This is a genomic window from Enterobacter cloacae complex sp. 397G4 (genome assembly GCF_050031515.1).
GTDB lineage: Bacteria > Pseudomonadota > Gammaproteobacteria > Enterobacterales > Enterobacteriaceae > Enterobacter > Enterobacter hormaechei_C.
In genome coordinates, this window is the sequence record NZ_JBLGWE010000002.1 from 113858 (window position 1) to 225050 (window position 111193).

Genomic DNA, 111193 nt, shown 5'->3' on the forward strand with positions numbered 1-111193 from the left:
GGCTTCCATCGCGATGGTTGTTGCCGGGCATGTCGCCAGAAATTCGATTAGCTTTGGTCGGGTGAATTTTTTACGGTAAACGGCCTTCCCACGATGATCCTGACAATGAATATGGAAAGAGTTCTTACCCAGATCGATACCAATAAGCGCAATGTTTTCCATGATGGTTCTCCGAATGAAAGCCTGTCCTCAGCATAGTACTGGGAAGGAGGGAGTGACCATCTCATTAAATAAAGCACGCTAAGCCGGTTGCAGCGGTCGTAGCGGCCTGAACTTGCCCGCGCCGATCTTGGCGCTGCTGCGCCAGAGGTAATCGCCGGTGAGGTTGATGTGCTCCCAACCGAGCGGCGACAGGTACTGCAACAGCGCGTCATCAATGGCATGGCCGTTGCCACGCAGCGCGTGCGCAGCCCGTTCCAGATAGACCGTGTTCCACAACACGACGGCAGCCGTTACCAGATTGAGGCCGCTAGCCCGGTAGCGCTGCTGCTCGAAACTGCGGTCGCGGATTTCACCCAGGCGGTTGAAAAACACTGCCCTGGCCAGCGCATTGCGCGCCTCGCCCTTGTTCAGGCCGGCATGCACGCGGCGGCGCAGTTCCACGCTTTGCAGCCAGTCCAGGATGAACAGCGTGCGCTCGATGCGGCCCAGCTCGCGGAGCGCCACGGCCAGGCCGTTCTGGCGTGGGTAGCTGCCGAGCTTTCGGAGCATCAGGGAGGCCGTCACCGTGCCCTGCTTGATCGAGGTGGCCAGCCGCAGGATTTCGTCCCAATGGGCGCGGACGTGCTTGATGTTGAGCGTGCCGCCGATCATGGGTTTCAGCGCGTCATAGGCGGCGTCGCCCTTCGGGATGTAGAGCTTGGTGTCGCCCAGGTCGCGGATGCGCGGCGCGAAGCGGAAGCCCAGGAGGTGCATCAGGGCGAAGACGTGATCGGTGAAGCCCGCCGTGTCGGTGTAATGCTCCTCGATCCGCAAGTCGGACTCGTGGTACAGCAGGCCGTCGAGCACGTAGGTCGAATCGCGCACGCCGACGTTCACGACCTTGGTGTGAAATGGCGCGTACTGGTCAGAAATGTGGGTGTAGAACGTCCGCCCTGGGCTGCTCCCGTATTTCGGGTTGATGTGGCCGGTGCTCTCGGCCTTGCTGCCGGTGCGGAAGTTCTGGCCGTCCGACGATGAGGTGGTGCCGTCGCCCCAGTGCTCGGCGAAGGGATGGCGGAACTGTGCGTTGACCAGATCGGCCAGCGCCGCCCCGTAGGTTTCGTCGCGGATGTGCCAGGCTTGCAGCCAAGCCAGCTTGGCGTAGGTCGTGCCGGGGCAAGACTCCGCCATCTTGGTCAGGCCCAGGTTGATCGCGTCGGCGAGGATCGTGGTCAGCAACAGGTTCTTGTCTTTGGCCGGGTCGCCCGATTTCAGATGCGCGAAATGCCGAGTGAAGCCCGTCCATTCGTCCACCTCCAGCAGCAGTTCGGTGATCTTGACGTGCGGCAGGATCATTGCCGTCTGGTCGATCAGCGCTTGGGCGGTGTCGGGTACCGCCGCGTCGAGCGGCGTGATCTTCAAGCCTGACTCGGTGATGATGGCGTCCGGCAGCTCGTTGGCCGTCGCCATACGGTTGACGGTGGCAAGCTGTGTTTCCAGCAGCGTCAGCCGGTCGTTCAGGTACCGGTTGCAGTCGGTGGCCACGGCCAGCGGCAATTCGCTGGCCTGCTTGAGGCTGGCGAATTTCGCGGGCGGCACCAGGTAGTCCTCGAAGTCCTTGAACTGGCGCGACCCCTGCACCCAGATGTCGCCGGAACGCAACGCGTTCTTCATCTCCGACAGCGCGCACAGTTCGTAGTAGCGCCGGTCGATGCCGGTGTCGGTCATGACCAGCTTCTGCCAGCGCGGCTTGATGAACTCGGTCGGCGCGTCGGCGGGCACCTTGCGGGCGTTGTCGCTGTTCATGCCGCGCAGCACCTCGATGGCGTCGAGCACGTCCTTCGCGGCGGGAGCGGCCCGCAGCTTGAGCACGGCAAGGAATTCCGGCGCGTAGCGGCGCAGCGTGGCGTAGCTTTCGCCGATGCGGTGCAGGAAATCGAAGTCCTCGGGCTGCGCAAGCTTCTGCGCTTCGGTGACGCTCTCGGCGAAGGCATCCCAGGACATGACGGCCTCGATGGCGGCGAACGGATCGCGGCCCGCCTGCTTGGCCTCGATCAGCGCCTGGCCGATGCGGCCGAACAGCCGCACCTTGGCGTTGATCGCCTTGCCGGACGCCTGGAATTGCTGCTGATGCTTGTTCTTGGCGGCGTTGAACAGCTTGCCCAGGATGCGGTCGTGCAGGTCGATGATTTCGTCGGTGACGGTGGCCATGCCCTCGATGGCAAGCGCCACCAGGGTGGCATAGCGTCGCTGCGCCTCGAACTTGGCCAGGTCGGCGGGCGTCATCTGGCCACCCTCACGGGCGATCTTGAGCAGGCGGTTCTGGTGCACCGACCGCTCGATGCCAGAAGGCAGGTCGAGCGCCTGCCACGCTTTGAGGCGTTCGATGTGTTCCAGCATGTGCCGCGAATTCGGTTTGACGGGCGATTGGCGCAGCCAGGCCAGCCAGGTCGTTTTGCCGTTGTCCCGACGCTTGAGCAGATCGTCGAGGCGGCGGCGATGCGCGTCCGACAGCGGTTCGGCCAAGGCATCGTAGATGCGCCGGTTGGCGCGGGTGATTGCTTCGGCGCTCGCCCGCTCGACGGCGTTGAGGGCAGGCAGAATGACCGACTGCTGCCGCAGGTGCTCGATCAAGGTGCTGGCCAGCACGATGCCCTTGTCGGTCTGCAAGGCCATCTCGGTCAGCAACTGGACGGCCTGCCGGTAGTGGCCCATGGTAAAGGGCTGGAAGCCGAACACCGTTTGCAGTTCGACCAGGTGCTCGCGCCGGGTCTGCTCCCGCTGCCCGTATTCGTCCCAGCTTTCGACGCTGACCTTGAGCTGGTCGGCGACCAGTTTCAACAAGGGCGGAAACGGCGGCTCATCGACGCCCAGGATGACACCAGGAAAGCGCAGGTAACAGAGCTGCACGGCGAAGCCCAGCCGGTTGGCCGGGCCGCGCCGCTGCCGGATGATGGAGAGGTCGGTTTCGCTGAACGTGTAGTGACGGATCAACTCATCCTTGGTGTCCGGCAACGCCAGCAGGCTTTCGCGCTCGGCGGCGGACAGGATTGAACGACGTGGCATATTTACTGATCCGTTCTCAAGTATTGATACAGGGTTTCGCGACTGATTCCGAATTCACGAGCCAGCTTGGCACTGTTGCAAAGTTAGCGATGAGGCAGCCTTTTGTCTTATTCAAAGGCCTTACATTTCAAAAACTCTGCTTACCAGGCGCATTTCGCCCAGGGGATCACCATAATAAAATGCTGAGGCCTGGCCTTTGCGTAGTGCACGCATCACCTCAATACCTTTGATGGTGGCGTAAGCCGTCTTCATGGATTTAAATCCCAGCGTGGCGCCGATTATCCGTTTCAGTTTGCCATGATCGCATTCAATCACGTTGTTCCGGTACTTAATCTGTCGGTGTTCAACGTCAGACGGGCACCGGCCTTCGCGTTTGAGCAGAGCAAGCGCGCGACCATAGGCGGGCGCTTTATCCGTGTTGATGAATCGCGGGATCTGCCACTTCTTCACGTTGTTGAGGATTTTACCCAGAAACCGGTATGCAGCTTTGCTGTTACGACGGGAGGAGAGATAAAAATCGACAGTGCGGCCCCGGCTGTCGACGGCCCGGTACAGATACGCCCAGCGGCCATTGACCTTCACGTAGGTTTCATCCATGTGCCACGGGCAAAGATCGGAAGGGTTACGCCAGTACCAGCGCAGCCGTTTTTCCATTTCAGGCGCATAACGCTGAACCCAGCGGTAAATCGTGGAGTGATCGACATTCACTCCGCGTTCAGCCAGCATCTCCTGCAGCTCACGGTAACTGATGCCGTATTTGCAGTACCAGCGTACGGCCCACAGAATGATGTCACGCTGAAAATGCCGGCCTTTGAATGGGTTCATGTGCAGCTCCATCAGCAAAAGGGGATGATAAGTTTATCACCACCGACTATTTGCAACAGTGCCAATTTACGTCTTTGAATGTACCATTCGAGCTCCTCCGCTTTAATGGTATCCATGCACAGGAAACCCAGCTCAGCATCATTCCGGGTGGACTGCCGAAACAGAGATAAATTCACCTTACAATTGAAGTCTCGATCCGTTGAGTATCGTTTGACGGTTACGTTGACACATACATCTTCACCCTGTCGGAATGCAATAACCGGCTCATAGTTTTTATGGGTTCTCCCAAGCCATTTATAGCCAGAGTAGCTATTGTCTTCCTGCACTGCTCCTGGTGCTGTCACTGGGTTCATCAACGAATCCCAGTTGCACATTACCCGGGATCCGGACTGAAGGCATGAATTTGCCTGTTCGAGATAACTTTGCAGGGACGGCCGTGTCTCAGCCATACCCAAAAGGCCAGAACCGTCTTTGTCGTGCAGAAACTGGAAGTACCGTTCCTGGAACTCAAGGCTCAGAAAACTGTAAGGGGTATTGGTGTCATAGAAATCACCAAATAGTTTGAGCCGGTGATCGAGGCCGCAGATAAGGATCAGGAAACGACGGTAGTGAAGTGCCATAAGATCATGCTGCTTCAGTCGGTCGGTATAACTGACGTCCTCAAACTTTATGGTGCTGCCATCAATCCCCTGGAAATGTGCTTCCTGTTCGCTGGCGGAAGGGAATAGCTGCGAAGCCCCAAGATGGCTTTCTACCGAAGAGTAAACCTGATGAATATTTTGACCGTCCCGGATCAGAAGGAATACAACTCGGTTCCTGTCATTGCGGACATGATTTTCCCAAGGATCGCGGTAATCGATATAACGTCGTGTTGTGGCCATACATACGATGGAACGTTCGGACGGAAAAATCTGCTCCACCAGCCCGGGGCTGGTTCGTAAAGTTTCATGAAATTTTTCCATATCAGAGAAGTCGAACCAGCTATCGAGATCGCACCATACGGCCAGCTCTTCATCCACCATCAGCTTTGCCTGAACGACCTGGAGCGGGAGGTGTGATGGAGCGGATTCACCCTTCACGATATTCACTACCTCAACGTCTTTGCCGGTATACAGTTCCAGACTGCCAACGCCATCGTGGATTTTCTTCACATATTCCATGGCTTCTTCTGTAGTGGCCAGACTTGCCGCTGCAACTTCCTCGAAATAGGGCAGCATTCTTTTGCTGGCATTAGCGATTGCCTGCGTTCGTTGTGTGATGATTTTGCTGATAGCTGTGCTGATCTGCCCTTCTTTTAAGGCCGCTTCTCTGATTTGTTCAATGCGGGTATCTGAAATACCAGAGGACAGAGCATTTTGAACTGATCCAATTGCCAGTGAGGTTACCGCCTGCTGCTCTTGTGGGGGCACTAACGCAACGCTAAGGCCCGTCACAGGGTTTTCACGGTCATCTGTACCTAATTGCTCAATCGCAAGGTCACGGAGCCCCTGAGCATCGCTCACGAGGGCTGTAAGCGATGCCTGTAGGCTATTCACTTCTTCCTGAGCTTGTCTGAGTTCAGCATCCCGGATTACCTTATGGTCGGGTTCAAATACAAAACTGGACAGAAAATCCTTAACCAGGAAGCGATGCTCTCGCATTTCTTTGCCACGTTCCCTACGGTTGCCGCTGCTGTCTTCAGTGACAATAGCAACAGTCTGACCGTAAACGCGGGGATGGGCGCGTAGAATTACTGTGTGCAGCTTATCTTCAACGTAACGCAAAGACGTAATGAGCAGCGTATCCCCTGCCACAATACCCTCTTCAGGGATGCTGTCAGTGGACGTCCAGTACTGACCCGCCAGCAAAGAATGAAATCGCTCTAAACGGTCAATGTTATTTTTGCTGACCAGGTCACCCATATACCTTTCCTTCCAGATTCGTATGTTAGGTGAATCATACCAGATTGCACTTACCGTCTAATAACTCAAAAAACACCAACTTCGGCATTCACTAGAAATGAATCCGTCCACTATTATTCATTAATTAAATAGATTCTTAGATATGAATAGCGCATTGCTTTTAAAGCAGGTTTCGCAAAGGGTTAAAAAAGGCTTCTTAAGTGAAGCCTTTAATAATAAATGCTACTTATCTTCAGAGGGATACATTTCCCAGTATTTATTACGTACATTAACAAGGCAATGGTCTGCTGTTTCTGAAGCGCCTTTGTCGCGGTTTACAAAGGCTTCTGCAACTTCATCCAACTTATCCGGTACCGTATTTAATGGTAATGCCTGCTTCAGGTTGGTGGTTACCAGTTCCTTTGCTTTATCATGATTAAGTTCAGTTCGGATGCTTGCATCTTTACACATCTCATCAACCTTACCATCAAGAATAATGTTTGGGATAGGTTCGTTTTCAACTTTATGTGTAGTATTAGCAGAGGAGCCAAAAGCGACTGACATCATCGCACACAGCAGAATATTTTTTAATTTCATAGTTCACTCCATTATGACTATTGATATCTACTTATGAAGTATTAGTTATATCATGTTTGCCGTCAAAACATAGAACCCACTGTTTTGACTTTAAACATATCATGCTACAACGTTTTTTTGCACGTGACTTTAGTAGGCATGATTTATGAGGTTTCAGCAGGACGTCAGATTGTTGTCGATCCAGTATTGATGCAAGCCTACCGTCCATTTCTTCGATAAGGCCGAAAGTAAAAGCGCTAAACCACAGCAGTTACCAGGAGTAAAAATTCGTATGGGATCTGGAGAACCGACTTTAACACTCATAATGAACTCCAGAATGTTGCCATGGCATAGACTATTTCTAAGCCTGACGATATCTGCTTCAGGTTTTTTACCAGCGTCTATCTTTGCCAACATATTCTTCTCGGCTGGAAATGACAGTAATTCTATCGGCATCCCTTCCTGCTTAGCCTTTCGCATTAAAGCGTTACTCATTACTGACGTACCATCTAAGTCCACCAGTACAGGAACTGACTGCTGAACGTTAACAGTTGATTTCAACTTCAGCGTAACCCTGAGTGATGTTTCGATCCCATTTAGAAAGCTCGTACAGGCCGGTAACCATAGACCGTGATGCAGCGCCTCGGTTGCTTGTTTAAAAAACCAGTCAATCACGGGGACAGTGCAATGCTCATAATAGTGATTTACCTCGCTGAACCTTGCCATATAAGCATCGTACTCAGCCTGGTCTTCAGGAGATAAAAAATTTGGTGGGAGGGGCATCAGAATCCTTTCATCCTTGCTTGTACACCTTCTTCGCAGGCCAGCTCGCCATTATCGGTAAAAGATGGTTTTTGGAGTTTATGATGAAGCTTAATTTGTCGCCAGGCTCGATAGCGTTACCGGAGAGATTTGATCTTTTCTCTGCAACTCGCAATACTGTTTATACATACAGTATAAAAATTCGAGAGTAGCTATGTCTGTTATCCTTGAGCACATTAGCAACAAGCCTTACGAAATGGCACCTTTTTTCAGTGATTTACTGAGCTGTGGAGTGATGAGTCCGTGCGCCGGGCATGAAGATAATGAATTAAATTTGCATGAATATGTAGTCCGTAACCGCCCCTCAACCTTTTTTGTCAGGGCGGCGGGCCTCAGTATGATCAATGCCGGTATCAATGATGGAGCAATACTGGTTGTGGATCGCTCTTTAACAGCACGACACGGCTCTATCGTCGTTGCGCTGGTGGATGGAGAGTTTACGGTAAAAATCTTACACACGTATCCTGAGCTGCTTTTGATGCCTTCTAATCCAGCCTGTAAGCCGATACGTGTAAATCCCGAATCCCTTGAGATATGGGGCGTCGTCACCTTTGCACTGAATCAGTTCAGCCATGTACATGCACGTTGATATTAACGGAGCCTATGCGGCATTTGAGTGTGCGATGGATCCCAAGCTGTCAAAAAAGTGCCGGTGTCAATTCTTTCGCGCAAATCAAGAAGGACTTGAAACCGTATATGGGACAGTAGGTTAGCTCCTTTCGGGGCCGCTTAGAAGAAGAGCGGCGTTGTCGGCTAGGAGCGACATAGGAGCGTTGGGAGAGAAAGCCGCATCGCACTGTGTAGTGCTGGATTGCCGAGGAACGGCGGGCCTGTCGCATCATCATAGCCCAACAGGCTCGGCGGCATCCAGAATGAAGAACGCGCAGCCTGGGCTGCGCGTTCGATGGATGCCGTTGAATAGCATGCGGTGCAATCATGGCGGCTTCGGTGGTGTGCTGCGGGTCGCCGTGCCCTTCCTGAATCCTCGATCCCCCGCCATGAACGCTTCCAGCATATGCGGGATCAGCGTCGCCGCATCAACGGCCTCGCCATACGCCTGCGCGTGTAGCGCGGCGTAGCGGTCGAGGTCGACTTTCAAGCTGGTCGGGCAAACGAAAGTCAGCTTGGTGCTCTCGGTCTTCGGCAGCGGGCCGAGCCGCAGCTTCTTGGTCGTGCTCATCGTGAAGTCCCCCGGTTGAAGAACAGCGGCTGGTACGGCCGCAGCACCAGATCCCGGTTGACGATGATGCGAACCGGCAGGCCCGGCCGTTGCGTTAAGGTCGGCTGGATGTTGAGGTTGCGCCGGGTCATCTCCTGGCCGACCTGATTGATGCTGTCCTGCGCGCTGTCGCGCCCAGCGATGATGACGCGATCACCATCCTGCCGGTTCTCCGGCGCGGCCAGCTCGGCACCGACGCCCAGCAGCGTGGTGAGTGCCGCACCGGCAAAGATGCGGCCCCAGTGGTAGTCCACATCGTCCTCCAGCCCGGCATAGCCGGCTGGGTCGGTGCCGGCCAGGTTGTCGAGCGTGAGCGAAGACGTGTCCGGCAGGATGATCCGGTTCCAGACGACTTGAACGCGGCTCTGCCCGTAGCTGACCTGGCTGTTGTATTTGCCCAGGATGCGCGAACCCTGCGGAATCAGCAGGAAGCGCCCGGTGGCTGTGTCATAGACCGGCTCCGTCACCGTGGCGATCACGTCGCCGGGCAAGTCCGACTTGATGCCCGTCACCAAGGCACCTGCGACCACTGTTCCGGCCATAACCTGATACGGCGAAATTGGCAGAGTCAGATTGCCGGAATTACGGGTTTCAGTGGGGCCAGCTTTCATGAAAGCCTCTTTCTGGTCTTGCCGGTTTTGCACCGCTGTCGGGTCAGCAGGTTGGGCCGCCGTGGAGGCCGGCCCGGCCGCCAGCGGGTCAAACGCCGCATTGGCGGCGAAGCCCGGCGCAGCGGCCACCTGTGTCTGCGCTACCGGCGCCGCATTCTGCCCACCCGAGCGGAAGAACACGGACGAGGCCGCGGCCGCCTCGGCTTCTTTTCGCAGGGCATCGTTCGGGTCGTGACCGGGGGCCGCGTAGGCAGCCGTCGCCGGTTGCTGCGACTTCACGATAGCCGGGCCAAGATCGCCCGGCAGCGGTGGCCCTAGTTCGGGAACGGCAGGCAGCAACGCCGGCGGCAGCTTGGAATAGTCCGTCGGCAGCGCATCCAGTCCTTCCGACTTTGACACGCGATCGACGTTGTAAAGCTCGGTCTGCTCGCCTGTGCTGCGTCGATGAGGTTGCAGCGACCACATCAGCGCGCCGAGCACGGCGACCGCTAGGACGCCGGCAAGGATGGCCAGCGAGCGCCGGTTCAGGCGTGTGACTGGACGCGGCTGGGCGCGCAGCGCCACTGCCTCCGGCGCCACCTTGTCCGCCTGCGGCGCGGCAAGGTCGGGAGTGTCATCCTGGCTCATGGTCAGTTCCTCCGTGCAACACCATCGGTGCGCTCGATCCGCACCACGTCGCCGCCATCGCCGCCCAGCCGCAGTTCGGCCGCGCCGAACAGGCGATCCACGACGTAGTACGGCGAGCGAAAACGGTAGTTCACCAGTTGCCCGTCGCCCTGCGCGCCGATGACAAACAGCGGCGGCAGCTCGCCCTGGGCGATGCCCGGCGGGAACTGGATATAGACCTTCTCTCCATCATCGAAGGCGCGCAGAGGCTTCCACGGCGGGTTGCTGCCCGATACCGCGTAGCGGAAGCGGATCTTGTCCAGCGACAGGCCCGTATCGACAGGCGTTGTTGCCTGCGCTGCCTGCGCCTGGCGCTGCAACGCGAGCATTCGGTCTTTCGGATAGTCCCAGGACACCGACGCCATCCATGCCCTCTCGGTCGAGGTCAGCTCCAGCAGGTAGGTGCGCCGACTGGTGGTGATGACGAGATTGGTTTTCAGACCGGAGCGGATAGGCTTGACCAGCACATTGACGCGCAGATCGGCCCCGCCGCCGCTGGACGTGTCGCCCACGATCCAGCGCACGGTATCGCCGGCGGCGACCGTTACCAGTTCCTCGCCCGGTTGAAGCGAAACCACCGTCACGCGCCCCGGCGACGCATAGACCTGATAAAGCGCGCCATCGGTGAACGGCCACACCTGAATCGCGTTGACGTAGCCCTCACGGGTAGGCGCGATACGCGCTTCTGCATTGGCACGGGAAACGCGCACCTTTTCGTCGGCCGGCTCCGGCGCAACGGGGGCCTCATCGAGTTCCGGCAGGGGCTTCAACTGCGCCGGCAGCGCCAGCGGTTCAGGGACGGCGACGACTTCGACGGGCTTGGGCGGTTCGGGCAACGGCTGGGCCAGCACCGTCTCGTCGAGCGAGATGGATGGCGGCGGCTTCCCCTGCGAGGCGCAGCCCGCGAGGGCCAGCAGCGTCAAAGGAACAACGTAAAGGCGGAAACGAAGTTTCATGGTTTGGCTCCTTCGGAAGAATCCAGTTCGCGGCTCCATGACAGGCCGTTGACGTAGATACCCAATGGGTTCTTGAGCAGGCGCTGTTCAGTACGCGGGGTTTGCAGGACGGTCGAAAGCACGGCGTTCCAGCGTTCGGTGCCGGCGGGCGCACCGTTGACATAGCGCTGCTCTGTCCAGCGCACGTTGAAAGACGTGTCGCTCGCGCGAACCACGCTGGTGATTTGCACCGTTACCGATTCCTTGCCGATGCGGGCGAATGGGTCATTGGTGCGGGCGTAGTCGTTGAGCACCGCCGCGCCCTTGTCGGTGGTGTAGTCGTAGGCATCGAGCCAGTTCTGCCGCACCACGATGGGGTCGATGGACAGCGAGCGAACCAGCGTCACGAAGCGCGCCAGGTGGTGCGCGATCTGCGCGTCGCCGGGCCGGTACGGCGTGGCGGCCTCTCCCACGGCGCGCACCTGCCCGGCTTGATCGACCTCGATGACATAGGGCGTCACGATGGACTGCGCCGAGCGCCACACCAGGCCGCCGGCCATCAACAGCGCGAGCACTAGGCAGCCGAAGGCCATCAGGCGCCAATTCTTCGCCTGCACGCGGGCGGAGCCGATACGGTCGTCCCACACCTGGGCGGCGGCTTGATACGGGGTGGCAGGCTGCGGCGTATCGGCGTAGCGCACCTGCGGTCGTTTGAATCGCATGGGTGTTCTCCTTGAAGGTTAGGTATCGGAATCCCGCAGGCTCGGGCCTTGCCCGGAGCCGCCGCCGTCGCCGCCGCGCAGCGTGTGGGCGGCAGTGGTCGCGGCATGGGTAGCCTGCTGGCGGCGGTGCATCCGCTTGGCCCAGGCCGGTTGCTCTTGCTTCTGCGAGCCTGCGGTGCCGTCTGCGGTCTGGCCGGGGCCAGCACCGTCGCTGCCGGCTTCTGTGCCGTTCCAGCCAGCGCGGAAGGAGTCGGCCACCTTCTGCCCAACAGCGGAAGCACCAGAGGTGACGCTGCGGCCTGCGGCTTGTGCGCCAGTCTTGGCGACATTGCCGAGGCCAGCCGCCGCGCCCTTGGCACCGCCGCCGGCCGCAGCGGAACCGGCCTGGAACGCCGATCGGGCACTGCCGGCCGCCGAAGTCGCGGCACGCGCACCGGCACCGGCCAGCTTTGCGGCCGCCGGGGCCATTCGTGCCCCGGCCATGACGGCGCCGCCCACGCCCGTTACGGCGGCGCCGATGGCAACGCCGGTGCCGACAGCCCCGACCGCAGCACCAGCCATCGCGCCCGCACCAAGCTGTGGCGCACCGGACACCAGGCCGGTGGCGATACCGGGGCCGAAAATGCCCAGCGCCAGCAGCGCGAGCGAGGCCAGCATCACGACCAGCGCGTGGTCGATGGATGGTTCGTCGGGATGCACCTGGAACTCGGCGAACAGGCCTGAACCGATGCCGACGATGACGGCCAGCACCAAGACCTTGATGCCTGACGACACCACGTTGCCTAGCACCTTTTCCGCGAGGAACGAGGTCTTGTTCCAGAGTGCAAACGGGATCAAGACGAAGCCGGCGAGCGTAGTCAGTTTGAACTCGATCAGCGTGATGAAAAGCTGTACGGCCAGCACGAAGAAGCAGAGGATCACCACCAGCCAGGCGATGAACAGAACCACGATAGGGTCGATGTTCACGAACACCTCGGGGAACCCAGCCATGTCCCCGATCTGTTCCAGAATCGGCGCGGCTGCGTCGATGCCGGTCTTCGCCAGCCGGCCCGGCTGAAGGAAGTTCTCCATCGTGATGGCCGAGCCGGTAGCGGTAATTCCCAAGCCGGCGAACGAGCGGAACACGATGCTCGCCAGCCAGTTGAAGTTGCCGATGATGTAGGCGAACGCGCCGACACAGAGCACCTTGCGCAGCAGCTTGGCGATCACGTCGTCGCCCTGGCCGGTGGCGTGGCTCATGGCCCAATACAGGCCAGCGATCGTCATGTCGATGACGATGAGCGTGGCGGTGAGAAATGCCACTTCGCCCTGCAATAAGCCGAAGCCCGAGTCGATGTAGCGCGAGAACGTATCGAGGAAACGGTCGATGATGGTCACGTCGTTCATGGCGAATCCTCGGGCGGAGTGAGCGGAACGGCGCCCTCTGGCAATTCATCTGCGGGCGTATCGAAGCTCGGCGGAATCGGCGGGAGTTCAGCCAGCGAGTTGTATTCATCCGGCCCGGTATGGCCGGCGAAGAAGCGCCGCCGGAAGGCTTCAGCGGCGGCGCGGCAGGCATCCTCGCCCACGGCCTGCCGGTCGGCCGCGCATTGCCCGCGCAACGCCTTGAGCCGCACCGGATCTGCGGCCAGGGCGTCGGCCAGGTTCTCGGCCGGCTGCTGGCCGCACGCGGTCAGCAGCACGGCCATCAGGACGGAAGCGCATCGCATGGCCGCCTCCGGTCAGTTGTTATAGAAGTTGACGGACTGCGGCGTGTACGGCGTGCCGGTGCCCAGAAAGCGCCGCCGCACTTCGCGGGCGCGCTCCATAGCCGCCGCTTGCCGCGCCAGTTCCAGTGAAGCGGCCCGGTCTTGCGTGATCTGGAGCTGCTGCGCCTGGATCGACTGCTTGGCCTGCAAAGCCAGGAGCTGGTTCGTCGCCTGCATCGCTTGCAGCGCGCCGGTGGCCGACTGGCTCTGGCTCACGAGATCGGCCAGCGCGCTTTCGTCTTGGGCGAGGTTCTGCGACACCTGCGCCTGCATCCGCATCGCGGTGTGCAAGCCGTTCAAGGTGTTCTGCCAGCGTTCGCGGGCGTCCTGTGCCATGCGGTCGCCGCTGATGGTGGCGGCGTACTGTTCCGGGTACAGGCGGGCGAACGTGGCATCCATGCTCTGCACGTCGTAGGCCAAGCCGCGCGCCTCGGCGATCAGGCGCTCGGTGGTGGCGAGCGTCGAGCGCAGGCGGTTGACGATGTTGAAGTCGAGATTTGCCAGGTTCCTGGCCTGGTTCATCAACATCTGCGCCTCGTTCTGAAGCTGGTTGATCTGGTTGTTGATCTGTTCCAGCGTGCGCACGGCGGTCAGCGTGTTCTGCACGAAGTTGGACGGGTCGAACACCGTCAGCGCGGATGCGGGCTGCACGGCCAGCAGCGATACCGACAGCACGGCAGCGAGTGAGACAGAGAGCAAACGGGGCTTGGTCTTCATGGTGAAACCTCCAGCGGTTGAGAAGCGAGAAAGGAAGCTGCCGCCGGAGCGGACGGCAGCAGGTCGGCGGCCCAGCCGAGGCCGCGATGGCGCAGCCACGCGCCGGCGAAGCCGGGAGCGCCGGCCTGCGTCAGCACGCGGTCAATATCGCGTTGGTCTTGAGGGGTGGATGCGCCCGCGAATGCGAGCGCGACAGGCCCCAGGTCGAGGTCGAACAGGCGATTGCCGAGGCGCGACTGGTAGTAGTAATCGCGCTTGGGCTGTGCGGTCGCCACGATCTCAATCTGGCGGCTGTTCAAGCCGAAGCCTTCGTAGATCGTGCGAATCTGCGGCTCGGTGGCCTGCGGGTTAGGTAAGAAGATCCTGCTCGCGCAGCTTTCGATGATGGCTGGCGCGATGGTCGAGTCCTTGATGTCGGCCAGCGACTGCGTGGCAAAGATGACGCTGACGTTCTTTTTTCTGAGCGTCTTGAGCCATTGCCGGATGCGGGCCGCGAAGGACGGCTCATCGAGGAACAGCCACGCTTCATCGAGGATCAGCAGCGTGGGCGCGCCGTCAAAACGTTCGTCGAAGCGGGCGAACAGGTAGCGCAGCACTGCTTGCACGGCGGCGGGGCTGTGCATCAGTTCTTCCATCTCAAAGCCCTGCACGTCGGCCATGCCCAGCCGGTCGTGGTCAGCGTCCAGCAGCTTGCCGTGGGCGCCGCCCAACACATAGGGCGCGAGCGCTTGGCGCAGCGCGTTGGACTGCAATAACACCGACAAGCCGGTCATGGTGCGCTGCTCCACTGGCGCACCGGCAAGGCTTCGCAGCGCCGACCAAATGGCAGCCTTCTCGTCCGGGCCGACCGTCACGCCTTCGTGCAGCAGCCGGCCCTCCACCCATTCGGCGGCCCAGGTGCGGTAGCCCTCGTGGGCTATTCGCGCGAGTGGCTGGAAGGCGATGCCGCCATCGGCACCGAGGTCGTAGTGCTCACCGCCAAGGCCGAGGATGGTGGCGCGCATCGAGCGCCCCATGTCGAAGGCGAAGATCCGCGAGCCGAAGTAGCGCCGGAACTGCATGGCCAATATGGCGAGCAGCACCGACTTGCCCATGCCGGTCGGCCCGGCGACAAGGGTGTGCCCCACGTCGCCGATGTGCGTCACCAGCCGGAACGGCGTCGCGCCATCGGTGCGGGTGACGATCAGCGGCGGGCCATCGAGGTGTTCGTTCTTCTCCGGCCCAGCCCATACCGCTGACATCGGCATCATGTGCGCCAGGTTCAGCGTCGAAACGATGGGCTGACGCACGTTCGCGTATGCGTTGCCGGGGACGGACGACAGCCAGGCATCGACTGCGTTGAGGGTTTCGGGGATGGTCACGAAACCCCGGCCCTGGATGACGCGCTCCACCATGCGCAGCTTCTCGTCGGCCACGGCCGGGTCGGCGTCGAGCACCGTCACCGTGGCGGTGAGGTAGCCGAAGGCGACTTGATCGCTGCCCAGCTCCTGCAAGGCGGCATCGGCGTCGGCGGCCTTGTTGCTGGCATCGGTATCGACCAGCGGGCTTTCCTGCTGAAAGATCGTTTCGCGCAGCAGCGCGATGACGTTCTTGCGCTTGGCGAACCATTGGCGCCGCAAGCGCCCCAATTCCCGTTCCGCCTCGGCTTTGTCCAGGCACAGGAAGCGCGTACTCCAGCGATACGCAAAGCCCAGGCGGTTGAGGTCGTCCAAGATCCCCGGCCAGGTCGAGGTCGGGAAGCCTCGTACCGACACCACGCGCAGGTGCTGATCGCCCAGCATGGGCGCCAGGCCGCCGACCAGCGCGGCATCGGCCAGCAGTGCGTCGATATGGAACGGCACGTCGGGCACGCCGACGCGATAGCGCCGCGTGGAGACTGTGGCATGCAGGTAGGTCAGCGTCTGGCTATCGTCCAGCCAGGCAATCTCCGGCATCACACCATCGAGCAGGTCGAACACGCGATCGGTCTCTGCCACGAAGGAATCAAGCCGACCACGCCAGTCCACACCCTCAGTGGGCCGGTTCTCGTACAGCATCCCAGCCGCACGGGCGCGAGACTCTTGCGGCGGTAGGTGTTGCAACGTGAAGTGATAGACGCTCTCGAAATGGCCATCCGACTCCTCGAACGCCGCGCGTCGCTCCTCATCCACCAGCCAGGACAGTGGTTCGGGAAAGGAGGATTGCGGATAGCTCGATGCCCGCATCCGCTCGGCCTCGATATAGAAGGCCCAGCCAGACCCGGTACGGCGAAGCGCGTTGTTCTGCCGCGCCGACGTGGCAATCAGCTCGCCCTGTGTCGCACTGTCCAAGTCGGGGCCGCGAAACTGGAACGTGCGTTGAAACGAACCATCTTTGTTCAGCACAACGCCCGGCGCGACCAGCCCGGCCCAGGGCAGCCAGTCGGCAAGCAAGGCCGGGCGCTGACGATATTCGGCAAGGTTCAGCATGGCGTCCTCCCCTCACACGTCCAGAAGCGGGCGGTGTTTGATATGCCGCGCGAAGACCTGCATGAACTGCGGATCGACGCGCGCACCCCATACGGCCAGCGAGTGGCCGACGATCCAGAGCACCACGCCGGGAATCCACAGTTGCAGGCCCAGCCCGACGGCGGCGGCTAGCGTGCCGTTGGCAATCGCCACGGTGCGCGGCGCACCGCCCAGCAGGATCGGCTCGGTCAGCGAGCGATGCAGCGGCACTTCAAAGCCCGGAAGATCGGTGGCCTTACTCATACGACGGCCCCTCCGGAGAAGCTGAAGAACGACAGGAAGAACGAGGACGCGGCGAACGCGATGGACAGGCCGAACACGATCTGGATCAGCTTGCGAAAGCCGCCGCTGGTATCACCGAACGCCAGCGCAAGCCCCGTCGAGATGATGATGATCACCGCCACGATCCGGGCGACTGGCCCTTGGATGGATTCGAGGATGGAGGTCAGCGGCCCTTCCCACGGCATCGAGGAACCGGCGGCCTGCGCCGTGCCCGCCAGCAACAGCATCAGCGCGGCCAGCAGCAGCCCTTGCCCTGCGGGACGGGCCAGGTGGCGCAGCCGCGCCATGCTGGACAGGCGAGAAATAGGATTTACGGAAAGACGGAAAGCATCAACGTGCGTCATGGCAGTTCTCCAGGTTGGTCAGGGGTCGAGGAAGGCGCAGCGGCAGCGGCTGCAAGAGGAACCGGCGGCAGCTCGGGAAACGGCGTTTCCAGCGCATCTGTCAGGCGATAGCCCGCACCGTCGAAGCCGACGACACGGGAGATGGTTTCGACGTGACGTTTGCGGCCACGGCCTGCGATGTGAATCACCACGTTGACCGCCTCGGCGATCAGGGCGCGGGGCGGATTCACTGCCACTTCGAGGATCAGTTGCTCCAGACGCAGCAGTGCGCCCAAGGCGGAGCCGGCATGGATGGTGGCAATGCCGCCGGGGTGGCCGGTGCCCCAGACCTTCACCAAGTCCAGGGCTTCGCCGCCACGCACTTCGCCGACGATCACGCGGTCAGGCCGCAGGCGCATCGTGGCCCGCACCAGCTCGGTCATTGTGACGACGCCGGCGCGGGTGCGCAGCGGCACATGGTCGCGGGCCGCGCATTGCAGCTCGATGGTGTCTTCGAGCACCAGCACGCGGTCGCCTGTGGCGGCGATCTCGGCCAGCAGCGCGTTCGCCAGCGTGGTCTTGCCGGTGCTGGTGCCGCCGGCGATCAGGATGTTCTGCCGCTCGCGCACGGCGCGGCGCAGGAACTCGGCCTGCCCGGCGGTCAGGATGCCGTCGGCCACGTAGCGATCCAGGCCGATGATGCTCACGGCCCGCTTGCGTAGCGCGAAGGCTGGCCCCGGGGCGGCCGGAGGCAGGATGCCCTCGAAACGCTCGCCGGTTTCCGGCAACTCGGCGGTCAAGAGCGGCTGGCCGCGATGCACCTCCGCGCCGACATGCGCGGCGACCAGGCGGATGATGCGTTCACCATCGGCCTCGGGCATCTCCACGCCCAGCGGCGAGCGACCCGACGACAGCCGATCCACCCACAGGGTGCGATCGGGGTTGAGCATGATTTCCACAACATCCGGATCTTCGAGCGCAGCGGCGATCAGCGGCCCCATCGCCGTGCGCAGCATCTGGATGCGGCGATCCTGGGACGCCGCGGCGGATGAGCGAGATTCAGGCGGAATCTGCGGAACGGCACTCATGACGCACGCTCTGCAGCTCGCTCATCGGCGGACGCCATCGCTGCTGCGTCATCCATCCGCATCGGATCGGGGTGCAGTTCCTCCACCACGTCGCGCACCAGACTGCGGCCACGCAGCAGGTGGCGACCCAACTGCTCGACGAACTGCTCGAAGCGCGCTTTGCCCTGGGCGCGGGCCGCGTCCTTGTGGGCTTCTGGCACCGGCGTGCTGATGGTCAAGAAATAGCGGATGAACAGCGCCAGCGTTTCGATCTGGATGTTCTGGTCGCGCTCCATGCGTTCGGTCTGCCGCGACAGTCGATCCAGCCGCTTGGCAATGGCGGCCTCACGCTGGTCGCCCGCATCGGGTGACAGCCAGGACGCCAAGGCCGCTGCGACGATGGAGGACTTGGACACGCCTTTCTTGGCGGCAAGTTCATCCAGGCGCTTGGCGTGCTCGGGCTGGATGAAAAGATTGAGGCGGTATTGGCTCATAGGTCGATTCCGTCGTTGGGGTCGAGAGAAGCCAGCCGGGCCGTGCGCTGCATGGCCGGGTCGAGCTGGCCGGGAAGCGGGAGCGCCAGGTCGTCGTCATCGAGCAGCTCCAGGTCGTTCGCACACGCGTCCAACTCGGGCTCGTAGGCGACGGTTTCGGAGAGTTCGAGCTGGCGGCGCGGGCCGCCGTCATCGGTGCCGCCCGGACCATCGGCGGATACCGAGGTCGGCGCCGTAGGTACGGCCGGGATCGCCAAGCCGCTCCAGTCGTCGGGGCGGGCTGGCGGCGCGTCGGCGTACCTCCCGACTGCGAGCACGGGCGGTGGCAGGACGCGATCCTTGAAATTGGCGTCGACGTAGTAACGCAGCTTCTTCGCGCGGATCGGGGCAACGCTGGACACCATGACTACGGCGTCCTCAGGTGGAAGCTGCATCACCTCGCCGGGCGTCAGCAGCGGACGTGCAGTTTCCTGACGCGACACCATCAGGTGCCCCAGCCACGGAGCGAGGCGGTGGCCCGCGTAGTTGCGCTGCGCGCGAAGCTCGGTGGCGGTGCCGAGGGTTTCGGAAATCCTTTTCGCCGTCCTTTCGTCGTTGGTGGCGAAAGTCACCCGGACATGGCAGTTGTCGAGGATGGAATGGTTCTGCCCATACGCCTTGTCGATCTGGTTCAGGCTTTGAGCGATGAGAAAGCTGCGGATGCCGTAGCCGGCCATGAAGGCAAGCGCGGACTCGAAAAAATCGAGGCGACCCAGCGCCGGAAACTCGTCCAGCATCAGCAGCAGCTTGTGCCGGCGCGCGATGCCATCGCTGCCGTCGAGCGATTCGGTCAGCCGCCGCCCGATCTGGTTCAAGATGAGCCGGATCAGCGGCTTGGTGCGGCTTATGTCGGAGGGCGGCACCACCAGATAGAGCGATACCGGGTGCTCGGCGGAAATCAGGTCGGCGATGCGCCAATCGCAGCGCGATGTGACTTCGGCCACGGTCGGGTCGCGGTACAGGCCGAGAAACGACATGGCGGTGGAGAGCACGCCCGATCGCTCGTTGTCCGACTTGTTGAGCACTTCGCGGGCAGCGGATGCGACAACCGGGTGAGGCGCATCGCCCAGGTGCTTCGTCGTCATCATCCGGTGCAGCGTCAGCTCGAACGGACACGCCGGGTCGCTGAGGAAGTTGGCGACGCCGCGCAGCGTCTTGTCCTCGCCTGCGTACAGAACATGCAAGATTGCACCGACCAGTAGCGCGTGGCTGGTCTTCTCCCAATGATTGCGCTTCTCTAACGCACCTTCAGGGTCAACCAGAATGTCGGCGATGTTCTGCACGTCGCGCACTTCATGTGCGCCGCGCCGGACTTCAAGCAGCGGGTTGTAGGCGGCCGACTGCCTATCGGTGGGGTTGAAAAGCAGGCAGTGCGAAAAGCGCGAACGCCAGCCCGCCGTGATCTTCCAGTTCTCTCCCTTAATGTCGTGAATGACGGCGGACGCCGGCCACGAAAGCAACGTAGGCACCACCAAGCCCACGCCCTTGCCCGAGCGCGTGGGTGCGAAGCTCAGGACATGTTCCGGCCCCTCATGTCGGAGGTATTGGTCGTCGTGTTGGCCGAGGAAGACGCCCGCCGGGAGGGTCAGTCCAGCTTTGCGGATGTCGACGGCATCGGCCCAGCGTGCCGAACCATAAGTCGTAACCAGCCGCGACTGCCGAGAACGCCATACCGACATGGCGATGGCGACGAGTAAAGCGAACAAACCGCTACCACCCGCAATCGCACCGCCTGTGTCGAAGACGTGCGGCGCGTAGGCATCAAAGAAGAACCACCATTCGAACAAGCGCCACGGGTGATAAACCGGTACACCTAGAAGATCGAACCAGGGCGATCCGAGGCGTACTTGATAGCCAAGGGTCGCTGCTGTCCATTGTGTGGCGCCCCAGACGCCGGCGATCACGATGCCGATTACCACAGCGATCTGGCCGAACAGAACGTTCGTCCCTTGCATGACCTGTCCTCCGATTTCTCCTGCGCTGGTGTCTCATTGAAAGCGTTGCACAGGGGGTGTCGCAGGCGTCAGGATCGGTTCTGGGCTAGTGCCGGTCAAAGACCGTTCGCAGCACAATGGTCGAGGGAAAAGAAAGAATGAGCGCGGTGGCGAGTCAAAGAAAAGCGCCGCAAGCGAAAGCGCACTGCGGCGCATACAGAGTTCCAAGCAAGTTACCCAAAAAAAGCCGTCAATGGGCCTTGCTTCCACTCATAGGCAATATTTAGATATCATGAAAAACGATGATATTTAAGATTGGAATAAAAATGAAAAATATCAAGAGTATGGATCTCAACTTGCTCAAGGCGCTGGACGCATTGTTAGACGAACGCAATGTGACACGGGCGGCGGCCCGTCTGGGACTAACCCAGCCGGCCTTGAGTGGCATGCTGACGCGGTTGCGCGAGAGCTTCGGTGACCCGCTTTTCGCGCGCTCGCAGCGGGGTATCGTTCCAACGCAGCGGGCGCTGGATCTAGGGATGCCTGTCAAGCAGGTGCTCGCCGAAATCGACGCGCTGCTCCAGCCACCTTCCTTCAATCCGGCCACCGCACAACTGACCTTCTCCATCGCCGCGACGGACTATGCGCTGCGTGCCGTTGCTGTCCCATTTCTATCGGCACTTAAACGGCACGCACCGCGTGTACGAGTCTCATTAGTGCCAGTCGAGAGCGGGCAGCTACAGAACCAGCTTGAGCGCGGTCAGATCGATTTAGCCCTCCTGACGCCAGAGATCACTCCGCCAAATCTGCATGCCCGAGAGCTGTTCAAGGAACACTATGTGTGTGTCCTGCGGGAAGACCATCCTGCGGCTATGGGGCGCAAGCTGACCGTTAAACAGTTCTGTGCTCTCGACCATGCGCTTGTTTCCTACGATGGTGGAGGTTTCCGCGGCGTCACCGACGATGCGCTAGAACAGTTGGGCAAACGACGCAGCGTCACACTGTCGGTCAAGAGCTTTCTGATCTTGCCAGACATCCTGCGTGCCAGTGACATGGTTGCGATCTTGCCGAGCCGCTTGGTCGCCGGTATGGACAAGCTGGCTATCTCCCTGCCGCCGGTGAAGATACCGGGGTTCACCAAGACGGCTGCTTGGCACGAACGCACCCATCACGATCCAGCACATCGCTGGATACGAGCACTGCTGTTCACTTCCTGTGCTAACAACAAGTAGGCAAGATCGCTCCTATCGTCATGCTCAGCACAACTCTACCTCGCACTACAAATAAGCAATCAGTCGGCTCAATTGGAGACGCGCCCTTTCGTAGCGCCGCTGCGAGATAGCCTAGTCGGTGGATGGCAGAACCTAGGCCTTGATATCATATTTTATGATATCAAAAATAGAAACTTAGGATTTCACTTATTGCAGATGGAGGCTCATGATTTGCTCCATGACCACTTGAATGACGCAGCCACCCCTGTTGCGTCATCGACATTTTGTGAAGGAGCTTCGATATGAGCAAGCAACAGAACGCCATCCTCTGGCCCGAAGGCTACACGCCGGGCTTTACTGAGAATTTCGCCTCCAATGAGATCATCGCCGCCGGCTTGAGCGCGGCCGACGTATGGCCTCTACTCGTCACACCATCGCTGTGGCCAAGCTACTACGCCAACTCGGCTAACGTGTGCTTTCATGACGGCAAAGGCCCGGTACTGGCCGACGGCGATCGGTTTTACTTCGAGACCTTCGGCTTCCCGGTAGAGGGGCAGTGCAACGAATACGTGCCACCTGCGGATGGGCAACCCGGCCGCGTGGCCTGGCACGGCTGGTCCGGCGAGGAAGGCACAGATACGCGCCTGGATGTGCATCACGCCTGGCTGGTTGAGAACCTGGACGGCAGGCGCGTGCGCATCCTCACGCAGGAAACTCAGAAGGGCAAACCGGCCGAGGAGCTGCACAACGCCAAACCCAACCCGATGATCAACGGCCATCAGGACTGGCTCGACAGCTTGGTCGAGGCAGCGCGCAAAGCCAAGCAGGCGTAGTGGTCTCCGGCCGCTTGATCCCAAGCGTCTGAACGGAGAAAACCATGATGAGAACTCCCCTCAGGATTCTGCTGGTCCTGACTTCGCAGGCAACGATGGGCGACGAACTGCTCAACCGCGAATGGTTCCGCAGTCGGACCGAAGCGAAGGTGCTGATCGAACGTTGGCGACAGTTCTACAACGAGCAGCGGCCGCATAGCGCGCATGCTTACAAACCGCCGGCGACGATCCGGCGCAACTGGATCCAATCCGATAGCATCCCCTCCGAACTCACTGCCTGACTGGCTACAAAGTTCGTACTCAGGTCACCTTGGCGCAGGCACTGAAGGTGGAGCCACCCGGAATGGGTGCTCCCACCGCCTTACGCGCACTGGCTCGAACTCTCCCGAGGCGCCGGCAAGCTCGTCACATAGCGACTAGAGAGAGGAGGTGACCGTACGAGTTCCCAGCGCCCGATCCACTCTGGGAGCTGGGTCGCCTAGCGACTACGCTACCAATGGAGCTAGCGATCAACTCGATAACTTGAGCGTGATAACGCCCAGGATGATCAACGCCACGCCAAGGTATCGCATCAGGGAGGTTGGGTCGCCATAGAAATGAATTCCGACTAAGAAAGTTCCCGCCGCTCCGATACCCGTCCACACCGCATAAGCAGTCCCAATCGGTATCTGACGCTGAGCAAGCCATAGGAAGGCGCCGCTAATTGTCATGAAAGAGACGGCTACTGCGACCCCACTCCAACGCGATGTTGGCTCTTGCGCCATTTTCAGCCCGACCGGCCATCCGATTTCAAACAATCCAGCCAAAACAAGATAGATCCAACCCATTGCGATTCTCCTTCAAATTTTTCATATCCGGCATACATACTCCGGCATGACCACCAGCTTAGAACTTCGGCGGCTCTTTAGGCGTGGTGTGGGGCACATCGCCATCTTCGTAAAAGCGCTTTCGCGTAGCCTCGGCAACCCGGTTACATAGTTGGTCGCCCAGCATTGGTCGATCCAACTTGCATTGCTTGCGCAACTCTTTCAGACGCTCAGGATTGAGCGCTAATTCATCGACTGTCGGAAGGTTGGCTTTATCTGGTTTCCCAGATGGGCTGCAGGCTGCCAATGTCGAGGAAAGCAATATGAGAGCAATCTTCTTCATGGTTAATTTTCTTTGGGAGATTGTGTGATGGTTTACCGCCGACCTTTGGCATCTGGAGATTTGATCGAATGAACGCGTTCCATGAAGCGAGTCAGCATTTCTGACGGCTCGCTGGCCGGCCGTAGTAGATAGGTCGTGAGCATTGGCGAACGTCCAGTCAGCGGCCGTGCGACCACCCCCTGTTCCCTGCTGGCTGTGATATGCGCGCCTCCTGTGAGGCCTAGTGCAAGTCCCGCCGAAACCAGGACCATCATTAGATCGCTGGAAGTCACGCGTTCGGCAATCAGTGGCTCTATGTCCACGCGACGTAGCACCCGTTCAACTTGCCGAGCATGGCCCTCACACGCCACCGCGTCGCAGAGCACCAGCGGATACCGCAACAGCTCTTCTAGGGGAATCTGTTTGTGGGATAGCAAGGGGTGCCGTGCGGGCACAGCTACCATCAGAGGGTCACTCCACACCGGCACGGCGATGATGCCTTCGCCGACTTCATCCGATTGAGCGAAGCCGAGATCGTACAGTTCGCCACACAATCCCTTGATTTGCTGTGCCAAAGGCACCTCGAAGAAGCGAACTTCCACTTCCGGCTCTTCCTGCCGGCAGAGCGCCAACAACGCAGGCAGGCGCGATGGCGTGATTCCATCAGACAATGCAATACGGAGCTGGCAATGAAAGCCATTGGCTGCGGCGTTCACACTGTCGCGCGCCTGCTGCAAAGCTGCGAAGACACGCGGCACGCTCTCAAAGAAGAGCCTGCCCGCACGAGTCAAGCGGGTGCTCCGAGTGGTTCTCGCAAATAGCGCTACGCCCAACTCTTCCTCAAGTTCCTTGATGGCGCGCGACAGCGGCGATGTCTCTATGTGGAGGCGCTCTGCGGCTCGGGCAAAGTGCAGCTCCTCTGCCACCGCCAGAAAGTAGCGCAGGTGTCGAATTTCCATGTTCGCATTCCTCATCACTCAGGCCTCACCACCTTCGCCTTGCGTCACGCTATTTAGCTAGCCTTCGCAAGCTGCTCCAGCATGTTTCTGCGATCAAACAGGAGAGCCGGATAATGCTTTTGCCAGGACGCCCCATTGCATGGCTGTCTCGGCCCGCGTGCGGATCAGCGAAGCCTGCGCTGACAGCACCCCGGCCTCAGCCTCGGCCACCACCGTGGCGTCCACTTGTCCCGCCTCGAACAGACGTCGGCTGCGATCGAGCTGACGCTCCGCGACTGCGACACCCTCGGCCTGATGCTCCAGTGCTGCGTGCTGCGTATGCCAACCGAGATATGCGTTCTCTACGTCCTGCAAAGCACTCAACAAAGTGCGCTCGAACTCCGCACGGGCAGCTCGGCTGCGCGCCTCTCCGGTCTCGATGCCGGCACGGATCGCGCCACCATCGAAGATCGGCAACGACACCCCGGCCCCAAGTGAAAAAATGTTTCCAGTGATGCGGGTTCCCACACTCTCTACGCGCTGCCGTCCGCCGCTCAGGTCCAACACCAGCCTGGGGAAGCGTTCGCCTTCGGCTGCGTTCCAGCGCGCGGTTTCGGCGGCGAACTTCGCTTCGGCGGCGCGCACGTCGGGCCGCTCACTCAGCAGGTCCGCAGGTATGCGTGTCGGTGTCCAGTCCGGGACGGCGAGCGACGCAAGAGTTGGGGAAGCTGCAGGCGCTCCGGGCGTTTGTCCCACTAGTACATCGAGTGCATGCGTCGCCTCGCCGCGCGCACGCCGCAGTTGCTCTTGCTCCACGCGCAGTGCGACGACGCCGGCGCGGGTACGCTCGATGTCGAAGCCGGTAGCTTGTCCGGCCTCGAACTTCCGTTGCATCAGCAAGACGAGTCGTTCTGCGGATGCCAGCCGCGCCGCGGCTAGCGCTTCGAGCTCACTGGCTTGGCGCTGCTGCACAGCCGCCGACACTGTTTCAAACGCGACCTGCCACCGCGTGGCAACCCACGCTTGTTCGGCTGCCACCGCATCCAGGCGCGCACCTTCTGCTGCCTGCGAAAGCCGTCCCGACAGGTCTGCCTCCCACGATGCGGACAACGTGGCGCGGCCATCATTGCCGATTGCAACGTTCTCTGAATAGTCGCGTCCTCGAGTTGCCTGCGTGCCCGCGGACAACGAGGGGAGCAGGGAGGCCCGTGCTCGCCGCGTGGCGGCCGATGCCTCGTCCACGCGCGCTCGCGCAATCGTCAGTTCGGTATTGCGCTCCAGCGCCGCCCGGACCAAGGCATTGAGGTGCGGATCGCCGTAGGCCGTCCACCAATCGACGGGAAGAGTACGGCGGGACGATTTGTCCAAGATGCCTTCACCTCCCTCTTCATTTGAGAAATGGGCCGGTACATCCAGGCGAGGTGGATCGGCAGAGTGCGGGGCATGGCTGCAGGCCGCAAGAAGCAGTAGCGGAGAAATCATGGCAATGAGGCGATAGCGTTCAAGAATTTGAGACATGGCAGCTCCTTGCGTTCCGAAAAAGTCTTGACGGACTGTTGTATGGCTTCTACTATACCGTCTGGACTGTATATGACTCAAGCTTTTTTGGAGCACGACCATGCCGCCCCGCGCGAAAACAAAGTTGCCCCCCCCGTCCACTGCCCATAGCAGCGCCGATGCGCAGCCCGGCCTCCAGCAAGGAGCCCAGCGAACTCGCGACCGCATCCTGCAGGCCGCCCGCGAACTGGTGCTGGAGGAAGGTGCCAGTCGCTTGACACTGGACGCCGTCGTTGTGCGGGCCGGGTTGAGCAAAGGGGCGTTTCTCTATCACTTCAAGACCAAACGCGATTTGTTCGTGACACTGATCGACGAGATGATCCGGGCGTTCGACGCGGTACAAGCCAATCACGAGCGCAGGTTTGCCGGAGATCCGGACCCCTGGCTGTCGAGCCAGGTGGAAGCGATGCCCGACGACGAGATGCAGAAGATGGGCGCAGCGCTGCTCGCGGCAGCTGCGGAAGATCCAACACTTCTCGACCCACTGCGCGAGTGTTACCGCGTGCAGTACGAACGCGTGCGTCGATCCCCGCGTGGCACCGAGACCGCGGCACTCATCATGCTGGCATTGGATGGCGCCCTGTTCGCCGATCTTCTGGGTTTGCCAATACTCGCACCCGCAGAGCGGCGGCATTTCTTTCGGGCGCTCCAGGATCTCGCCTCGGGCCATCTCGAACTTGTCCCGGCAAAAGGACGCACATGAGTCGCGTCCGTAGCGGTGTCATGACCGCGTGCGCACCGCGCTCCTTGGCGGTTGCTTGCACACTATCCATTTCGACTCTGCTCTCAGGGTGCGGAGACTCGCAATCCACCGTATCCGAGCCTCCGCGCGCAGTGAAGCTCGCCGCCGCGCAGTCGGATCTCCCGCATAGCTCTCGCATCGAATTGACTGGCTCGGCGCGAGCAACCGAGCGCAGCATCCTAGGATTTGAAACAGGAGGACGGATCGCCAAGTTGAACGTCGACGTGGGTGAACGGTTCTCCCGCGGCCAAGTCCTGGCAGAACTTGATGCGCAACCTGACCGGCTTCGCGTGACACAAGCGCAAGCATCCCTGGCGGCCGCCGAAGCCGGCCTGATGGATCGACGTGTACAGACAGATCAACAGCGCCGGTTGCTCGAAAGCGAAGTCATCTCCCCTGCTGCGTTCGAGAGCGCGAAGGCGCAGCTAGCGGTCGCAGAGGGTCAAGCGCGCACTGCCAAGGCGGCGCTTGGCCTGGCCGAACGAGCACAACGTGGCACGATGATCGTCGCTCCTTTCGATGGTGTCGTGGCGGAAAAGCTGGCTTTGGCGTTCACCGACATTGCTGCTGGTGCGCCGGTATTTCAGGTCGACGGCGTGCGCAGTGGCACTGAGATCATCGCGAACGCGTCTACTACACAGGCACCTCACATAGATGTCGGCCAACGCGCAGAACTGAGCTGGAGCGGAGCCGAACAACCAATCCGAGCGGTGGTACGTCGTGTCGGTCTGCGCGCCGAAAATGGCTCGCTCCTACCCGTGGTGCTAGTGCCTGAAGATAACGCGCAAGCGCGCGCACTTCGGCCAGGTATTCCCGTACAGGTCGTGCTCGACGCACCTGCGGCAACCTCCAAGACCTCTCGGCCCGAGACTGTATCCATACCTTATGCCTCGCTGGTGCTCGGCACGAAGCCGGGCGAGGCTTCCGTCTTCGTCTACACCCCTGAAGATAAGAAGGTGCACCGTCGCGCGGTGCGCTTCACGCCGGTACAGGAAGGAGACAGCGCGCGCGTCCTCGCTGGACTCAAGCCCGGCGAGACGGTGGTTGCCGCCGGAGGAGGATGGCTCACCGATGGACAGCCAGTGACACCACTGGAAGCCACCACTCAATTGACCAAGCGCTAACGCGATCCACCAGGTTACTTCATCATGAAGATCACCGAGATGGCGCTGCGCGCCAGTCGACTTACCTACTTTGTAGCGCTCATCATTTTCGTCGCCGGCATCGCGACCTTCCTGAATTTTCCTTCTCAGGAGGAGCCGACTGTCACGGTCCGCGATGCGATGGTCACGGCGTTGAACCCGGGGCTGCCCGCCGAACGCGTTGAGCAACTCATTGCCCGGCCGATCGAGGAGCGCTTGCGCGAACTGGCAGAGGTCAAGCGCGTGACGAGCACCGTGCGCGCAGGCAGCGCCATGATCCAGGTCACGATCTGGGACCGCTACACCGACTTGGCACCGATCTGGCAGCGCGTCCGGGCCAAGGTCGCCGATTCGAAGGATGCCTTACCACAGAGCACGATGGGGCCTTTCGTCGACGAAGACTTCGGCCGCGTCGCGGTTGCCTCGATTGCGGTCACTGCACCAGGTTACTCCATGAGCGAGATGCGCGTCGCGCTCAAGCAGATGCGCGACCGCCTGTACACCGTGCCTGGTATTGAGCGCATCACTTTCTACGGCCTGCAGGAAGAGCGCGTCTATCTCGAATTCGATCGGCCTAGGCTCGCGCGATTGGAGCTGACACCACAGGGGGTGATCGACCAACTCGTCAAACAGAACGTCGTCGCTTCGGGTGGACAAATTGTTGTCGGCGGCATCAATGCAACCTTGGCGGTCAGTGGCGAAGTGCGTGACGCTCCCTCCCTGCGAGCAATGCCGATCGCGCTGCCACGACCGCAAAGTAGTACGGCGCCCGTGCCGACGATCGCATTGGGTGAACTGGCGCAGGTGAGTGTGCGGCCAGCCGATCCGCCGGAATCTGCTGCCATCTACAAAGGCCAGCCCGCTGTCGTCATGGCGGTTTCGATGGCCTCCGGTCAGAACGTGGAGCAGTTCGGAAAAGCGCTCAAAGCACGGGTTGCAGACCAGGAGAAGCTGCTGCCGGCGGGTTTCGATCTGTCATACGTCACTTTCCAGGCCGATGTCGTCAAGCACGAGATGGGCAAAATGAACCACGTCATGATGGAGACGATCATCGTCGTCCTCGGTGTCGTCGTGCTATTTCTCGGTTGGCGCACCGGGATCATCGTGGGCATGATCGTGCCGTTGACGATCCTCAGTGCACTCATCGTCATGCGCGCGATGAACATCGAGCTTCAGAACGTCTCGATGGGCGCCATCATCATTGCGCTCGGCTTGTTGGTGGACAACGGCATTGTGATTGCCGAAGACATCGAACGCCGCCTGGCCGGTGGCGAAGATCGTAAGCATGCCTGCCTCGAGGCGGGCCGCACGCTCGCCATTCCGCTGCTCACGTCCTCGCTCGTGATCGTGATCGTGTTCTCGCCGTTCTTTTTTGGCCAGAACGCCACGAGCGAGTATCTGCACAATCTCGTGGTCGTGCTGGCACTGACGTTGTTCGCTTCGTGGCTGCTGTGCCTGACTGTCACGCCCCTATTGTGCTACCACTTCGCCAAACCCCATCACAAGCAGGAGCAGGGCGACGCCTATGACACCCGCTTCTACCGTGGCTACCGGCGCGTACTGGAGTGGGTGCTCCACCATAAGGCGGTCTATGTAGCGTCGATGATCGCGGCGCTTGCCATTGCGCTGTATGGCTTCACCACCCTGCCGTACGATTTCATGCCCAAGTCCGACCGGCTTCAGTTCCAGATTCCGGTGCAGCTCGCCCCCGGTACCGACTCGCGCGAAACGCTCGCCCGCGTGAAGCAGATCAGTGGTTGGCTGGGCGACACGAACATCAATCCAGAAGTCTCCGATCACATCGGCTACGTCGCCGATGGTGGCCCGCGCTTCATCCTTAGCCTGAATCCACCACTGCCGGCATCGAACATCGCGTACTTCGTTGTCACATTGAAGCCGAAGAGCGACATCGACGCCGTCCTCGCCCGCACCCGCAGCTACTTTGCGCAAGCACATGGCGACGTGCGCGCCGAGCCCAAGCGTTTCTCGCTCGGTGCGACCGAGTCAGGGACTGCCATTTATCGCGTCAGCGGTCCGGATGAGGAGGTATTGTTGGGGGCCGCGTCCAAAATCGAAGCAGCGCTGCGCAAGCTGCCCGGCACCATCAACGTCAAGAACGATTGGGATACGCGCGTTGGCCGCATCGACGTACGGGTCGACCAGGACCGCGCGCGTCGGGCGGGCGTGACGACTGAAGACATCGCTGGCGGGCTGGATGTCCGCTACAGCGGCAGATCGATCTCGGTTATTCGCGACGGTGACACCTCCGTCCCGATCGTCCTGCGCAGTATCGTAAGCGAGCGTCGCAGCACGGCAGACGTAGGCGCGACGCTCATCTATCCCACCAACGGCGGTCCAGCGGTGACGCTGGCTCAGGTCGCAGACGTATCGCTCGCGAGCGAGCCCTCGGTCATCCAACGGCGCAATCTCATCCGCACGATCACCGTGCAAGGACAGAACACCTCTTACACCGCCCAGGAGATCATCAACCGCCTGGCGCCTAGCGTCGCTGCCCTGGACCTGCCCGCGGGCTACTCGGTTGAACTTGGCGGCGAGATCGAGGAAGCCGCCGAATCGAACGCCGCGCTGTCGACCTACATGCCCCTCGCATTTCTGGCGATGCTGATGCTGTTCGTATGGCAGTTCAATTCTTTCCGCAAGCTCGGTGTGATCCTCGCGACGATCCCTTTCACGCTTATCGGCGTGGTATTGGCTCTGAAGCTGACCGGCACACCTTTCAGCTTCATGGCGACCTTCGGCGTACTGGCCCTGTTCGGGATCATTGTCAACAACGCCGTGCTCTTGCTGGAACGCATCGACCAGGGGCTAGCGGAAGGCCTGCCACGCCATGAAGCCTTGGTTGGGGCCGCGATACAACGGCTTCGTCCAATCGTGATGACCAAGGTCACCTGCATTTCGGGACTGGTGCCACTCATGCTCTTCTCCGGACCATTATGGAAAGGGATGGCGATCGCGATGATCGGTGGGCTGGCACTCGGAACGCTGGTGACGTTGGGCTTGATTCCGCTGCTTTACGAAGTCCTGTTTGGAATCAAGCGAATTGGGCCGTGGAACCTGAGTGTCGCCACCGCGCATGGAGATCGCTCATGAGTCTCTTGCGAGCCGCCGCGTGCTGCGCATTCTCAGAATTCGTATGCACCCACGCTTCATGCGTATGTCTCGCTAGGCTTATGCGATTCAGCACCCATCCGCTGATCTGGAAATCCTGGTCGATTGTCATTGCCGCAGGGGTTCTAGGAGCGGGCTATCCACTGGGCCTGCGGGCCATCACGGCGGGCGGTCCGATGCGCTGGGTCGGCCTCTGTGTGGCAGTGACGTGCATGGCGGCCAGCGGCGCACTTTTGTGGTTCGCGCTCAAGCGGATTCCGATCAGCGCGGCCTCTGCAGCCTGGGCAGGAATCGGGCTACTTGGAAACTTGGGCGTCGGCGCCCTCCTACTAGGCGATGTCGCATCGGTAACGCGCTGGTCTGGCACCGCCCTCATCGCAGCAGGCATTGCCTGTCTTAGTTTCGTTTGATCAAGGAGACCCATTATGAAGAGCAAAACTGCATTGATCCGCGGCGGCATCTTTTTTTGCGTAGCAGGCGCGCTCTCTGGATGCGCGACCAACAGCATGACGCGCTCCGGATTTCTCGGCGACTACGAGAAGTTATCGCCGACACGATACGAGAACGTACTGATGTACCGCGCAGCGGGATTCGAGCCCAAGCGTTATGCCGCTGTCGTGGTGGAAGAAGCGCAGATCAAGACCGCCTCGGGTCGCATCGATGGGCTCGATGACGCGCAGCAGCGCGAAGTGCTAGACCATGTGACGAGCGAACTGAAACGCCAGGAAGGCAAAAGTCCCGCCCCCCCAGGTGGCGCGGGACAGGTTCGGGTGCGTGTAGCGGTCACCGAACTGCAGACACCGAATCGGGCAGTCAATGCAATGACGACCCTGCTGGTTGGACCCGTGACGACGGGTGGTGCCAGCCTAGAGTTCGAAGCAGTCGATTTAAGGACGGGACGCCGGGTTGCTGCCGCCAGTTGCTTCGAGCGCGGCAACGTCATTAAAGAGTTCGCCGGTTCGTACACATTGCTGGGTCATGCCAAAGCGGCGATCACGAACTGCATCGAGCGCATCGACAGCGCTTGGCGGGACACGCAGCCATGAGCAACGCTTCACAGGCTTGGCTCCGGCAGGATGCCATGGTCGGCGGTGATCACAAATGGCTGGCGGGTGGCGACTGGACGATAGAGCACTACGCCAGTCTGGCAAAATCCGTGTCCGCCGCCCGCATCAGTCATGCCGAGGGGTACGCCACTCCCTTACTCGACTGGACGCAAGTCCAGAGACTGGACACCGCCGGCGCGGCTCTGCTGGTGGAAATTCTCGGGCCAGACTCGATACTCGACCGGCCGGAGGCAGCTCCAAATCTGTCCTCGGATCGCCTCGCCCTAATGAGAGCGCTGGCCGCCGCTGCTACCGATCAGCAGAAGACGGAGAAAGCAGCGGTGAGCGGGAATCCTCTGCTCCGCGGTCTGGGACGCATAGGCCTGACCTTGGAACAGGGCTGTCGTGCGTGTCTTGGTCTGGCCGGGTTCGTGGGCCAGATCATCGAAACATGGAGCCGTACCGTTCGTCACCCGCGTCGCTGGCGCGCGACCTCGGTGATCGCTCAAATCCAGCGATCAGCGGTGGACGCCATTCCCATCGTGGCGCTACTGAGCTTCATGGTAGGAATGGTGGTGGCGTTCCTGGGAGCAACGGTGCTGGCCAACTTCGGTGCGAGCATCTTCTCGGTGCATCTGGTCGCCTTCTCGTTCATGCGCGAGTTCGGAGTGCTGCTCCCGGCCATATTGATTGCAGGCCGTACCGCAAGCGCGTACACCGCCCAAATCGGTTCGATGAAGGCAAATGAAGAGATCGATGCGCTTCGCTCCAACGCGCTCGACCCCATCGAGTTACTGGTGCTGCCACGCGTGCTGGCGCTTCTTGTGTCCTTGCCACTGCTCACCTTAGTAGGCATCTTGGCTGGCATTGCGGGCGGCGCCACCGTATGCGCACTGAGCTTGGAAATTCCTCCCGCACAGTTCCTTGCCATCGTGCAGGAAAAAATCGAGGTGCGCCATTTTCTTGTCGGAATGAGCAAGTCCCCGCTCTTCGCGGTGATGATCGCCGCTATCGGCTGCCATGAAGGGTTCAAGGTCGCCGGTAGCGCTGAGTCGGTAGGCGACCACACGACGTCTAGTGTCGTGCAATCAATCTTCATGGTGATCCTGATAGACGCCATCGCTGCACTGTTCTTCATGGAGATGGGCTGGTGAGCGCGGTGAAGCAAGACACCGACAACGGTGTGCGACACGCTATTGAAGTGCGCGGCCTGGACAACAGGTTTGGAACCCAGCAGGTCCATCAGGACCTAGACCTGGACGTGCGGCGCGGGGAAATCCTTGGCGTGGTGGGAGGGTCAGGCACCGGGAAATCCGTGCTCTTGCGTAGCGTCGTCGGGCTGCAGAAGCCGCATTCGGGCGTGGTCCGTATCGGGGGGCGCGACCTACTGCGAGCCCAATGGCTTGCGCGCGCGCGTATGGAGCGAAGGTTCGGCATTCTGTTCCAGAAGGGCGCGTTGTATTCATCGCTGACCGTCTTGGAGAACGTCGCTCTTCCTTTGATCGAGCATGTCGGTCTGGCGCGGCCTCTTGCCGAGCGTTTGGCAAGAAGCAAGCTGGGCTTGGTGGGGTTGCCTGCCGGAGCGGGAGACAAGTATCCGGCCTCGTTGTCCGGAGGCATGGTGAAACGAGCAGCACTGGCGAGAGCCTTGGCGCTTGATGCGAACATCCTGTTTCTTGACGAACCCACCGCAGGACTGGATCCAATCGGGGCTGCATCTTTCGACCAATTGATTCTGACCCTGCGCAATGCACTGGGCCTCACGGTGTTTCTGGTAACCCACGACCTCGATACGCTGTACACCATATGCGACCGTGTCGCGGTCCTGGCGAACCAGAAGGTACTCATCAACGACGGCATCGAGGCAGTCGAGCGCTTCAAGCACCCGTGGATACAGGAATACTTTCACGGCCCCCGTGGCCGTGCGGCCGCACAGGCCACTGGTGCTTCCAGCCAAGAGACGCAGCCATGAAACCCCTCCGCATCTGCATCATTCTTCCGTCGCGCACGCATTGGGCTGGGCGCACGCAATATTTAAACTCTGAGAACGAGGTGGTCTGATCATGGAACCACGTGCCCATCATGTATTCATTGGTCTGTTCGTCGTGCTGCTCGGTGCGATTGGTATTGGCTTCGCGCTTTGGCTCAGCGACACACGTTCCGACCACGATTACCAGTATTACCGGATTATGTTCGATGAGCCAGTGACCGGGCTTACGCCCGGCAGCCAGGTTCAGTACAGCGGAATCACGATTGGCGAAGTCGTTGCACTTTCTCTTTCACCGCGAGACCCAAGGCGGGCGATAGCGCGCGTACGCATCAATGCCACCATCCCGGTCCGGCAGGATACCCGCGCTGAATTGGTCATCACGGGAATTACCGGCAACGCGGTGATCGAGTTGAGCGACGGTGGGCCAAACGTGCCATTGCTGGATCGGAGAGAGGACGAGGAACCGTTGATCCTCGCACCACGTTCGGCGATGGCATCCCTGGTCTCCGGTGAGGGGAACAGCATGACGACACTCAACGGCATCTTGCTGCGCACGCAGGAGTTACTGTCGAAGGAGAATTTGGCTCTTGTGCACCGCAGTCTGGTGAATCTTGAACAGACCACGGGCGCGGTCGCTGACCAGAGGGCCGAGATCGCGACGTTAATCAGCAATCTGACCGAAGCAAGCAGAGAATCGACAGCTGCCGTGCGCCAAGCAAATAGCACTCTTCGCGATGCCAACCTGCTACTAAATAACGATGGTAAGCAAATCATGGTGAACACGCGTGATGCAACGGCATCCCTCGAACGCGCCGCTTTCAGGGTTGAGACGCTACTGCAAAACAATCAGGAATCGCTGAACCAGGGCTTGGCCGCCACAGGTCCTGCCATGCACGAACTCCAGCAGGCGCTGGCCAATCTAAACACCGTGCTGCGCCGACTGGATCGCAATCCGGCGCAATACCTGCTCGGTGGAGAGAACATTGAGGAAACCAAGCCGTGAACACTTCCGCCAGGATGATTCCCGTCGCTGCCGTGACTATGACGCTAGTACTCGGCTTGTCCGCTTGCAGTGTGCTTCCCAAAGCAGCTCCAATGGTCACCTACAAATTGCCCGACTATCACATCGCCCAGGCGGAGAGTACGCCGCGCGACGTTCCGGGACCCGGGGCGCTGCGCGTCTACGCCCCTGAGAGTAGTCGCGTCCTGGATTCGGAGCGGCTGTTCATTGCGCAGCCCGATGGTCGCTTGTCGGCTTGGCAAGGAGTGCGTTGGGCCGACCCCGCACCGGTGCTGCTGCGTGACCGAATCGTCGAAGCCTTCATGCGCGATGGGCGGTCGACTTCCGTGATTACCGATAGCACCCCAATGAGCGCCGATATGGAGTTGCGCAGTACGCTGCGGGCGTTCCAGCTCGAATACCGCGGCACTGAAGCGATCGCCGCGGTTCGGCTCGATGTGCAACTGGTCGATCCGGCCAAACGGACTGCTATTGCCAGTAGACGCTTCGAAGCAATCCAAGCCACAGGCAGCAAGCGAGAGGCCGATGTGGTGAGCGCGTTCGGTGTCGCCACGGATATATTGGCCGGGCAGATCGTTGAATGGGCAGTTCAGGTCGGGGCAGCGCGTTTGCGAGTTGCACCGGAATTGGCAAGCAACCATGCACCCACAGCGTCGTCGATAAGCACAGACTAGTCGTCTTAACGGAGCACAGAAGCTAGGGCCAAAACGCTGCTCGACACCTTAACTCGGTACGACAGCCTACGGCCCCGATCCAATCCCAGGACCTCTTTGCCGTCCAACCTCCCATGACACACCGCCGCCGCGTACAGTCGCGGCGATCTGCTGCCCCAGTCGTGGCTCGATTATCGGCCGCCAAGGCACCAGACTGAATCCCATGCCGTCATCGAGCAGCGCATAGCGACCGCTGGCGAGCATGACCGAGCGCCGGTAGATGCCGGCTACGCGCTGCCCGTCTGTGACGTGCCGATGCTCCAATCCGCTATCGGCGGCAATGTGCTGGGCGGCCTGCGCCAGCTCCCGATTGCGCAGCGTTTCCAGCAGATTCCGGGAGAGAATCAGCCGCTGCCCGCGCCGCTGGGCCAGCCCCTGTTCTTCGAGGAAGTCGGCGCGCTGCTGCAAGGCTTGCCTAGCATCGCCGCCAAAGCCCAGGTCGCCCAGTCCCTTGCCGCCGCCGATCAACTGCTGATCCAGCCAGGTCGCGCCGATGACGCGGGCCTGCCGTTCAATCGGCAGATGCGATTTCAGTTCGACCGCCACGCCGCCCAGCCGCTGCGCGTCGTACTGGCGGCCACGCTCGGCCAAGTCGTCCGGCACCTTCCATAACCCCTCGGCCACGCGCTCCACGATGCCGGCCCGCCGTAGGGCTTCCAGCCGGCGGATATGGGCCGCCACAGCCTCTTGCGGGTCGCGGCCGGGCTTGGCTCGGCCTTGCTCGATCGCCAGGTGGTGATCGGTGCGGTACAGGCCATTGCTCGCCAGCGTGGCGATGTTCTTGTCGGCCGCCCGCACCTCGGCGGAACCGCGTACCTCCACCACCGCGCCGATGGGATAGTTCGCCAGCTCGTCGCGGGCGTCCAACGCGACGTAGTGGGCTTTGCCGTCCAACCCGTCGATGACCAGATAGCCGCGGTCGTGCAGCTCGTCGGCCAGACCCTTAGCAGCCACGCGACCGACGATAGTGCGGCCGTCGTCGCCCGGCTCGAACACCGCCAGCTCGCGAGGCTTGCCGCTCATGGCCCGCTGCATCGTTCGGATGATGTCGCCACGCTCGCCCAGGGCACGCAAGGTCTTCTCCGCGTCCGCATGGACGGCCCAGGTGCCGGGCTGCACCTCGTCGGCCAGGCCCAGGCGCTGCAAGTGTTGCAGGCGGCCGATCAGCAGCAGGCGCTGGCGTTGCAGCCGGGGTTCGTTGAAGCGTTCGATCTGCACCCGGCCATCCTCGCCGGCCTCGCGCTGCAACGTGCGGTCGAGGCTCGTCCACCGCTCTTGCTCCACCTCGCGCTGCAAGGTCTGCTGGATCTCCAGTTCGGTGCGCGGCCCCAGCCATTCCGTCGCCAGCTCGGCGGCGCGATGGCGGAAGCCGTGGGCGATGTAGTCGCCCGCGATGATGAGGTCTTTGCCGGTATCGTCGCGTCCGCGCACGATCAGGTGCGTGTGCGGGTTGTCGGTGTTCCAGTGATCGACCGCCACCCAATCCAGCCGCGTCCCCAGGTCGGCCTCCATCCGGTTCATCAGGTGCCGGGTGTAGGTGCGCAGGTCGTCCAGCTCCGCACTGTCTTCAGGTGAGACGATGAAGCGGAAATGATGTCGGTCGTCCTGGCAGCGTTCCTTGAAGGCATCGAGGTCGGCTTCGTCGGTCTGCGGCCCGTAGGCACGGCCCGGCTCGCCGTTCCGGCCGGCACCGTCGCGCTCGATGTAGCGCAGGTGCTTGGCGAGCGACTGCGGACTGGCGTTGCGCTGGTTGACCAGCAGCGTCTTGATGGTCACGCGCCGTGACATAGGGGTCAGCTTTGCGCCTGCGAAGCGCGCCGCCGTATGGCCGCGTCCAAGCCGTGAGCCGGGCCGCTGGCCGGCGTGCTGGCCGCTCCCGCCAGCGGTAGGACGGCGCACCGCCGACTTGCCGCCGCTGGCCTTGCCAGCCTGCTTGAGCACCTTGGAAACGAAGCTCTGGCCCTGGCCTTTGCCTCGGTTCTTCGGCGCGCCAGGGCGCACCCAGAAATCATGGTCGCCGCGGTCGGTCATGGCTGTGCTCCCTGCAAGCTCCGGCGTGTCCGAGCGTGCGAAGCACGCGGACATGCCTGCATCGGCGCGTGCCTCGCGCCCCACGCGGCACGGCGGCGAAGCCGCGCCGTGCCGCGCCACCCCCACGTGCAGACTGGCTTTGCGGGCGGCAGAGTGCCGAACCCTTTTGTCTTGCCTTCCGCCTTTGCCCCTCGCTCCCGCTCCGGGCATCGGCGGCCCGGCGGCGCTGCTGCACGAGCAGCCAGCCCGCCGGCGAACACGCCAATGGCCGCAGGCCAGGCGCGTTCGAGGCAAGACGCCTGCACGTTGGGCGGCTGCGCCGAAGGCAGCGCGAAGTGCGGTGCGAATGCACCCGCACTGCACGCGCGACGACACGGCGACGAACAGTAGAACGACATGCCCGATGGCACGATGAGAGGCGCGGCAAAGTGCAGCGAATCGGCGGCCATCATGGACGTGTCTCCAGCCAGATCGGATGCGCAACGCCGATCACGGCGAACGCGCTGACCGGCCCGAAATAGCGGCTGTCGAACGACGCCGGGTTGGTCGCGCTCAACAGGAACAGTTCGCCCGGTTGGAGACGGCGGCAAAGCTGCAAGGATGGCAGCGGCCGGCCCAGCCGGTCGGCAGGCAGGGCGGCGGCCACCGGCACGCCGTCGATGCGAACCTGGCCGGCGACGATGCAAACGTGTTGTGGCGCGACTGCGCCCACACGTTTGAGCAGCGGAACGCGGGTCGGCAGGTAGCCGCGCTGCGCAGCCAGCATGGCGGCCCTGTCGGGCAGCGGCATCAGCACGATGCTGTCCACGGACAGCGGACGTGGCCGCGAGGCGGTGCGCGGGTCGAACGGTTCGATGCGATACCAACCGACCGCCACGCTGTCGGACGGGTTGTAGGCCATTCGCGGCAGGGGCTGCACGAACGCCGCCCAGGCCAGCGCAGCGAGGCCGACGGTGGCGAAGCCTGCCAGCACGAGGCGAGCGCGCAGGCGCGAGCGAGGATGCGGCACGGGGCCGGTCGTGGAAATCGTGGTCATGGCAATGCCCTCCCGGCCAGCCAGGCGGCGTGCCGTTCTGCGGTGTATGTGGGTAGCGCCGAGCGCGCTGCGAGCCGGTTCGCGAGCGTGCGCCAGTACGCGGGCGATGTGTCTGCGGCTGCGATGCCCAGCGCCTCGATGCCGTCGATGCGTTCCAGCACGGCGCGCACGTTGGCATCGCCTTCGGCGTGCAGCAGCAGACGCGCGCCCGGCTGCACGCCGGGGATGCGCTGCACGGCGTCCAGCGGCGTGGCGGTCTGCATCACCATGAGCTGCCAGCGGATCGTGCCGTAGTCGTTGGCCTGCCAACGGATGCGGCACAGAACCGCGTTCGGCAGGAACACGGCGCAGCGCCGCCAGCGGTCGAGCTGGAGCGTGCGCGCCGGTTCGCCGAAGCGCAGGTAGAGCTTGAAGCGCGGTTCGATGTAGGCCAGCGCCACGCGCGTCAGCGGCACGTTGCCGGCCTGGCCGGCGAGTGTCGAAGGCGCCGGCGGCGGCGCAGCCGTGGGCGCACTTGCTTTGGGGGTGTGGGCGGTCGAAGCGGATGCGTTCACGGCGTGCCCTCCGGGGGAAACTCCCGCTCCAGCAGGTCGCGCAGCAGTTCGGCTACGGTCACGCCTCGCGTGAAGGCCGACACCTTGATGCGCGCCCGCATGGCGGGCGTGATGTCGAGCGTCAGTCGAGCGGTGTAGAGGTCGCCTTTCTGCACGGCATCTGCGTCGCCCTGGCGAATCCACGCTTCGGCGTGCGGATTCGCTGGGGGACGCGCACCGATGCCGACGCGCTTGCTGCGTGGTGGTGGCTTCCCAGTCATGTCGGCCACCGCAGCAGTTCGTCGGTGAGCGCGGCGATCTCGCGGGCAGCGGCGCTGTCGGGCGCGGTTTCGCGGGCGAGCCGGCCAGCGGCTACGCTGTCGGCAAAGACGATGCGCTGGTGGATCTCCGAGCGCAGCGCGGGCAGCGGCTGTTCGGCCAGCGATTGCCGTGCCTCCCTGCCGATGATGGTGGTGCTGACGCGCCGGTTGATGACGAAGGCCGCGCGCAGCGCTGGCCGGAACACCTGTGCTTCGCGGATCAGTGCGACCATCTCGGCAGAAGCCCATACGTCGTAGGGGCTGGGCTGCACGGGGATCAGCACGCGCTCGGCCGCCAGCAGCGCGGAACGCGCGAGGGCGGCGATGCGCGGCGGGCCGTCGATGATGATGTGATCGGCCCGCCTGGCGAGTTCTGGCGCTTCCTGATGCAGCGTTTCGCGGGCAAGGCCCACGGCGCTGAACAGACGGGGCAGGCCCTGCTGGCTACGCCGCTGCGTCCAGTCGAGCGATGACCCCTGCGGGTCGGCATCCAGCAGGATGACATGCAGGCCGCGCATCGCCAGTTCGCCGGCGATGTGCGTGGCGAGCGTGGTCTTGCCGACGCCGCCTTTCTGGTTGAGAAACGCGAAGATCATGGCGCGGCCCTCCGAGCTGGAAAGCCGGCCTGGCCGTGCCGTTTCGTGGTTGTCCACCGAAACGGCGCGCTTCTACTAAAAGTTATGTATTTCTTGTTAGGTAAGTTAGAGGGAACGCAAACCCGCGCCGTTGTTGGCTTTCCGGCGTTTTCGTACTCCTGATAGCACGAGGGTCGTACTCCTGATAGCACGATACCCGGTACTCCTGATAGCACGAGGCCGTCCACAGGTTCTCCCGCAGTTATCCCCGTGCCGCGTGCGGCACGGGCCGGAAGGTCAGCAGCTCGGTGTTGTCGTCCGGCATCCGCTCGATGCCGAGGACGTAGCCGGGCAACGACTGCCGCGCCACCAGGGCGCGCACGTCGTAGGCGAAGTCCGAGAAGCGGGCCGCGCTGCCGGATTTGCGGTACAGGTGTCGGAAGTCGAATTGCCAGCCGTGCTCCTGCCGCCCGCCATGCTTGCGCACCAGGCGGTACAGCCAGCGTTCGATACCGCCCTTCAAGCGGAAATAGGCCGGGTCGATGGTCAGCACCAGGGCGGCGTCGAGCACGCCGGCATAGAACCAGTCCGGCAAGATCAGCTCGATGCCCAGCGGGGTGCCGCTGGCGTCGGCGAGTTCCTTCCACTCGTTGATCCACGAGAAGCGATGCAAGCGCCTTCCCGTGGTTTCGCGGATGGACGTGGCCACCGTGGTCGATTGCAGCCGGTCGAGGGCGGCCTTCAGGCGCTGGTAGTCGTTGAGGGACGTGCCGCGCCCGATGAAGCGCAAAATCTCGTAAGGCGTGGCGCGTATCCAGCGCGACGGGCGCAGGCCCGCGTCGCGCGCCTCCACGATCTGCGAGGCGGCCCATATCAGCACGTCGGCATCCCATATCGTTGCGATGCCGTGCTCCTGCGTGCCTTCCACGCGAATGGTGACGTTCCCGCTGCGGAAGTCGATCGGCGCCGTGCGCCGCGACTTGGCAAGCGAGAAGAACGGAAAGGCCATCAAGTCCTGGGAATCGCGTGGCGCCATGTCGCCCGGCAGCGCGCGGAACAGATCGAGCTGTTCGCGCTGCGGCAAGGCTTGCCCTGGCGGGCTGGACATGGCGAAGGCCACCCACGCGCCGACGATCAGCGGCCATCACGGTAGTCGCCCGCGTGGCGCTCGGCGTATTCGGGATCGGACGTGGCCTCGTAGCTGCGCTGGTCGGCCCAGGCATCGAGGTCGGACACCGCGTACATGACGCGGCGGCCGAACTTGCGGAACTTGGGGCCGCCGCCGATCACCCGCTGCTTCTCCAGCGTGCGCGGCGACAGCCGCAGGTAGTCGGCGGCTTCGTCGTTTGTCAGGTAGCGTTGAGGCTGCGAGGTCGCAGTGACGGCAGCGGCGGCAGGCCGCGAGGGAGCAGGTCGCATGGGATGTACCTCCATCAAGCCCGGCCACACCACGCGGCCGGATAGAGGCACTCTCAAGAAAGCAAGGCTTCTTGCTAAGGGACGATTCGCACGGGTCGAGAAACGTCCCCCCTAATGCGACGGGAACATTGGAAGCTGCGCTAGTCGGCGGTAGCCGCCGTGCATCAGCTCATCGCCGCGGCGTACCAGCCGCCGTACGCGGGCACGCAATGCACTGTCTTTGTGCCAGTCGGCCGCGACGGCATCCGCGCCGAACAGACCTTCGCCCACCTCGCGCAAGGAGGCTCCCGCGAGGGTCGCGTCGAGCGCTTGCAAGGTATGCAGTTCCAGCAGCGCGGCGGGCGTGGGGCGGGAGCGGGCTGTTGCCACAGGCGTGGCCACGGTTGCGGCAGATAGCGCATCCAGCTTCGCAGCGAGCGTGCGGTAGCGCGCACAGGGCGTGGCGCAGGCGCGTGTGGCGTAGAGATAGGCCGAACCATCTTCCAGGTCGGGTGCGAGTGCCAGCCGAACGCAGCAGCCTGGCCAATGCGATACGAGCACCAGGCGCTTGCCGTCGTGGGTCAGTTGCTTGCGCCCAGGAATGCGCCAGAACTCGAAGGTATGCGCATCGGGTGGTGGGTCGGCGTCGGGGTATAGCTGCACCACGGCATCGTGATCGGGGAACCAAGCAGGATGTGCGTCGCGCGCATCCAGGCCGGGATCTTCCAGCAGGCGCAGGCCCCAGGCCTGCGCCGCATCAGGCTTGCGACGCCGGCGTAGCCAGTCGCGCCGGTAGCTTGGATTCCTGCGCAAATACTCCCAAGCCAGCGCTGGGCCATCGAGGTGCAGCGTGTAGAGATACGCGGCCGTGGGATACCAGTGTTGGCTGCTGCGGTCAGTCATGGCGAAACCTCCCTGTTTCTGGGAACGTCGCCACAATTCCGCTGTGCGGGAGCTATCGAATCGCCATCAAGTGGTCATCAAACTCGGGTTACGCTTTAACTGCTGGTGTCAAGACAGATTCGCTCCAGTGCATTGCCGAAATCGTCTAAATGCGACGACTGCACCGCCCGGAAATGGGGTGCAGCATTGAACACCGTGCCGAATCTCGCGCCTGGCATCATGACTGTTTTGGTCAGGAGCGCACCACCCTGGTGCAAGCATGCGGATCAAGACTTGCCAGGTCTTGGCTAAGACCGAAATAGTCACAATGCGATACTTTTTGCCTGGTCGCGCTGGAATGCGTCAATCGGTGATCGAACCGTTTTCCTGAGCCAGTCGAACGTATTCCGACAGCGGCCGCGTCGGCTGGAAATACCGATCTCGTATCACGGGCTGCTTGAGCGGCCCGACGATGGACGCCAGATCGGACAGCTTCACCGTCGCCAGGGCAGGCATCCCGATCCCGAGGTCGATCAGGCCGTAGGCCGTATCGCCATCGGTCGGATCGAGCGCGGCCAATAGCCAGGTCGCATGTGCGTCCGGTGTGAACAGGCGCACCACGGGCAGCGGGTCACATTCCTGGCCTGCGGCGCGGGTGAGGCCGTGGGCCAGTAGGTGCACCCGGTCTTCCTCGGTGACAAGCGTGGTCAAGGCCGCGCCCCTTCCACGAACACACGCAATCGCCGAGGCGCATCTGTGCCTGCGGACGGATGCACGTATGCGCAAGCGCACGAAGCCGCAAAAGCGGAGAGGCACGAAGGCGTATTGGTGGAAGTCAGGAAAGACACGGATGCGGTTCCCTGGGTCTGAGGAAATCCGCAGATGCGGATCTCCGTAAAAGCACGGAAAAGGAAAACATCACCACCAAATGAACACTATAGATTGTAGTCCTATAGGGCGCAATGGGCTGTCATCTTGGTTTTTTGGGGAAACCATAGGTGGCAGCGAAGAACTCATTGGCAGCGGCGATTCGGACGGTAAGGAAGGCGCGTGGTTTGAGCCAGGAAGCGTTCTCCAACGTGTCCAGTCGCACCTACATGAGCACGCTGGAGCGCGACCTGAAAAGCCCAACCATCCAGAAGCTGGCCGATCTGTGCGAGGTCATGGAAGTGCATCCGCTCACGCTGCTCACATTGGCTTATGCCGGTGACAGCACCCGCGAAGCTGATGAATTGCTGGCACAGGTGCGCCAGGAACTCAGGGCGATATTGGAAGAGCCCGACACGCCTTAGCGCGTTGGCGTGTGGTACTGAATTGCAGCAAGCGGAGCGCGCAGCGCCGCAGGCGCGAAGGCGTGAGGGATTGAAGCCGGATGGCCGTGACGGCTTGCCGGCACGGGGCGAAGCCCGAAAGCCCGGCGGCGCTTACAGCGCCGACACGCCACACACCGCTCGTTGACACGGATTGCGAGCCACAAGGCACGCATGCAGGCCCGCCGTGACGGGCGTATCCAGCACGCGGCAGCAGCAGAAATCCTGCGCGTGCGGTGCTGCGATCAGCAGCATCGCGCCCCGCCGCAGTGGGCGGGACGCGGTAAGCGGCTGTCAGGCCGCCTTCGGCTTGTTGCGCGACCAGATCAGGTCGTGCGTGCCGTCCTCGTTCTCGATCAGGCGGGCATAGACCGTCGCCGGGAACGAAGGGTCGTCGATGGATACGGACAGGTATTCCCGCCCGGCCTCGCTGGTCTTCTTCCACGCTGCGCCGACTTCGTGGCCAGCCGCTTGCAGGTGGAAGTCGGGGGCGTTCTCGGTGTCGCCCTTGTCGTTGGGAACCAGCTTGACCTTGACGTTGAGCGTCAGGGTGCGAAGCGTGCCGGTGAAGCCGTCTTTCTCTGCGGTGAAGGTGCCGATGTTAGCCATGATGTTTCTCCTTTCGGGTTGAACAAGGTCGCGCCAGTGCGTCCTTGTTGTGATCCGGCCGGCGGGGGATGGGCTGGTCGCACCGCACAGCGGTCGCAACAACGTGGAGAACCTGGAAGCGAAAAGAATTTGTCCCGCGAGGAATGCGCGCAGCGCAGGGGAAATTGTTTTCGCTGCAAGGTTGCGGCCATCAAGCACAAGGCGCAGCCGCGCCACCGCCAGGATTCACAACAAGACAAGGACGCACAGGCCGCCCGCTCCCGAATGGAGACGTGGCCAACTCGGCATCCCCGCGTGACGGCTGCACCGGCTTGCGCCCTGACGCGGGCCAGGTCAATGCCCCGACGACAAGGCCAGAGCGCCCCTGCCGCAGCTCACGGCCACATACTGAGGCGTGGTGTGGAAGCTCCATAGAAGCGAGGCTGGGCGGCGTGTCGGTGAACCGTCTTTCGTGACGTACAGACAACGAACCGCCAGCGTCGGGGACGGCACGCTTTCGTGCAACCTGCCGCAGCAAGCCGGGGCGTAGCCACACCAGCCCCGCCCATTGCGGCGGGGCTCGGTCGAATCGTTGGCGGCGCGATGCGCCGCCACACTTGCTGGCTTCGTGGATTTCGCGCACGAGCGCCCTTGTGCGTGGCCCCATCGCCGCCTGTCCGAAGGCGGCGATGGGGCGTTTTGGCTTTGAGCAGTGAAACCGGGCGCGGCCACCGCCGCGCCCGGAGTTTTCGACCACCGGCCCCAAGGCGGCACGGCTTGGGGCCGGTGCGGCTCGTTATTCCTTGGTTTCGATGATCCACCACACGGCGCGCGGCAAGGCGCGGCCCGTGAGGGGATGCAGATCGGTCAGGTCGGCGCGGGCCGTCCAGCCACGCGGCGGACGGTAGCCGCGCACGTCGCCGTCGCCGTGCCAGCGGCGGGCGCGCACCGTGCCGGAGGCATAGGTCGCAGCTATGCGGGGGCGGTTTGCGGGTTGGTGGGTCATGGCAGGCATCCTCAACATGAAGCGCCCCGGCCGGAACCGGGGCGCTATCTACGGTGCGAAGTCACGCGGCCAAAGCCTCGGCCTGCGGCTGGTCATCCGCCACGGCGGCCACTTCTTCCTGTGCTTCGGCTTCGCCATCCGCCGGCGCGTCCTGCCCGGTCTGCTGCGGGCCTTCGGAGCGGAAGATGGCGGGCATCCAGCCGGTGCCAGCGGCCAGCCGTTCGGCTTCGCTGGCAATGTCGCCCTTCTTCAACTTCGCCAGTCGGGTGACGTGCGAGGGCGCGAACCCGCCAACGGCTTCCAGAATCGCGGCCTTCGGCACATGCCGGAAGTAACCCTCATTGGTGGGCTGCCACCACGCGGCCATATCCAGCCCCACGGCCTGCGCCAGTTCCGCGCCGGGCTGGTGCGGCGTGGCGCGAGGCGTCACCACGTCCACCGTGGAAGCTAAGCACACGGCCAACAGCCGCACCAGTTCATCCTGTGATTTCGCCAGCAGCGCGGCGAACAGTTCGGCGCTGTCCTCCGGCAAGGTTTCGCCTGCCACCTGTTGCAGTTCGCGCAGCGCCACGGCGGCGGGTGATTCCGGCCAGTCCGGGGCCATGCCTTCCAGCCGGTCTTGCACCGTGAGGCGCACACCCAGCGGCAGGTCGTGCCCGTAGTGCCTTTCCTGCAAGACGGTCTGCACCATGCCATGCACCACGGCGGCCAGCGCTGCTTGCGGATGCCGTGCAACTTCGATTTGCAGCGCAGCGGTACGGTGCGCGCTCAACCGCTGCGCCAGTCGGTCAGACATGGCGGCGGTCTTGGGCTGCTCGTCGTCCTCGCCTGCGTCCTCGTTCGCGGCTTCGCCTTCGCTGCCGAAACCCTGCCGCAGCCGCTCCAGCGTGCGCAGTGCCTTGGCCTCCGCTTCGCGCAGCAGCCCGCGATGAATCGCGGCCTGCCCGTCGCGGTCGATGGTGACAATGGCACCGGCTGCGGCCTTCACGTTGGCCGCATAGTCCAGCAAGCCATCTTCCAGCGCCTGCAACTGCTCGCCCAGGCGTTCGCCTTCTTCCTGCAAGGCATCGGCCTTTTCCTCGTCCTCGTCGTCCAGCGCGGCATCCACCGCCTCGGCCAGTTCGTGCAGCTTGGTTTGCAGCTTCTCGATGCGCTGCGCGTCGCGCTTGTTCGGACTGCGGCGTTCCCTTGGCGCACGCTGGAAGGCTTGCAGATCGGCATGGGTCATGCCCGGCGTGGCATCCACCCACGCCCAGCCCTCGGCCTGCACCTTGGCGGCGATACCTGCCAGCTTGTCCTGCGCCAGCCGTTCCAGCAGTGCGGCATCGGTCAGATACACGCCTTTGTCGCCCTCCGCGAACAGGTCGCGGCGGATGCCACCGCCTTCCTGCTCGTAGCCGTCCAGCCCGACAAAGCGCACCAGCGGATGCCGGTAGGCGTCGATTTCGCGTTCGGTCAGGCGGTCGCGCAGGTTGTGCGGGCCGCGCTGCCATGTGGGCGCATCGTAGAACGCGGCTTCCTGCGCAGCATGGTCGTCGGTGATGGCGAGGGCCATCAACTGGTCAAGGCTCACGGCCTCGGCCCGGTAGTCGGCCAGCAGGCGCGGCGACACGTTGGCGAGTTTCAGACGGCGCTGCACCACCAGCGGCGTGACGCTGAAATCCGCTGCAATGTCCTCGATGCTGCGGCCTTCGGCCACGAGCGCGGCGAACGCCTCGAACTGGTCGGCGGGGTGCATGGCTTCGCGCTGCACGTTCTCGGTGAGGCTGGCCGTGCGGGCGGTGCCATCGGCCACCAGCAGGCAAGGCACCTCCCATTCCTTGCTAATGCGGTGCTTTTTCGCCAGCAGCTTCAACGCTGCGAGGCGACGGTCACCGGCCACGACCTCGTAATGCTCGCCATCGGCGGCGGCAATCACGATGAGGTTTTGCAGCAGGCCGACACGCTGGATGCTGGCGGCGAGTTCGGGAATGGACATGCGCGGGGTCTTGCGCACGTTGCGGCCAGTGGGACGCGACACCAGCCGCGACAGCGGAACCAGAATCAGGTTCTTGGTCGGATCAGCGGCTTCCAGCGGGATAGCGGCGGCGGTGTTGATGGCGCGGGCTTCGGTTTGGGTAACGGCGTTCATGGTGATAACTCCTATCGGTTCAGGGATGCAGCAGCGAAGAAAGCGACAAGGGCTGCTGCCTGCCCCTGCCGCGTGGGGATTCAGGCTTTCAACTGGCGCATGCCATCGGCCAGCAGCCAGAGGGCGCGATTTAGTCGGATGTTTTGGTCGATGCCCTGCACCGGGCGGGTTTGCTGTCGGCGCCCGTTGGCGCTGCGGCCACGCAGCCCGCCTTGGGTCAGGTTTTCTTGGGTGCGGTTGAACACGCTCCACAGGTCGGGGCGGCGGTCGTCGAAGCGGCGCGGCATCAGGATTTGCGATTCCGTGATGGGCGCGGGCTTGTCGGGGTCGTCGTACTTGAGGGCGAGCGCGGCGCGGGCGAACACTTCGGATTCGCCATCGTCCAAGGTGATGCCGCGCATGGCATCGCGCGATTCCTTCACCCGATCGAAACCGCTCAAGACTTCGTAAGCCCCCTCAATGACCAGACCGGCCACGTCGCCTTTATGGGGCACTCGCACATCGGCCACGGTGTTGCCGCAGACAAGGCCATTGCTGCACACGAACCGGAACATTCCGGCCAGCATCTGATAGCTGCTGGTGCCGTCGTGCGAGTTCAGCAGCACGATTTCGTTGGCCTCCGCGCCGTTGATCTGGCTGGCATGGCGCAAGCGAATCATGTGTTTGGTGTGCTCGCGCTTGCCTTCGTCGCGCACGCGGGTTTGCGTCACCATGAAAGGCTGGAAGCCTTCTTTGCGAAGCTCGGTCAGCACGGCGGCGGTGGGGATATAGGCGTACCGCTGCGAACGGCTCTCGTGCGGGGCATCCGCGAAGATGGACGGGGCCACGCGGTGAATCTGGTCGTCGGACAGCGGGTAATCGCTGCGCAGCGAGGGGGAGCGGAAAGCGAAACGGGATGCGAGTTGCATGGTCTTTCTCCTGACAAAAGAGGTTTGCTGTTCACACCGCACACCGGATTTCTAGATTCGGAGCCCAGCCTTTCGGCTGTTTGGTGCGGTCGGCACGAGGAACCCGGTTGGCCCTGTTGCCACCGTCTTTCCTGAGTTCATCGCCCGCGCCCAAAGGAGCGCGCGGACGGGGGCCGTCAAGGAGCCAAGCGCAGGGTTGGTGCGGCCCGCAGGCGCAGCCGAGGACACGGCCCTGCGCGCCTTGACGGCACACGGTCGCGGGCTACGGTCGCGGGTAAGGTGATGAAGTCAGGGGAGACGGCTGGACAAGGCAACGGCCATCCCTTTGTGCTGACCGCACGCAAGCGAAGCGCGCAGGCCCGAAGCTGGAAGCCGGGCCGTAGGCGTCAGCGATGCGGAAGGCTGGCGAAGCCAGTCCCGCCAGGGATGAGCGACTAGCGAACCTGGAGCAGCGCGATCCGCGAAGCGGAGACGCAAGAGGACTCTTCGTTTACCATTTGTTTCGCAAGCAAATGATGGGAAAGCAAGAACACGGAGATATAGAGATGATTGTCTGCATCAACCGCCTCAAACAGTTCGGAATCTTCAGCGACTTCAATGGAACGAAGATCCAAAAGTTCGGCCGGTACAACCTGGTCTATGGTTGGAATGGAACAGGCAAGTCAACGTTATCGAATCTATTCTCTTGCTTTGAGCTTCGCTCGATGGTTCCCCGCTTCAGCACGGGCCAATTTTCAGTAGTTCTGGAGGATGGCTCAACGATCACGGAATCCACACTCCACTCATCCCAATTGAATATTCATGTTTTCAATCAACGCTTCGTGCATGAGAACATTGATTGGGACAAATCCGTAAAGAGCATCCTTCTTATTGCGAAAGAGAAGATTGATGACTTGCAGAAGCTGGAGAAGCTGAAGAGCGAGCTTCAGTCGAAAAAGAAGGCTCACGACGACAAGCAAAGCGATATCAAGAAGCAGCGTGAGGCATTAGAGAAGTTCCTGACCAATGCTGCCAAGAAAATGAAGCTTGGACTTCAGGCGATTGATACGAGCGACAGTTATTACTTGAATTACGACCGCCGCAAGCTCTTCAACTTCATACAGAATAACGGCGAGACAATTATCAAGGCGGAGTCGGTTCTTCCAGATGAGAGGGTTATCGACCTTACGAATGCCGCCAAGCCAGATCAGCTTCCAAGCATTGCTTTCGCCTCAACGGCCATTGAGCCGGACTACTTTAAGAAAGCGGCGGGCCGCATCAGAGATTTGATTGGGACTACGGCGGTCAATCAAGCAATCCAGCGGCTGACCGATAACCCGGAAATCCGCGAATGGGTTCAAGCAGGCTTGGAAATCCATAAAAACCACGACTCGCAATCCTGCGAGTTCTGCGGCTCTCCGTTCGCCCAGCTTCGTGCCGAGGCGCTTGCTGCCCACTTCAGCAAGGAGTTCACGGAGTTTCAGAGCCGACTTCAGAACGCGGCGACATGGATTGAATCTCAAGGCGCTCCAGCTAATCAGTTTCCCGCATCGACCGAGTTTTATAAAGAACTATCGGCCGAGGCAGAGAAGCTTCAAAAGGACTACGCAACTGCTGCTGAAAAGATCGACCAGCAAATCGACGCCTGGCGGGAAGCCCTGAAGGCCAAGATCACAGACCCTGGGAAGACAGACATTCAGATCTCGGATGTGGTTGAAGACGATGTCACCAATTTCAATGACATCCTGAAATCGATTGTTGCTCTCGTTGGAAAGCACAACAATAAGACTTCAAATTTCAAATCTGAGACCTCAAAAAGCAAGGTGGCACTGGAGCTTCACTTTGCTGCGGCTGAGGTGCAAGAGTTTGACTATGCTGGAAGTGAGAAGAAGTGCAATGACCTTGAGTCAGAAGCAAAGAACGACCATAAGGAAATTGAAAAAATTAGTCTAGAGGTCGGAGCCATAGAAGCGGCGCTCTCGAATGAAACGGTCGGGGCAAAGGAGTTCAATGACATCCTGCATCGCTTCATTGGCCGCTCTGAGCTTTGCCTGAACTTCAATCAGAAGAAGAAAGGCTATGAGATCATCAGAAACGGGGTTGGTGAGCACGATGGGAATTTGAGCGAAGGTGAGAAAACTGCGATTGCATTTGTCTATTTCATCACGAAGCTCAAAGAAAATGGAAATAACATCAAGGATACGATCGTCGTCGTTGACGATCCGGTCTCAAGCTTTGATTCTAATCACTTGTTTCACGCCTACTCGTTTTTGAGAACGCAATGCACTGAAGCCAAGCAACTTTTTGTGCTGACTCACAACTTCACTTACTTTAAGCTAGTGAGAGACTGGTTCACTGGCACCAATAGGAATCGAGTCAAAAAAGGCAACGCCGAGAATTGCTTCTTTTATCGCCTGGATGCGCCACCTGGCTCCCCTCGTCACTCCCTACTTGTGGATGCCGACGACTCACTCAAGAACTACGGTTCCGAGTACCACTATATCTTCAAGAAGCTCTACGAATATAGGGCGCACACAACACTCAATCGAGATGAGGCGTTCTTGACCGCCAACCTCGCCCGAAAGCTTGTTGAATCGTTTTTCACCTTCAAATATCCAAGGCGTCGAAGCGACATTAGTCAATTGATGGAGGCTGGCCTAAAAGATTGCACCATCACGACACCAGAGCTTAAAGAAAAAATCTACCGCTTTATCAATAAGTATTCACATAGCGACGTTATTGAGATAACAGAGGAATCCGCAGAAAACTTGGCAGGCGAAAGCCACAGCGTCATCGGGAACATCTTCCAGTGGCTGGAAGAGGTGGACAAGAAACATTACGACGAGATGATTCAGGTTGCGACGGCCTGAGCATCAGGCCGCGAGGGCCATAGCTATGCCACCAGGCGCAGCAAAAAGGGGCCGAAGCCCCTTGGGCTAGATCAGCCCATGCTCGGCGAACGATGCCGTTTCGTTGCCCGCAACGATGATGTGATCGAGCACGCGCACGTCCACCAGACCCAACGCTTCCTTGAGCCGCTGGGTCAGCGCCCGGTCAGCCGCGCTCGGCTCGGGGTTTCCGCTCGGATGGTTGTGCGAAACGACGACCGCCGCCGCATTGAGCCGCAGCGCCTCCTTGACCACTTCGCGCGGATACACCGACGCACCGTCAATAGTGCCGTGGAACATCTCCCTGTATTCGATCAGACGATGGCGCGTATCCATGAACAGCACTACGAACACCTCATGCTCGAAGCTGGCCAACTTTGTACGCAAGTATTCCTTGACCGCCGCCGGCGAAGTGAACTCTGCTCCGCGCCGCATTTTCCGGTCAATGACCTGGCGCGCAGCTTCCAGAATGTCGTCGGCCGATGCCGGTAGATAGCGCCCGTGCGCGTCGCGCACCAGCAGACAGGAATCGAACGAGGGAAAGGACAGTTGCGACATGATCGTGCTCCGGTTGCTCGGGCGGAATTGCCCGGAACCGGCGGCAGCACGGCGCAGCGCAAGCAGTCAGGGGTCGCAGACGGCCGCCAGGACGCAAGCGCGCATGGCGCGCGCCGCCCTTGACGGCGAGAACGCCGTGATACGGTGAAGGGAACAGCAAGACCGCCCACACCCGCCCACTGCACAGAGTCGATTTTTGGCAAGCGGAGCGCGCAGGCCCGGATCAACGAGCCGGGACGGAGGCGTCAGTGATGGAAGCCCGACAGGGGCGAGACTCGCGCAGCGAAGCTCGATGCGCAGCACGACAGCGCGACGGCGGCACGCCGGGACGCCCGACTGCTTGGGACAGGACTACTCGTTGTCCGTCTTGCGCTGCTCGATTTGCAACTGCGCCCGTTGCGTTGCCTGTTGCAGCCGCTCCACCAGCACGCCCCTCGGCGGCAAGGCGGTCAGATACTCGGCAACGTGGATGCCGGACTTGTCCAGCTCCAGCAATTCGATCTGCTCGCGCTTCTTGCCGGTGCAAAGGATGATCCCGAGCGGCGAGGCTTCCTCCGGCTCCCGTTCGTGCTTGTCTAGCCACCGAAGGTAAAGCTCCATCTGCCCTTTGTAGGCCGCCTTGAAGTCACCTACCTTCAACTCCACCGCAACCAGCCGCCGCAGCTTGCGGTTGTAGAACAGAAGGTCAAGGTGGAAATCCTCGTCGTCGATCGGAATGCGCTTCTGCCGGCCGACGAATGAGAAGCCCGCGCCCAGCTCCAGCAGGAAGGACTCCATTTCACGGATGATCGCCGCTTCCAAGTCGCCTTCCTGCCAAGTGTCCCGCAGGCCCAGGAAGTCGAGGATGTACGGGTCGCGCATGACCAGGGCCGGCGACATGCGCTGCGCATCGCGCAGGGTCGCCAACTCCTGCGCTATGGTTTCTTCCGGCTTTTGGGAAAGCGCCGTGCGCTCGTACAGCATCGAGTCGATACGCTCGCGCAGCGTCCGCACGCTCCAGCGTTGGGTGCTGGCCATCTGTGCGTAGTAGTCCCGCTGGAGCGGGTCTTTCAGCGGCATCAGGGCGATGAAGTGCGTCCAGCTCAATTCTCGTATCAGTGATACGAGAATTCGCTCGTCGGGGAAGGTGGCGGCGAACTGCACCATGCGGCGCAAGTTCTGCTCTGCAAAGCTGCTGCCGTACTCCTCCACCAACTGCGCAGCCAAGGTGGGCAGAACTTCCTTGCCGTAGGCGCCCCGGCGCCTGTCCAAGACCTGCGTGTGGATGCGTTGGCCGATGCGCCAGTAGAGCATCGTAAGCTCGCTATTCACCGTCGAGGCGGCGCGCAAGCGCGCCGCCTCGATCAGTGCCCGAATGTCGCCCAGCAGCGCCGCGGGCGCTGCGAGCGATGCTGCTGATGGCCGGCGCCCGTTCATGCCACCGCCTCCGCAAGCTGCCGCGCGCCCGTGATGGCTTGGCGGCGGCTGGCCACCAGCTCGGCCGCCTCGCGCACCGGCTTGTCCTCGGTGTGGACGTAGTGCATGAACATCGCCACGGTCTTGTGGCCCGTCAGCTTCATTCCCACTTTGGTCGGCACACCGGAATTGGCAATGTCGGTGGTCGAGCGATGACGGATGCCGTGCGTGCCTACGTGCGGCACGCTGGCGGCCTTGAGCGTCCGGCACCAGCCGCCATAGTGCTCGCCAAAGGTCAGGTGCTTGGCCGGGTCGTTCGGCGACGGCAGGACGTAAGGGCAGCCTTCCAGACGCGGCGCCGTCGAAAGCAGCCGATAGGCTTCCTCGCTCATGGGCTTGGAAATGCCGCCAACCTTGCTGTCGGGCCACACCACGCGCCGGTTCTCGAAGTCCAGCCAGCTCCATTCGAGCGGGCAGATTTCGGAGCGCCGCGCCGCAAACTCGAATTGCAGCCGGATCGCCAACGGGATGACGTAGTTCTCCAGCCCCTCCGCCTCCAGTTTCTCCAACTGGCGGAAGATCCGCACCATTTCCTCGTCCACGATGAGCCGGGTTTCCTTGCCCGGCGGGTACATCGGGACGTGGCGGCACGGATTCGTGCCGTCCGGGCGGAAGCCCCAGACTTCGGCCAAGTTGAACATCTTGCGCAGCACGCCGAAGGTCTTGTTGGCCTCGGTCGGCTTGTAGGCCAGCTTTTCCATGAGCCCCGCAATGTCGGGCCGCTTCACGTCATGCACCTTCTTGCGGCCCAGCAGCGGGATGATGTTGCGGTCGATGACGCCCTGGTAGCCGTCCTGCGTGCTGACCTTGTTGCGCTTCTTGGAGTAGTCCTCCATGAACTTTTTGCACAACTCGGCCATCGTGGGCGCCTTGCGCGCCTCGGCCTTGGCACCGCCGGGATCACCACCCCGGCGAACCTCGGCCAGCCAGTCCTGCGCTTTGACCCGCGCCTGTTCGACGGTTAGCTCCCCGTAGAGTCCCAGCGAGGGCTTGCGGGGCTGGCCAGAGTTCGTGCGGTACTGGAGCATGAACACCCGGCGTCCCGTCGAGGTAATCTTGCAAAGGAAGCCGGGCACGACGGTATCCCGTAGTTCGATGTCCTTCGCCTGGGGTTGCGCCGACTCTACGGCGGTCTTGGTGAGCTTGATCTTTGCCATGATGACTCCTTGGAACGACCCGGATTCCAGGAGCCAGATAGGAGCGGCGCGAGGGAGAACCGGGTCAAGTTTCAGAAAGCACCGGCATATGATGGAAGCGCGTAAGCTATTGATAAACCTGCTGTATCGGGCTACGTCGCAGTCCAGCGAACTACCGGGCTGGAGTCATCGTGAAACAAAAAAGCCGCTCATCATAGCCAGCAATAACGATTCGTCCGTCATTGCAATGAATAAACTGGCTAAAAGCGTTGGTATTAAGCGTGGAACCCCAATTTTTAAGTGCAGGGATTTGATTCAGCAACACCGGATCGAAGTCCGGAGCTCTAACTTTACTTTGTATGAAGACTACTCAAATCGCTTCCATGAAACGCTGGAAAGCTTCGCGCCTCAATCGAGTCGATATAGCATAGATGAAAATTTCATGTTATTGAAAAAAATGAACAAGTTAATAGATTACGAAGATTACGGCCGGTTGATCAGAAGTACACTTCTTCATAATCTGTCCCTTACCTGTGGTGTGGGTTGTTCAAGCACCAAAACCCTGGCTAAATTATGCACCTATGCGAGCAAACGATGGGCAGCTACAGGCGGGGTTGTAGTTTTGACTGATCAGGCCAGGATCAGGAAGCTCCTGAGCCTTATCAGTACCAGAGAAATATGGGGTATTGGTCGAAAGATCAGTGAACGCCTGTCGGCTTACGGGATCATCACTGCCGGTGATTTTTATAAGAGCGACGTTCGCTTTTTACGTAAAAGCTTTGGCGTTGAAATCGAGCGTACCTGGCGGGAACTGCATGGCGAACCATGTTTCCGGCTGCACGAGTCCCCTCCTGTCAGGCAACAGATTATCGTTTCCAGAAGTTTTGGTCAGCGCCTTAATGAGATAGGCAAGCTACATGAGGCAGTTTCATTTTTTACCGCCCGGGCGGCAGAGCAGCTGCGCAAGGATGGCTCGTGGACCCGTCAAATCACAGTCTTCATTCAGAGCAGCAATTATGCGCAAGGTGAAAACCGCTACAGCAATTGTGGTATCGAGCCGCTTACCGCTACACAGGACACCCGCGATCTGGTTGATGCAGCCATGACCATCCTGAACCGCATTTACAGACCTGGGATAGCGTATGCGAAAGCAGGGGTAATGCTCTCCGCTATGACTGACGGCACAGAGCAACTCAGCCTGTTTGATGCGCGCCCGGCCAGGCCTGGCAGTCAGGCACTGATGAAAGTTATGGACCGGTTCAATAAAGAAAAGCGCGGATCTTTGTTTTTACTGGGGGAAGGCATTCAACAGGATTTTCGTATGAAGCAGGCCATGCTATCACCGAGATATACGACCCGCTGGGATGAATTACTCGTTGTAAAAGCGTAGCGGCCATGTCCGGCATGGCCGTACTCATCAAAAGTGAAAGTAACTTTAGGCCCCGCGAGCTTTTTCGATTGCGCCCTGCAAAGTTGCTGCGTCCATAGCCCCGGGGATAAATGTGGTAGTCGCCGCATTCGGCTTTTTCATATTCATAATGATGAAACCGGGTGTGCCGGTGATCCCGAGCGCTTCGCCCAGCTGCATGTTGCCGGAGATCACGTTTTCATACCGGTTTTTTTCCCTGTCAGAAAACGTGCTGTTAAACCCTGACTTTTCCATCACAGTATTAAAGTCAGTGAGTTCGAATTTGCGTTGAGAGGTCATGAAGGTATGAGCCACAGCCATCAGGTTGTTGTGGTACTTACGATAGGCTTCAGCACCGAAATTCTGATAGACGTGCAGACCCGTAGCGGCCCCCATGGCAGATACAGGTTTTGAACCGGCAAAAATCGGGAATTCTTTAAAGAAGAATTTTACATCTTTGCTCTGATTCATCACCGATTCAACAACAGGTGTAACCCGCATGCAGTAAATACACTGATAGTCGAAGAACTCGATTACCGCGACGTCGGCGTCATCAGGGCCGATGTTTGGCGTCTCCTTGGTATCCAGCAGAGCTGGCGCATATGGAATTATTCGTTCCACTGAGGCACTCACGTTCTGATTTTCCAGCGCCTTACCTGCTTCCACTAAATAATGGGGATTTTTTACCAGGTAAGTAGCGGCAATTTTGCCAATTTCTTCCTCACTGAGCACCTTCGGTTTAAAATAAGTTGCCGTGATTAACGCCGAGGCAGCGGTAGCAATCACCGCAGAAATTAAAATCGTGGCCATCGGTTTTAAATAAAATTCTTTAGACATAGCTACCTTTATGCTTTTCAGCCTGTTAGTTATTAACCTGCGATGGATTATACTGGCCCGGTAAATCGGAATTATTCGTGAAACAATGCTTTTTGGAGATTAAAGGATGATTAGGCAGGGCTTTATACTTACAACCGCAATGCTTTTGAGTGGTTGCGGATATCATTTCGCAAACCAGGTAGATGCGTACGATCTAATGCCTCGTCCTGTTACAAATAAAAGGTTTCAGATAGTCCCTCTGGATGAAAGTATTCAGTCCAGAATGTTTTCAGGCCGTTTTGCTGATGGATTAGCAAAAAAAGGAGTCATTATTTCCACTCACCAGCCAGATTATGTGCTCAGGTTCCGAATCAGCAGCTCACAGGAGAACATGCAGTATAGCGAGCAGCTTCTTACTGGGGTGACAGGCTACGTTGTAGATAAAAAGACAACTAGAACTGACAAGCATGGCGAATCGCATACTGACTATGACTACAAGCCAGTCGATGGGGTAATAGGCACTGAGACGATGTCGCAGATGCACTATATGCGACAGCTGGATGTCGAGGTATACCCGTCAGCGAAAGGAGCAAAGCAGGTTCTGAAAGTGAGTATGCAAAGCAATGCACCTGTGCCGTCAGACAGCATTGCTTATTCAGCAATGATCGACGCCTTTACTGATAAATTTGATGCGCCGCTGCGTTCCGGAAATTATGTTGCAGTGATCCCCTGGAATTGAAAGCAGACGGCGGGAAGAGAATGTTCAAAAGTGACTTTTGGACACGCACATTAACGTGGCTATCGCCCTCCCCCATTAAAATCATAAAGTCGGTAAAGATCGCCCATCGTGATGGAATTGGGCTTATTAATGAATAGATACTGTAACTGTTCTTTATGTTGAGTACTGGCAGCTGCATTCATAAGCACTTCCAGGTAGAACCTGTAGCCTATGCTTCGCTCTGAATACATATACTGGAACTGCATCAGTAAAATGCCTGACATAACATACAACAGCAGCAGACTGAGTAACACAGTGCTATCAGGCTGTTCCAGTGCCATACTGACATACCCTGAACCCAGAATGCACAGAAGCCACCCCGTCATTAGAGCAGGCACCCTACGACTCAGACGTTCATAACAACGTTTTATTACGGGATCCCGGAGATACTTTTTGTCAGGTATCCCCGTTGCTCTGATGACGAAGTTACTGAGTATCGACATCTTTTTTCCTTCTGGACGCTCTCAGTCAATAAATCAGGCCAGGCGCTCATTGAAAGCTACCACGAGCTGCGAATCGGGATTTTTTACCAATTCGGGCCGGATAACTTTTAGTTGCCTCGTTGGGGCGAGCTCATCTGTAGGCCTGATGGTGGTATTACCCGGCCCCTTGCGGGTACTGTCGGTGTTTACCTTGAGCTTTTTATTTCCCAGGTAGCTTTCCATCTTTTTAGAGATGGTGTCACCTGTGGTCGCAACACCAGAGAGTTCCTTTAGTTGTTCACCTTGATCCATTTGTACCGATGACATCAGAAATCCGATTCCGGGATCGTTATCCGTTCCACAGGCTCCGTACTGACATTGTGCAGCGAAAACGGGCTGTACACCTACAGCAACCAGCATTAACGTACTCAGTAAAGTAGATTTCATACACACCTCTTACAGTCGGAAAAGTTACTTTTGCGCAGCGCCCATTTGGGTCACCAGGTTTTCCGGGCTCAGCCACCCCGTAAATAACTGCGGTTTGCCGCTTAGTGTCACCATGGTAGGAGTACCTTGCAGCGGGATTGTTGAGGCCACCTGGAAATGCGATTTGATAATGTTTAAGCAAGCCTCATCAGGACGTCCTTCCGGGATAGTTGAAACCGGATTCATCGCTGCATCCAGAGCTTCGTTTGGCTTTGCTGAACACCAGATTTTGGCCATGTTCCCGGCTACTACCGAGTTCAGTCCTGCACGTGGGAATGCAAGAAACTTAATCGAAATACCGGCATCAAGATAAGACTTCAGATCATGATGCAGTTTTTGGCAGTATCCACAGGTTATATCGGTAAAGATAGCAAGCCGGTATTTTTCGTTTGGTGATTTGTAGTCGATGGATTTTGTTTTGGATGCGAACTCCCGGACGCCCATTAAAATGGCCTGCTCAGTGGTGTTTACCACATCTTTACCTTTCACGTGGAATAAGCTTCCGGTAAAGATGTAATCTCCGTCTTTGCTCACGTAACTTACCCCCTCCCTGGAAATCACCGTAAAAATATCTTTTACTGGCGAGGGTTCGACGTGCTCGATTGAAAGCCCAATGGCTTTGAGCTTATCCCGGGCTGCATCTGGCAGCATCATTGTATTAACCGGCTCGGCATTCATCGTGAAGGCGGTACTTAATGAAAGAAGTAATACCGATGCCTTAATAATTTTTTTCATTTATGCTCCTTAAATCGAGCACTAATATTATCACGCTCCAAAATTCCAGAATTTTGCTTAAACACTTAAATCAACGGGTAAAGCCGAAAGAAAGTCGATAGATATATGGGAGAATAGTTAAAACGTAGATTCAGTGGAGAAATCGTTGTGTTTACACCACCAGCAGATGATGTGAAACCTATTCCCGTTCCTGATGAAATTTACACTCAGTGCATAACGGATGCCGCCCGCTACTTCGGAATTGATGCTGAACTGGTTTTTACGTTGTTTGACAATGAAGGCGGTAAGGTTGGTACTTTCAGCAGGAATACTAACGGCACTTATGATATTGGCCCAATGCAGATCAACTCATCCAATCTGCCTGAAATAAAAAAGCATTTCCCGACGGTAACGTGGCGTGTTCTGGCTTACGATGCTTGCGCAAGTTTCTGGGTTGGAACATGGTGGCTCTATAGAAAAATTGTTGATCGCAAGGGCAATGTGTTTGAAGGGATTGCAGATTACAACAGCAAAACCCCAAAGGTACGTGCAAAGTACATATTTAACTTCATGGTAAAGTACAATCGTCGGATCCAGCAGCGTAACGGGATGGGTGAGCTTTATCAATGGACCCAGCAACCTCCTCGATACAATGGCCATATAGCTAAAAATGTCCCGGAGCAAAACCCGACTCCTGTTGTTAAATAAATTCCACCCGATATTACAGAAGATCATCGAGTGGCTTGGGTAAAACACCACAAATATTTCGCACTGACTCAGGAGTAATATATTGTCTTCTTCTGCAAGAAATTTATTTAAGACACTCTCCTCTTTCTTGATCCAGAAAAACCCTCATCATGAAGAAGTATGTGTTCATGAAGAAACAACAGCTGGTTTATGGGCCCCTCTCCCTGATTCGCATGTCGTGCTTTTCTTAGATTTCGATGGGGTTTGCCACAGGTGTAAAAATGAAACCTTTGAGCGAATGCCACTGTTAGAGAAATTGCTGGATAACTGCCCTGCCATGGTGATTGTTATCTCCAGCTCATGGCGTGAGTGCGCTAATACAAGTTATCTGAAATCTCTGTTCCGGATGCCTTATAGAGACAAAATCATAGGTGCAACCGGTTCGGTATATTTAAAACACGGACAGACTGGTGTGCGGGCTGCCGAGTGTGAGGACTTTGTCTTTTCACATCGAGTTAAAGCATTTATCTGCCTTGATGACGACGAATCATTATTTCCGGCCGGTTATCCGCATTTGCACAAAACCGATTATTATACGGGCCTCACCGAATCTGACCTTGCAGCTCTTAACGCAAGGTACCATCAGCTCATGGGACGCTGATGAACAAAGTAACTTTCCTTTTACCCTGTCACTGCTGATCTCGTACGCCCATCCACTTTAGGATTGATTGTTTTATTCCATACGCAATAATGTCTCATATGAATTCGACAAGAAAGGGACATTATGCTGCATCACTGTCAGGCTAAGTCACTGGATGACATATACCTTGAGGATATTCCCAACATCATACATCCGGCCACGGCGGTACATGACCTCGAAGATACCGCCCTGCCAAACCGGATTATTCAGGAATGGAATTTACCGCAGGGATATACACAGTTTGTCAGCCGGTATCACCAGTTCCACCATCAACGCCCCTGGCTCGCTTACCGCGATACGCTTGACGACATCAGATACGGTAAGATCGTTCTGCTTAGAAAAGACATAACCGGCAATACCGGGCCGGGGGTTATATCAAATGGCAACCTACGCAATGACCTGCCCATGTCCCTCTTGACCCGTCTGCGCGATATCATCTCTCGTCAGTTGAAACGCCCGGGGTATTACGTTCGATCAACGACACCAGCACAGCACGCCCAATCAACAAAAACCATTAATTCCAAAGCGGCTGGTCGTCTTCTCGCAGCTGGCGGGCTTTATAATGGAAATGTGGAGGGTTTTCGACATACGGCTGAACAACTTGGCGGCGAAGCTGTTGAAGGCTATGACCAAGTATTGAACGAAACAACTTCAGGTATGCTGGTTGCAGCGGCTTCACTTCTGGTTATCCGAAATCCAAGGTCTGCGGATGAATTGACAAGTTATCTCGGCAAGTACAAAAAAGCACACGTTTTGCTCGATGATATGAATGTTAGCGAATTGAACTACATGCGCCGAGACAGAGCTGAATATTTAGCTCTCCGTGGACAATTCAACAATACTGTACGCCCTAACTTCCTTAAATCACTTTCAGACCACCCAGATGCCCTGGCTACGTTTGAACCTAACGATTTGATGAAACTTGCAACAGGCAAGGTCCCCTCTGGGTGGCAGGTTCACCACAAGATCCCTCTTGATGATGGTGGCACAAACGCTATAGACAACCTGGTACTTATTCAGAATTCACCATACCATTCAGCACTGTCGAAAGCACAATCCATCATTACGAAGGATCTACCGTATAATTCAAGCACCAAAGTTTTATGGCCATCGCCGAACGGTGTTATCTACCCGGTAGGAAAGTAAGAGGCGCTCATGAAAGATTTAACTCAACTACTCAGCAGCCTAAAGAGGTTGATGGTTGCAGATGACTACCCTTTAGCCAGCCCGGTAGCCCCGGAGGTCTTGAAAGACTTAATCTGCAATCCGCCTCCAGTGGAGTGGGCAGATCACAAAAAGAGCGCCTATGTAGATATACAGAAACTCATTAAAACCAGGCTTGATTATGCCCAAGTGTTTAATGCTATGGATGGTTTTGAGTACAACGGACTTACGTTTTATAACCTTGTTCAGGCAGAGAACGAAAATCTATTGTGGTCAAATATTTACATACGCAACTTTGAAGCCCGAGACAATGAAATCTACGTTGACCCAAATCTCACTGATAAGGTGTTAATCGGAGAAGATGGCATGTCACTGTTCGCTTATAGTTTTGCAGACGACTGCTTTCAGATAAGAGACAAAGCATCTACTGATTATGTTATTGAATCTCATACAGAGTTTGATAGATTTTTGTCTTCACTGATTCAAACCGTTAGTTGAATGTTCCGCAAGAGCGGTACTTCTGAAAAAAAGGCCGCAAACACATACTTTGCGGCCTTAATTGTTTAGCAGTAATTTACAATGAATTGATAGTCATTTCAGGAGGTTATATTCAACCTCCCTTATTTTTTATTTTCATTAAGCCACTGATCCGCTTTATCGACACGTGACTGGTAAGGCTCATTTGTGTTGCTCAGCTCTGACTTCATGTACTGAATGAATTCATCTGCTTTCTGAGGCCCAAAGCGAGGGTCATCCGTCAATTGCTGCCGGATAGCCCTTTCAGAGTTCTGCGCTGCATTCGCATAAGTTGAAACGCCGTCGCTGCTAATACTCTGATACCGGTCACTTACTGCTGCGACACCATCAGACATCTGCATGTGATTAAGGACCTTACCCTGGAGAGAATCAGGCATATTTGCAGGGTTAGAAGCATCATTTGCTATCGATGTCTGGGTTTGAAGGATGCCCGCTCCCGTAAGCATCTCATTTACCGGTTTCGCCCCAACGCTGGTTAGCGTATCCGAAACAAATTGCTGGCCCCCGAGTAGCGCACCAGAAATCGCGCCCCGCTCAGTGTTGGCCTCTATCTTTTCCCCAACCAAGCGATCTGTGACGGTCTGAGTGCGGTTACCAACGAGACCACCGCCCGACCCACCTTCTCCCAGGTTTGCCCGTACGACTGACTCAAGTGAACCATCAGCTCTGTTATGAGTGTTGAAACTGCTATGGATGCTCTTAACGTCATTCATACTCCAGTTAACGTTATAGTTACCCAGTTCATTAAGGATCTTCTGGGTATCCGCTTTGAGCTGCTCTCTTTCGGCACCGGTAGCCATGGTGCTGGCACCATAGGTAAAGACAGCTTGCTGTGCCAATTCAGCTCGCTTATCGTCCCGGCTTAAGTTCGGGTTGTTGGCAACACGACTAAAGTAGTTATCAGTGTTATTAGATAAGCCACGAACTTGCCCGCTCTGATACATACTGTTCAAAGCAGTGGCTCGTTGATCCATTCCATCACCAACCACCCGACCACCGGTAGCCTTTTCCAGATCGTTAAATGTGCCTTCTGCATTTCTGACATCCTGACCCGAATTGACGACTTTCTCTACACCCTGATTATTCAGTACAGGTCCATTCGTTTCGAGAGAATTAAGCACATTCCTTTCTTCATCAGAATAAGTGCGGCCCACGTTGTTGTTATGTATTCCCTGAATATCGCCTTTGCCCGCGTTATCAAGGTTATACGGAGTAAAGCCAGCTTCACTTTTTCCAGGGACACGCTGTGTCGCGTCCTGAGCGTTGGAGGAAAGACCGAGTTTAGCCTGCGAATCTACACTTCCACCCAGTTCCCCTACGCGTGACGCACTCATCACGCCAGACGTATTTACGCTGTCAGGAGTTCTATCCTGTGCCTGAGTGATAGTATTAATTCCTGACCCGTCGCCTGAAATTCTGTCGAGCTGATTGGTGATAGGTAGCAGCTGCTGTGCATTACCACCGAAGTCGGAAACCAGACTTTTAAGCAGGCTGGAGGTTTCACGGAGATCCTGTTTATTACTTTCTGCCGTCTCTCCCCGGGCGGTATCAATCGCAATTTTTTGCTCACTGAAATCTCGTGTTGCAGCCACAAGCGCGTCAGTACGTTGAAGCTGCGATCCAAGCTGATTACTGGCCTTGAAGGTATCGTTATAGGAGTTGAATTTCTCCATAAACGCATTCTCATCCAGCCCATTCTTACGAGCAAAATTCCTTACATCATCATCACTGAAGTTTTTGTTGCGAATAGAATCGGAGAACCTGTCCAGGTTAATGCTTTGTTTGGAGTCGAGGCTCATCCCGCTATTGGAACTGGCGTTAGTCGATACCGATGTGGAAATGTTCTGTGCCATCGTCTGTGTCGCCTGGTTCATTTTCGACGATGCTTCTTTAAACGCATTAGTATTGGCTATCTGATCGCTGCTTACCTGAGACGCCGCTTTACTGAACTGGTCAGTTAACGCAGAATCCTGGCTCAACTGATTCGAAATCGCTTTTGAAAGGTCATTTGACAGCGAGTCACTACCCGTATTGGTTTTAACACCACCGCTACTTAACTGCCCAGATATTGCTGCTTTCATACCGCCGTCTTTGCCAGTACCACCACCACCAAGTCCCGCGTTCAACACTACATTTGATGCAATACTGGCAAGTTGAGACGCATTCACTCCATGCTTCGCTGCTACCCCTTCAGCTACAGAGGCACCGATCTTGTCGGAGATCTGTTTCATCGTTTGCAGATTAGTAGAGAATTGTTGGCTGGACTGACCTGAACGGCCAAGCTCGCTCATCTGACTGTATCCTGCCTGGAACGAATTACTCGCCGCACTCATAACTGATGAAGTAACAGCTGAGCCCTGACCCTGGCTATTAGCAATGCTTGAACCAGCATTCCACATACCAAGGCGGAAATTACTTGAATCAACTGCGCCGCCATCGCTGTATCCCTGACCGGTACTGGTTAAGGCGGTTCGAGTCACGTCACCAAATGAAGATTTACCGCTGTTGGGGCCATCCCATACTTTGGGCGTTACATGACCAGTATCCACCGGCGCATCGGGGGTCACTCCCTTTACCGCATTCATCATCGGGTGAATAGACTGTGTCATCAGGAATAATGTGAGTACCGGAATCAGAGCATAAAGCGCGGAAGCAACAGACAGGTATGAACTGTAAGTTTCCGCAAGCCCTGGGAGCCCCATCCACGTGACGGCATTATTCTGGCTGTTGAGGGTGCTCCAGGTATCCAAGTCGGCCGTCGCGACTTTCTTCACATACGCGTTGACCATTACTGCCGTAAGCGGCCACATATTCACGAAGAGGATAAGTTGCAAATATTTCGCCGCAGCGGCAACACCATTACCACCTAACGCCAGCAGCATAAGCAAAGCAAATGGAGCAACCATATAAGCAAACATTTCAAGGAATGCGATTGCTGCTCCCGACAGTTGTAACCACAACTGGCCCTGTGAAGCCATTGTGTTGGTTCGCTTCAGAGAAGCCTCAAACAACTGCATATCGGAAGCCAGACCGAGTGGGGTCTTATATTTGCTTGCGCCATTTCTGAGCTCATTCATTATGAACAGGTTCAGGGTGGCGTCATACGAACCAATAGCCTTACCGTACATACCATTTGCTGACGCCATAACATCAGTAAAACTTGCGCCGGTAGGTGCACCATTTGCTTCGTCTGGAGTAAGGATGCCGTTTGTCTGTCCTATAAGGGAAATAGTCTGGCGAGCTTCAGCTGTACTGGTAACCTGTTTCACAGTTGACCAGACCTCATCACACGTACCAGTTTTTGAACCGTTAGCGCCAACAATACTGGCAGAGGCATTCTTCAGTGCGCCTTTCATCGCCTGATTAATCCGGTCCATGCTATCTGCCAGATTAGCTGAGAAAATATCGTTAAAAATAGTTTCTTTACCGGCAATATTTGCGCTTGAGTTTTGGGTAGCCTTCAGGCAGTTGTATGCAAGAGACTGAACGGTAGCACATACGTTCATTGGCCCTAGCCCGCTGGCCGGTTCAGGAAATGCGGAACAGTAGCCCTGGCTATCGCCGCCCCATTGCAAAAACTTCACGAATCGGATCATCGGACCGAGGGTGATGTCATCGTCCAGAGTTGTTGCAGACAGGTCCACCGGAGAAAGCGGATCAAACGCTGTTTTATAATCCTTCAGCAAACCCTGGCTTAAGTTAGTGGTGACGGTGGCCATCGCAGCAATAAAAATTGGAATTCCGTCGACGTTTCTGACCTCTCCCGACTTTACAGATTCAATAGTTACATCCACTCGAACCATTGCCATCATGAAAAGGATCAACCCCAAAAACCATGAGAAAAACGGTAATTCATTTTTGGTCGGAGCCTGGAGCCATAGCCACGTTTTATAGAATAGGCTCACACCTGCTACAACGGCGGCCGTGGTCAGGAACTCTTTTACACCAGTATATTGAGAAAAGATTAGGGCAATACCGGTAAAAGCCGACCAGACAAAATCAATATCACCCAGGGTATATATGTTGTAATCCATGTCAGACCTCAGTTACGTGTGCCACGAATACTTTCAGTGAAAGCCTTCCGTTGCAGGCGACGGTTATCCCAGGTTGAAATGACGTCCGAGCTGGTACCGACCTGGCTGTGCGATAGCTCATAGGCGGCTTTAACCTGTTTTGAGAGATTGTCTGTTAATCGGTTGAGATCATCCCTTTTACCCGACAGCGACTCACTCGGTATGCTCATGGTTGAAATTTTGGCCTCAACCTGGCGCAACATATTGATTACGAGGCTCGTCGCAGCAATAGTGCTTATGTCCTGAATGTATGCGTACCCTTCCGGTGCTTCGAATGTTTGCAAAGAGTCGATAATGGTCGGGATGCCGATATAGGAGATAATGCGTAATTCATCATCTGAAACACGAACGTCGTTGATGATTTTTTTCTGTACGTTTAAAAGAAGATCAGAAATGGTATCCTTCAATCCCTTAAAACCACCGTCATTAACTTCTGACATGACAAGGCACTGAGCCTTTCGTGGGGATGATGGATCTGGTGCCGGAGAACACTTGAGCATTTTAATTGATCCGCCAGCTGGTGGCCCCATGATGTAATCCGTGACAGTCATGGTAGACGGGCGGACTTCCATTCCCGCTTTTTCGCCTTTGCTATCCCAGTTGATAATGACAGTACCCACGAGAGACATAAGTTGTTCTGCCAGTTTATAACCGGATAACTCCGTTACCCCTCCGATGTTCATTGTTCCCTTATCAATATCCATGAACGACATATAGAAGAGGTTACCACTGAATTTTTCAGCGAACTCTTCGGGATCCTTTGCTTTAACCTGAGAAGTGACAGCTTCAGGTGACTTAGTCATCGATGAGCCAAAATCAGGAATGAGACCATTAATCGATCCCAGAATTGAGGCTGGTCCAGAGCTAACTGAGTTAGCGAACTGGCTTGGCGTACCCACGTTTTCAGAAAGGAAAGAGTAAGTTGCATTGCATGAATCTTTCGCAAATTTATTTAGCGCTTGCAGTTTGTTTTGGATGTCATTAATCGTTGCAGCACAGTCAGCACAGATAGCTGAAACAGCAACGTTAAAAGCATAGATAGCCGCACCCTGGGCAATACCACGGGCCACCTGCACAAGCTGGTCCCCGTTGATCATGCTGAAGGACCCAAGAAAAACGTCAATACCGTTACAACCGACAGAAGCTTTTGGAAACGACATGGAAACAAGGTTGGTATTAACGTTTGTTGTTCGGTAAGACATTGACCCGCCAACTATGCCTGTACGGGTTGCTGTGGAAAAGGTGGCCGGGCTGGTAGACGTCATCATGCCATTGAAAATGTTACGCATTGCGTTGTCTGCATTTGCAGTCGGGGCTAAAATTGCAGCACAAACAGAAAGAGACAAAAGTAACTTTTTGAAGTTGAAAACGGCATTACTGCGCATAAGTGCCTCCAAAACTGCCGCCAGCATTGAGATAATTGACCGGATCGGCCGTAGGCATGTCATAGCCTTCGAGTTTTTGGTCCATTATTTTTTGAAGTAGGAATGGGTCTGATTCCATTTCGGATTTATTGACGGTAATAACGCCATCATCACCGATGGTATATTGCCTTTTAATATCTAGAGTTGACTGGAACGAAGCGTCATCGATCAGATTCATGCCCTTCGCAGCAAGTATAATAGTGTTCTTTAATTCATCAGCGGAGATCATGCCTTCACTAATGCGCTGAGCTGATGTCCCATCCTTTGAAACCAGGAAAATTGTAGGTACCTCTCGAATTTTAAATTGATCAATAATTTGTGCATTGGGGATGTTAAAATCCTGAAAAAGGCCATTATGCAATGGCCTTCCATCCATACTGATTGGAAGAATATCTACCGAATAATAGTTCTGCATAAATTGAAGTATTTGGCTTTCTTCGTGGCAAAACTGGCAAGTACTCTGGAAAAAGAAAAATAAACCTGACTTAGTAAAGATATCTTTCATTACCGTTTGCTGATTTTTTTCAACAACAGTGCGGTGAGCATCCAGTGCCACCTTTTCCACTGGTTGCCTGCGTTTTTCAGACATCATCGGGTTTTTAAGAAAATAATCTTTTGATTTGTCAGAAAAACGCGTACTGATATCAAGCATTAACCTTTGCGCCGTGTAATAACGTGATAGATTTTCTGCGGTAGGGTTATCCATTGCCTGCGTTAACAGTCGAGGCATATTCTCTTTTAGCCATTTTGAATTTAAATCTACCTTTTCCTCTTTTGAAGGCGAGCTAGCAGCACCGGTTGGTGGCAAAACCTCTTCTTCTTCAGCTTCGCTTTTTTTAGCAGGATCGTCATACCAGAAGAAACCCTTCTTATAAGCCTGGCCTGATACAAAGGGCGTATCTTTTATTAGGGGTTGCTCAGGGCTGGCGTGGGCACCAGTAATTACCAAAGACATAAGCAAAACCATCTTTGAAGGCGCTAATGCAATACGAGTCATAGACCGTTCTCCTTTTCTGATGCGGTTATGATGGCATACAAAAAAAAGGTTAGAGCTCGTATAGCATGGTCGTTTTTATGTTGAAAAGGACGGAAAAGGAGTGCTGACTAAGAAGATAGTCTCGGTGATGGAAAGATCATCCATCTTGCACATTGTCAAAAATCCGGTGTAACAAAAACATGGTTTTATCGAATATCTAAAAGCAAATATTGCTTTGAAAACAGGTGTATTTAGAGCTGAAAAAAATCATCACCAGTAATGCTTTTTCTATATTTCAAAGAAGGAATAGCTAAGGATCAAAGAAGCGAACTTAGGCGAGAATATAAAATATATTAATTGAAAGCGATTAAGAAGTCGTCATGCAGAGAAGGTTTTAGAGAACCTAAGTAGTTTTACGTTTTCAACAGAAAAAAAGGTGCACATTTTTGAAACGAAGAAAAACTGAATAAAGAAAAATCAAATTATATCTTTACTTGTCAAGAGTTGATATTTAAGTTGTAACTAATATTTGATTGTAAAGCAAATAACAGAATTTAACTTAAGTCAATATTTAGATTCAGACAAGGCAAGTTTCGCGATATCTTTTTTAAATTTAATCTAATTCTTCTTGAGAATACCTCTCTATGGCTGAAGCAGTTGAAGATAATCTGCAACGTGGACAATGAGCATCATTTGTCACTGGCACAATGTATGGGCGTTTACATTTTTCGCAGGCACCTAGTTCTTCAATTTCTTTCATAGAAGTAAGGATTTCTATTATTTTATTAACTTCCGGTGCGCATACAAAGTATCCCAGATTATGAAGGACACTCATTATTCGGTTGAAGTCAATTTGCCGAAAACTCGCTTCCGGATTTATTGGATCAAAACCAAAATAGTTAACTGCGACATCAATAACAGCAGAAAAGGCTCGGCGGTTATCTGTACGTTTGCTCCAGCCCCGGATACCTTTTTTGAGTTTTGTTTTTGCACCAGGCTCAAAATCGATATTTTCAGCAACATGATTACCGTACAAAATTCGTATTGTATTTTTATTTGCCCCAAGCGACATAGTTCTTGCTGCTCGCAATAGAGCATTAGCTTTTGTTTGATCGACCTTTGCCATATCAATAATCCTTTAACATAACTTTATTTGTTAAAGTGTTGAACACATCCTGACGGTGACTGGTGAACATAGTGTCATAACGTAATAGTTCCATCAAATCATCACTAACTTTTCCTAACCGGATGTCAGCAGACAATTCATAAGCCCAGGCAAAAACTTTCGTTTTAAGTGAAACACTCTCTTCAATATGCCCTTGTGAGAAAGCAATTGTACGTGGGAAAAGAACGACATCGTTAATTGTTTTTAACGATGAATAACCAATGTCTTTAATAGCATCAGCTGTAGTTGGTTTTAAACCAAAGAAAATACTTACAAACTCTGGTGCGAGCATTGAGATAAAGAACACCTGCATAAAGTAGTCATTCTGTATATCAACACATTTAGAACGCAACTCATGAATCTTCTTGGGATTATAGATATCCACTGTACCATTCAGAAAAGTCACTTTTTCACCGGCATCGTAAATACCATAGTCAATATCATTTGTATCATATTCACGAATTACATTGGAATCACCGTCCAAGACCGCAGAAAAAAACCTCTCCCATGTAATTTCCTTTCCGAGTGTACGCGGAACCAAAAAACTACCTGGACGTGTTTCCACTTCAAAAGCTAAATCAGCGGCTGTACTAAATCCTTTCCCAAATAGGCGACGCTGGAGAAGAGGAGTCCCAGTTTGATATGCAGAAGATCCATGCACAGGCAATAACATTAAAAATGCACGGTAACTACGAATAAGCGAAATCTCAGTGCGGAAAAGTTTACCGAGTAAGCTACGAGTTAAATTATCAGATTCTGACATGTGCTGATTGTCCTTGCGCCATTACAATTGTTCAAATCTTCAACATGGATTTTTTGTTAGGTGTTCGGTAGGGTGAAAAGTAACTTTTAGTATTTTCTTAAGGCTTGAATATGCCTTAAATCTATCCCTTCAACCACACCGCTTACTTGTAACACTTTTTAACCAAACTAACCAGAATTTTATCAAAAATTCCTGCGCATGCTAACGAAATGTGAAGCGATTAAAAAAAAACCTAAATCCAGCCCCTCCCAACGTTGGATTAGAATAACGACGTCTTTCACTGACCGTCATAAACTGACATTTTTACTTTTCATCAACCTCATGCTTACATAGGATCACTAAACAAAGAAAAGTGACCCTATGAATGCCTCACATAGGGTCACTTATGTTTGAAAAGTGACCCTATGTAATGTCGTCATAGGGTCACTTTTTATAAAAGTGTCACTATGGACAAAGTTCCATAGGGTCATTTTTTTTGGAAAAGTGGCACTAGATATATGTATAACTTTAATAGAGCAATGCACATTATCAAAAGCAATAATCCACAATGGTCATTCCCTCAAAAGTAACTTTAGGGGGTAGCGATGGAAGTGAGGCTAAACGCGCTGTTACTGTTTCTGAAGGCCCCTTCCGAATGGGGGAAACAGCGAGTGCATTACATCTGTTCAATTCCCTCATCAAAGAGCATTCAAAAATCTTCTGTTCGTGAAAAAAAACGGAAATTTCCTCCGGTATAGTAATTTCACATCAGGAGGCGTCATGAGTAATTCGAATCTTATAAGTTCTATAGAGCTAACACGTAAAAATTTACGTGCTCAGATTGAAGGTTTGCGTGTTGAGGCTGAAGATCTCATTACAAAATACTGGATCAAGTGGAAGGAACGAAACCACCAAGAGATTAACCTTACCCGACATAGCAAAGTTCCAAAGAGGGAGTATCTGGGTTCTTACGCACCAAAAGTTGAGCTAATTGGTAATGCCAGAAAAGTAACGATCACTTGGCATCAGTTCAGCCCTTATAAAACAAGAGCGCCTAGCCACATGTCAAAACGGGTGCAACCAATGAAAAGTGGAAAATATTCTAAGAACTGTTTTGTAAACCATGCCAGCTGGGAATACGAAATGATTTCTGAAACGGAAGCATTGCTGGAGCCTTACAGAGAAATGCTTGAGCTCTATCATTCAGCATATATCGAACTTGGACGAAAAATCCGTCAATACTCAAAAACTAAGGTGGCACAATGACCGACGCAATTATCACGGACAATGAGCGTATTAACATTGAACCAAAAGATGTAATGGTAAAAGGTTCAAATAAAAAGCAAGGCGTAAACGCTCAAACTTCTACTCAACGTAGACCAGAGCACCAGGGTATGGCCAAAGTTATTATTATCCCTGGTACCCCAGACTTTAACCGGTTTTTAACTGCCAGAAATGGAGCAGTCATCAGAGGTTTTGATGATGTGAGTATCGCTATTTCCTCTCTCTTTAAAACGGTTGATGCAGTTAAACATCCTGACCTTGTTCAGGCTATTCAGGATTGGTTCAACGAGCTGCATGAAGAAAACAATAAGATGAAAGAAAATCTTGTTGCTTATATTAAGTCAATTGAGTTCGACAAGAATGACTCATTCATGTCATCAACTCAGTTTGTACCTTTCAGTTTTGAACCAGTACAACTCAACTTCAATAACCACAACACCATGAGGTTTTACAAGTACATTTTCGAGATGAACCAGCTCATGAACACAATGTATGAGTACAACTCATTGGGTTTACTGGCTGTAAGCGACTATCCGGTTATGTCTCACAACATTATAAAGAGTATTAATTTATATGTTGAGAATGTGAAAAAGACTCTGAATGTTTCTCGCCGTAAGGATGGGCCATACAGTCCAGCAGAGTTCATCACCAAAGTAATGCAATATAAAAGTGTGCAGGCATACATTGCAGCCGAACTGTCAGGCAAACGTCGATAAGGTATGATGATGAATTTCAGGGCGCTGTATTTATGTATTAAACGGATTTTGGGGATATTCTCATCTCAGGAGAATGATGCAACCTCTGTAATGATTGAGGATATATCAAGCCTCTCTCCTTTTGCGCAGATTCTAGGAGATCAGAAGTACACTGTTCCTGATCATCCAAATCCAGAAGTCCTGAAATTCATCGAGTATCCAACTCGTCCGACGGGCATACAGACATTTAATGAACAGTCAATCCTGTCTCTGTATCGGGAAAAGCTGCACTCAATTTCAATGATGTTAGCTATCAGCGATAGCGACATCAGGGACGATGCATATACATTTACTAATTTAGTATTAAAGCCCTTGGTTGAATATGTTCGCTGGATACATCTTTTGCCAGCTTCCGAAAATCATCATCATAATGGTATTGGTGGGTTACTTTCTCACAGCCTGGAAGTGGCCATACTCTCTTTAAAAAATGCGCATCACTCAGAACTGAGACCAATCGGATATCAAGATGAAGAAGTAGTCCGTAGAAAAGTATATCTATATGCTGCGTTTATCTGTGGTTTAGTCCATGATGCCGGAAAGGTTTACGATCTCGATATTGTAAGCCTGAATTTAGCAAGTCCGATCATTTGGACGCCAAGCTCACAAAGTCTTCTTGACTGGGCACGTGAAAATGACGTGGTTGAATACGAAATCCACTGGCGAAAGCGTATTCATAATCAACATAATATCTGGTCCAGCGTTTTCCTTGAGCGAATCCTAAACCCGGTATGTCTTGCATTTTTGGATCGGGTAAATAAAGAACGTGTTTATTCAAAAATGATCACCGCCCTAAACGTTTATACTGATGGGAATGACTTTTTGTCTAAATGCGTGAGGACCGCTGATTTCTATTCTACTGGTACAGACCTTAATGTTTTACGTGACCCTATCATGGGTCTGCGTTCTAATGATGCAGCAGCAAGGGCCATTAGTACCATCAAGCACAACTTTACCAGTATCAATATCAACAATTACAATACTAAGCCTATGCACATCATTATCGTAAATGGTGAGGTATACCTTAACGAGAACGCATTCCTTGATTTTGTTCTCAATGATTTCGAATTACATAAATATAACTTCCCTCAGGGAGAGGCTGGTAAGACGGTATTGGTAGAATCCCTAGTTCAACGTGGTTACGTCGAGCCCTATGATGATGAGCGTGTCGTTCACTACTTCATTCCGGGTATCTATTCGGAAAACGAAATATCAAACATCTTTAGAAATGGAATAGGGAAACTAGAATTCTATAACCTTCTTAAGCTAAGGTGGATTGGTTTAATCTTTGATTCCTATAAAATCCCTGACTCAGTGCCGGGTCTTTTTAGCGTTAATGCCAATAAAGACTTTATTTACATTGACGAGCAAAAAACAGTTACTGAATACAGAAGACCAGTGCCCGGTCGGGACGCTATAACTAAAATTACTGATACTGTTGAGACGGCTGTTCTTAAGGTTAATGATTTAGGCCGCTCCTCTGCCTCTATTGATGTTGATATACATTCTAAGAAAAATGAAGGCTCATCCGACGATTTTGAGAAGAAAGCCGAAAGTGATAATGAAATTGATAATGACACGCAGATAGTTAAATCTGAGGGTGAGGAAGCAGCTGATCCTGTCATTCCTGATATAGAAGAAAGTGAAGATGAATCGGCAAAGGACACGGAATCCCATGTCCTGGTCAACCAACTTCATGAACTCCTTTTAAGCGCTCCACTTTCCAATGACTATATAGTGTGTGTTGATGCTGTCCCCTACCTCAACATAGATGCCACTATGGCATTGCTGCCGGGATTAGATGAAAAAGCATTCAGTGAAGAGCCCTATTTCCAACTGACATTCAGAGAAGGCTCTCTCGATGGAATGTGGATAGTAAGGGACATTGACGATCTGCGTTTAGTCCAGCTCGGCGATAACTGCGCTGGGTTCCAGCTCACCTATCATGAGCCAAGAAGGCCAACAACTTTAAAGTCACTTTTCAATACTTCTATGTATCAGGCATTAGTGATTAATGATGAGTCTTCTGTTGAAAACTCTGCCCCACGTCCAAAGCAAACGCTTGAGCTGCCTCCCCCACGTGTAAATGCAGTCGAAGAACATTCTGGCGACGTGGAATATCATGGAACCGATAGTGCATCCGCGACTGGTCCGCTGAAAACTGAGGCTGTGGAATATGAACATTATCAACATCTTTTTGAGGAAGAAGATGAAGAGCATGAGATCATTGATTATACCGATTTCACACAGCTTAGTGTTTCTCGGCCAGAAGTCGGTAGTTGTGCAACAAGCTCTTCGGTCCATAATGAAAAGCTTCTCCCCGAGCCGTCAGAATTACCAGAACTTAACCGAGAACAGAACGCTGATCCCCAGGGTACGATTGAACGCTCTATGGATGTTTCTGTAGGACAAGAAAACTCAGAACCAGATACTGAGGGTAACTGCCCACCACCAGCTGAAGTTGTGTATTCCCAGACCGAAGCAGCCGCAACCAGTATGATGGCAAGTGAAGAGCCCGCCTTACCTCCTTTACTTGAAGAATCAAATGGAGAGCATGCGCCCACAGACGCTAAGGGGCATCATCTTTCGCCAGCACTGGCCAGACTGTTCGCCCCAACAGCACCGGTAGAAAAACAAAATCCCAAGCGCAACCGGAATAAATCATCGGACAAAGCAGAAGTACAAAAACCAGCACCACCTGTTTCTGGTCACAATCTGAACAGTAAAGTCTTTGCAACTACTGAATCAGACCAAAATGGTGAATTCTCGCTTATAAGCGAAGGTGACGTTACAGAGCTTGAATTTGTAGAAATTGCGTTAGTACTGCATCAAATTCTGTCCAAAATGGAGGTGGCGTTTAAAAGAAAGCGCAAAAACAGATTTATGGTAAGTACTCCTAATACTCTCTATCTGACCCAATCTTGCGTGGAAAAATTTGGGTCGCAGTTAGAGGCTCAAGATCTTTTCAATAAGCTTCCTCAGTACCTCGTTAATTCTGGTGCTGTGATCAATACAAAATGCCATGCATTTAACATGCCTACTTTGCTGGCCGCATCAGACCGGGCGAAAGTGGACATTGAACGAATTATCAATAACCTGAAAGAGGCTGGGAACGTATAATGTCAGATTCGAAGAGGACTAACCTCCATGCACAAGAGAATTTTTATCGGCCTATTCTTGAGTATCGTAGTGCCTCAATACTTTTGATTTGTTCGGTTTCTATGCTTTATATGGGACTTTCTTCAGACGGACTGGACATCGCCCCAATAGTTCTGTTCACCTCAATATTGCTTTTTTTGCTGTGCCTTTATCGTTGCAAAACAGCAGCGCCATTCTTGATGGCTCATTGGCGTGTATTCAAGCGACATTTCATGTTCGTTAGTCTTGATTCACTGCGAGTAATTAACAAAAGTAACTTTTTCTCCAATGAGCGAAAGTATCGTCAACTGGTTCAGGATTATCAAAATAAAAATAAGGATATACCCGAGCGAAAGTCCTATTTTTGTGATGGGTTTGAGTGGGGCCCGGAACATGCGGATCGGGCATATCAAATAGCTAACCTCTCCAGTGATAAACGTGAGATCGAGTTGCCATTCGTCTTCAACCCAATTAAGAGACATTTTGACGCAATGGCTCGTAAGATGGGCGGCAGCAATGCAATTTTTGCTGTGGAACGTAGGGAACCCATATTTGTAACTGAAGACAATTGGTTTGGTCATACTCTGATAACCGGAAACGTGGGTACCGGGAAAACGGTGCTACAGCGTTTACTAAGCATTAGCATGCTTCATCTTGGTCATGTTGTTGTTGTCATAGATCCAAAGAACGATGCAGAGTGGCGAGAATCTCTAATGGAAGAGGCTAAGACCCTCGGTCTTCCTTTCTATAAATTTCATCCTGGCCAGCCAGCATCTTCGGTCTGTATTGATGTCTGCAACACCTATACTAATGTTTCTGACCTAACATCTCGTCTTTTGAGCTTGGTGACAGTTCCCGGTGAGGTTAACCCATTCGTTCAGTATGCCAAGGCTCTCGTTTCCAATGTGATTTCCGGGCTTTCTTACATAGAGAAAAAGCCTTCTATTTATCTGATTCACAAGAACATGAAAAGCCACATGTCTATTGTGAATCTTACAGTCAAGGTAATGGAGTCATGTTACGCGAGATATTATGGTTACGATGTCTGGACCGAAAAAGTTAAGTACGTCGCTAACGAGACCTTGCCGGTACGTTTCAAGCGTCTCGCTGAATGGTTTACGGCTCATTTCATGAATTACGAGGGGTCCGAACAAATAGACTGGTTAGATACTGTTTCCCAGCTTATTGATTACTCAATGTCCGACCCAGAGCATATGGCTAAAATGACCGCAGGTATTATGCCTGTTTTCGATATGCTCATTGAAAAACCTTTAAATGAGCTTTTATCTCCTAACCCGAACTCAGTATCATCAAGAGAAATTGTAACAAGCGAAGGGATGTTCAGCACTGGCGGGGTGCTATACATTTCGCTTGATGGCCTTTCAAACCCCGATACAGCAGCTGCTATTTCTCAATTAATAATGTCAGATCTGACCTCCTGTGCTGGTAGTCGCTACAACGCTCAGGATGGTGATATGTCAGCTAATTCCAGGATAAGTATTTTTGTTGATGAGGCACACTCAGCCATTAACAACCCTATGATTAACCTTCTGGCGCAGGGTCGTGCAGCGAAAATTGCACTGTTTATTTGCACCCAAACCATCTCCGACTTTATTGCTGCGGCAAGTGTTGAAACTGCCAATCGAATTACGGGGCTCTGCAACAATTATATAAGCTTGCGAGTCAACGATACTCCTACTCAGACGCTTGTTGTAGAGAACTTTGGTAAGAGTGCGATAAGCACAAATATGGTCACTTATACGACCGGTTCAGAAACATCTTTGCCGCATAATAACTTCTCAGGTTCAATCTCAGAAAGAAAGCAGACAACCTTAGAAGAGAGTATTCCAAAGGATCTCTTGGGTCAGGTCCCTATGTTTCACATAGTTGCCAGGCTTCAAGATGGCAGGAAGGTTGTAGGCCAAATCCCTATTGCTGTTGCTGAGAAACAAATGAAGCCAAACACAACTCTGTCGGAAATGCTTTTCAAGAAGGCCGGAAAAGTTACTTTGCGTCAAAATCTCGATATCAAAAATCTTAATAAATTTCTAAGGAAGTTGCATTGATGGATGAAAAAATTGTCCTGACGCGCCAGCAAATTTTAAGCTCTGCACTAAAAGTCAGCAAATGTCGCTCGCTCGTAAAAAGGCGCTTTCAGTCTTTGGGTTTAAAGTACGCAGATTCTCAGGAAGTTCGAGATCGGCTAACTAAGATAGAAAAAAACGCGTTTCATCATTTGGGAAAATTTTGTCAGAGCAACGATATCGATTCCCTATTCTCCATGGCAAATACCCTGTCTGAGCTTTTCCTTTTAAAGGGAGAGTTGATCACGACTGATCCCTTTGGGGACCGTGAAACCAGCTACTGGTCGGTACCACAAGGTTCATGCCATGAATGGATTCAATCGCTGACCACCAGCGAAGGTCCTGAACGTAAATTCGTTAGTTTCCGTATTTCTTTCGATAACAATGACGAACGGTGTGATCTTGTAAAAAAGAATGCCCGTATGCTTGGTTGTTATCTTTTGCCCTATTTCGTCGATTTGACACGCACGGTGGGCGCATTCATTAATTTGCCAGGTAGTGTCTCATTTAAACAAGTACAGCGTATCAAACCCCAGATTCATCCAGAAACAACACATAGTCATATAGTTACTATTGAGGACTCTCCCTTTCTTTCTCGGTTAAAATTTAAAATCATTACTGCCATAGATCAGCTTCCTGACCCTAATGGCCTTTATACAAACACCTTTAACAGCATTATTGACCGTGCACTGCTGACTCATCTCAAAACCGAACAGGAAAAAATAGATAGTCCAAGAGTCTGCAAAAATGTGATTTCGGCTTTTGCCGACTCAACTCTTTCTCTGCCGGTGTTTAACATCGGCCTAAACGAGCAGTACAGATACTGGACGCCGTGGGGCATCAACTTTATAGAATTTTCCCGCCAGGCCGCAAAAGCAAGGACCGCTGTATTTGTTCCTGATGTGGGACAGATCGAGTGGAAAAGCGCAGAGCATAAAGAACTGGCGGAGTTAAGCCTCATCGTCCAAATCATACCTAAACAGTACCACTGGCTCCTGGGTATCCCGACGATGTGGCGTAACAACTATTGCAATCACGATCAGAGGCTAGCTCTTTTTCGTGAATGGAGGGAAAGCAATGGCTGCGGATAATACAAGCAGAGCAGCAGTGCTCAGAACAATGCTTTTTTTTGGCATGGTCATTTATTTTGGTTACAGCTTGGCTTTCCAGAATACTGAGGAGCTCAAATATCAGATTACTCAGGAGGTTAATGCAAGCCGGTCCATCATATCAAATGACCGTTGGAAGTCTGTTATTGCAAATAGTGAAGCGACTTTAAATTGGTTGGTACATGACTATAAGTTAATTGACTATCTGAATACTATTCTGATCCCTGACACCAAAAAACCAGCCAGAGGTATTAACATTGTTGCTGAAAAATTTACCTCTATTAATTACACTATGGCCAAAAACATACCCCTCTTACTTTATCAGTCCATTTTCCGGTGGAACTTAATCCTGGGGTGGCTAATCGTTTTTCTGCCCTATCTATTTGCCATGCTAGCAGATGGAATGTACCAGTGGAAATTGAAGAGGTACGTATTTGGTAAGGTTACAGTTCAGTTTTATCGTATTTGGTTTCGAGCATTTTGGGTGATCAGTGCTTTAACGATGGTCTACCTGGTCATGCCGAATATGTCACTATTTAACAATATCGCTCAACTTTTCCCACCAGTCGCTTTATTGATACTGGGAATTGCATTGAATCGCTTGTGGTCTAACTTTCAAAAACTCATGTAAAGGTGGTCAGATGTTAAGCAGTAAAAAAAGGAAGTCCCCTACAAATATCAAAGAATCGCTCAATGATAACGCTGACCGTTTTTATAAGATGTTTCGCATTCATACCACGGCAAAAGTTGCTATGTCGCTAATTGCCATGACCGCTGTAGGGTTTTCTTTCTACAATCTTTACGAACAATGGCAGGACGCTGAAGGGAAGAAAGACCATATAGCTGTAATACGGATTTCTGGCGAGATGGGTACCGGCTCGGAAACGGGCGATGGAACAGTGATCGCAACAGCTCTTGCCAAAGCTTACAATAATCCCCATGCCAAAGCAGTTATTATCGAGGCAGAGTCAGGAGGTGGTGGTCCCTCTGACGCCATTATTATTTACCGCCAGATAAACGCGCTTAAAAACCACCAGCCACAGATTGAACGCGTATCAGATGCCGGTGGCTCTCTTTCATCTGAAGCCGCTGACAAGAGTAACAAAACCGGGAGCACAGAACGTGGCGATGAAGCACGGTCGAAGCAAAACTCCCTCGAAGTACTCTCCAGCGGTACCGGTCGTTTTTTCTCTGATATCGCAGACTCATATAAACCAATCATCGTTAGTGTGAAAGGCATATGCGCATCCGCATGCTATTACGCGGTATCGCCCGCTGATGCAATTTATGCCGACAGTAATGCCCTGATCGGTTCTATCGGTGTGCGTATGGACCACTGGAATCTGTCAGAGATCATGAGCACAGTAGGCGTCAAGAATGAGCCCCTTACGGCCGGTGAGTTCAAAGATGCTCTTGACCCCTTCCACCCATTGTCCGATTCAACGAGGGAGTTCATGCAGAAGGAGATCCTGAACACGATGCATGAAAAATTTATAACTGATGTTGAACTTGGACGGGGTAAAAAGCTTCTCTCGCGTCATGATGCCGATGCTGTTTCTCTCTATTCAGGCCGTGTATGGCCAACACCTCAGGCAGTTAAGTACGGCCTGGTGGATGGAGATCTTACGTCAGTAGAGATCCGTACACGTCTTTCAAAAATGTACTCCACTGACACGTTCAAAAACTACAATGAGCCTCATCGTAATCTCCGTTCTGCACTCGGCATGCTGATGAGCCTGTCTTCAAATATTGAGAGCCTTACCGGTACCACTACCCGCCTGGTAGAATCTGTTAATGCCACCAGCTACCCCTCTGTGAGGTAACATGGATGCTTTCAATCTGCTGTGGAGCATTACGGGGGTAGCTTTCATTATCCTTATTTTCGTCGTGTTGCTGTGTCTGTTGGGTTTTATGACCTCTGCCATAGCGGAACGGCGGACTGCAAAGGCAATTGAATCTGGGCTTCCTGAAGAAGCTCAGGGGCTACTTAGTGATCTCACCTTTCAGTTGTCGGCTCATAGCACAACGCAGGTTGATCACATTCTCGTAGCCCCACATGGTATATACGTCATAGAGCAGAAAAATTACGTAGGCAAGCTCTACGGTACTCTGGAGGAAAGCCACTGGCGGAAATGGACTCAGTCCCGAACCCTCAAGTTGCAGAATCCGTTTAAGCAAAACCAGGGGCACATCAGGGCTATTCAGTCTGCTCTTAAGGCTAGAGAACTGGAATGTATCAATGTCGTCATCATAAACGGACGTTGTAAGTTTGATGGCATCAAGCCGGAATGGTTATGTATGGGGATGGACGATTTTATCCATAAAGTCAAACAACGACGAGGGCTACGGTTGTTCTCACCGGAGTCTGTTCAGCACATCTGTTCGGTGTTGAAGTCAACAAGGAAGTCGCCAGGGCTCTATACGGACCTTACTCATATTCACAACATAACGACAAAGTACAAAGCCCCGATGAAATTCGAGCAACGAGTAACATACATTCTGCTCAACTTTATCCATTATCTGTGGGCAAGTCTGTTCACTAAGCAGAAGCCTTAGCGCTCTATCATTGGTAAGGCTGTAAAATGTCTGCAAAAGGCCCCATCGGTAAATTGTTGGGGCTTTTTCTTTGCGTAGTTCTGATACGGTTTATCCTGTGGAGCATTATGGCCACCAGCCAGCTGGTGACTGGCCAACGCTTTGTATGACGTAGCCTACTCAGGGCAAGCTATTTTAGAGGGACCGATTTTTATCCGGGCTAATTTAGAAAGAGATAATTTGAACTTAGGCGGGCTGACCACCAGCAGAGAGGTAAATCACTAGCCGGTGAAATTGACAGAAGTCGTCAGGGGTTTAACGCCGGAATATTTTGCCAGGCCTCCTGCAAGGTCTGCAAGACTTCTACAAGTGATAGTGACGGCCACAGGACTGTTTCCGTCATTATCACTCCAGGTGGCTCGCACTCTACTGGTACCAGAATTAAAACAACACGAGTTCCTTTTACCTGGTAGGCAAGGTTTACTGCCGGTTGGCGATAGGAGGCCAGTACACCCTCACCATATTGAGCAGGGTTACTTGCCCAGTTCCGCACCATTGCATACACCTGAGGCATATACCGACTATCCAGATCCCCTTTGGGCCGTTTGAACGGCACGATTTCTTCTGAGCGGTAGGTGGTCGTTGTGGTATTGGTTGTCATCTTTGTCACCTCCCCTGTTCGGTTCACATAAAGGGTATCAGTATCTCTGCTATAGGATTGAATCGAAAGTTGCTGATATTCACTCACAAAAATCATTTTGACTGGTGATCACCTCTGGCCAGAATAGCCCAACCATTAGTTTGGTTTTCACGTGTATAAGGATTCAGATCGAAAAGACCATCGTCCTGATCATCATCTAAATCATCACCGTCGTCAGCGCTCTTTGAACCCTGAACCACTACAGCATCAACCTCTGCGGCTTTCCCGTTGCGCTGTACCAGGATTTTAACCGTCTTGGGCTTACGTCTTGCGAGCAGTTTGTTGGCGATAAAAAGCACAACAATCCAGGCCAAAAGCACGTATAAAAATGTATTCATAATGCCCTCCTTTGTATGTGATTATTATACCTGCTTCCATTGCAGGCCAAACAGGTTCGGTGCATGAAAAATAGACTTCTCTCCGGCGTATAGCAATCTACTTACTGATCTGTTTTCGTATCAAACTGTATGGCATAACCGAGGGGCGTACGTGGTGAGTCAGAAAGTTACTTTTCCGTAATAGTTAATTTCAGATCCTTCTTCCAGTTACGCTTCAGTATAAAACCGATACCCTCTAATTCAGCATCCTTCACGTTTAATACGCTTCACTTTAAGGCAGGGCTTTTCGGTTGAAATGAATTCTTTTTCCGGTTGCTGGACATGGGTTTCATCCTGATAGTTAAAGTTGCAGGCTATCAGTCACCACCACCACCTCCGTCACCTCCTCCACCGCCACCATCACAACCACCAGCTATGCTATTTTCACCATTACAATCACCTCCGAGGGGGTTCAAATGGCTGCTCCCCTGTAGATGGTGTCCTTGCCAGATCGAACCCGAACCAGCGCCTCCTGAGCGTCTTTGCTTGCCCTGAGGCAATTGTGCAGGCTCACCAGCACCGGCGGTACCAAAAATGTCCCGGGCAATTTTATAAAGAAGGTAAAAAGGTACGCCCAGCATCATAAAAAAGATTACTGAAAATATTACACGTTCCATTGATGATCTCCTGTCTTGTGAGAGACCAGTTATATCAGGGTGATTCAGTATTTCCGTTTAGAAAAGAGTACTAATTTGGCCCTGTTCGCTCTTAATTTGCCATCCGGGAAAAAGTCATAGGGATAGGCCTGCCAGAGTCAATAACTTCCAGTGATCTGGAGGAGACCCCGGCTCTCTGAGCCCTCATGGATGGTACGGCTTTACCCCTTGTAAACAGATTCACGTTCCGCAGGACAAACATCGACTACTGACGTCTCATATTTGCTGACGCTAATCCGACGTCTCATTGCCGTCTGCTTGTTTTCTTTAAAGGGTGTATTAGACGAATATCAAATCGGAATGGTAGGGGATGTGTGGGCACCATGCCCGGCCCTCTTTGAGCATCTGAGAGATTGGAGACCTAGCCGGGTAAGATAGCTACTTTCTTACGGGTTACCCTTCAAATCCAAAGACGAAACGGACGCTGCCGTTCTCCACGTGGAGACGCTTTACTTCTTCGACAAATTCCTGGATCACCTCTCCGGCGTTATCGGGTGGTATGGCTGACAAAATTTCTTCCGAAGTCAGCCATGAGTATGAATGTTCACCGAATAAATCATCATCTTCGGACGGTATATCATCAGGTAATCCGCGTAATGCGTGGATAAAAACTGCTGATGTGCTCGCCCTTTCACGATCTACATCAAATCCGAGCCAGGCAAAGTGGAGATATGATCGGTCCCCTTTATAATTGCTTGATAAATTAATCCATTTACCAGGCTTTTCTTCCCTTTGAAATCGCCAGCAGATATCAACGCCCATTAAGAAACTCCATTACTATCGTTCGTATGAGATAACTATCATTTCAGAATACTATGACTTCTTCCCGTATAGAACTAATCGCTCACGCCATTTAGCTACTTACTTTTTTTACGTACGCTTGCAGCGCAGTACCTTGAGAGAAGTAAGTAAGACTGGGCGAAGCCAACCGGTTCCGCCACCTCGCTCACCGGCTTTTAGGCGTAAGCACTGAAGTCAGCCTCCATGCTAACTGGCGAGCCTGCGAAAGTCAGACTCGTTGTTATAAAGCGGCATATCGTAAGCAGTGTCTGAAATGAACATTCGGATCTGCTCAAGCGTCATGCCACAATGAAAACGGGTTACGCTCACATTGGCCCGGGGGAAGTCAGCACAAAATGCATTCAAAACATTCTCATGGACAATACCAATGTTGATTAACGCAGCTGGCCCGTTGTCACGGAAAGATACGACACGGAATCCCCCATACCAGCCTGACTGGGAGAAAAATGAAAATGCACTCGTTGCCAGACCATTAGACAGGTCATAGCGCAATTTCCCGCTCAGAGACTGGCTGTCTCTGCTGTACACGCGATTAATGAAAATGCCGGGACCAACTTCTACCGGCTGCTTGTTGCTTGCTAAACACGGAAAGCCCACCAGCGAAACCTCCCTTTCTCCTAACCAGTTTACCTGATACCCGGCAGTGAGAAAGTCAGTCAGTTCTACGCCAGAAAGAGCATTAATGGCCGCAATATCGGTATCCAAAATATTTACGTTTTTCATATTCATCTCATCTATATTCTAAAGTGCGTTTTTTGTCTATCAGCCCGAGGATTGAAAATTTGAATATTTAATGTGACAGAAAAATACCTGTCACCTTTTCAAAAACTGCCTGCAATTGAATATCGAGAGAGTCCATTTTAAAATCCACCAGCTCAGCTTTATTATCGCAAACCGAATAAAAATAGGAGTCAAATGCGTCTGTATCTTCATCTTTAAAAATACGGAAGGAATTAATTTTATTATGCCCTTCAAATTCGGCATGAATACCATAGCGAACCGAGCCGTCATCGAACTGAACAACCCGTCGTACAGAATTAATCCGGACGTACTGTTTTAAGGCCCTCGCGAAATCGGCATTTAACGCCAACGCTCGTAAGATTGAATCAGCGGTTTCATTCTGCTTTTTACGATCATATTCAAACATCCCACAGCCGGTGTTACGAAAGACCGGCTGAAGAGCATTAACCAGGTTGAAGGAATCCACGTTTCTGTCGTTTCTGTACATGAGATATCTCCTGCCCCTCCGCTATACGAAGGGGCTTGATAGGGTTACTGCCAGGCTGCGATCACTTCTTCGCACTGGAAATGAGATAAGCACTGCTGGAGTAAAAGGGCCAGCACCGCTGTGTTAGGGACGCGATTGTTACACCACGCGTTGAATAGCAGCTGCCATGGACCGGCATAATACCCGGCCAGTTTCTTTTTTTGTTTATCTGTGCAGCAGCTGGAAATGGCCTGCTGATAAAGGCTTTCATTCTCGGCACCAGAGCGTTGTTGCAGTGCCTGATAAATATAGGAGTAGACAGAATCGGAGCAATTAGATGCATAGGCCAGATTGGTTTTCATAATACCTCCTGTGTTTTTGGGTATTATATAAAACTCCGACCTACTGGCTAATAACCCACACTGTAATTTCTTTTAAAAACACAATAAATTTTCAAAATTGGACCAGTGTGGATTTAAGCGAGCAGTTTAAATCTTTATGAACTAGCTTTCAAAGAGGTTGGTTTTTCGGGAAGTTTTTTGCCAGACCAGCATGTTGTTTTTTTTTCTGTAGTGCAGATTAGCTGGTACCTGCCCCTTCTTACCTCTTTGAGCAATGACTGTTTGAAATATGGTAAGCCCAGTTCAAAAACCCAGTAACGACCGTCTGCAAAAACGACTGAATTTTCAACGCCATCCGAAGCCACCAAGGATGCATCATTAAGTAGACGTTCTTCATAATGAAATGGTAATGAAAATGTCAGATATAACGCACAAAGTACAAAGATTCCTGTGAGACTAACTGCCAGTGAACCACAATAACCAGAATAAACATTTAAATTTCTTTTGATAAATTTCTCATGCAAGATTACAAGCAGACAGAATACACAAGCTACCAGCCCAAATCCTACATGCAGATAAAACTGTCTTATTTCATCATTCCAGACGATGTTGTCCCATTTCGTGCTTAAGATTGAACCCAACAAGGAGATAATAAAAGCGGCAATTTGAGAACTGATAAAGTAGGAGAAAGCTGACTTTGAAGTTATTTTTTTCATAGAAACAGGAACCTCTTTACCTCGTTCCTGATCAGAGAAAAGACACAAAACGCACCATGCGCAAAAAACTGCAAGTCCAGATGCAATAATCTCGCGTAAAAACATATTAAACGTTTCCGATAATGAATAAGTAATTACCATATCCTCTCCGTAAGTCTACATATAATTCAGACGTGACAAATAATTAAAGGCATTGCTATTCTATCATTATGCATTGCGTTTAAAATCATTTCTAATTCAGCAGAGTAGCGATACAGGCATTTCGCTATCCTAAAATCTGGTAGCTTTCCATTTCCTTGCTGAGATAAATCAAAATAATTCTATTTATTGCCTATTCGGATGCTGCAAAACCTTATAAATCCGGATGTATATCACTTAACAGTGAACCATTCGGTGACTTGCTCTCCGTGAGGTCCACCGGGTTTATCCAGTAGGGAACATTCTGCTTTTACCGTTTACTGCATACGCGAGCAGGAATTCTGTTGCAGTTCTGCATTTGCCTGCTTTTCCAGTGCTGTCATAACCCGGCGGAGCATCGCCAGAGCCTGAACAGGCGAGCTCCCAAACTGCACTTTCACTTCATCCGTATCATGATCCTGAATCAGGTCGAGGATGTTCACTTCGATCCCTGCCCCGTTTTCATCTTTTGCCGTGCACTGAATACTTACCCGGGTCACCGAATCCGTCAGGACTGGCAGTGGGTTAGTCTTGTCTACGTTGATAAAAGCCTTCTTCATTGCCCTGTTTCCCCTTGTCCTGAAAAAGTTACCGACCCGTCCGGATGGAGGGGTCGGTCAGAAAATCATGCCTGTCCCTTATTCATCTTCTCAGCATGCTTACGCAGGTACTCTTTCAGGTCAGCATGAGCATTGATGATATCGTTCATTTCATCATTGGTCAGAACAAGCGTGTAAGTATCAGTGCTGACAGATTCACCTTCTTTAAGCTTGGCTTCTTCAGCAATACGTTCAAAAATCGGGATCGCGGTGTCGGCAATGACGGTCACGGTCTTTTTGTTCAGAACGCTGGACATGGATGGTGCTTTACCTGCCGGGTTCTGTTTAGGAGCGCTGTCCTTTGGAGCCGGAGCTGGTTCCTGTACCGGTGGCGTAACCAGCGTCTCTGTATTGCTTTCATCATTCAGTTGATCCGGTACCGGGGTGTTAACGGTAGCATTACCTGCCGGTTGCTCATCACCGGAGTTTTCCGGAGTCTGCGGATCTGCCATGCGCTCTTCTACCTTGGCAGCTTTGACGAATTTCAGCGTGTTTTTCGTCGCTTTACCATAGATGGAGATCGCCTTGTTGATGTTATCTACCGCATCCTCACCGCTGTACATATACTCGTCCAGCGCAACGTACATGCTCACCTGATCGCTCACAAGCATGGTCTGTAGTTCAGAAGGCAGGTCCAGTACGCGAACCATCTGGCGAAGATGCTGCTCTGATTTACCACGTTTTTTTGCCAGTTCCGCAAAGGTCTTAGGCTCTTCTTTATCTTCAACAAGACGCTTAATTGAAAGCGCTTCAGCTACGACAGACAGCGCCAGGTTGGAGTTGCCGGTCAGGGTGAAGAGTTCTGCTTTTGAAGCGCTACCGCGAAACTCTTCGCAGCGAATACGAGTAATGCGTTCACGCCCTTCTGCTTCCAGCTGGCGGTTTGCAATAGCGATGGAACGGATACGGCAAGCCCCCTGACGCAGTACAGGTACGCCATTAACCATCTGAACAACGATAGGCGTCACGCTGAACGGGTCTTCCATGTAGGCATCGGCCAGGCTGTTCAGGTGTTCCACAACGTGAGGCATTGAATAGTAGAGCTCGCCCATACCGGCCGTGCGGGTGTTAAAGCCTTCCTGCTCTACAACAACCGAAGGGTCAATGATAAGGCCGTTACCTTTACGGGCACCGTTACCAGTGCGTTCCAGGTAACCACGAAGGCTGATTTCGTTGCTGTTGTTTTTTACTTCAGTTTCGATTGCGGACATTTTTGTTCTCTCTTTTGGTTGGTTGTTTAACTGCGCTACAACACAACAATACCAGGTTCGACATTTTTTCTAATAGGTTGCACAGAAGAAAAAGTAACTTTTCTTAAAAAAAATTCCTGAGACAATACTACTCGATCCGTCCGTTTTAAATCTTCACAACAGTGGGCCGTTTTTACGTTTAAGCAAAATAGCTGGTTCAGAAGGTGAGTCGGAGAGAAAAGTTACTTTTCCGGTTGTCTGGGCCAGTGATGAGAGAGTGGCAGGACAGGAATGGCTAAACCGGTGCGGGTCTCTTGTAAGTCGCAGGGGATTGAGGAGATATAGAGGTAAACCGGTACGTTCAGTTTTTGGATTGAGCCGGGCTTTTGGCCCGGGCTTAAGGAAGCGGAAATTTGAACGAACTGGCAGGTAATGATTTATGCCGCCGACAGCTGGCCGTCAGTGCTTTGCTGTTCTGGTTTGACAGTTGGGGGATAACCGGCAGTTAGCCGCTGGCATTCCGCATCACAGAAAGCCCTGAGGTTGCTGAAGACGGACTCCATGAAATCAGCATGAGCATACGAGTCTACAGGACGTGTCTTGTTATCTTTCATCTTGTTCTCCTCAATCATTATTAAAACCAGCGGATTTAGTTCCTGGCGCTCCATCTGCTGACCGGCTTTCCCAGAGAGCAGCGATGTGTCGGGTTCTGTTTCTCATTTTATCGTTTTCATCGGGCCCATCCGGCCGTATAAGAGACCGATTTGGCATGTTTAAGAAACGTACTGGCGACATTAAAAGCTGAGGTTGGCTTTGGAATAAAAGGATACTTTTCCCGTTTGTCAGGTCTTTCGCTACCGCTGCACGATGATTCTGTCAGGCATTCTGCGCCCTCCTTGGCTGTACATCTTGAAACAAGCGGTGGGATGTTCCCTTCCCCCTGCTCACCGCAGAATAATTGGCAAGTCCCGACGGTCGTTCCGTACGAGCCGGGTCCAAATAATGAATAAATACAACGCCACTTCAATTGTATTGACAATAGAAGTTAGGAGGATCATAGTGTCATTCATGGTGCGGCTTTCGCACCACCGCCCCGGCGGTACCGGGCAGAACTGGAGTACCTCATGAAACTTTCCCGTCAGACGACTTCTGATACTTCTGTTGATGGCCGTTCACGCGCATATGCCTGGGGCCGTGTCCATTATTTCATTATCGAACATGCACCAATGGCTGAGCTGGTCGCTATTGACGAGCTGCTGGAAAAAGCTGGCTGGAGCAATGACGGCTGTCCGAACTATGAGAAAGATGACGAGTTTGGTAATGCTGGTTACAGCTGTGGTTACTGGATCGATATTGACAGCGTGGGAAGCTTCAAGGCTGACTACAAACGTCTTAAGGGTGAGATTAGTGCGCATATCGCCTCAAAGGCGGCAGAGGTGGAGATCCGCGTACTGGACTCGATGTCCGACAAAGAATGTAAAGATGTTGCCTCGGTGGCATGTACTGTTCGCCGTGACTTACGTACGCAGTCCGAATCGCTTCATTCACTGCGTACTATCGTAACGGTTGATCATTACAATCCCTATGTGATCACCAGCCGCCCGCTGAGCATTTCCGCCTGGACACTTATCCACGACTGTCTGAAAACCGGCACCATCAATGACGTCTGTTCACGGTTGAGTTCATTAATCCTGCACTCTGAAGCCGCGATTGCCCGTTGTAAGGGAAGCTCCGACTACTCTTCGGAACACGCTCAGCTATCGTTTTTTGCTGGTAACGACTATGTCACCAGACGCACCCTTGTTGATGCAGCTCACGAAGAGGCTCTGCGAATGAACCGCCGCTTTGATGAACGTATTGCAATGAACGCGGATTCTGATGCCAGAAGGCTCCAGTGCGAATTCAACCTGAGCAACCATGTCGTACAGCGTCGGACCGTTGAATCTGCTCATATCCAGGCAATCAACGAAGACGTCACCCGTTCACAGGCGGAACCACGCTGCCCTGGAAAGCTTCTTCTGAAAATGACCAGTCATGAGGAAGTGCGGGACTCACTGAGCACCTGTTAGTCCAGCGACACCCCCTGCGGCTCTACTACCGGGCCGCAGTCTGCTCCGGCCAGATGGTGCCAGTGGCGTAATGAATTTGTTTAATAAGGCTGAGTATGATGAATAAAGAACAACTAATCGACAAACTGGAACGCGTGGTATGTGGTCAGTACTCCTACGAAATGCAGGAGCTTGCGTATTCGGCCCTCTGCTGCATTAAAGGCACCCCGGACGACTGCGCTAAGTTCCCTGTTACGCGTCCGCTGCCTGACACCTTAGTGGACGTATGGGACGAGATCGGGCAATACCTTGGCACAGGCAAAGCCATTGAAACTCGCAGTTGCGGCGTTTCGCTTCTGCTTCATGGACACTGCTACGATTCAAATCATGTGCTGTACTGGCGCAATGCTGGCGCACTTCCAGCAGCTTGCGATACGCCACTGGCTGGTGGGTCTCGCAAACTGTTCACCTGCTCAGCCTGTGGAGTGGACGGTCTGGATGAACCACCTGAAACCAGTTGCCACTGCTGCACAGAGGGGGCCCACTGGATTGAGAGCAGGCTCTTCACCTCCGGGCAGGCAGACCCTGAAGAATTTAGACCCGTGGCGGTCGTGAAAGAGTGTGCAGGCTCAACGCCGGATGATCGGCTCATCTGGAGCGTGATTGAACAGCTCAACGGCGAACTGGCGGAAGGCGATAAACTATTTAAGCAACGCTGACAGATCACGTCAGCATTTATATCAGACGAACTCCAGAATAATTTAAAGCAACCATGAACATGAAAAAGCCCAAAGCTGCATTACAGAATGCCATGAAAGAAGATGTGCCAGCTGTGACACAGATTCAGATGCGATCTACGGTTTCCAGAAAGGTTCGCTATGTAAAACAGGCAAATCGAGAGGGTCTGAAATTATCTGAGTGGATGTCGCGGCATCTCGACGCTGTCTGTGATACCGCAGATGAGATTCATAAAGGCAAACGCTCAACTCCGGTTGCGCCTGGGAAGATTCCCCCTGAGGTATACCAGGTGATATACGATCAGTGCGGCGGGTTCGTGGAGTGTGATGCTAATGCCCAGGTAATCTGGGAAGCCTGCCGTGATGCCATTCTTAACGGAGACAAAGGGTAAACGGCAGGTATCGCCTGTCATTTTTACCCTTGTGAGGAAAATCCTGATGAACCATGAGAGCCGAACTGTATACCTGAACACGGCCATTGAGGCCCTGTTGAAAGCTGAGGCGGCTCTGAACGAGCTGGCATTAGCCTATGTACTCAAACCAGGTGAAAAGGCAAGCGCATGCCATCCCCGAACCGGTACGCTTTCCACAGCTTCCCAGGTAAGAAAACTTCGCCGTGTTCTAGAAAAAAACAAGTTATGACGGCCCTTATACGCTGGCATAATGTACCGTGCTTCGCTCATCCCAGCAGTATGGGTTTTAAACTCTTCCATTTTTAAGAGTACGGGAAGAGCCTTATTATTGTCGCATACCCTACGGATGCATTGCAGTTCAAACCGCTGTTCGGTGCAATTATTGCTGTATCCGGCGGATTTGAAAATGACAGAAATAGTGATGTAAAGCTCCGCCATTAAAGAAATGCCCCGTAGTTTGGCGAATCAACTTTCTGAATTATCTCGATGAACACCATTTAAGGAAATCGAATGTGTGATTTTTGCAGGGCTGACGAAAATTACTTTCATATGGCAGAATGCGTGTATGACCAACTGGTTAAAGAGTATCCCGTAATGTGGCTGCGGGATTCAACCCGGATCGGGGCCTGCTACCTCTGTCGAGAACTGCTGTCGCCGGAGGGGATGGTCCTGGCGATGCAGAGCGCTTTCCCTGCGAAGGGATGGCGGCTGCGTATTTGGTACAATGAAACCATTGACGAAGAGATAGAACCGCAGCGTGGAGACTGTATTGAGCTGTCCTCCAGGGCGGACGCTCTGCTGTCCTTCATGTCGTTCCAGGAAAAGGTTTAGCGCTGCGGCCCCCCTCACAAAAAGGCGCTTTCCGCGACAAATCTGGTACGACCGGACAACGTTGAGTCAATTCTTGCTTCCCCGCAGAAGAATCCCTATGAAGTAAAGTAGAGGTAGGCATTACGCCCACCAGCAAACCTGATAACTGTTCTTTGCGTAACATCCTCAAACTTCTGGTGCCTTCGTAGACTGCGATGCGAATGCCCATGAGCTGAATTCACCGTATCATTTGACCGGATGCAGCGAGAACAGAAATGACAATGTTTGAACGATTTGCCAGACGGCCATAAAACTCTACTGGGTACAGAATAAGGACTGACCGCAATGGCTACGTTCTATGAGCTACCGACCAGTGAGAAGTCCATTGTTTCCGGTACGTGCCCGGACGAGCACCGGTGAAATTTTTCCCGACTGGATTACGCTAAGGCTTTTGAACGGTTTGCGTGAAGTGGGACTCTTTGGGTCTGGTTCTTGATTTATACAAAAGGCTATATGCCACAAGACGGGAGGAAAAAAGGGTTTCCCCGACTGGAGAAACCCTTTCAAAAGGTGCCGATGGCATACTAATCCACACCCCGAAAAGAGGGGGTTGCCCCCCTCTTTGTCAGCTACTTACCGGATTCGTAGGCCAGGATAGCAGATACCTCCCTTGTTCCGTCTTTCATCCGCAACTCGCAAAGCGAGTTTCGTGTGAGCCAGGTGAATATCAACAGCGTTAAACAAACTATTAATATGCACAAAACAATGGGTTGGTTCGGCATTTTCATGGCCTTCTTCTCCTGTCAACGCAAAGCAGAAGTGTCACCATCGGTGCGAAACAGAGATGTCATGCTTTGGTTCAGAGAATGCGTTTGACCGCCTCGCTATATACTTCCGAGCGTTCTCTTTTCCCAACAGAAATCACGAAAACGACAACTTTCTCGTCTATAACCTGGTATACAAGGCGATAGCCTGAAGACCGGAGCTTAATCTTGTAACAATCAGGCATACCACGGAGCTTGTTTGCTTCAATCCGGGGTGACTCAAGTACTTCAACCAGCTTCTTTTTCAACTGTTCACGTACCGTCGAGCCCAGCTTTCGCCATTCCTTTAGTGCCCGCTCGTCAAAATCCAGAAAATACGCCATCAGAGTTCATCCAGCGTCACACGTACTGGCTTAGGATTACGAAGTCGTTCTTTCACTATCTCCACAAGTTCAGCATCTTCATCACTCAGGAGTGTCTGTTTGAACGGCAAGCGTTCATTGTCAGCGATATACTCGAGCATGAGACGAAGCGCTTCAGAAGGAGTTACGCCCATTTTTTCAAGCGCGGCGTAAGAACGCGCTTTAAGTTCATCGTCAATACGTAGGTTAATGCTACCCATGTCTTACACCCCTTGTAATTACAAATGTCATTACAAGTATCGCACTACAACATGCTTAGGGCAAGTCACGAAGTAAGTCAGAAAGTAGTCGTAAGAACGGTGATCACTGTCCGCTTTGTGCCAGAAGCGGACTTTTTAAAAATATTGCGTGCCCAACAATTGGGCGCAGGTCACATCAAGTACCCTCAGAATTATAGAGAATACCTGAAATTTTTGTAGAGCGAGGTTTGTTACCCTGCCCGACCAGCGACATGTGGTTAGTTTAGTGATCAGAAATGTCGAGCGTTTGGTCGTTCATTGACGCGGGATCTTCCAACGGTTCCACATGAGTGGTGATATGGATAAAAGGCAGTGCGGTGCGGATATCATTCTCTATACGCTCGGCCCAGTCGTGCCCATATTGAACAGTCCATCGCCCAGGAACTAGGATGTGCATTGTCATAAACGCCCGCCCGCCAGCCTGGCGTGTACGTAGTGCATGGAAATCAAGCCCCTGTTCACGATATCCTGCCAGCAGTGACTCGATTTTTTTGAGTTCTTCCGTGGGTAGCGATACGTCCATCAGACCTGCAGCTGAACGACTCATAAGCTGATAACCAGTCCAAACGATGTTGGCTGCGACCAGCAATGCAACGATCGGATCGACCCAAAACCAGCCGGTCAGATAAACCAGTCCGACACCAAAAATGACACCGACCGACGTCCAGACATCGGTCAGCAGGTGATGAGCATCTGCCTCAAGAGTGATAGAGTTGTGCTGCCTGCCAGCCCTTAACAAAATGCGAGCCGTCACAAAATTAAGGATTGATGCGACTGTTGAAACCAGTAATCCGAGACCAATCTCCTCAAGCGGCTGTGGAGTTAACATCCGCTCAACTGCGGTATAGGCGATACTGGCTGCCGCCAATAGGATCAGAAATCCTTCGAAAGCACTCGAGAAATATTCGGCTTTGCCGTGCCCATATGCATGGTTCTCATCGGCCGGAAGCGCAGCCAAGGTCAGCATCCAGAGCGCCATTAGGGCTCCTGCGAGGTTAACTACGGATTCGATGGCATCAGATAGCAGACCGACCGAACCGGTCATTTTCCACGCCACACCTTTGAGTCCGATAGTGGCAATAGCCGTGGCAATGGAAAGCCAAGCGTAGTGCGTCAGCGGACGAGGTAACCCTTTTGTTTTAGTCATTATTAACTTCCTAAAATAGGACGACTAACTCACATTTCTATCCATGATAGATAATTAAACAATCATTTCGCCATGAATATTTTTTCGTTTTTATTAAATTTAATTAAAAAGTCTCTGCAAGTGCTGTTTCATCTTCTAGTAAACTAAATTTTATTTTTAGGGTTTTCTTCAACTTGAAGTAATATTATCTCACAACAGATTAGTCACTTAGGTTAACTGAGCGGCTTTTATATTTTTCAATTAAAATATGCAAAACTCCCATTGCACCATGTGCATAAAAATAGACCTCAATGAAAGTAGTAAAGAACTTATGCCAGTGGATTACTGTTTCAGCCAGATTTGACTGCATGGTATTCAACAAGAACCATAGGCCACCTGAAAGTGCTACAATTAGCAATGCTAGAACTCCAAATCCTTGGATTGTACTGGCAATACCTCCCGAATGTGCATCGGGCAGTCGGAAACTAGTCAACGTTTTTATATCTTGCTTAATACCACTAAAGTCAAGCCCTACCCATGAAAAATAATAAGTAAAACCTCTTTGAGTAAGCATCCAACTTAACATAATAAAACCACAAATAATCAGTCCTAACCCTGAAATAATGTGCATCCAGGTTATAACTCCTTCAAGACTATGTTCACCAATTGCTTCGGTCTCTGTCAGATTAGAGTTAATAATTTGTGATAATATTAGAAATGCCACAATGATGTGAAGAATACGAAAAAAAGGAGCGTAATCATGGGGTAATAGATTCCAGAGTCGCAATTTCATTAATGAGTCCTTAGTAAATTTATCGATGATCTTAATCATACAAAAGAATTATTAGGATAACCTTAATTCTTAAAATTGCAGCAGGCATTAGTTCACCTCTGATATGGCCACTTGCGAAATGGGAATGGTAACTGTTATTACTATGTGTTTACTTGCTGTTCTTGTTACGCAGCCCCTTAAACACATTACTTTCAAATATGATTTCCTGCTGGGTTTAAATATGTGTCTTTCTATAGTGCGGCAACCTATTTTTACACCAACTCATGAATTAAATAAGAATCATAAATTAAATGAGAGGTTTAATTCTCTTGCTTAACGCGATGATATTAAATGGAAATTTTAATTTTTGTAATTTATTAAACAGTTAGAATGAGACATGGTAAATACGATCTTCCTTTAGATAATTCTGATAGCACTTTTTCTACTGGGCAGTCTGCAATGTCCGCTTCACGCCCTGAGACATTCGACAAGCTTTTTATGGCTTCAGTAAGGGCGAGTGTCTCGCTTCGAGAGCCAGCAAATATTTCGCTTCGTCATAACAGGTTCTGGCCTTCCAGCAGCGGTAAATGATCCTTATCCATTTGAACGCCAGTGCCCGGATCGCAGACTGATGAGATTTGCCCTTTTCTCTAAGGCCCTGATAATACAGTTTGGCCCAGTATGATGAATTAACCGTCTTGGCAGCCCATTCAACAAAGGTCTGCCTGACGAACTTGGCACATTGCCATCGCCAGTGAACCCATGATTTTTGGCCGCTTCGTTCGGTCACCGGTGCTATACCTGCGTAGTTTTGAATTTCTTCAGCGCTGTTAAACCGGTCACGATTATCACCAAGTGCAGCAAGCATCCGTGGGCCCATGCACGGTCCCATGCCCGGAAGTGATTTGAACAGCCCCGCATCTGGCAATGTGTCAAACAGCGTTTCGATTCGTTCGTCATAGGTTTTGATGATTTCACTCACGACTTTAATTTGTGTCGCCAGTGCTGCTGCCATCAAAGCATTAGCCTCTATAACACTCGGGTCTGTAGTCAATGGGATCGCATTATCAATACTCGCAACACGTTGCTCGGTAAGGGCCATAGCGCGACCACCTTTGGCATTCAGAAAGTTGCGGATCGTGTCGCGTCTGGCTCGTTTCAGTTGTTGCAGACTGGGCCACCGGATAATCAGCTCACACAACAGTAAGCTACCCCGATGTGAGAACCACTCCAGTGGCTGAGGATAATACTGTTTAAGCGTGTTGATTATCCGGTTCACAAAGCGTCGTTTATCTTCAACCAACTGACGACGTTGCTCAACCAGTTGCTGAAGTAAGCGAATATCCGCATTGTCGGGTTCAATAGCTTTTATCTTCTGGGGGTAACGCAGCATTAACTCTAATGCCAGCTCGGCATCCTGCGGATCATCTTTAGCGCCGCTGGGCGAGAAGGCTTGCCGATAACGAGCCAGGGACAATGCGTGGACGGGGAAAACGGTGATAAAGGGGTATTTTTGAAGAGCATATACCACGGGGCCCTTCTTCAGTTCGAGAGCTATTGCGATTCTACCTTTTACTTTCTGGTGTAACTCAGTAAGCCAGGCATCAAGCGCTTCTGCTGTATGTTCAATCACATCGAATACGCGTTCACCGTTTTTAAACTGAACACAGACATCGTGTTTTTTATCAGCCCAGTCCAGACCAACGTGCGCAGCAAATTGATTAGTCACAGTCATCACCAACTCCTTTTTATCGGGGATTGGTATGCATTCCACGCTCTTCGAAAGAAATATAGCCAGCAGTTTATCTGCATGCCCTGAGTATTCGTTAGCGAACGTGGAGCACCTACTGGCTCGAAAGAAAAGCGGCGATCATCACATGATTCTCGCTCAATATTCGTAACCAGTAAGCGCATACCCTGAATCACTTCAAAGTGTAATTCTCAGGGTACGAATGACTATATCTCGCTCTTAGCGGACATTAGCATAGGCTATTTACCATAACGCCGCATTACGCGTACCGCTCAGACGGCCTGAGCGCGTTTCTGACGTGTCCCCGTTAAAAACAGTAACAAACCACCCGAAAATGCACGCCAGAAACGCTACGTAAGAATCTATCCTATGACTGGATATGCACTCAACTGAATAACGCCTGGTTTCAGTCCATTTTATCGGGATCAGCCTTCTTTCTGGGTAATTTAGGGGGCTTCACTTGCTGATTACTTTGCGTGCGGCGCGTGAGCCAAGGATGGTCAGCTTTAGGTTTTACGTAGAATTTTGAGCGTAAATCAAAACGGGCATTATCCACACGTTCATGGACACTTTTTTCATCATCCAGTGGTATAGGCTCCGGGCCATCAACATATTTTTCCCATCCCAACGCTTTCCCATCATACAGAACCTTAATTTCACCGTTAAAGCTTTCGCATACCGTGACAACCGAATGCCGAAGTCGATATCCCCGGCCTTCACTGCGAATCTGAAACGCACTGCTTTTGTACTGGAAAGTGAGATTTTTGGAGAGAACGCGCTTCGCCTGGAGGCTGAAGATATAACCCAGTTCCTCTTCAGAATGGTGTACATCAAGATGGGCGTTATCAGCAATACGAGGCGGCGTAGCAAACCGGTTGTTATAGGCTTCAATAAAGGTCGGCAACCATGCGTTTGCTGTTTCAATATCACTGATACCCTGAAGCCGCATTTCTTTGACCAGCCTGTCCTGCAGTGTCTGATTGGCACGCTCTACCCGCCCTTTTGCCTGCGGGCTGTTGGCATGGATTGGCTCGATGCCCAGTGTCTTTATCGCACGTGTGAACTGAGTCAACTCTCCTTCCCGCTCCGGGTTATTTACTCTGAATATACTGTGTCTGTCAGAATAGAGAGCCAGTGGTACGCCATGATCATTAAGGTAACCCCGGAGGGTTTCCATGTAAGCCCGGGTTGTTTCTGCAGGAGCGAATCGTAGCGCCATCAGAGCGCTGGTAGCATCATCGATAAAGACTATCAGTGTGCATTTGGGGCCCCGACCTTCAAACCAGTCATGAGGCGAGCCATCAATCTGGATGAGTTCACCGTAGGATGGGCGCCGCATCCGGCGCTGATAAATTCGGGCAAACTTACGACGACGTTCGCGCCATATGCCCTCCTCTACCATCCACTTCCTGAGAGTTTCAATGGATAAACACAAGCCGTGTATCTCGCGCAATTTTTCGCACGCAAGCGTAGGTCCAAAATCAGCGTAGCGGCCTTTGAGGAGTGAAATTACTGTTGCTCTGAATTCGGTAGAAAAGGAATTATTGGGACGCTTTCCACGTCGGCGGGAAACTAGACCAGAAGGCCCTTCATTTCTATACCGTTGCACCAGACGTTTAACCTGCCGAATAGAAATGCCAATGCGTGCCGCAGCTTGTTCCTGAGTAATATGGCGATTAAGTGACTCCTGAATAATGTGAAGTCGGTCGAGTTCCTTATGACTCATCGTAACAGTCTCTTTGATCATGAAAAATCCCCCAGAGAATTGTCTGGGGACATTTTAGAATGGTTCAAAGGGGACATTACAGCTTGGTGTTAACAATGGCCTTCTTCTCCTTGCATTTAAGCAGGCAAGAGGCTACTCTGAATGTGACTAGCATACAGGGGCCTCGGGTTGTACTGACCCCAAAAAGTTGGACAGTTAAACACGAGGCACATAGGTCTGGGTTCGATATTCAATTGGACTCAGACCTTTTAATTTCAGGCTAATTCTTCTGCTGTTGTAGTAGTCAATATATTCCGTAACAGCATCCTTCAGTTCGCTTATATTACTGAACTCGTCAAGATAAAAACACTCCGACTTTAAGGTTCCAAAGAAACATTCCACGACTGCATTATCCAGACAATTGCCTTTTCTGGACATGCTCTGTGTAATGCCTTGTTCTTTAAGGATGTTTTGATACCTTCTCATACGATACTGCCATCCCTGGTCAGAGTGCAGAATAGGATGCTCGTGAGGCTTAAGCTTTTTGAATGCCTGATCGAGCATATTCTCGACCATGTTCATCACAGGTCTTTCCGACAGGCTGTAAGAAATAACTTCGTTGTTGAAGAGATCTATTACTGGAGACAAATACAGCTTTCGCCCATTGACTGCAAATTCAGTAACGTCGGTAACCCACTTCTCGTTTGGCCGTGTAGCCTTGAAATCCCTTTGGAGAACATTGGGGGCGGTTTGCCCTACCTCTCCTCTGTAGGAGCTGTATCGCTTGACCTTAATCGCTGCCTTAAGCGAGAGGGTTCCCATCAGGCGCTGAACGGCTTTATGGTTAATCCGTTCCCCGTCTCGATGGAGAGACAACGTTACCCTACGGTATCCGTAACGACCTTTATTCTCGTGATAAATCTCACCAATACGCTTTTTAACATCCGCATACTTATCAGGCTTGCTGAGAGCCTTTAGATGGTAATAAAACGTACTGCGCGGTATCTCCGCTGCCTTGAGAAGCTCATCAAGAGGGTAAAACTGCCTTAGCTCGTTGAGTACTTTCACTTTTTCGCGGGATGAGCTAAGGCTTTCAGCTTTTTTAGATACGTAAGCCGCATTTCAAGGAATCGAACTTGTCTTTCAAGATCCTCAATACGTCGGTCTTTCGACAGCTCCAATGCTAACGCCGCTTTTTCTGGATCAACTGACATTGTAATGTTTCTTTTGGTGCCGATCTTGAGTGCGCGTAAACCAGCTTCTCCGTGCTCCTCATAGACTTTCAGCCACTTGGCTACAGAACCACTACCAGCAAGCATAAAGTGAGCAGCAGCCTGATTGAGGGACATCTGCTGCTCGGTCACGGCTTTCACGACCTTAATGCGCAACTCTGGATCAGCACTAACGCCTTTAGGTTTGGGAATTAAACCTTTTTCTCCATGTTTTTCATAGAGGGCAACCCACGTCCTGACCTGGGTTCGAGGCACACCAAAACGTGCAGAGATGATCCTGTAACCATCATCAGTTGTGAAGTAGTGATTCACGACTTCAAGGCGCTTTTCGAAGGGGTATTTTGGCTTTGACATATCAGGGACTATTCCATTTCATCGTCCAACAAAATGGGTGCAGTACAGGTTAATTGAAAAATTACTCGGGGCTTTCTGCTTTTACCACAGTCAAACAGTGTTACCGCTGGCTGGGGCAAAAGCCTCCAGCACCAGCGTTATTATACCACCCTGCCCTGATCAGCCAAACACCCCGCCTACATAAATTACTGATTTTTCATTTATTTGACATGATTCACTTCCGGTTGTCGGCGAAAGTCATTTTATACTAAAGAAAAGGGTAACGGGCAGCTGCTGGGTCGGAACATACAGTGCAGTTCCTGCCCGTTTAATTTCCGGATGCAATGGTAGGATCAGGAGGCACTGCTTCCGTTGATTAGGGAAATCTTATGTGCCTGAATACGGCTGTATTCGAGATGGGATGCAATATTACAGATGCGCTCCAGTCGATCATGCAGCCTCGTGTAGGTCAGTCGATGAATACCGGACATTTCATCAAGTAGCCAGCGCTTGATGTAAGGGTTACAGGAAAGCCGGGCAAGATCGTCGTCATCCACTTCGTCAAAGAACCAGTACTGCTCCATCGGGACTACCTGAAATATCCACGGCCGGGGATAGTCCCCTGTGACAACCAAAAACCATGCAAGAAAGCATAGACACAGCTCAACGACCATAAGCATCGAAAATTGCGAATAACTTAGACCGGGCACATAGGGTGAACTATCCGCAACATACCCCCTGAGCAATTCCGCCACAAGGTAGCCCAATAGCGTCAAGGCCAGCATCAGGGTCAGGATTAATCCCCCATTAAACGCTACCGAAGCCTTTTGAACCCGATCAGGTGCTGTCCGGCTGCGATAGTTGGTCACTACTCTTTCTACAAGTGCCCTTATGGCAGCCTGTTCTTTACTGACATCAGCTCCGGAAAAACCGGACGGGCTTTTATTTAATTCAGTCATACCCCACTCCTGTTATGTGCTCTACTTAACAAACACGTAGATCATACAGAGCTCACGGACGCACTCCTGCCAGATAAAGGAGGGAATTTGGCTGTAAGACGGTTAGCCAACAGTTCAGGTTATGCGTGGGATCCGCCCAGTCAGAAAGGATTCCGTTAATAACAGGCAAGGTTAAAGGCAGATGGACGGTGAAATTGTGGGTGCTAAAAGGGGGTATTACTCTTTTTCCTGCATAGCGGTTTTTTCAGCCCGGGTGGCCAGACGAACATTTCCGAAAGGCTCACGGACAAGCAGTGGCTTCTCCTTCTTCCAGCCCCTGATAGCCGTTTCTCCAAACCGACGTGGTGCATTGCCGTTCCAGCGAGCAATCACATGGTTATCATGAATTTCAATAATGAAAACGGGGTGGACAATGACCGTTGAAATGGTGGTATTTCCCATTTTGGTACGGGTTACAGACCAAACCTGCATCCCGGATTCCAGCTGGCTGATTTTCATATTATATCCTTAAGCCATCACGAACTGCGCCACAAACAATTAATGTGGCGCAATTTACCATAAACAATAAACATCAGATACCCGTGAAAAGATTTCCCTTTATTTTAAAATTCTTCTGGAGAAAAAATGATATTTCCAGAAGAGGTCAGCGAAATTCAGAAACGGCCATCACAATGGTGCTGCGCTGACGCTGGCGTTCTGCCTTGCGCTGCCTGCGGCGATAGATCTGTTTTGCGCTGACGTAAGGGCAGTCCTCACGGGTATACCAGCAGCAGCCGCAAGGTTCGGGCCGGGGTTTTCCGGCAAGTCCAAATGGTTTCATCAAGTCACCTTTTTAATGTTTTTAATGGAAAGATACTTACCTAACCCATTGTTTTATAGGAAATAACGTTGTTGCATAAACAGATACAGATAACCCTCAGGAGAAAACATGCAAAGGTTATCAGTGATAACCGCGTCCAGATACCGAGTGTCAGTCTGTAAACGTTTTATCACCAGAAAATGTGCTGCCGCAGCCTTAATGCCAGAACTACCGTTTACAACATTATGTATACCCGCTTTGAATAACGAACGAGCATGAATTACCTTTTCCCGGGCCGCTTCGATCTCAGCATTAATAACGCATTGCCGCGCCTGGATGACTGCCTCTCCGGTTAAATCGCGGAAATTCATTAGAGATGTGATCATGATTGACTCTCCAGATTATGTGGAATCATTATAACAACTGGCACCACGCCACAAATAACCTGAGATAAATTCTTTGAAATATTCCTATATATAAGGAATTACAGTCGGAAAAGAAACAATGAAATAGCGCCGACCGCTTAAAATCGATAAATTAAAATGGACGGCACTGGAATGAAAAACTGAAAGTAGTAAGACCGTAATTATCCTTCACGGATGTAAGCTTTAAAAGAGGAGTACTGGCAAAGCTTTGCCAAGTACTTCGGCGGTTGTGTCTACGATTTTACGGATGTCATCGATCTGCGAAGGCTTATTCAACACCACCGTAAAAAGCTCTCCTTCGTTATCAGCCTGCTCGCAGTTTCCGTATCGGCTCCCGTCGTACAGCTGCACAATACGTGACATAGAAGACTTTGTTTGTTTCATGGCTTTGCACCTGCTTTTAGGCAGTTTGGTTACTGGTTATCAGAAGCTGGTTTCATGCGCTTCCGGCTGGGACACGAACTGGTATTTGACGCCGCCAGGCACACCTACTGCTTCGGCAATAGAGTCGCAAAGCCGCGATAAATCATTTAGTGTCATCGGATATTCAATATCTACTGAATATAAAGCACCTGCATTTTCAGCATCTTCGATGTTTTTATACTGGGCACTAAATATAGCAATGGTCTGAATTTCGTGGTTATGCATGAACCGGTCCTTATTAAATTATAAAAGCCACCCGAGAGTGGCCTGAGTGGAAACTTAAATCTGTGAAGTATATTTGAGAGATTTTTTGCGATCCAGATGCCGGGCAACAATGGTTCCGATAACAAGTAGCGTGATGACCGCACTGAAGAAGGTGCTGTCAGGGACGCCCTGGAAAAAATCACTGAAACTGTAAACAATAAAAATCAATGCGCAAAAATAGAAAACGATACGAACATAAGGGGTAAAAAACATTTTCATCGGTTGCCTTCCATTCAGGGAGAATTCTCAGTAATTACATCACACCTGAAGAGAAACTATTTTCGTATAAATGAGCATTTTCGACATATCAGAGGGGGGTTTTACTCATAAATGAGGTAGTAAGGGTCACACTTGAGATGAAAGTTACTTTCCTGGCTGCGAACGAACTATCTCAAATGTTAGAGGTGTGCGTTCGCCTTAAGAGCTTCATGCCCTGAGGAGCTCAACTTGAGCCGATAGTATAAACCTGGCTCCAGATGCCTTACTGGCTGGCATAACTCCACGAGGCCCAGCCGGAACAGGACCGGAGAGCTCCTGCACGTCACATCATCAGGATTCCCCATAAACGTACGCCGTTCTCTGGCCCGTCTGAAATTGCCAGAGATATCATAGATCGTGCCGGATGCCATCCGTCTTAACACGTAAATCTGCGCCCTTGTAAGCTTCTGGGCGGAACTGCTTAAACCTGACATACCTTCCCGGCCTTATATAAAACAATCCGCCAGCAGCTCGACTGGCGGACAATGTTTGACTGGAAACAGCAAGGACATACTATTTGCTGACAAGTTTGATATTGGTTTCACTCATTCGAAGTCGAAACTCCTGAAAACCCTGCTCTACCGCTAACTCCAGCCACTCAACGGGAATGGTATAGCTACAATCAGACCCACCCAAAGCGGCATCACAAGCGTAATCCCAGTCCTCATCCAGTTTTGGATTCATCCCCTGGGCGTAAGCCACAGTATCGCGGGATGCGGGAGAGCCCTCAAGCTCAGCATTAGTGATCAGGTATACACCATGACTGTGCGCGAGAAGCACTTTTGGCACCAGATGTGTGCTGGCAATTTTTGAGGATGAGGGAAAGAAAACCCTACCAGCTTTACGCGCCTCTTCTTCAGTCTGTCCCTCAGCGTTAAGGAGGGCTCCCCCCGGATAGCATGCCGGGTCATAGATCTGATCTGGGGTGACCGAAAACGTTTTTGCGGTGCGAATTTCTTCGATCAGTTTATTGATATCTGCCATTTCAAATACGAGAGTGGTCACAGGCTTACTCTCCCTCTTCAGTGGACAACATCAGATACTTTGTTGCCAGCAGAAGCTCTCCCACATCCTTGAGGGACAATTCAGCTTTGCCTTCTACGGCAAGCTGCAAGCGCTGTCGAATTGCATGAACAGAATCTGAAGATAAAGATGCCATTTTGCGCAAAACGGCATTAGCCTTTTCTACAGCAGGATACAGAATTTCTGAGTTGGTATTATCTTCGTCATTATCAAAGATAATTTCAGAATCCATATTGATGTTATCTTCAAGCCAGCTTGAAAGCACTTCAAGTAATGACATCACCTTTTCAATTTGCATATCGCCTCCTCTGTTAACATGAAACAAATATAACAAAGTGGCTTACCCGGCTAATAACCTGAGCAGAAAGTTTTCGAACTTAGTTTGAAAACAAGTTTTCTGCTCAGGTTAATGTTAAAGTCGCTGGGTAAAAGATAAAAGGCACTGAAGATGATTTAAGCATCAAACAGACTAAATAGGATTCCGTCTTTTATAACGCTTTTAAAATAGAATGAATGAAATATAAATTTTGCGTTTAAGAATGAACGCTGTAGAGGATGATTTATCCTGTGATATGCAGTTTGTGGCCTTTAAAAAGGCTTTATTATGGACTTGAATTGCAAAGAGAGCACCGACATTTTTCTGGGGGCTCCCGCAGAGAAAAAGCTGTGAGGTTATGAAGACGTATAGGAGGTATTCGGCGAAATACTGTATGGCCACAGGAGAGCTTCAGCACCCATATCCTGCCGCCTCGCTCGCCTGTGGTGATTTCAATATGTTCTACGTCATACCACGTAGTTGTATTTCTCACTTTGTTTATGCTTCCTGACACCGCGTGAACGCAATCTTCGTCTGGATGCGTTCATAGATGGAAAACTGCCTTTCAATGGAATCGGCATTAGACAGTAATTCATGAAGCTCAGCAGAATCTGTATCAGGAACGATAGCGACAGAAACTCCATATTTACGCCCAGTTCTGATCAGGTGCGCAAGTTTTTCCTTCTCTGATTCTGTGAGCATTGCCAGATCCCTTCCGGATACCTGCTCGATAAATGGACCAAGGTTTTTCGGAAAAAAGGGTTCGGCATCAGAATTATGTACCGGGAGCGTTTGCGGCTTATCGAAGCTATTGGACATGAAAAGAACCTTTATAGTTAGAGAGGTGGAGACTGAATGCGTAGCCCATTAAAATTAGTAGTGCCACACTCGAATGCTAATCATACTTTATGATGGCTATGGTAGGAATGGCCGTCAACTTAAACCGCCAGAAGCGAGCCATTCACCGTTAAAGTAACTTTCCCGTATGATGTTCTTTTTATGGAATGAGTTGTTCACACTCCTCTTTAAGAGCCGCCCTGGAACGAGATCGACAGACTTTGCTTAAGGAAGGTGCGAACAAGTTCCTGATATGAGATCATCATATTCATCCGGAGCGCATCCCAGAGGGACATCATGAGCCATCAACTCACCTTCGCCGATAGTGAATTCAGCACTAAGCGCCGTCAGACCCGAAAAGAGATTTTCCTCTCCCGCATGGAGCAGATTCTGCCATGGCAGAATATGACCGCTGTCATCGAGCCGTTTTATCCCAAGGCGGGCAATGGCCGACGGCCCTATCCGCTGGAGACCATGCTGCGTATTCACTGCATGCAGCATTGGTACAACCTGAGCGACGGTGCCATGGAAGATGCCCTGTACGAAATCGCCTCCATGCGCCTGTTTGCCCGATTATCCCTGGATAGCGCCCTGCCGGATCGCACCACCATCATGAATTTCCGCCACCTGCTCGAGCAGCATCAACTGGCCCGTCAATTGTTCAAGACCATCAATCGCTGGCTGGCCGAAGCAGGCGTCATGATGACCCAAGGCACTTTGGTGGATGCCACCATCATTGAGGCACCCAGCTCGACCAGGAACAAAGAGCAGCAACGCGATCCGGAGATGCATCAGACCAAGAAAGGCAATCAGTGGCACTTTGGCATGAAGGCCCACATTGGTGTCGATGCCAAGAGTGGCCTGACCCACAGCCTGGTCACCACCGCGGCCAACGAGCATGACCTCAATCAGCTGGGTAATCTGCTTCATGGAGAGGAGCAATTTGTCTCAGCCGATGCCGGCTACCAGGGAGCGCCACAGCGCGAGGAGCTGGCCGAGGTGGATGTGGACTGGCTGATCGCCGAGCGTCCCGGCAAGGTAAAAACCTTGAAGCAGCATCCGCGCAAGAACAAAACGGCCATCAACATCGAATACATGAAAGCCAGCATCCGTGCCAGGGTGGAGCACCCGTTTCGCATCATCAAGCGGCAGTTCGGCTTCGTGAAAGCCAGATACAAGGGGCTGCTGAAAAACGATAACCAACTGGCGATGTTATTCACCCTGGCCAACCTGTTTCGGGTGGACCAAATGATACGTCAGTGGGAGAGATCTCAGTAAAAACCGGAAATAACGCCAGAAATGGTGGAAAAAATAGCCTAAATAGGCTGATTCGATGTGTTTGCGGGAAAAAAATCGGCCCAGATCCGCGAAATTTTAATCAGCGAGTCAGCTTGGGAAGAAATGACCTGCTTATTCGCACCTTCCTTAATGAAGAGCGTAATTGATGTTCATCAACCCCATCAGCGACAAACTGACCAATTTTCTTTTCAAGACGCTGCATTGCCTCATAAAGCTTGGCATCAGTATTATTTTTAAGAAACCTCAGTATATAATCAGCAATAATTTGAACAGGAGTAAAGTTACACATCATGTATCCTTAATAAGTTGTGTAAAAATAAAACCATAAAAAACATAATCAGAAGTAGATTATTATACTTGAGTAAGCTTTTCAGCTAACAAGCTGGAGAAGCAGATTCCGGTAAATTACTACATATTTGATAAAAGTTACTGAATAAAAAAGCCCAGCGTACCGGGCTTTCATTCAATTTGATTCTAAGAATCTGACTCGCCGCCTGATTTTTATACCAAGAAGAGCGAACAAAACGCCAACGAATGCGACGGGACTACCTACTTTAAGACAATTAACCGACGCTTTTGAAAAGGTATGTGATTTAGACATACGTTTTTGCTCATAACGAATCGCAAGTGGTGAGACGGATTTATCTAAAGCTGTCTTTTCCAATGCATAACGAACTTTCACGGGAATATTTGACTGTAATACACCAGACATATACGCCCTAACAACATTCTGTGTTAACTTCACATCTGGCTTGCCGAGTTTTATATGTAGTTGCGCCTTTAAATAGTTTACAGATACCTCTTCGCCTGAGGGCCAATTACTATCATTTAAATATGCGACAAGTTTATCGTATTTTTCATGTTTTACATATTTCTTGATAACCTTTACAGTCGAAGCTGAAGTGGCATCAGTCTCTTCCGAACCTAAAGCAGATGTAAAAACTGACAAGCCGATAAGAAAAGCGCCAGCAATTAGAAGCATCGGGAATATCTCACCTATTTCCTCCCCCTTTAAAATTTTAAAGGCAGTTGAAGAAACTACTAATAGCCCCATAATCCCTAATAGCAACTTAGAATATGTAGTTAGGAAGCCTCCAAATGCATCGCCAAAATCCGAAACCACTAACTTATCTTCACCTTCAGATGAATTGAAGAATGACAAGGGCACATCAATATCAAAGTCCAGAACTGAAGGTGAGAGGTGTAATGACAGCAACCACAAGCAAAGACCAAAAATCATTATCAGCAGGCCCGCACCAAATATCGCGAAACCTGAATTTCTAATCTTTATAGACCGGTGAAAAAGAAATGACAGTTCACGGGAAAAATCGTCACTACTCTTAAGGTTACGCACCATGATCTACCCCTTTTTGTGTCAGTCGGGTGCGCAAATTCTCACGCATGGCAAGAACCTGTTTTTCTGTTTCCCTGAGCTTAATAGCCCCTTCTCTCTGGATTTTAACAACATCGCCAACCGTCTGGATAAGCGTATCCTGCACCTCTTTAAGGGTGCTTATATCAATAACCAGCCGTTGGTTTGCTTTCATAGTTTCTACTGCATTGCGATGCAGTAATTTTGCATTACTACGGAGTAACTCATTGTGGCACTGTTGCAAATAGTCGGTGGTGATAAACTTATCATCCCCTTTTGCTGATGGAGCTGCACATGAACCCATTCAAAGGCCGGCATTTTCAGCGTGACATCATTCTGTGGGCCGTACGCTGGTACTGCAAATACGGCATCAGTTACCGTGAGCTGCAGGAGATGCTGGCTGAACGCGGAGTGAATGTCGATCACTCCACGATTTACCGCTGGGTTCAGCGTTATGCGCCTGAAATGGAAAAACGGCTGCGCTGGTACTGGCGTAACCCTTCCGATCTTTGCCCGTGGCACATGGATGAAACCTACGTGAAGGTCAATGGCCGCTGGGCGTATCTGTACCGGGCCGTCGACAGCCGGGGCCGCACTGTCGATTTTTATCTCTCCTCCCGTCGTAACAGCAAAGCTGCATACCGGTTTCTGGGTAAAATCCTCAACAACGTGAAGAAGTGGCAGATCCCGCGATTCATCAACACGGATAAAGCGCCCGCCTATGGTCGCGCGCTTGCTCTGCTCAAACGCGAAGGCCGGTGCCCGTCTGACGTTGAACACCGACAGATTAAGTACCGGAACAACGTGATTGAATGCGATCATGGCAAACTGAAACGGATAATCGGCGCCACGCTGGGATTTAAATCCATGAAGACGGCTTACGCCACCATCAAAGGTATTGAGGTGATGCGTGCACTACGCAAAGGCCAGGCCTCAGCATTTTATTATGGTGATCCCCTGGGCGAAATGCGCCTGGTAAGCAGAGTTTTTGAAATGTAAGGCCTTTGAATAAGACAAAAGGCTGCCTCATCGCTAACTTTGCAACAGTGCCGTAAGTGATAACCGAGACCACGATACGCTGGTCACGCAGCACCGCCGGCTCCAGGCGCTTCAGCACCACTTCCGACTGCTCGCGCATGATGAACGAGCAGATGTTGGTGTCGAGCATGTAGATCTTGTTCACAGGTCAAATCGACCTTCATCGCTGACAACGTCCCCACGTTCCACCATAAAGTCCGGTTCGGCTTTTTCAAGCTGCGCGAACGAGCACCAGGTCGGCCGGACGGGACGCAGGATGATACAGTCCCCCTCCCGAACAATCTTCAGCTCGCTGACGCCCTCAAAATCCAGATCGCGAGGCAGACGGATGGTTTTGAGAAAAACATCGGGTAATGTACGCCAACTGGAATTTATCTCGCTACGTTACCGACAGTTCTGGCTCTGGTATGGATAATGAGTCAACTGAGATTTCGGAGAAAAAAAGATGCGTTATACCCGAACCAGCACTGCAACTGATGTCACTGATACACTCAGACAATACCAGGCTGACTTGCTGACAGGTCCTTGCTGGATGTCGGTATGGCCACTGATAGAGCGGCTACTGAGTCGTGAGAATGAAATGCAGTCGGTCTGGCAGAATATTGCCCGTCAGGCGCTAACCTGGCAGCAATGCTATTGTCTTCTGGAGCAAATCATACTGGCGGGCCGTTTCAGTAGACCTGATATCGTTTCCCGATTGAAAGAGGATTATCGCCAGCTTGAAGAACTGAACCGGACTATCAGTAAGGAGGCCGGTGAACTGGCACAGAAGATATTGGTCCGAGATGCGATCCTGAACCGGAACGCATTCACACTTGAGAGAACCACGCACATCGTGGAACTGATGGAGATGGCTGAAGATAATGATGGGCTTTACCGTTATTATCTTCATGAAACACTCGATGGCCTGACCTGTCGTTATGACGGAAAATACTGGCCGGGACTCCCTGGCGTCCTGCAGGTTATAGCAAGGGAGCACCCGGAAATTGGATGTCTATCAGAAAGCGATCGGGCCATCATTAACGGGCGCGGCAAAATGCTCCCCGATTATCTCCGCGAATTATTCAGTAGCATCGAGAACGTCAGGCAGGGTCCATGGGGTCTGCCGAAAGAATTTACGTTGACGGACAGTAGCCTGGCTACGCTGGCCACTGTAACACTGGATCATACTGAAGTGTTCTCCGCTGATACGGTAAAAGTACGCCGGAGTGAATTCAGCAAAAGAGGAGAGCGGGGAGCATGGCCATTTAAGCCACTGAAGGCAGTCGATATGTAGACCCCCGATGTGGACGAAGGTCTTATTTGCCTTCTGACTTTTCCGCCAGACCGACTGA

The 111193-nt window shown here is 53.5% G+C and carries 118 protein-coding genes and 4 pseudogenes (1 of these 122 only partly in view); 39 read left to right on the forward strand and 83 right to left on the reverse strand.

All coding sequences use genetic code 11. The annotated features are described in order from the left end of the window. From ACQG1Y_RS24195 to ACQG1Y_RS24225, 7 genes and pseudogenes are all read right to left on the reverse strand, one after another. Nucleotides 1-162, reverse strand: the 5' end (the start) of a protein-coding gene (locus ACQG1Y_RS24195; protein WP_000427619.1) for an IS110-like element IS5075 family transposase. The gene continues 843 nt to the left of window position 1, outside the view; the window shows 162 of its 1005 coding nt (coding positions 1-162); it begins with the start codon at nt 160-162; its stop codon lies beyond the left edge, outside the window. 78 nt (nt 163-240) lie between these two features. Then, nucleotides 241-3207 carry a Tn3 family transposase gene (locus ACQG1Y_RS24200; RefSeq protein ID WP_042863651.1) on the reverse strand — a complete coding sequence of 989 codons (2967 nt, stop codon included), beginning with the start codon at nt 3205-3207 and terminating at the stop codon, nt 241-243. A gap of 2 nt (nt 3208-3209) precedes the next feature. Beyond that, nucleotides 3210-3275, reverse strand: a pseudogene (locus ACQG1Y_RS24205) (helix-turn-helix domain-containing protein); the annotation flags it as partial. A 52-nt stretch (nt 3276-3327) separates the two neighbouring features. Then, a complete protein-coding gene (locus tag ACQG1Y_RS24210; RefSeq protein ID WP_001067855.1) occupies nt 3328-4032 on the reverse strand; it encodes an IS6-like element IS26 family transposase in 705 nt (234 codons plus the stop codon). Nucleotides 4033-4043: 11 nt separating this feature from the next. Continuing rightward, nucleotides 4044-5933 carry a hypothetical protein gene (locus tag ACQG1Y_RS24215; RefSeq protein WP_426737264.1) on the reverse strand — a complete coding sequence of 630 codons (1890 nt, stop codon included), beginning with the start codon at nt 5931-5933 and terminating at the stop codon, nt 4044-4046. A gap of 222 nt (nt 5934-6155) precedes the next feature. Then, on the reverse strand, nt 6156-6509 hold the full coding sequence (locus ACQG1Y_RS24220; RefSeq protein ID WP_045340282.1) for a hypothetical protein: 354 nt from the start codon (nt 6507-6509) through the stop codon (nt 6156-6158). Nucleotides 6510-6662: 153 nt separating this feature from the next. Then, on the reverse strand, nt 6663-7271 hold the full coding sequence (locus ACQG1Y_RS24225; RefSeq protein ID WP_020833775.1) for a hypothetical protein: 609 nt from the start codon (nt 7269-7271) through the stop codon (nt 6663-6665). A 193-nt stretch (nt 7272-7464) separates the two neighbouring features. On the opposite strand from ACQG1Y_RS24225, the gene umuD reads away from it, so the two are divergent. Further along, complete coding sequence (gene umuD, locus ACQG1Y_RS24230; protein ID WP_045340288.1) at nt 7465-7899, forward strand: translesion error-prone DNA polymerase V autoproteolytic subunit; 435 nt, start codon at nt 7465-7467, stop codon at nt 7897-7899. Nucleotides 7900-8244: 345 nt separating this feature from the next. On the opposite strand, the gene ACQG1Y_RS24235 is transcribed toward umuD, so the two are convergent. From ACQG1Y_RS24235 to ACQG1Y_RS24295, 13 genes are read right to left on the reverse strand one after another with little or no spacing between them, the layout of a single operon-like run. After that, on the reverse strand, nt 8245-8490 hold the full coding sequence (locus ACQG1Y_RS24235) for a DUF2274 domain-containing protein (RefSeq protein WP_000108283.1): 246 nt from the start codon (nt 8488-8490) through the stop codon (nt 8245-8247). Then, on the reverse strand, nt 8487-9767 hold the full coding sequence (locus ACQG1Y_RS24240) for a TrbI/VirB10 family protein (protein ID WP_003092274.1): 1281 nt from the start codon (nt 9765-9767) through the stop codon (nt 8487-8489). Before ACQG1Y_RS24240 ends, ACQG1Y_RS24235 begins: the two co-directional genes overlap by 4 nt. A gap of 2 nt (nt 9768-9769) precedes the next feature. Beyond that, entirely contained in the window at nt 9770-10762 is a 993-nt protein-coding gene (gene trbG, locus ACQG1Y_RS24245) for a P-type conjugative transfer protein TrbG (RefSeq protein WP_000776560.1), read from the reverse strand. Continuing rightward, the gene (gene trbF / locus ACQG1Y_RS24250; RefSeq protein WP_001211312.1) at nt 10759-11463 is read right to left on the reverse strand and encodes a conjugal transfer protein TrbF; all 705 of its coding nucleotides are present in this window, start codon (nt 11461-11463) and stop codon (nt 10759-10761) included. The genes trbG and trbF overlap by 4 nt, the downstream gene beginning before the upstream one ends. An 18-nt stretch (nt 11464-11481) precedes the next feature. Next, the gene (gene trbL, locus ACQG1Y_RS24255; protein WP_001000746.1) at nt 11482-12849 is read right to left on the reverse strand and encodes a P-type conjugative transfer protein TrbL; all 1368 of its coding nucleotides are present in this window, start codon (nt 12847-12849) and stop codon (nt 11482-11484) included. Beyond that, nucleotides 12846-13172: a hypothetical protein gene (locus ACQG1Y_RS24260; RefSeq protein ID WP_014603538.1), complete on the reverse strand. Its 327-nt coding sequence runs from the start codon at nt 13170-13172 to the stop codon at nt 12846-12848. Before ACQG1Y_RS24260 ends, trbL begins: the two co-directional genes overlap by 4 nt. A 12-nt stretch (nt 13173-13184) precedes the next feature. Beyond that, nucleotides 13185-13928 (reverse strand): P-type conjugative transfer protein TrbJ, encoded by a 744-nt coding sequence (gene trbJ, locus ACQG1Y_RS24265; protein WP_003092277.1) that lies wholly within the window; start codon nt 13926-13928, stop codon nt 13185-13187. Next, a complete protein-coding gene (trbE, locus tag ACQG1Y_RS24270) occupies nt 13925-16375 on the reverse strand; it encodes a conjugal transfer protein TrbE (protein ID WP_000933135.1) in 2451 nt (816 codons plus the stop codon). The genes trbJ and trbE overlap by 4 nt, the downstream gene beginning before the upstream one ends. Before the next feature lie 12 nt (nt 16376-16387). Then, nucleotides 16388-16657: a VirB3 family type IV secretion system protein gene (locus ACQG1Y_RS24275; RefSeq protein WP_003092280.1), complete on the reverse strand. Its 270-nt coding sequence runs from the start codon at nt 16655-16657 to the stop codon at nt 16388-16390. Continuing rightward, nucleotides 16654-17040 (reverse strand): TrbC/VirB2 family protein, encoded by a 387-nt coding sequence (locus ACQG1Y_RS24280; protein WP_000150010.1) that lies wholly within the window; start codon nt 17038-17040, stop codon nt 16654-16656. Before ACQG1Y_RS24280 ends, ACQG1Y_RS24275 begins: the two co-directional genes overlap by 4 nt. Next, a complete protein-coding gene (gene trbB, locus ACQG1Y_RS24285; RefSeq protein WP_023093367.1) occupies nt 17037-18107 on the reverse strand; it encodes a P-type conjugative transfer ATPase TrbB in 1071 nt (356 codons plus the stop codon). Before trbB ends, ACQG1Y_RS24280 begins: the two co-directional genes overlap by 4 nt. Beyond that, a complete protein-coding gene (locus tag ACQG1Y_RS24290) occupies nt 18104-18580 on the reverse strand; it encodes a ribbon-helix-helix protein, CopG family (protein ID WP_000085131.1) in 477 nt (158 codons plus the stop codon). Before ACQG1Y_RS24290 ends, trbB begins: the two co-directional genes overlap by 4 nt. After that, nucleotides 18577-20574, reverse strand: coding sequence for a conjugal transfer protein TraG (locus tag ACQG1Y_RS24295; RefSeq protein WP_001163195.1), 1998 nt, complete (start codon nt 20572-20574; stop codon nt 18577-18579). Before ACQG1Y_RS24295 ends, ACQG1Y_RS24290 begins: the two co-directional genes overlap by 4 nt. A gap of 305 nt (nt 20575-20879) precedes the next feature. Between ACQG1Y_RS24295 and ACQG1Y_RS24300 the strand changes: the two genes are divergently transcribed. The 3 genes and pseudogenes from ACQG1Y_RS24300 to ACQG1Y_RS24310 form a co-directional block, all read left to right on the forward strand. Further along, nucleotides 20880-21785: a LysR family transcriptional regulator gene (locus ACQG1Y_RS24300; protein WP_023093368.1), complete on the forward strand. Its 906-nt coding sequence runs from the start codon at nt 20880-20882 to the stop codon at nt 21783-21785. Nucleotides 21786-22066: 281 nt separating this feature from the next. After that, complete coding sequence (locus ACQG1Y_RS24305; protein WP_000043569.1) at nt 22067-22597, forward strand: hypothetical protein; 531 nt, start codon at nt 22067-22069, stop codon at nt 22595-22597. Nucleotides 22598-22698: 101 nt separating this feature from the next. After that, nucleotides 22699-22878 (forward strand): annotated as a pseudogene (locus ACQG1Y_RS24310) (integrase core domain-containing protein); the annotation flags it as partial. A gap of 228 nt (nt 22879-23106) precedes the next feature. Here ACQG1Y_RS24310 and ACQG1Y_RS24315 read toward each other — a convergent pair. The 4 genes from ACQG1Y_RS24315 to ACQG1Y_RS24330 form a co-directional block, all read right to left on the reverse strand. Next, on the reverse strand, nt 23107-23424 hold the full coding sequence (locus tag ACQG1Y_RS24315; RefSeq protein ID WP_000539741.1) for a DMT family transporter: 318 nt from the start codon (nt 23422-23424) through the stop codon (nt 23107-23109). 58 nt (nt 23425-23482) lie between these two features. Next, a complete protein-coding gene (locus ACQG1Y_RS24320) occupies nt 23483-23746 on the reverse strand; it encodes an EexN family lipoprotein (protein WP_000717310.1) in 264 nt (87 codons plus the stop codon). A 32-nt stretch (nt 23747-23778) separates the two neighbouring features. After that, entirely contained in the window at nt 23779-24684 is a 906-nt protein-coding gene (locus tag ACQG1Y_RS24325) for a LysR family transcriptional regulator (protein WP_000405670.1), read from the reverse strand. 93 nt (nt 24685-24777) lie between these two features. Then, on the reverse strand, nt 24778-26181 hold the full coding sequence (locus ACQG1Y_RS24330) for an efflux transporter outer membrane subunit (RefSeq protein ID WP_000078291.1): 1404 nt from the start codon (nt 26179-26181) through the stop codon (nt 24778-24780). Between the two features lie 100 nt (nt 26182-26281). On the opposite strand from ACQG1Y_RS24330, the gene ACQG1Y_RS24335 reads away from it, so the two are divergent. The 9 genes from ACQG1Y_RS24335 (at nt 26282) to ACQG1Y_RS24375 (ending at nt 35964) form a co-directional block, all read left to right on the forward strand. After that, nucleotides 26282-26923, forward strand: coding sequence for a TetR/AcrR family transcriptional regulator (locus ACQG1Y_RS24335; protein WP_024944154.1), 642 nt, complete (start codon nt 26282-26284; stop codon nt 26921-26923). Nucleotides 26924-26943: 20 nt separating this feature from the next. Then, nucleotides 26944-28086 (forward strand): efflux RND transporter periplasmic adaptor subunit, encoded by a 1143-nt coding sequence (locus ACQG1Y_RS24340; RefSeq protein WP_227592346.1) that lies wholly within the window; start codon nt 26944-26946, stop codon nt 28084-28086. 24 nt (nt 28087-28110) lie between these two features. After that, nucleotides 28111-31215 carry an efflux RND transporter permease subunit gene (locus ACQG1Y_RS24345; protein ID WP_003092293.1) on the forward strand — a complete coding sequence of 1035 codons (3105 nt, stop codon included), beginning with the start codon at nt 28111-28113 and terminating at the stop codon, nt 31213-31215. An 80-nt stretch (nt 31216-31295) separates the two neighbouring features. Beyond that, complete coding sequence (locus ACQG1Y_RS24350) at nt 31296-31643, forward strand: DMT family transporter (protein ID WP_038421338.1); 348 nt, start codon at nt 31296-31298, stop codon at nt 31641-31643. A gap of 15 nt (nt 31644-31658) precedes the next feature. Next, the gene (locus tag ACQG1Y_RS24355; RefSeq protein ID WP_000837791.1) at nt 31659-32279 is read left to right on the forward strand and encodes a DUF3313 family protein; all 621 of its coding nucleotides are present in this window, start codon (nt 31659-31661) and stop codon (nt 32277-32279) included. Then, nucleotides 32276-33433, forward strand: coding sequence for an MlaE family ABC transporter permease (locus ACQG1Y_RS24360; RefSeq protein WP_000063629.1), 1158 nt, complete (start codon nt 32276-32278; stop codon nt 33431-33433). The genes ACQG1Y_RS24355 and ACQG1Y_RS24360 overlap by 4 nt, the downstream gene beginning before the upstream one ends. Before the next feature lie 5 nt (nt 33434-33438). Further along, nucleotides 33439-34251: an ABC transporter ATP-binding protein gene (locus tag ACQG1Y_RS24365; RefSeq protein WP_024944155.1), complete on the forward strand. Its 813-nt coding sequence runs from the start codon at nt 33439-33441 to the stop codon at nt 34249-34251. Between the two features lie 91 nt (nt 34252-34342). Next, nucleotides 34343-35272 carry an MlaD family protein gene (locus ACQG1Y_RS24370; RefSeq protein ID WP_000433686.1) on the forward strand — a complete coding sequence of 310 codons (930 nt, stop codon included), beginning with the start codon at nt 34343-34345 and terminating at the stop codon, nt 35270-35272. Between the two features lie 92 nt (nt 35273-35364). Further along, a complete protein-coding gene (locus ACQG1Y_RS24375; protein ID WP_259469579.1) occupies nt 35365-35964 on the forward strand; it encodes an ABC-type transport auxiliary lipoprotein family protein in 600 nt (199 codons plus the stop codon). 66 nt (nt 35965-36030) lie between these two features. Here the strand turns inward: ACQG1Y_RS24375 and ACQG1Y_RS24380 are convergent, their stop codons facing one another. The 9 genes from ACQG1Y_RS24380 to ACQG1Y_RS24420 all read right to left on the reverse strand — a co-directional run bounded on the left by ACQG1Y_RS24380 (nt 36031) and on the right by ACQG1Y_RS24420 (nt 43489). Beyond that, nucleotides 36031-38034 (reverse strand): relaxase/mobilization nuclease domain-containing protein, encoded by a 2004-nt coding sequence (locus ACQG1Y_RS24380; RefSeq protein WP_000132148.1) that lies wholly within the window; start codon nt 38032-38034, stop codon nt 36031-36033. Nucleotides 38035-38482: 448 nt separating this feature from the next. Continuing rightward, nucleotides 38483-39070 carry a S26 family signal peptidase gene (locus ACQG1Y_RS24385; protein ID WP_003092304.1) on the reverse strand — a complete coding sequence of 196 codons (588 nt, stop codon included), beginning with the start codon at nt 39068-39070 and terminating at the stop codon, nt 38483-38485. Next, complete coding sequence (locus ACQG1Y_RS24390) at nt 39067-39624, reverse strand: DUF2840 domain-containing protein (protein ID WP_023093372.1); 558 nt, start codon at nt 39622-39624, stop codon at nt 39067-39069. Before ACQG1Y_RS24390 ends, ACQG1Y_RS24385 begins: the two co-directional genes overlap by 4 nt. Further along, entirely contained in the window at nt 39621-39884 is a 264-nt protein-coding gene (locus tag ACQG1Y_RS24395) for a hypothetical protein (protein ID WP_000147048.1), read from the reverse strand. Before ACQG1Y_RS24395 ends, ACQG1Y_RS24390 begins: the two co-directional genes overlap by 4 nt. Then, nucleotides 39881-40519, reverse strand: coding sequence for a ParA family partition ATPase (gene parA, locus ACQG1Y_RS24400; RefSeq protein ID WP_003092312.1), 639 nt, complete (start codon nt 40517-40519; stop codon nt 39881-39883). The genes ACQG1Y_RS24395 and parA overlap by 4 nt, the downstream gene beginning before the upstream one ends. Nucleotides 40520-40760: 241 nt before the next feature. Continuing rightward, entirely contained in the window at nt 40761-41582 is an 822-nt protein-coding gene (locus ACQG1Y_RS24405; RefSeq protein ID WP_022580213.1) for a replication initiator protein A, read from the reverse strand. A 50-nt stretch (nt 41583-41632) separates the two neighbouring features. After that, on the reverse strand, nt 41633-41917 hold the full coding sequence (locus ACQG1Y_RS24410; RefSeq protein WP_001247107.1) for a helix-turn-helix transcriptional regulator: 285 nt from the start codon (nt 41915-41917) through the stop codon (nt 41633-41635). A 111-nt stretch (nt 41918-42028) separates the two neighbouring features. Further along, nucleotides 42029-42799 (reverse strand): DUF2285 domain-containing protein, encoded by a 771-nt coding sequence (locus ACQG1Y_RS24415; protein ID WP_003092318.1) that lies wholly within the window; start codon nt 42797-42799, stop codon nt 42029-42031. A 342-nt stretch (nt 42800-43141) separates the two neighbouring features. Then, nucleotides 43142-43489, reverse strand: a complete 348-nt coding sequence (locus ACQG1Y_RS24420) for a DUF2958 domain-containing protein (protein WP_016487838.1) — start codon at nt 43487-43489, stop codon at nt 43142-43144. A 287-nt stretch (nt 43490-43776) separates the two neighbouring features. On the opposite strand from ACQG1Y_RS24420, the gene ACQG1Y_RS24425 reads away from it, so the two are divergent. Beyond that, nucleotides 43777-44070, forward strand: a complete 294-nt coding sequence (locus tag ACQG1Y_RS24425) for a helix-turn-helix domain-containing protein (RefSeq protein WP_006379425.1) — start codon at nt 43777-43779, stop codon at nt 44068-44070. Between the two features lie 312 nt (nt 44071-44382). On the opposite strand, the gene ACQG1Y_RS24430 is transcribed toward ACQG1Y_RS24425, so the two are convergent. The 4 genes from ACQG1Y_RS24430 to ACQG1Y_RS24445 form a co-directional block, all read right to left on the reverse strand. After that, nucleotides 44383-44697: a DUF736 domain-containing protein gene (locus ACQG1Y_RS24430; RefSeq protein WP_001273857.1), complete on the reverse strand. Its 315-nt coding sequence runs from the start codon at nt 44695-44697 to the stop codon at nt 44383-44385. Between the two features lie 775 nt (nt 44698-45472). Continuing rightward, complete coding sequence (locus ACQG1Y_RS24435; RefSeq protein ID WP_022580212.1) at nt 45473-45682, reverse strand: hypothetical protein; 210 nt, start codon at nt 45680-45682, stop codon at nt 45473-45475. A gap of 61 nt (nt 45683-45743) precedes the next feature. After that, nucleotides 45744-47813 (reverse strand): ParB/RepB/Spo0J family partition protein, encoded by a 2070-nt coding sequence (locus tag ACQG1Y_RS24440; RefSeq protein WP_000994919.1) that lies wholly within the window; start codon nt 47811-47813, stop codon nt 45744-45746. Nucleotides 47814-47893: 80 nt separating this feature from the next. Then, nucleotides 47894-48721 carry a DUF932 domain-containing protein gene (locus ACQG1Y_RS24445; protein ID WP_003092327.1) on the reverse strand — a complete coding sequence of 276 codons (828 nt, stop codon included), beginning with the start codon at nt 48719-48721 and terminating at the stop codon, nt 47894-47896. A 392-nt stretch (nt 48722-49113) separates the two neighbouring features. On the opposite strand from ACQG1Y_RS24445, the gene ACQG1Y_RS24450 reads away from it, so the two are divergent. Beyond that, nucleotides 49114-51570, forward strand: coding sequence for an ATP-binding protein (locus ACQG1Y_RS24450; RefSeq protein ID WP_001223964.1), 2457 nt, complete (start codon nt 49114-49116; stop codon nt 51568-51570). 66 nt (nt 51571-51636) lie between these two features. Here the strand turns inward: ACQG1Y_RS24450 and radC are convergent, their stop codons facing one another. The 3 genes from radC to ACQG1Y_RS24465 form a co-directional block, all read right to left on the reverse strand. Beyond that, nucleotides 51637-52146 carry a RadC family protein gene (radC, locus tag ACQG1Y_RS24455; protein ID WP_003092330.1) on the reverse strand — a complete coding sequence of 170 codons (510 nt, stop codon included), beginning with the start codon at nt 52144-52146 and terminating at the stop codon, nt 51637-51639. Between the two features lie 351 nt (nt 52147-52497). After that, nucleotides 52498-53562, reverse strand: a complete 1065-nt coding sequence (locus ACQG1Y_RS24460; RefSeq protein ID WP_426737296.1) for a PDDEXK nuclease domain-containing protein — start codon at nt 53560-53562, stop codon at nt 52498-52500. Further along, the gene (locus ACQG1Y_RS24465) at nt 53559-54758 is read right to left on the reverse strand and encodes a tyrosine-type recombinase/integrase (protein ID WP_001062689.1); all 1200 of its coding nucleotides are present in this window, start codon (nt 54756-54758) and stop codon (nt 53559-53561) included. The genes ACQG1Y_RS24460 and ACQG1Y_RS24465 overlap by 4 nt, the downstream gene beginning before the upstream one ends. A gap of 88 nt (nt 54759-54846) precedes the next feature. Here ACQG1Y_RS24465 and umuC point away from each other — a divergent pair, with 88 nt between their 5' ends. Continuing rightward, entirely contained in the window at nt 54847-56127 is a 1281-nt protein-coding gene (gene umuC / locus ACQG1Y_RS24470) for a translesion error-prone DNA polymerase V subunit UmuC (RefSeq protein ID WP_227629130.1), read from the forward strand. Between the two features lie 45 nt (nt 56128-56172). On the opposite strand, the gene ACQG1Y_RS24475 is transcribed toward umuC, so the two are convergent. Further along, nucleotides 56173-56982 carry a DsbA family protein gene (locus ACQG1Y_RS24475; RefSeq protein ID WP_072102643.1) on the reverse strand — a complete coding sequence of 270 codons (810 nt, stop codon included), beginning with the start codon at nt 56980-56982 and terminating at the stop codon, nt 56173-56175. 262 nt (nt 56983-57244) lie between these two features. On the opposite strand from ACQG1Y_RS24475, the gene ACQG1Y_RS24480 reads away from it, so the two are divergent. Next, nucleotides 57245-57700 (forward strand): hypothetical protein, encoded by a 456-nt coding sequence (locus ACQG1Y_RS24480; protein ID WP_235123450.1) that lies wholly within the window; start codon nt 57245-57247, stop codon nt 57698-57700. A 59-nt stretch (nt 57701-57759) separates the two neighbouring features. Here the strand turns inward: ACQG1Y_RS24480 and ACQG1Y_RS24485 are convergent, their stop codons facing one another. The 3 genes from ACQG1Y_RS24485 to ACQG1Y_RS24495 form a co-directional block, all read right to left on the reverse strand. Next, a complete protein-coding gene (locus ACQG1Y_RS24485; protein ID WP_052686388.1) occupies nt 57760-58020 on the reverse strand; it encodes a hypothetical protein in 261 nt (86 codons plus the stop codon). 195 nt (nt 58021-58215) lie between these two features. Beyond that, complete coding sequence (locus tag ACQG1Y_RS24490; RefSeq protein WP_045340377.1) at nt 58216-58608, reverse strand: hypothetical protein; 393 nt, start codon at nt 58606-58608, stop codon at nt 58216-58218. Between the two features lie 24 nt (nt 58609-58632). Next, a complete protein-coding gene (locus ACQG1Y_RS24495; protein WP_045340375.1) occupies nt 58633-59382 on the reverse strand; it encodes a thioredoxin fold domain-containing protein in 750 nt (249 codons plus the stop codon). 147 nt (nt 59383-59529) lie between these two features. Between ACQG1Y_RS24495 and ACQG1Y_RS24500 the strand changes: the two genes are divergently transcribed. The 4 genes from ACQG1Y_RS24500 to ACQG1Y_RS24515 all read left to right on the forward strand — a co-directional run bounded on the left by ACQG1Y_RS24500 (nt 59530) and on the right by ACQG1Y_RS24515 (nt 62410). After that, nucleotides 59530-60069, forward strand: a complete 540-nt coding sequence (locus tag ACQG1Y_RS24500) for a lytic transglycosylase domain-containing protein (protein WP_000494968.1) — start codon at nt 59530-59532, stop codon at nt 60067-60069. An 82-nt stretch (nt 60070-60151) separates the two neighbouring features. Then, nucleotides 60152-60709: an HAD domain-containing protein gene (locus ACQG1Y_RS24505; protein ID WP_045340373.1), complete on the forward strand. Its 558-nt coding sequence runs from the start codon at nt 60152-60154 to the stop codon at nt 60707-60709. Between the two features lie 123 nt (nt 60710-60832). Further along, nucleotides 60833-61894 (forward strand): HNH endonuclease signature motif containing protein, encoded by a 1062-nt coding sequence (locus ACQG1Y_RS24510; protein WP_045340370.1) that lies wholly within the window; start codon nt 60833-60835, stop codon nt 61892-61894. Between the two features lie 9 nt (nt 61895-61903). Then, on the forward strand, nt 61904-62410 hold the full coding sequence (locus ACQG1Y_RS24515) for a YrhA family protein (RefSeq protein ID WP_045340367.1): 507 nt from the start codon (nt 61904-61906) through the stop codon (nt 62408-62410). A gap of 122 nt (nt 62411-62532) precedes the next feature. Here the strand turns inward: ACQG1Y_RS24515 and ACQG1Y_RS24520 are convergent, their stop codons facing one another. From ACQG1Y_RS24520 to ACQG1Y_RS24540, 5 genes are all read right to left on the reverse strand, one after another. Next, a complete protein-coding gene (locus tag ACQG1Y_RS24520) occupies nt 62533-66483 on the reverse strand; it encodes a conjugal transfer protein TraG N-terminal domain-containing protein (RefSeq protein WP_045340366.1) in 3951 nt (1316 codons plus the stop codon). An 8-nt stretch (nt 66484-66491) separates the two neighbouring features. Continuing rightward, nucleotides 66492-67907, reverse strand: a complete 1416-nt coding sequence (gene trhH / locus ACQG1Y_RS24525) for an IncHI-type conjugal transfer protein TrhH (protein ID WP_001257292.1) — start codon at nt 67905-67907, stop codon at nt 66492-66494. Next, nucleotides 67897-68943 carry a thioredoxin family protein gene (locus ACQG1Y_RS24530; RefSeq protein WP_000196726.1) on the reverse strand — a complete coding sequence of 349 codons (1047 nt, stop codon included), beginning with the start codon at nt 68941-68943 and terminating at the stop codon, nt 67897-67899. Before ACQG1Y_RS24530 ends, trhH begins: the two co-directional genes overlap by 11 nt. Nucleotides 68944-69535: 592 nt before the next feature. After that, on the reverse strand, nt 69536-70048 hold the full coding sequence (locus ACQG1Y_RS24535) for a hypothetical protein (protein WP_001140952.1): 513 nt from the start codon (nt 70046-70048) through the stop codon (nt 69536-69538). Nucleotide 70049: 1 nt separating this feature from the next. Continuing rightward, nucleotides 70050-70850, reverse strand: coding sequence for a hypothetical protein (locus ACQG1Y_RS24540; protein ID WP_000004208.1), 801 nt, complete (start codon nt 70848-70850; stop codon nt 70050-70052). 759 nt (nt 70851-71609) lie between these two features. On the opposite strand from ACQG1Y_RS24540, the gene mobI reads away from it, so the two are divergent. The 8 genes from mobI to ACQG1Y_RS24580 are packed head-to-tail and all read left to right on the forward strand — an operon-like array spanning nt 71610 to nt 81752. Next, entirely contained in the window at nt 71610-72095 is a 486-nt protein-coding gene (mobI, locus tag ACQG1Y_RS24545; protein WP_000071885.1) for a conjugative transfer protein MobI(A/C), read from the forward strand. Then, complete coding sequence (locus tag ACQG1Y_RS24550) at nt 72092-72829, forward strand: hypothetical protein (protein ID WP_045340452.1); 738 nt, start codon at nt 72092-72094, stop codon at nt 72827-72829. Before mobI ends, ACQG1Y_RS24550 begins: the two co-directional genes overlap by 4 nt. 9 nt (nt 72830-72838) lie before the next feature. After that, nucleotides 72839-75985: a MobH family relaxase gene (gene mobH / locus ACQG1Y_RS24555; protein ID WP_426737378.1), complete on the forward strand. Its 3147-nt coding sequence runs from the start codon at nt 72839-72841 to the stop codon at nt 75983-75985. Beyond that, nucleotides 75985-78069, forward strand: coding sequence for a conjugative transfer system coupling protein TraD (traD, locus tag ACQG1Y_RS24560; protein WP_001284076.1), 2085 nt, complete (start codon nt 75985-75987; stop codon nt 78067-78069). The genes mobH and traD overlap by 1 nt, the downstream gene beginning before the upstream one ends. Beyond that, nucleotides 78069-79178: a hypothetical protein gene (locus ACQG1Y_RS24565; RefSeq protein WP_045340447.1), complete on the forward strand. Its 1110-nt coding sequence runs from the start codon at nt 78069-78071 to the stop codon at nt 79176-79178. The genes traD and ACQG1Y_RS24565 overlap by 1 nt, the downstream gene beginning before the upstream one ends. Next, entirely contained in the window at nt 79165-79827 is a 663-nt protein-coding gene (locus tag ACQG1Y_RS24570) for a DUF4400 domain-containing protein (RefSeq protein ID WP_000718549.1), read from the forward strand. The genes ACQG1Y_RS24565 and ACQG1Y_RS24570 overlap by 14 nt, the downstream gene beginning before the upstream one ends. A gap of 10 nt (nt 79828-79837) precedes the next feature. Continuing rightward, complete coding sequence (locus tag ACQG1Y_RS24575) at nt 79838-81019, forward strand: S49 family peptidase (protein WP_045340444.1); 1182 nt, start codon at nt 79838-79840, stop codon at nt 81017-81019. Between the two features lies 1 nt (nt 81020). Next, on the forward strand, nt 81021-81752 hold the full coding sequence (locus ACQG1Y_RS24580) for a nuclease-related domain-containing protein (RefSeq protein WP_045340442.1): 732 nt from the start codon (nt 81021-81023) through the stop codon (nt 81750-81752). 286 nt (nt 81753-82038) lie between these two features. Here the strand turns inward: ACQG1Y_RS24580 and ACQG1Y_RS24585 are convergent, their stop codons facing one another. From ACQG1Y_RS24585 to ACQG1Y_RS24635, 11 genes are all read right to left on the reverse strand, one after another. Then, entirely contained in the window at nt 82039-82392 is a 354-nt protein-coding gene (locus ACQG1Y_RS24585; RefSeq protein ID WP_045340459.1) for a hypothetical protein, read from the reverse strand. A gap of 92 nt (nt 82393-82484) precedes the next feature. Beyond that, complete coding sequence (locus ACQG1Y_RS24590) at nt 82485-82769, reverse strand: hypothetical protein (RefSeq protein ID WP_045340440.1); 285 nt, start codon at nt 82767-82769, stop codon at nt 82485-82487. Between the two features lie 356 nt (nt 82770-83125). Continuing rightward, nucleotides 83126-83425, reverse strand: coding sequence for a hypothetical protein (locus ACQG1Y_RS24595; RefSeq protein WP_000442693.1), 300 nt, complete (start codon nt 83423-83425; stop codon nt 83126-83128). Between the two features lie 432 nt (nt 83426-83857). Next, the gene (locus ACQG1Y_RS24600; protein ID WP_000537761.1) at nt 83858-84226 is read right to left on the reverse strand and encodes a hypothetical protein; all 369 of its coding nucleotides are present in this window, start codon (nt 84224-84226) and stop codon (nt 83858-83860) included. Nucleotides 84227-84451: 225 nt separating this feature from the next. After that, entirely contained in the window at nt 84452-84988 is a 537-nt protein-coding gene (locus ACQG1Y_RS24605) for a hypothetical protein (RefSeq protein ID WP_000800251.1), read from the reverse strand. Nucleotides 84989-85055: 67 nt separating this feature from the next. Then, nucleotides 85056-85493, reverse strand: a complete 438-nt coding sequence (locus ACQG1Y_RS24610) for a hypothetical protein (protein WP_000286108.1) — start codon at nt 85491-85493, stop codon at nt 85056-85058. 44 nt (nt 85494-85537) lie between these two features. Continuing rightward, nucleotides 85538-85834 carry a hypothetical protein gene (locus tag ACQG1Y_RS24615; RefSeq protein WP_000856246.1) on the reverse strand — a complete coding sequence of 99 codons (297 nt, stop codon included), beginning with the start codon at nt 85832-85834 and terminating at the stop codon, nt 85538-85540. 134 nt (nt 85835-85968) lie between these two features. After that, nucleotides 85969-86670, reverse strand: coding sequence for a hypothetical protein (locus ACQG1Y_RS24620; protein WP_004248818.1), 702 nt, complete (start codon nt 86668-86670; stop codon nt 85969-85971). 314 nt (nt 86671-86984) lie between these two features. Continuing rightward, nucleotides 86985-87266 carry a hypothetical protein gene (locus ACQG1Y_RS24625; RefSeq protein WP_000708863.1) on the reverse strand — a complete coding sequence of 94 codons (282 nt, stop codon included), beginning with the start codon at nt 87264-87266 and terminating at the stop codon, nt 86985-86987. Nucleotides 87267-87331: 65 nt separating this feature from the next. Continuing rightward, a complete protein-coding gene (locus ACQG1Y_RS24630) occupies nt 87332-88516 on the reverse strand; it encodes a hypothetical protein (RefSeq protein WP_001272971.1) in 1185 nt (394 codons plus the stop codon). A gap of 416 nt (nt 88517-88932) precedes the next feature. Beyond that, entirely contained in the window at nt 88933-89109 is a 177-nt protein-coding gene (locus ACQG1Y_RS24635) for a hypothetical protein (protein ID WP_001371930.1), read from the reverse strand. 510 nt (nt 89110-89619) lie between these two features. Here ACQG1Y_RS24635 and ACQG1Y_RS24640 point away from each other — a divergent pair. The 5 genes from ACQG1Y_RS24640 (at nt 89620) to ACQG1Y_RS24660 (ending at nt 92524) form a co-directional block, all read left to right on the forward strand. Next, nucleotides 89620-90564 (forward strand): DUF5417 domain-containing protein, encoded by a 945-nt coding sequence (locus ACQG1Y_RS24640; RefSeq protein WP_000778029.1) that lies wholly within the window; start codon nt 89620-89622, stop codon nt 90562-90564. Nucleotides 90565-90659: 95 nt separating this feature from the next. Further along, entirely contained in the window at nt 90660-91262 is a 603-nt protein-coding gene (locus ACQG1Y_RS24645; protein WP_012695474.1) for a hypothetical protein, read from the forward strand. Between the two features lie 59 nt (nt 91263-91321). Continuing rightward, nucleotides 91322-91672, forward strand: a complete 351-nt coding sequence (locus tag ACQG1Y_RS24650) for a hypothetical protein (RefSeq protein ID WP_000743059.1) — start codon at nt 91322-91324, stop codon at nt 91670-91672. Between the two features lie 46 nt (nt 91673-91718). Then, complete coding sequence (locus ACQG1Y_RS24655; protein WP_001015183.1) at nt 91719-91922, forward strand: hypothetical protein; 204 nt, start codon at nt 91719-91721, stop codon at nt 91920-91922. 281 nt (nt 91923-92203) lie between these two features. After that, a complete protein-coding gene (locus ACQG1Y_RS24660) occupies nt 92204-92524 on the forward strand; it encodes a hypothetical protein (RefSeq protein ID WP_000332796.1) in 321 nt (106 codons plus the stop codon). Nucleotides 92525-93132: 608 nt separating this feature from the next. Here ACQG1Y_RS24660 and ACQG1Y_RS24665 read toward each other — a convergent pair. The 3 genes from ACQG1Y_RS24665 to relB all read right to left on the reverse strand — a co-directional run bounded on the left by ACQG1Y_RS24665 (nt 93133) and on the right by relB (nt 93889). Continuing rightward, nucleotides 93133-93291: a type I toxin-antitoxin system Hok family toxin gene (locus tag ACQG1Y_RS24665; protein WP_001447866.1), complete on the reverse strand. Its 159-nt coding sequence runs from the start codon at nt 93289-93291 to the stop codon at nt 93133-93135. Nucleotides 93292-93362: 71 nt separating this feature from the next. After that, complete coding sequence (gene relE / locus ACQG1Y_RS24670; RefSeq protein WP_000323025.1) at nt 93363-93650, reverse strand: type II toxin-antitoxin system mRNA interferase RelE; 288 nt, start codon at nt 93648-93650, stop codon at nt 93363-93365. Beyond that, nucleotides 93650-93889: a type II toxin-antitoxin system antitoxin RelB gene (gene relB, locus ACQG1Y_RS24675; RefSeq protein ID WP_000534858.1), complete on the reverse strand. Its 240-nt coding sequence runs from the start codon at nt 93887-93889 to the stop codon at nt 93650-93652. Before relB ends, relE begins: the two co-directional genes overlap by 1 nt. A gap of 24 nt (nt 93890-93913) precedes the next feature. Between relB and ACQG1Y_RS24680 the strand changes: the two are divergent. Next, nucleotides 93914-94030 (forward strand): annotated as a pseudogene (locus tag ACQG1Y_RS24680) (hypothetical protein); the annotation flags it as partial. A 121-nt stretch (nt 94031-94151) separates the two neighbouring features. On the opposite strand, the gene ACQG1Y_RS24685 reads toward ACQG1Y_RS24680, so the two are convergent. From ACQG1Y_RS24685 to ACQG1Y_RS24755, 15 genes are all read right to left on the reverse strand, one after another. Beyond that, complete coding sequence (locus ACQG1Y_RS24685; protein ID WP_000167917.1) at nt 94152-95075, reverse strand: cation diffusion facilitator family transporter; 924 nt, start codon at nt 95073-95075, stop codon at nt 94152-94154. Between the two features lie 199 nt (nt 95076-95274). Further along, nucleotides 95275-95847, reverse strand: coding sequence for a cytochrome b/b6 domain-containing protein (locus tag ACQG1Y_RS24690; protein WP_001515348.1), 573 nt, complete (start codon nt 95845-95847; stop codon nt 95275-95277). 475 nt (nt 95848-96322) lie between these two features. Next, nucleotides 96323-97561 carry an IS110-like element ISEsa2 family transposase gene (locus tag ACQG1Y_RS24695; RefSeq protein ID WP_000219087.1) on the reverse strand — a complete coding sequence of 413 codons (1239 nt, stop codon included), beginning with the start codon at nt 97559-97561 and terminating at the stop codon, nt 96323-96325. A gap of 421 nt (nt 97562-97982) precedes the next feature. Continuing rightward, the gene (locus ACQG1Y_RS24700; RefSeq protein WP_000589001.1) at nt 97983-99323 is read right to left on the reverse strand and encodes an ISNCY family transposase; all 1341 of its coding nucleotides are present in this window, start codon (nt 99321-99323) and stop codon (nt 97983-97985) included. A gap of 174 nt (nt 99324-99497) precedes the next feature. Beyond that, nucleotides 99498-100867, reverse strand: a protein-coding gene (locus tag ACQG1Y_RS24705; RefSeq protein WP_085949440.1) for an IS3-like element ISKpn8 family transposase whose coding sequence is annotated in 2 segments (ribosomal slippage) — nt 99498-100387 and nt 100387-100867 — 1371 coding nt in all. Because the reading frame shifts where the segments join, the coding sequence is not laid out codon by codon here. Nucleotides 100868-101199: 332 nt separating this feature from the next. Further along, nucleotides 101200-101805 (reverse strand): hypothetical protein, encoded by a 606-nt coding sequence (locus ACQG1Y_RS24710; protein ID WP_000137794.1) that lies wholly within the window; start codon nt 101803-101805, stop codon nt 101200-101202. Nucleotides 101806-102021: 216 nt separating this feature from the next. Continuing rightward, nucleotides 102022-102303: a hypothetical protein gene (locus tag ACQG1Y_RS24715; RefSeq protein ID WP_426737318.1), complete on the reverse strand. Its 282-nt coding sequence runs from the start codon at nt 102301-102303 to the stop codon at nt 102022-102024. Nucleotides 102304-102448: 145 nt separating this feature from the next. Then, nucleotides 102449-102625, reverse strand: coding sequence for a hypothetical protein (locus tag ACQG1Y_RS24720; protein WP_000802040.1), 177 nt, complete (start codon nt 102623-102625; stop codon nt 102449-102451). A gap of 53 nt (nt 102626-102678) precedes the next feature. Continuing rightward, the gene (locus ACQG1Y_RS24725) at nt 102679-102990 is read right to left on the reverse strand and encodes a hypothetical protein (RefSeq protein ID WP_000633161.1); all 312 of its coding nucleotides are present in this window, start codon (nt 102988-102990) and stop codon (nt 102679-102681) included. A 222-nt stretch (nt 102991-103212) separates the two neighbouring features. Then, entirely contained in the window at nt 103213-103413 is a 201-nt protein-coding gene (locus ACQG1Y_RS24730) for a hypothetical protein (protein ID WP_000814953.1), read from the reverse strand. Nucleotides 103414-103452: 39 nt separating this feature from the next. Beyond that, on the reverse strand, nt 103453-103677 hold the full coding sequence (locus ACQG1Y_RS24735) for a hypothetical protein (protein ID WP_000551490.1): 225 nt from the start codon (nt 103675-103677) through the stop codon (nt 103453-103455). Nucleotides 103678-103731: 54 nt separating this feature from the next. Beyond that, nucleotides 103732-103935, reverse strand: a complete 204-nt coding sequence (locus ACQG1Y_RS24740; protein WP_000781547.1) for a hypothetical protein — start codon at nt 103933-103935, stop codon at nt 103732-103734. Nucleotides 103936-104487: 552 nt separating this feature from the next. Next, the gene (locus ACQG1Y_RS24745) at nt 104488-104979 is read right to left on the reverse strand and encodes a DUF3085 domain-containing protein (protein WP_001371932.1); all 492 of its coding nucleotides are present in this window, start codon (nt 104977-104979) and stop codon (nt 104488-104490) included. A gap of 4 nt (nt 104980-104983) precedes the next feature. After that, on the reverse strand, nt 104984-105295 hold the full coding sequence (locus ACQG1Y_RS24750) for a DUF957 domain-containing protein (RefSeq protein WP_001165367.1): 312 nt from the start codon (nt 105293-105295) through the stop codon (nt 104984-104986). Nucleotides 105296-105811: 516 nt separating this feature from the next. Then, nucleotides 105812-106132 (reverse strand): hypothetical protein, encoded by a 321-nt coding sequence (locus ACQG1Y_RS24755; protein ID WP_000071366.1) that lies wholly within the window; start codon nt 106130-106132, stop codon nt 105812-105814. Between the two features lie 315 nt (nt 106133-106447). On the opposite strand from ACQG1Y_RS24755, the gene ACQG1Y_RS24760 reads away from it, so the two are divergent. Then, the gene (locus tag ACQG1Y_RS24760) at nt 106448-107428 is read left to right on the forward strand and encodes an IS5-like element ISKpn26 family transposase (RefSeq protein WP_032637327.1); all 981 of its coding nucleotides are present in this window, start codon (nt 106448-106450) and stop codon (nt 107426-107428) included. Further along, the gene (locus tag ACQG1Y_RS24765) at nt 107410-107595 is read left to right on the forward strand and encodes a hypothetical protein (protein ID WP_341875366.1); all 186 of its coding nucleotides are present in this window, start codon (nt 107410-107412) and stop codon (nt 107593-107595) included. Before ACQG1Y_RS24760 ends, ACQG1Y_RS24765 begins: the two co-directional genes overlap by 19 nt. On the opposite strand, the gene ACQG1Y_RS24770 is transcribed toward ACQG1Y_RS24765, so the two are convergent. The 3 genes from ACQG1Y_RS24770 to ACQG1Y_RS24780 all read right to left on the reverse strand — a co-directional run bounded on the left by ACQG1Y_RS24770 (nt 107529) and on the right by ACQG1Y_RS24780 (nt 109125). Further along, the gene (locus ACQG1Y_RS24770) at nt 107529-107738 is read right to left on the reverse strand and encodes a hypothetical protein (RefSeq protein WP_122146096.1); all 210 of its coding nucleotides are present in this window, start codon (nt 107736-107738) and stop codon (nt 107529-107531) included. The two genes, ACQG1Y_RS24765 and ACQG1Y_RS24770, sit on opposite strands and share 67 nt — an antisense overlap. A 174-nt stretch (nt 107739-107912) precedes the next feature. Then, entirely contained in the window at nt 107913-108806 is an 894-nt protein-coding gene (locus ACQG1Y_RS24775; protein WP_000252081.1) for a hypothetical protein, read from the reverse strand. Then, nucleotides 108796-109125 carry a toxic anion resistance protein gene (locus ACQG1Y_RS24780; RefSeq protein WP_004248813.1) on the reverse strand — a complete coding sequence of 110 codons (330 nt, stop codon included), beginning with the start codon at nt 109123-109125 and terminating at the stop codon, nt 108796-108798. Before ACQG1Y_RS24780 ends, ACQG1Y_RS24775 begins: the two co-directional genes overlap by 11 nt. Here ACQG1Y_RS24780 and ACQG1Y_RS24785 point away from each other — a divergent pair. Beyond that, nucleotides 109116-109820, forward strand: a complete 705-nt coding sequence (locus ACQG1Y_RS24785; protein WP_001067855.1) for an IS6-like element IS26 family transposase — start codon at nt 109116-109118, stop codon at nt 109818-109820. The genes ACQG1Y_RS24780 and ACQG1Y_RS24785 overlap by 10 nt on opposite strands. 52 nt (nt 109821-109872) lie before the next feature. On the opposite strand, the pseudogene ACQG1Y_RS24790 reads toward ACQG1Y_RS24785, so the two are convergent. Together ACQG1Y_RS24790 and vapB are read right to left on the reverse strand one after the other, a co-directional pair. After that, nucleotides 109873-110004: pseudogene (locus ACQG1Y_RS24790) on the reverse strand (VapC toxin family PIN domain ribonuclease); the annotation flags it as partial. Next, the gene (vapB, locus tag ACQG1Y_RS24795) at nt 110001-110234 is read right to left on the reverse strand and encodes a type II toxin-antitoxin system VapB family antitoxin (protein ID WP_032140383.1); all 234 of its coding nucleotides are present in this window, start codon (nt 110232-110234) and stop codon (nt 110001-110003) included. The pseudogene ACQG1Y_RS24790 and the gene vapB, both read right to left, overlap by 4 nt. Before the next feature lie 70 nt (nt 110235-110304). Here vapB and ACQG1Y_RS24800 point away from each other — a divergent pair, with 70 nt between their 5' ends. Next, nucleotides 110305-111135 carry a hypothetical protein gene (locus ACQG1Y_RS24800; protein ID WP_001270901.1) on the forward strand — a complete coding sequence of 277 codons (831 nt, stop codon included), beginning with the start codon at nt 110305-110307 and terminating at the stop codon, nt 111133-111135. Nucleotides 111136-111193: the final 58 nt, after the last annotated feature.

What these genes read in the sequence shown, in the direction of transcription:
- ACQG1Y_RS24290 (WP_000085131.1), bottom strand. Translation starts at nt 18,580, where the DNA reads ATGAGCCAATACCGCCTCAATCTTTTCATCCAGCCCGAGCACGCCAAG.
- ACQG1Y_RS24240 (WP_003092274.1), bottom strand. Translation starts at nt 9,767, where the DNA reads ATGAGCCAGGATGACACTCCCGACCTTGCCGCGCCGCAGGCGGACAAG.
- ACQG1Y_RS24515 (WP_045340367.1), top strand. Translation starts at nt 61,904, where the DNA reads ATGAAAGATTTAACTCAACTACTCAGCAGCCTAAAGAGGTTGATGGTT.
- ACQG1Y_RS24375 (WP_259469579.1), top strand. Translation starts at nt 35,365, where the DNA reads ATGGTCACCTACAAATTGCCCGACTATCACATCGCCCAGGCGGAGAGT.
- ACQG1Y_RS24580 (WP_045340442.1), top strand. Translation starts at nt 81,021, where the DNA reads ATGGATGCTTTCAATCTGCTGTGGAGCATTACGGGGGTAGCTTTCATT.
- ACQG1Y_RS24725 (WP_000633161.1), bottom strand. Translation starts at nt 102,990, where the DNA reads ATGATCACATCTCTAATGAATTTCCGCGATTTAACCGGAGAGGCAGTC.
- ACQG1Y_RS24220 (WP_045340282.1), bottom strand. Translation starts at nt 6,509, where the DNA reads ATGAAATTAAAAAATATTCTGCTGTGTGCGATGATGTCAGTCGCTTTT.
- ACQG1Y_RS24600 (WP_000537761.1), bottom strand. Translation starts at nt 84,226, where the DNA reads ATGGGCGTTGATATCTGCTGGCGATTTCAAAGGGAAGAAAAGCCTGGT.
- ACQG1Y_RS24340 (WP_227592346.1), top strand. Translation starts at nt 26,944, where the DNA reads ATGACCGCGTGCGCACCGCGCTCCTTGGCGGTTGCTTGCACACTATCC.
- ACQG1Y_RS24225 (WP_020833775.1), bottom strand. Translation starts at nt 7,271, where the DNA reads ATGCCCCTCCCACCAAATTTTTTATCTCCTGAAGACCAGGCTGAGTAC.
- ACQG1Y_RS24350 (WP_038421338.1), top strand. Translation starts at nt 31,296, where the DNA reads ATGCGATTCAGCACCCATCCGCTGATCTGGAAATCCTGGTCGATTGTC.
- ACQG1Y_RS24275 (WP_003092280.1), bottom strand. Translation starts at nt 16,657, where the DNA reads ATGAGTAAGGCCACCGATCTTCCGGGCTTTGAAGTGCCGCTGCATCGC.
- ACQG1Y_RS24475 (WP_072102643.1), bottom strand. Translation starts at nt 56,982, where the DNA reads ATGTCTAAAGAATTTTATTTAAAACCGATGGCCACGATTTTAATTTCT.
- ACQG1Y_RS24760 (WP_032637327.1), top strand. Translation starts at nt 106,448, where the DNA reads ATGAGCCATCAACTCACCTTCGCCGATAGTGAATTCAGCACTAAGCGC.
- ACQG1Y_RS24730 (WP_000814953.1), bottom strand. Translation starts at nt 103,413, where the DNA reads ATGAAACAAACAAAGTCTTCTATGTCACGTATTGTGCAGCTGTACGAC.
- ACQG1Y_RS24535 (WP_001140952.1), bottom strand. Translation starts at nt 70,048, where the DNA reads ATGGCAAAGGTCGATCAAACAAAAGCTAATGCTCTATTGCGAGCAGCA.
- trbG (WP_000776560.1), bottom strand. Translation starts at nt 10,762, where the DNA reads ATGAAACTTCGTTTCCGCCTTTACGTTGTTCCTTTGACGCTGCTGGCC.
- trbB (WP_023093367.1), bottom strand. Translation starts at nt 18,107, where the DNA reads ATGAGTGCCGTTCCGCAGATTCCGCCTGAATCTCGCTCATCCGCCGCG.
- relB (WP_000534858.1), bottom strand. Translation starts at nt 93,889, where the DNA reads ATGGGTAGCATTAACCTACGTATTGACGATGAACTTAAAGCGCGTTCT.
- ACQG1Y_RS24320 (WP_000717310.1), bottom strand. Translation starts at nt 23,746, where the DNA reads ATGAAGAAGATTGCTCTCATATTGCTTTCCTCGACATTGGCAGCCTGC.
- ACQG1Y_RS24540 (WP_000004208.1), bottom strand. Translation starts at nt 70,850, where the DNA reads ATGTCAGAATCTGATAATTTAACTCGTAGCTTACTCGGTAAACTTTTC.
- ACQG1Y_RS24485 (WP_052686388.1), bottom strand. Translation starts at nt 58,020, where the DNA reads ATGGCACTGGAACAGCCTGATAGCACTGTGTTACTCAGTCTGCTGCTG.
- trbE (WP_000933135.1), bottom strand. Translation starts at nt 16,375, where the DNA reads ATGCTGAACCTTGCCGAATATCGTCAGCGCCCGGCCTTGCTTGCCGAC.
- ACQG1Y_RS24575 (WP_045340444.1), top strand. Translation starts at nt 79,838, where the DNA reads ATGTTAAGCAGTAAAAAAAGGAAGTCCCCTACAAATATCAAAGAATCG.
- ACQG1Y_RS24465 (WP_001062689.1), bottom strand. Translation starts at nt 54,758, where the DNA reads ATGGCAAAGATCAAGCTCACCAAGACCGCCGTAGAGTCGGCGCAACCC.
- ACQG1Y_RS24660 (WP_000332796.1), top strand. Translation starts at nt 92,204, where the DNA reads ATGTGTGATTTTTGCAGGGCTGACGAAAATTACTTTCATATGGCAGAA.
- mobH (WP_426737378.1), top strand. Translation starts at nt 72,839, where the DNA reads ATGAATTTCAGGGCGCTGTATTTATGTATTAAACGGATTTTGGGGATA.
- ACQG1Y_RS24550 (WP_045340452.1), top strand. Translation starts at nt 72,092, where the DNA reads ATGACCGACGCAATTATCACGGACAATGAGCGTATTAACATTGAACCA.
- ACQG1Y_RS24645 (WP_012695474.1), top strand. Translation starts at nt 90,660, where the DNA reads ATGATGAATAAAGAACAACTAATCGACAAACTGGAACGCGTGGTATGT.
- ACQG1Y_RS24235 (WP_000108283.1), bottom strand. Translation starts at nt 8,490, where the DNA reads ATGAGCACGACCAAGAAGCTGCGGCTCGGCCCGCTGCCGAAGACCGAG.
- ACQG1Y_RS24665 (WP_001447866.1), bottom strand. Translation starts at nt 93,291, where the DNA reads ATGAAAATGCCGAACCAACCCATTGTTTTGTGCATATTAATAGTTTGT.
- ACQG1Y_RS24780 (WP_004248813.1), bottom strand. Translation starts at nt 109,125, where the DNA reads ATGGGTTCATGTGCAGCTCCATCAGCAAAAGGGGATGATAAGTTTATC.
- ACQG1Y_RS24720 (WP_000802040.1), bottom strand. Translation starts at nt 102,625, where the DNA reads ATGAAACCATTTGGACTTGCCGGAAAACCCCGGCCCGAACCTTGCGGC.
- ACQG1Y_RS24690 (WP_001515348.1), bottom strand. Translation starts at nt 95,847, where the DNA reads ATGAAATTGCGACTCTGGAATCTATTACCCCATGATTACGCTCCTTTT.
- trbL (WP_001000746.1), bottom strand. Translation starts at nt 12,849, where the DNA reads ATGAACGACGTGACCATCATCGACCGTTTCCTCGATACGTTCTCGCGC.
- trhH (WP_001257292.1), bottom strand. Translation starts at nt 67,907, where the DNA reads ATGCGCAGTAATGCCGTTTTCAACTTCAAAAAGTTACTTTTGTCTCTT.
- traD (WP_001284076.1), top strand. Translation starts at nt 75,985, where the DNA reads ATGTCAGATTCGAAGAGGACTAACCTCCATGCACAAGAGAATTTTTAT.
- ACQG1Y_RS24395 (WP_000147048.1), bottom strand. Translation starts at nt 39,884, where the DNA reads ATGACTGGGAAGCCACCACCACGCAGCAAGCGCGTCGGCATCGGTGCG.
- ACQG1Y_RS24775 (WP_000252081.1), bottom strand. Translation starts at nt 108,806, where the DNA reads ATGGTGCGTAACCTTAAGAGTAGTGACGATTTTTCCCGTGAACTGTCA.
- umuD (WP_045340288.1), top strand. Translation starts at nt 7,465, where the DNA reads ATGTCTGTTATCCTTGAGCACATTAGCAACAAGCCTTACGAAATGGCA.
- ACQG1Y_RS24635 (WP_001371930.1), bottom strand. Translation starts at nt 89,109, where the DNA reads ATGAAAGATAACAAGACACGTCCTGTAGACTCGTATGCTCATGCTGAT.
- ACQG1Y_RS24380 (WP_000132148.1), bottom strand. Translation starts at nt 38,034, where the DNA reads ATGACCGACCGCGGCGACCATGATTTCTGGGTGCGCCCTGGCGCGCCG.
- ACQG1Y_RS24325 (WP_000405670.1), bottom strand. Translation starts at nt 24,684, where the DNA reads ATGGAAATTCGACACCTGCGCTACTTTCTGGCGGTGGCAGAGGAGCTG.
- ACQG1Y_RS24735 (WP_000551490.1), bottom strand. Translation starts at nt 103,677, where the DNA reads ATGCATAACCACGAAATTCAGACCATTGCTATATTTAGTGCCCAGTAT.
- ACQG1Y_RS24385 (WP_003092304.1), bottom strand. Translation starts at nt 39,070, where the DNA reads ATGACCACGATTTCCACGACCGGCCCCGTGCCGCATCCTCGCTCGCGC.
- ACQG1Y_RS24570 (WP_000718549.1), top strand. Translation starts at nt 79,165, where the DNA reads ATGGCTGCGGATAATACAAGCAGAGCAGCAGTGCTCAGAACAATGCTT.
- ACQG1Y_RS24435 (WP_022580212.1), bottom strand. Translation starts at nt 45,682, where the DNA reads ATGACCCACCAACCCGCAAACCGCCCCCGCATAGCTGCGACCTATGCC.
- ACQG1Y_RS24200 (WP_042863651.1), bottom strand. Translation starts at nt 3,207, where the DNA reads ATGCCACGTCGTTCAATCCTGTCCGCCGCCGAGCGCGAAAGCCTGCTG.
- ACQG1Y_RS24345 (WP_003092293.1), top strand. Translation starts at nt 28,111, where the DNA reads ATGAAGATCACCGAGATGGCGCTGCGCGCCAGTCGACTTACCTACTTT.
- ACQG1Y_RS24650 (WP_000743059.1), top strand. Translation starts at nt 91,322, where the DNA reads ATGAAAAAGCCCAAAGCTGCATTACAGAATGCCATGAAAGAAGATGTG.
- ACQG1Y_RS24565 (WP_045340447.1), top strand. Translation starts at nt 78,069, where the DNA reads ATGGATGAAAAAATTGTCCTGACGCGCCAGCAAATTTTAAGCTCTGCA.
- radC (WP_003092330.1), bottom strand. Translation starts at nt 52,146, where the DNA reads ATGTCGCAACTGTCCTTTCCCTCGTTCGATTCCTGTCTGCTGGTGCGC.
- ACQG1Y_RS24655 (WP_001015183.1), top strand. Translation starts at nt 91,719, where the DNA reads ATGAACCATGAGAGCCGAACTGTATACCTGAACACGGCCATTGAGGCC.
- ACQG1Y_RS24615 (WP_000856246.1), bottom strand. Translation starts at nt 85,834, where the DNA reads ATGAAAACCAATCTGGCCTATGCATCTAATTGCTCCGATTCTGTCTAC.
- umuC (WP_227629130.1), top strand. Translation starts at nt 54,847, where the DNA reads ATGATGGAAGCGCGTAAGCTATTGATAAACCTGCTGTATCGGGCTACG.
- ACQG1Y_RS24355 (WP_000837791.1), top strand. Translation starts at nt 31,659, where the DNA reads ATGAAGAGCAAAACTGCATTGATCCGCGGCGGCATCTTTTTTTGCGTA.
- ACQG1Y_RS24260 (WP_014603538.1), bottom strand. Translation starts at nt 13,172, where the DNA reads ATGCGATGCGCTTCCGTCCTGATGGCCGTGCTGCTGACCGCGTGCGGC.
- ACQG1Y_RS24590 (WP_045340440.1), bottom strand. Translation starts at nt 82,769, where the DNA reads ATGAATACATTTTTATACGTGCTTTTGGCCTGGATTGTTGTGCTTTTT.
- ACQG1Y_RS24520 (WP_045340366.1), bottom strand. Translation starts at nt 66,483, where the DNA reads ATGGATTACAACATATATACCCTGGGTGATATTGATTTTGTCTGGTCG.
- ACQG1Y_RS24305 (WP_000043569.1), top strand. Translation starts at nt 22,067, where the DNA reads ATGAGCAAGCAACAGAACGCCATCCTCTGGCCCGAAGGCTACACGCCG.
- ACQG1Y_RS24695 (WP_000219087.1), bottom strand. Translation starts at nt 97,561, where the DNA reads ATGACTGTGACTAATCAATTTGCTGCGCACGTTGGTCTGGACTGGGCT.
- ACQG1Y_RS24450 (WP_001223964.1), top strand. Translation starts at nt 49,114, where the DNA reads ATGCGGAAGGCTGGCGAAGCCAGTCCCGCCAGGGATGAGCGACTAGCG.
- ACQG1Y_RS24640 (WP_000778029.1), top strand. Translation starts at nt 89,620, where the DNA reads ATGAAACTTTCCCGTCAGACGACTTCTGATACTTCTGTTGATGGCCGT.
- ACQG1Y_RS24480 (WP_235123450.1), top strand. Translation starts at nt 57,245, where the DNA reads ATGTTTTCAGGCCGTTTTGCTGATGGATTAGCAAAAAAAGGAGTCATT.
- ACQG1Y_RS24490 (WP_045340377.1), bottom strand. Translation starts at nt 58,608, where the DNA reads ATGAAATCTACTTTACTGAGTACGTTAATGCTGGTTGCTGTAGGTGTA.
- ACQG1Y_RS24335 (WP_024944154.1), top strand. Translation starts at nt 26,282, where the DNA reads ATGCCGCCCCGCGCGAAAACAAAGTTGCCCCCCCCGTCCACTGCCCAT.
- ACQG1Y_RS24750 (WP_001165367.1), bottom strand. Translation starts at nt 105,295, where the DNA reads ATGCAAATTGAAAAGGTGATGTCATTACTTGAAGTGCTTTCAAGCTGG.
- mobI (WP_000071885.1), top strand. Translation starts at nt 71,610, where the DNA reads ATGAGTAATTCGAATCTTATAAGTTCTATAGAGCTAACACGTAAAAAT.
- ACQG1Y_RS24445 (WP_003092327.1), bottom strand. Translation starts at nt 48,721, where the DNA reads ATGCAACTCGCATCCCGTTTCGCTTTCCGCTCCCCCTCGCTGCGCAGC.
- ACQG1Y_RS24460 (WP_426737296.1), bottom strand. Translation starts at nt 53,562, where the DNA reads ATGAACGGGCGCCGGCCATCAGCAGCATCGCTCGCAGCGCCCGCGGCG.
- trbF (WP_001211312.1), bottom strand. Translation starts at nt 11,463, where the DNA reads ATGCGATTCAAACGACCGCAGGTGCGCTACGCCGATACGCCGCAGCCT.
- ACQG1Y_RS24360 (WP_000063629.1), top strand. Translation starts at nt 32,276, where the DNA reads ATGAGCAACGCTTCACAGGCTTGGCTCCGGCAGGATGCCATGGTCGGC.
- ACQG1Y_RS24510 (WP_045340370.1), top strand. Translation starts at nt 60,833, where the DNA reads ATGCTGCATCACTGTCAGGCTAAGTCACTGGATGACATATACCTTGAG.
- ACQG1Y_RS24295 (WP_001163195.1), bottom strand. Translation starts at nt 20,574, where the DNA reads ATGCAAGGGACGAACGTTCTGTTCGGCCAGATCGCTGTGGTAATCGGC.
- ACQG1Y_RS24300 (WP_023093368.1), top strand. Translation starts at nt 20,880, where the DNA reads ATGAAAAATATCAAGAGTATGGATCTCAACTTGCTCAAGGCGCTGGAC.
- ACQG1Y_RS24715 (WP_426737318.1), bottom strand. Translation starts at nt 102,303, where the DNA reads ATGAAAATCAGCCAGCTGGAATCCGGGATGCAGGTTTGGTCTGTAACC.
- ACQG1Y_RS24315 (WP_000539741.1), bottom strand. Translation starts at nt 23,424, where the DNA reads ATGGGTTGGATCTATCTTGTTTTGGCTGGATTGTTTGAAATCGGATGG.
- ACQG1Y_RS24605 (WP_000800251.1), bottom strand. Translation starts at nt 84,988, where the DNA reads ATGAAAAACGTAAATATTTTGGATACCGATATTGCGGCCATTAATGCT.
- ACQG1Y_RS24710 (WP_000137794.1), bottom strand. Translation starts at nt 101,805, where the DNA reads ATGACTGAATTAAATAAAAGCCCGTCCGGTTTTTCCGGAGCTGATGTC.
- ACQG1Y_RS24440 (WP_000994919.1), bottom strand. Translation starts at nt 47,813, where the DNA reads ATGAACGCCGTTACCCAAACCGAAGCCCGCGCCATCAACACCGCCGCC.
- ACQG1Y_RS24530 (WP_000196726.1), bottom strand. Translation starts at nt 68,943, where the DNA reads ATGACTCGTATTGCATTAGCGCCTTCAAAGATGGTTTTGCTTATGTCT.
- ACQG1Y_RS24785 (WP_001067855.1), top strand. Translation starts at nt 109,116, where the DNA reads ATGAACCCATTCAAAGGCCGGCATTTTCAGCGTGACATCATTCTGTGG.
- ACQG1Y_RS24800 (WP_001270901.1), top strand. Translation starts at nt 110,305, where the DNA reads ATGCGTTATACCCGAACCAGCACTGCAACTGATGTCACTGATACACTC.
- ACQG1Y_RS24610 (WP_000286108.1), bottom strand. Translation starts at nt 85,493, where the DNA reads ATGTACAGAAACGACAGAAACGTGGATTCCTTCAACCTGGTTAATGCT.
- ACQG1Y_RS24700 (WP_000589001.1), bottom strand. Translation starts at nt 99,323, where the DNA reads ATGATCAAAGAGACTGTTACGATGAGTCATAAGGAACTCGACCGACTT.
- ACQG1Y_RS24430 (WP_001273857.1), bottom strand. Translation starts at nt 44,697, where the DNA reads ATGGCTAACATCGGCACCTTCACCGCAGAGAAAGACGGCTTCACCGGC.
- ACQG1Y_RS24215 (WP_426737264.1), bottom strand. Translation starts at nt 5,933, where the DNA reads ATGGGTGACCTGGTCAGCAAAAATAACATTGACCGTTTAGAGCGATTT.
- ACQG1Y_RS24755 (WP_000071366.1), bottom strand. Translation starts at nt 106,132, where the DNA reads ATGTCCAATAGCTTCGATAAGCCGCAAACGCTCCCGGTACATAATTCT.
- ACQG1Y_RS24415 (WP_003092318.1), bottom strand. Translation starts at nt 42,799, where the DNA reads ATGACTGACCGCAGCAGCCAACACTGGTATCCCACGGCCGCGTATCTC.
- parA (WP_003092312.1), bottom strand. Translation starts at nt 40,519, where the DNA reads ATGATCTTCGCGTTTCTCAACCAGAAAGGCGGCGTCGGCAAGACCACG.
- ACQG1Y_RS24740 (WP_000781547.1), bottom strand. Translation starts at nt 103,935, where the DNA reads ATGAAAATGTTTTTTACCCCTTATGTTCGTATCGTTTTCTATTTTTGC.
- relE (WP_000323025.1), bottom strand. Translation starts at nt 93,650, where the DNA reads ATGGCGTATTTTCTGGATTTTGACGAGCGGGCACTAAAGGAATGGCGA.
- ACQG1Y_RS24280 (WP_000150010.1), bottom strand. Translation starts at nt 17,040, where the DNA reads ATGACGCACGTTGATGCTTTCCGTCTTTCCGTAAATCCTATTTCTCGC.
- ACQG1Y_RS24630 (WP_001272971.1), bottom strand. Translation starts at nt 88,516, where the DNA reads ATGTCCGCAATCGAAACTGAAGTAAAAAACAACAGCAACGAAATCAGC.
- ACQG1Y_RS24685 (WP_000167917.1), bottom strand. Translation starts at nt 95,075, where the DNA reads ATGACTAAAACAAAAGGGTTACCTCGTCCGCTGACGCACTACGCTTGG.
- ACQG1Y_RS24410 (WP_001247107.1), bottom strand. Translation starts at nt 41,917, where the DNA reads ATGCGACCTGCTCCCTCGCGGCCTGCCGCCGCTGCCGTCACTGCGACC.
- ACQG1Y_RS24330 (WP_000078291.1), bottom strand. Translation starts at nt 26,181, where the DNA reads ATGTCTCAAATTCTTGAACGCTATCGCCTCATTGCCATGATTTCTCCG.
- ACQG1Y_RS24585 (WP_045340459.1), bottom strand. Translation starts at nt 82,392, where the DNA reads ATGACAACCAATACCACAACGACCACCTACCGCTCAGAAGAAATCGTG.
- ACQG1Y_RS24620 (WP_004248818.1), bottom strand. Translation starts at nt 86,670, where the DNA reads ATGGTAATTACTTATTCATTATCGGAAACGTTTAATATGTTTTTACGC.
- ACQG1Y_RS24495 (WP_045340375.1), bottom strand. Translation starts at nt 59,382, where the DNA reads ATGAAAAAAATTATTAAGGCATCGGTATTACTTCTTTCATTAAGTACC.
- trbJ (WP_003092277.1), bottom strand. Translation starts at nt 13,928, where the DNA reads ATGAAGACCAAGCCCCGTTTGCTCTCTGTCTCACTCGCTGCCGTGCTG.
- ACQG1Y_RS24595 (WP_000442693.1), bottom strand. Translation starts at nt 83,425, where the DNA reads ATGGAACGTGTAATATTTTCAGTAATCTTTTTTATGATGCTGGGCGTA.
- ACQG1Y_RS24770 (WP_122146096.1), bottom strand. Translation starts at nt 107,738, where the DNA reads ATGTGTAACTTTACTCCTGTTCAAATTATTGCTGATTATATACTGAGG.
- ACQG1Y_RS24210 (WP_001067855.1), bottom strand. Translation starts at nt 4,032, where the DNA reads ATGAACCCATTCAAAGGCCGGCATTTTCAGCGTGACATCATTCTGTGG.
- ACQG1Y_RS24625 (WP_000708863.1), bottom strand. Translation starts at nt 87,266, where the DNA reads ATGAAGAAGGCTTTTATCAACGTAGACAAGACTAACCCACTGCCAGTC.
- ACQG1Y_RS24370 (WP_000433686.1), top strand. Translation starts at nt 34,343, where the DNA reads ATGGAACCACGTGCCCATCATGTATTCATTGGTCTGTTCGTCGTGCTG.